Raw genomic sequence first — 115,343 nt, 5'->3', positions numbered from 1 at the left:
CGACCTCACCCTCGCCTACGGCGAACCGATCGACCTCACGGACGCCGTCCTCGACCTGACCCTCCCCACCGACGAATTCCCCCGCGACTGACGGCCGGCCCGGCGAGCCGCCCCCGGCCGTCGGACGGTGCGCGAGACACTGCCGCCATGGCGAGCAAGGCACCCAAGGCAGTTCTCCAGGGCGGTCCCGAGGGGATCACCGAGCGGATCGTCGACGTCGATCCCACCGGGGGCGACCTGAAGGTCCCCTACCGCGGCGGCTTCGAGCACTTCCGGCCGACCCCGCGGCAGTGGGACACCGCCGACGGCCGACTGCCGGTGTACGAGTGGTGGGAGCGCACCGAACTCCCCGGCTAGCCGGGGCCAGCGGTGGTGCGACCCGGGGTGGCCGGGCCGCACCACCGCTCACGCGCGCGGCCCGAACGACTCCAGGGCGATCCGCTGGATCGTCTCCTGCTGCGGCCAGTCGGACTCCGGCCCCAGGACGAGGACCGCGAACTGCCGGCCGTCGGGGACGGTGAAGGCGCAGTCGACGGCCTGCACGCGCAGGCCCAGCCGGTCGCTGTCGTAGGCGTAGGTCAGGACCGCACCGTCGCTGCCGCCGGGGCCCCGGCGCGGCGCGATGCCGAGTTCCTTGTAGCCGGGATTGCCGGAGAGCCCTTGGGACGCCTGCTCCAGCGCCTGCCGCGGGGTGAGGTCGGGCTCGGTGATCTGGAAGACCTGGAGCAGGCTGCGGGTGTCCGGCGAGGTGTAGAAGACGCCGGTGGAGCGGACCTCGCGCTGCCAGCCGTCGGGGACGGCCAGCGTGAAGCCCTTGTCGTCGTGGACCAGGCGGTAGCCGCCGGGGACGGCACCGGTGGCGGACGGATCGGCGGTGGGCGTCGCGGTGGACGTACCGGGGCCGGTCGGGGCGGCGGTCGGGGCGCTGCTCGCCGCGGCCGTCGGACGGCCGGCGGGCGGGGCGTCCGGGCCGCGCCCCCACAGCAGGTAGGCGCCGCCGGCGCCGGCCGCCACGACGGCGGTCGCCGTGGCGGCGATCAGGACCCGGGTCCTGCGGTGGCCGGCCCCGGCGGGCACCGACGCCCCCGCGACGTCGTCCGCGCCGGGGGCGTACGGCGGCCCGGGCGGGTACGCGGGCGCGGCCGGGCCGGTCTGGTCCGGGCCCGCCGCGCCCGGTGGTGGCGGCGTGGCCGGGCGGGGCGGCGTGGGGCCGGTGTAGGGGCGGACGGGACGCGGGGGGCCGGTCTCCCAGGACTGGGTGTCCGGGTTCCAGTGCGGGCCGGGTCCGTCGGGCACGGCGGGTCAGCCCCCCACGAGCGCGGCGACCGCCTGGACCACGGCGGCGCCGGACGCCAGCAGGCCCACCACCGCACCGGCGTCCGACAGCGCGCCGCGCAGCCGGGCCAGCCGGCCGGGAGCGGCGGCACCGGCGCGAGTGATCTCCTCCTCAGTGTCGGCGAGTTCGGTGCTCAGCGCCTGCACCTCGGGGGTCTCCACGGCCCGCGCGAGGTCCTCGCGCAGGGTGCGGACGGCCCGCAAAAGTTCCTCGTGCGCCGGGTCGACGGCGGGCGCGCCCGGCCCGCCGGCGTGATGGGTGACGGTGTTGTGGTCGCCGATGGCGAAGGCGCCCTGGACGCTGCCGATGTGGATGCCGTTGCCGGATGCGTCAGCTGATGTCACGTCAGGAGCTGCCCTTCGGGGAGGCGGAGTCGCTCTGGGGAGCGGGATCGCCGTGGTGGGTGAGGGTGTTGTGGTCGCCGATGCCGACGGCGCCCTGGGCGGACTCGACGTAGACCCCGCCGTCCGCGACGTGCACGATCCGCTGCTCGAACTCGGCGGTCTGGTAGCCGGCTTCGTGCAGGGCGCCCTTCACCCCGGCCGCCACCCGCTGTTGCACGGTCTTGAGGTAGCGGGCCACGTCCATCTGCTGGAAGAGCGACGCCTCGTCGTCGGAGCCCAGCTCCCGGACGGCGGTGGCGGGGCCCTCCGGGAGGGCGGCGCCGTGGCCTTCGGTGGCCGAGCCCCAGCCGCCGCCCAGGGCGCGCGCCAGGGTGAGCAGCGCGTCGACCGCGGCGCGGGGGCTGTGGGTCAGGGCCCACATCGCCTTGCCGAAGTGGTGGTGGTGGCGGTACTGGTGGGCGATGCGGTCGGCGTTCTGGAAGAGCGGCCGCAGCGGCCACAGGACGTGCGGGGCGACCTCCATCATCAGCATGCCGCCCTGGGTGTGGACCCGCACGAAGACGGTGGTGACCACGCCCTCGTGCCACCCGCCGACCCGGATCCGCAGGAAGTGCCGGCGGGTCTCGCCGCCCTCCTCCAGGGCCGCGGCCCGGTGCGTCTCGAAGGTGGCGGGGTCGTACGGCGCGGCGGCCCGGGTCGCCAGGCCGTCGACGGGCAGGAAGACGCACTGGTCGACTTCGAGGGCGCGCAGCCGGTCGCGGACCGCGCCCGCCACCGCCGGAGAACCGGACGGCACCCGCAGCGCCTCGACCAGCGGGACGATCCGGGCGAGGATCTCGCCGTTGTCCAACGGCACCGCGGTGGCGTCGGCCCGCGGGACCAACTCCACCGACAGCGACCAGGGCTTGAACGGCTCCCCCGCACCGCAGAACGGGTCGCCGGGGCGGTACATCACCAGCGGCCCGTGCTGCTCGATCCGCACCCGGTCGCGCAGCCGATGGAAACGGAGGCCCTCGGCCCGCTCGGCCGGGTCGGACACCACGTCGGGGAAGTCCTCCCGGGACAGCTCGCGGGCGAGCACGCGGGCGAACTGGCCCCGCTGGAGCGTGACGAGCACCGCCACCGCCACCGGCACCAGCAGCGCCACCCAGACCGCGAAGAGCCATGCCAGGCCCGCGGCCGTGCTGCCGGTCCCGCCGATCGGATCGCTCCAGGCGTCAGCGGAGGACGAGTCGGTCAGCCCGGAGTCCGAGAGCAGCGAATCGACCAGGCCGACCGGTGAGAGCACCGACAGGAAGCCGGGCAGGGACGCGCTGAAGGCCATCACCGCCAGCGCCAGCACGAAGAAGGCCAACGAGAGCCGGCCGTACCAGCGCAGGAGGAAGGAGCCCAGCCGGGCCGGCCACGCGGTCGACAGCCCGTGGACGAACCGCCCCAGCCCCAGCATCACCACCGGGAGCGCATAGCCCCACGCCAGCCCCCGGGACAGCACGACGCCCACCACCCAGGTCAGCAGGATCGCCGCCGACCAGCCCCGTTCGAACCGGCGGGCGCGCAGGGCGTGGGCCAGCACCCGGGCCGCGTCGATGCCCAGGGACGGCGCGGCGAACCGCTCCTCGTGGACGTAGAGCTCGTCGATGACGGCGTCGCGGTAGGCGTCGTCGAGGTAGGTGCCGGCGCACAGCAGGCGCGTGGCCTCACTGGCCCCGGGCGGGACGGCGGGGAGCGGTGCGGGCGCCGGTGCGCCCGCGGATTCCTTGTGCAGCCCTGGCCCTGCGGCCTGCTCCCCCGGCTGCGCGGGCACCTCGTTACTGGTCATCGGCCTCCCCCGTACCTGCCGCCCGTGCCAGTGCGTGTTCGTCACAACGCACCGGCGCGGCGCCGCTGTTCCGCCGGCGCGCACCGTCACCCGGACGTGTGAAAGGACCGCAGCATAGAGGACCGGGGACCGCACTGTCAGCGCGTCGTCACACCCGACCCGGCCGCCAACGGGCCGAGCCCGCACGGTCGTTGGACCGTACGGGCTCGATGGGGTGGTGCGGCAGGTGCCGGCGCCGGCTCAGATCAGGCCGAGACCACGGACCGCGTCGCGCTCCTCGACCAGCTCCTGGACGGAGGCGTCGATGCGCGTGCGGGAGAACTCGTTGATCTCCAGGCCCTGGACGATCTCGTACTTGCCGTCCTTGGTGGTGACCGGGAAGGAGGAGATCAGGCCCTCCGGGACGCCGTAGGAGCCGTCCGAGGGGATGCCCATGGAGGTCCACTCGCCGTCGGCGGTGCCGTTGACCCAGGTGTGGACGTGGTCGATGGCGGCGTTGGCGGCCGAGGCGGCCGAGGACGCGCCGCGGGCCTCGATGATCGCCGCGCCGCGCTTGGCGACGGTCGGGATGAAGGTGTCGGCCAGCCACTTCTCGTCGTTCACGACCTCGGCGGCGTTCTTGCCGGCGACCGTGGCGTGGAAGACGTCCGGGTACTGGGTGGCCGAGTGGTTGCCCCAGATGGTCAGGCGGCGGATCTCGGACACCGGGGTGCCGGTCTTCTGGGCGAGCTGGGTGACCGCGCGGTTGTGGTCCAGGCGGGTCATCGCGGTGAAGCGCTCGCGCGGCACGTCCGGGGCGGCGGCCTGGGCGATCAGCGCGTTGGTGTTGGCGGGGTTGCCGACGACCAGGACCTTGATGTCGTCCGCGGCGTGGTCGTTGATGGCCTTGCCCTGCGGCTTGAAGATGCCGCCGTTGGCCTCCAGCAGGTCGCCGCGCTCCATGCCCTTGGTGCGGGGGCGGGCGCCTACGAGCAGGGCCACGTTGGAACCGGCGAAGGCCACGTTCGGGTCGTCGGTGATGTCGATGCCCTGGAGCAGCGGGAAGGCGCAGTCGTCCAGCTCCATCGCGGTGCCCTCGGCGGCCTTGAGGCCCTGCGGGATCTCCAGGAGGCGCAGCTTGACCGGCACGTCCGCGCCGAGCAGCTGACCGGAGGCGATGCGGAAGAGGAGGGCGTAACCGATCTGGCCGGCGGCGCCGGTGACGGTGACGTTGACGGGAGTGCGGGTCATGGCGATCTCCTGCGCGGTATTCCGGGGGCAAGCCCCTGGACCACCTTGGGTGGCGGTGGGTGTCCCTGCCCATCTATCGAGGTCTCTTGGTATCGAGAGACCCGGCCGTCAGGCTATCGGACCCCCGCCCGACCCACGTGACGGGCCGGTGTGGGACACCTCACCGGCGCCGACGCGGGCCCCGACCGGACCACCTGGGGGACCGCCTCGCGTGGGTGGCCGGGCGGAGCGGTCCGGTCGGGCCGCCGGCCGCCCGCACCTGGAGGGGGAGCGCGGGCGGCCGGCGGTTGTGCCACACCCGTGGGGGGTGTGGTCCGCATGCCCGCGATCCGGGAGGGCAATCCCCCTTCCGCCACGGCGGCCTTGCCCAGAGGGCGAATCCCGGCCAGTCGTAGGGCCGTCCGGTGACGGGCTCGGGCCGGCGCCGTCGCGTCGTGCCGCCCGGCGCCCCGGAAGCGGCCGGCGCCGTCGAGGTTCGCGCAGGTCAGGGCAGCGACGCAGGCCGGGCGCGGGCACCGGCGCGGCCGCCGGGCGCCCTCGGGGCGATGGTCGCCGCGCCGCCGGCGGTCCGGTGCGTGCGGGGCGGTGCGCGGCCCGCCAAAGCGGTCCGGAACTCGTCGTCGAAGACCTCCCCGGAGGCCCCCGGAAGAGGCCCCGGAACGGTCGCGGGACCCTCGCGAGCGCCCTAGCGGACCGTGAAGTGGACGATGTCGTCCAGGAGCGGGAGGTGGATCCACGGCCTGGGCTGCACCATCATCGCCAGGATCACGATCACGAAGCCCAGTCCGCCGTACGTGATCATGTCGGTGAAGCGGGAGCGGACGGCGAGCATCCCCACCGAGGGCAGCGCCCACCGCAGTGCCGCGCCGGCCAGCAGCGACAACCCGATCACGATCGAGCCGATCCGGAACGCGTCCAGCGCGACCAGCAGCAGCCCGAGGGCGACCCCGCCCAACACGGTGAGCAGCGGCCACTGTCGGGCCGGTGCCGGATGGTCGCCCGAAGCGGCCCGGCCGCCGCCCTCGGGGCGGGCGGTGTCGCGGGTCAGCTGCGGAAAGCGGCGCGAGGTGCGCTGCGGCTCGGACGCACCCTCGGAGTGCGCTTCGGCAGCCATGTCTGGCGGTCAGCCCCTTCCGGGTCGAGGGCGTCGAGGACGGTGTCCACGACGGTGGCGAGGTCGGTGCGGTGCGGCGTCGGCCGCGCGGGACGGCGGCCGGGCGGGCCGTGCGGCCCCTTCCAGGCTCGCACGCCCCGGCCGGTGGGTGGGCGGGCGCCGGGCCCGCCCCGGGCTAGCGCCGGGCGGCGATCCCGGCGGCGCGCTCGGCCGCCTCGACGACGTTCACCAGCAGCTGGGCGCGGGTCATCGGGCCGACGCCGCCCGGGTTGGGGGCGACCCAGCCGGCGACCTCGGCGACGCCCGGGTGCACATCGCCGACGATCTTGCCGTTCTCGTCGCGGCTGACGCCGACGTCCAGGACGGCCGCGCCGGGCTTGACGTCCTCGGGCTTGATGATGTGCGGCACGCCGGCCGCGGCGACGATGATGTCGGCCTGCTTCAGGTGCGCGGACAGGTCGCGGGTGCCGGTGTGGCACTGGGTGACCGTGGCGTTCTCCGACTTGCGGGTCAGCACCAGCGGCATCGGGCGGCCGATGGTGATGCCGCGGCCGACGACCACCACGTGCGCGCCCTTGATCTCGACCTCGTGCCGGCGCAGCAACTGGACGATGCCGTACGGGGTGCAGGGCAGCGGCCCGTCGATGCCGAGGACCAGGCGGCCCAGGCTCATCGGGTGCAGCCCGTCGGCGTCCTTGGCCGGGTCCATCAGCTCCAGGACGCGGTTGGCGTCGATGCCCTTGGGGAGCGGGAGTTGGACGATGTAGCCGGTGCACTCCGGGTTCTCGTTGAGCTCCCGGACGACGTCCTCGATCTCCTCCTGGGTGGCGGTCGCCGGCAGTTCGCGCTGGAGGGACGCGATGCCCACCTGGGCGCAGTCCCGGTGCTTGCCGTTGACGTACCAGCGGCTGCCGGGATCGTCGCCGACCAGCAGGGTGCCCAGGCCGGGGGTGACACCCTTGGCCTTCAGCGCCTCCACGCGGGCGGTGAGCTCGGACTTGATCGCGGCGGCGGTGGCCTTGCCATCCAGAATCTGGGCAGTCATGCCCCCCATCCTCCCGGATGGGGGCTCCTGTGTTCCAATCAGGGCGCGCGGGCGGCAGTTGTCCGGAAATGATCATTGCGGTTGCACAAAGGCTGACCGCCTTGACTGGACAGAGCGAATCCTCACCTAGAAGGATTGACGCCGCAGTGCCGCAGGCATCGTCGGGGGCGGGCCATGAAACAACCTGTTTTTCCTCCGAGTCACGCCGCGTCGTCCCCCACTGACACCAACGGAGGAAAGCAACACCATGAGCTTCGGTGACCCGAACAACCCGTACGGCCAGCAGCCGCCGCAGGCCCCCCAGGGCCCGTACGGCCAGCAGCCGCCGGTCCCGCCGCAGGGCGGTCAGCCGGGCTACGGCTACCCGCAGCAGGGCGCTCCGCAGCAGCCCCAGCAGCCGTACGGCTACCCCCAGCAGGGCCAGGTCCCGCCGCAGGGTCAGCCGGGCTACGGCTACCCGCAGCAGGCGGCGGCCCCGTACGGACAGCCGGGGATGCCGGGCATGCCGGGGATGCCGCAGGGCTACGCGAGCTGGGGCGCGCGCGTGGGTGGGGCGCTCATCGACGGTCTGATCGTGGGCGCGCTGCCGGCCATCCTGTACATCATCGCGGGCGTCATGGCGGCCAGTTCGGTCAGCTCGGCCACGCCGGACTACTCCCGTTGCCAGCCCGGCGACTACACCTGCCTGCAGGACGCGGCCAACACCGCCGTCTCGTCCAGCACGCCGGTCGGCGCCCTCGTGCTCATGGGTCTCGCCTGGCTGATCGGCCTGGCGGGCATCATCTTCGTCCTCATCAAGGAGGGCCAGGGCCAGAGCCCGGGCAAGAAGGTGGTCGGCATCCGTCTGGTCAAGGAAGCCACCGGTCAGCCGCTCGGCTTCGGCATGGCGCTGGTCCGCAGGATCTGCCACTTCCTCGACAACATCTGCTTCATCGGCTACCTCTGGCCGCTGTGGGACGAGAAGTCCCAGACGTTCGCCGACAAGGTCGTCGGCACCGTGGTCGTGCGCAGCCAGTAACGCCGCACCGGGCCCTCCCAACGCCCTGAACCACCCAGCGAAGGCCCCCGCGCAGCAGCGACCGGGGGCCTTCGTGGCGCTCGCCGATACCACCTCAAGTCGCCTGAAGGACACCGCTCGTGAGTTACCCCCACCAGAATCCCTACGGCCCTCCCCCGGGCCAGCAACCCGGGTACGGCTATCCCCAACAGCCCCAGCAACCCCAACAGCCCATGGCCCCCTACGGCGCGTACCCCGGCGGCGCGATGCCCGCCGCGCAGCTGCCGTACCCGACGGTGATGCCGGGTGGCGTCAAGGCGGCGCGGGCGATGTTGTTCGTGCTCGCCGGGCTGAACCTCATCGGCCTGGTCCTGGCGGTCGCCGGGCTGGGCAGCGTCAGCAAGGCGTCGCACGCCGCGTCCTCGTCCTACGAGGACATGTCGATGTTCAACGTCGGCAAGGGCCTGCTGATCGCGGCGATCGTGGTCATCGTGGTCTTCACCGTGGCGGCGATCACGCTGGCCGCGCAGTTCGGCAACGGCGGCAAGGGCGTCCGCATCGGCACCATCGTCTTCGGTGTCGGCAACATCCTGGTGAGCTTCGCCACCTTCCCGTTCGGCCTGGTCCACACCGTGCTGGGCATCCTGGTGCTGGTCTTCGTCTCCAAGGACGAGGGCAACGCCTGGTTCAACCGGCCGCGTTACTAGCCGCGGCGCACCACACGACCAAGGGCCGCACCCCGGGCATGGGGTGCGGCCCTTGGCGTCGTCCGGCGTCCGAGGGCCCGTGCGGGCCCCGGCCGGGGAACCTTCTAGTGGAAGAAGTGCCGGGTGCCGGTGAGGTACATCGTCACGCCGGCCTTCTTGGCGGCCTCGACGACGAGTTCGTCGCGGATCGAACCGCCGGGCTGGACGATCGCCTTGACGCCGGCGGCGATCAGGATCTCCGGGCCGTCGGGGAACGGGAAGAAGGCGTCCGACGCGGCGTAGGAGCCGCGCGCCCGCTCCTCGCCGGCCCGCTCCACGGCGAGCTTGCAGGAGTCGACGCGGTTGACCTGGCCCATGCCGACGCCCACCGACGCACCGTCCTTGGCGAGCAGGATCGCGTTGGACTTCACCGCGCGGCACGCCTTCCAGGCGAACGCGAGCTCGGCCAGCTCGTCCGCGGAGAGCGCCTCGCCGGTGGCCAGCGTCCAGGTGGCCGGGTCGTCGCCCTCGGCCTGGAAGACGTCGGTGTGCTGGAGCACCGCGCCGCCCGAGAGCAGCTTGAGGTCACCGGGCTGGTGCGGGGTGCCGTCGACCTTCAGGACGCGGATGTTCTTCTTGCGGGCGAGGACCTCCAGCGCGCCGTCCTCGAAGGCGGGGGCGGCGATGACCTCGGTGAAGATCTCCGCGACCTGCTCGGCGAGCGCGACGGTCACCGGGCGGTTGACCGCGATCACGCCGCCGAACGCGGACAGCGGGTCGCAGGCGTGCGCCTTGCGGTGCGCCTCGGCGACGTCCGCGCCGATCGCGATGCCGCACGGGTTGGCGTGCTTGACGATCGCGACGCAGGGCTCGTCGTGGTCGTGGGCGGCGCGGCGGGCGGCCTCGGTGTCCACGTAGTTGTTGAAGGACATCTCCTTGCCGTGCAGCTGCTCGGCGTTGGCGATGCCGCCCGGCTGGCCGTCGACGTAGAGGGCCGCGGCCTGGTGCGGGTTCTCGCCGTAGCGCAGGGTGTTGCGGCGCTCCCAGGTCTCGCCGAGGAACTCGGGCAGCGCGGCCCCGTCCGCCTCCGGCGCGTAGACGTTGGTCATCCAGGAGGCGACGGCCACGTCGTAGGCGGCGGTGTGCTGGAACGCCTCGGCGGCCAGCCGCTTGCGGGCGGTCAGGTCGAAGCCGCCGCCGTTGACCGCGGCGAGGACGTCGGCGTAGCGCTCGGGGCTGGTGACCACGGCGACCGAGGGGTGGTTCTTGGCGGCGGCGCGGACCATCGAGGGGCCGCCGATGTCGATCTGCTCGACGCACTCGTCGGGGGTGGCGCCGGAGGCGACGGTCTCCCGGAACGGGTAGAGGTTGACGACCACCAGGTCGAACGGCTCGACGCCGAGGTCGGCGAGCTGCTGCTGGTGGTCCGGGAGGCGCAGGTCGGCGAGGATGCCGGCGTGCACCTTGGGGTGCAGGGTCTTGACCCGGCCGTCGAGGCACTCCGGGAAACCGGTGAGTTCCTCGACCTTGGTGACCGGCACCCCGGCCGCGGCGATCTTCCCGGCCGTCGACCCGGTCGAGACCAGCTGGACGCCCGCCGCGTGCAGCCCCTGGGCCAGCTCCTCCAGCCCGGACTTGTCGTAGACGCTGACCAGCGCGCGGCGGATGGGCCGCTGCGTACCTTCGGTGGCGGTCACGAGATACGTACCTTTCGTCCCTCTATGCGGTAGCCGTGACGGGCCAGACGCCCCACGACATCGACGAGCAGCGCTCGCTCGACTTCCTTGATGCGCTCATGCAGCGCGGATTCGTCGTCCTCCTCCCGGACCTCGACCACGCCCTGGGCGATGATCGGGCCGGTGTCGACGCCGTCGTCGACGAAGTGGACGGTGCAGCCGGTGACCTTCGCGCCGTACGCGAGCGCGTCGCGGACGCCGTGGGCACCGGGAAAGCTGGGCAGCAGCGCCGGGTGGGTGTTGAGCGTCCGGCCGCCGAAGCGGGCCAGGAACTCCTTGCCGAGGATCTTCATGAAGCCGGCGGAGACCACCAGGTCGGGGGCGTACGCGGCGGTGGCCTCGGTGAGCGCCGCGTCCCAGGCCGCCCGGTCCGCGTGGTCCTTGACCCGGCACACGAACGTCGGCAGTCCGGCCCGCTCGGCGCGCTCCAGGCCGACGGTCCCCGAGCGGTCGGCGCCCACGGCCACGATCTCGGCCCCGTAGGCCGCGGCGCCCTCGTCGGCGATGGCGTCGAGGAGCGCCTGGAGGTTGGTGCCCGAGCCGGAGACGAGTACCACGACGCGGGCCGGGGCGGAGCGGGCGGGCGGAGGGGAGGAGGCCACGGTGGGGTCTTTCTCGCCGGGTCGTGCGGGGCGGGGGGCTGTGTCGAGATTTTGTGCGGTCGCACAAAACGAGGGGTTTCACGAATACGGGGAACCCTACGAACGCGCCGACCGTCAGCAACGATACCGGCACACCCTGCGGCCCCCACGGGACGGGGGCGAGCACGGGAGGTAGCGTCAGGCGGGAGAACGCACGCAGTTCATGGTCACCGTCCGCCCGGCCCACCCGCCGGCCGAACGCCCACGACAAGGGGAAGACGCACTCCAGATGCCGGACCGACGCCGCCGCGCGGCTCTCCTCCGCCCGATCCCAGCCACCACGGGGTGGGGCCCCGCGCCCGTCACCTCTCCCGGGGCGGTCCTCCTGCCGCGCGAGCGCCCGTCGTCGTCCGCCCCGGATTCCCCGTCCGCCGGCGCCCCGGGCGGGGACGACAACCCGTTCGCGCCGCCGCCGGCCGGCGCCCCCGACCAGGAGTGGCGCCCGCGGGCCCAGTCCAACGGGCGCGCCACGGGCGACGGCGACGACGAGCAGCAGCAGCCGCAGGAGCAGCCCCCGGCCTGGGGCAGCCAGTGGAGCAGCCGGCAACCGGGCCGGCAGGGCGGCGACTTCGGCAGCCGTCCGGGCCGGGGCGGTGGCCAGGGCGGCGGCCAGGGCGGTTCCGGTGGACCGGGCGGCGGTTCGGGCGGGCCCGGCAGCGGCCCCGGCGGACTGCGCTGGGACCCCACCGACCCGCTGCAGCGCCGCGCCCGCTACGCCCTCCTGGCCGGCATGTGGGCGTTCTTCTTCGTGCTCTTCAGCCTGCCCGAGGTGGCCCTGCTGCTGGGTGCGCTCTCCCTCTACTGGGGCATCAGCGCGCTGCGCGGCAAAGCCGCCCCGAAGAAGGACGCCACCGCGGCCCTGGAGGGGCGCGCGACCACCGGTGCCACCCCGCCCCCGCCGGGCCGACCCGGCGGCGCCGCGGGTCCGGGCACCCGGCCGCAGACCACCGCCGCGATCGCCGGTGTGGTGACCGCGTCGCTGGCGCTGATGATGGTGGCCGCGACCTTCACCGTCCAGATCGTCTACCGCTCCTACTTCAGCTGCGTGAACGACGCGCTGACCCAGGCGGCGGGCAAGTCCTGCGAGAAGCTCCTGCCGCCGCAGCTCCGGCCCCTGCTCAGCCAGCAGGAGCAGCAACAGCAGTAGTAGTCCGGGAGGGGGCGGCGGGCGGCCGACCGGCGGCCGGGCCGTCAGGCAGCGGGCTCCCGGGTCTCCCGGTCCTCGCGGCTCCCCCGGTCCCCGTCCTCCTTGGGGCGCGGCGCCCGGCCGGCCTCGGGGCGCGGCTCCGGCCCGGCCGCGTCCTTCGGCGTGCGGTGCCCGGCCCGGCGGCGGAGCGGCAGGTCGGGCAGGTGGCGGCCGGGGGTGCGGCCCGGTGCCGCCCGGTGTACGGAGGACCGGCGCCAGGCGCGCAGCCCCAGCGTCCCGGGCACCGCGACCAGGCCCGTCCAGCCGGCCGTCACCAGGCCGGTCAGCCACCCACTGGGGCCGAACGAGGCCAGGGCCCGCTCCCCCAGCGCGCCGCCGGCCAGCCCCGCGAGCACCGTCATCGCCAGGGCGCACAGGCCCGCCGCCAGCGCCGCCGTCCCGGCGGTCCGCCGCCACGACCGGTGGCCGTCCCCGGCCGCGTACCGGGCCAGCTGCACCACCGCGGCCGCCGGCACCACCAGCGCCAGCACCACCACCGGCCAGGCCCCGGGGCCCGGCTCCGGCAGGCCGCTGAGCAGCGGGAAGTGCGGCAGGGCGGGACGCGGTGAGGTGCCCAGCGGGCCGACCGCGGTCCCCGTGCCGACGGCGAAGCCGGGCCCCAGTCCGTAGGCGGCGCCCCAGACGGCCGCGTTGGGTAGCAGGGCGAGGCAGAGCAGCAGCACCGTGCTGCGGCCGACCCAGTCGGGGGCGAGCTGGCCCAGGTCGTCCCCGAACCGGCCCGGGTGCAGGAGCAGCCCGAGGAGGGCGAGCGCGGTGCCGGCGGCGAGCAGGGCGAGGGTGGCGGCGGCCGCGGCCTTGCCGGCGGTGCGCAGGCGCGGGCCGGTGAGCGCGGCGCGCAGGGCGGCCGGGAGCGCGTCCAGGGCCCGGGTGACGCGGTCCGGCAACAGGGCCGCGGCGTCCGGTCCGAGGGTGTGCCAGGCGGTGGCGGCGACGGTGGCGAACGCGGTGCCGGGGACGGCGAGCAGGGCAGCCAGCGGGGCGGCGGACAGCCGGCCGGTCGAGGTGTAGAGCAGGGCGCCGGCGGCGACCAGCAGGTATCCGGTGAGCAGGGCGCCGAGCAGGGTGCGCGGGGCGACCTCCGGGGCGGCGGCGGGGGCTTCGGGGTCGCCGGCGGGCTCCGGGAGGGCGGCGGTGGCCAGGGTGTCCCGGGTGGCGCGGTGCAGCAGCCAGACCGGCAGCGCGACGAGCAGCAACGGGACGGTGCCGACCGGTGCCGGGGTGCCGGACGACGTCGCCTCGCGGACCAGGCCCCCGCCGTGCGCGGTGAACCAGAGTCCGGCGGCCAGGTGCAGCGCCCGGGAGGGGCCGCTGTCGGGGTACGGGGAGGCCACCCAGAGCAGCAGGACGGCGACCGCGAGGGCGCCGAGGCCGAGGCCGGCGGCGGTCACCCCGCTGATCACGGCGGTGCCGATCGCGGAGGACCGCCGCGCGGCGGTCCGGCCGTGGGAGGACAACGTGGTGCCGCGTTCGGTCAACTGGCTCACGCCGCCATGCTGCCAATAACCGGCGATTCCGCCACGTAACGGGCATGCGTCCGACGTGTCGCGCGCGCTCCCCCGTCGGACGTTTCCAGACTTCCGGTATGAGCGAGCACGACCGGCGACACCCCGACCAGACTCCCGACGCCACGTCAGAAACGGCTGGGGGCGGCCCGCATGGCGGACCGTCGGCCCGGTTCGATGCGTTGTACGGGGCGCACGCCGGGCCGCTGATCCAGCAGGCGCTGGTGCTCACCGGACGGGCCCGGCTCGCCCGGCGGGCCGTGGAGCGGGCGTTTCGGACGGCCTGGCAGCGCTGGCCGGAGGTGGCGGCGGCCCCGGACCCGGTGGGGTGGGTGCGGGCGGTCGCCCACGACGACGCGCTGGCGCCGTGGCGGCGGCCGTTCCTCGGGCTGCGGCCGGCCGAGCGCCCCGGCCCGGGCACGCCCGCGCCGCCGCCGGCCGCCCCGCAGGACCATGCGCTGCTGGTGGCGGTGCGGGCGCTGCCCGTTCCGTACCGCCGGGCGCTGCTGCTGCACGACGGGCTCGGACTGGGGCTGCACGAGACCGCACTGGAGGTTCAGGCGAGCACGCCGGCGGCGACCGGGCGGCTGACGCACGCCCGGGAGTGCCTGGCCGAGCGGCTGCCGGAGCTGGGCCTGCGGGAGCTGTCGCCGGACGCGCAGGGCGCGGTGCTGCGGTCCCGGCTGACCGCGCTGGCGGCGTCCTGCCCGGTGGTGGTGGTGCCCGCGCCGGCGGTCCGGGCGGACGCGGAGCGCCGGACCCGGCTGACCACCCGTACGGGGTTCGGGGCGGCCGGGCTGCTGGCGGTGACGGCGCTGGCGGTGTCGTTCGCCGCGCCGGACGGCTACCGGCCGCCGCGGCCGGTCGTGGCGGCATCCGGCCCGGTGGTGCCGCCGTCCGCGCGGGCGGCGTCGCCCCCGGCGGCCCAGCAGGCGCACCGGGGCCCGCACCATCGGGCGGCGCACCATCGGGCGGCGGCGCGCCGGGCGTTGCCGCCGGGTGCCCGGCTCTCGCCCGACGTGCGGTGAGCCCGGCGGGCGCCGGGGTGCCCGCGCGACGGCCGTGGGCCCGCACCCGGGAGGGGTGCGGGCCCACGGCCGTCAGACAGGGCAGGGTCAGCCGCCCAGGATCTCGCGGGCCAGGAGCGCGGTCTCGGACGGCGTCTTGCCGACCTTCACGCCCGCGGCCTCCAGGGCCTCCTTCTTCGCCTGGGCGGTGCCGGACGAGCCGGACACGATGGCGCCGGCGTGGCCCATCGTCTTGCCCTCGGGCGCGGTGAAGCCCGCCACGTAGCCGACGACCGGCTTGGTGACGTTCGCCTTGATGAAGTCGGCCGCCCGCTCCTCGGCGTCGCCGCCGATCTCACCGATCATCACGATCAGGTCGGTGTCGGGGTCGTCCTGGAACGCCTTGAGGGCGTCGATGTGGGTGGTGCCGATGACCGGGTCGCCACCGATGCCGACAGCGGACGAGAAGCCGAGGTCCCGCAGCTCGTACATCATCTGGTAGGTCAGCGTGCCGGACTTCGACACCAGGCCGATGCGGCCGGGCTTGGTGATGTCGCCCGGGATGATGCCGGCGTTGGACTGGCCGGGGGTGATCAGGCCGGGGCAGTTCGGGCCGATGATCCGGGTCTTGTTGCCCTTGGCCTTGGCGTACGCCCAGAAGGCGGCGGAGTCGTGCACCGCGATGCCCTCGGTGATGACGACGGCCAGCGGGATCTCGGCGTCGATGGCCTCGACGACGGCGGCCTTGGAGAAGGCCGGCGGGACGAAGAGGACGGAGACGTTGGCGCCCGTCTTCTCCATCGCTTCCTTGACGGAGCCGAAGACCGGGACCTCGGTGCCGTCGAAGTCGACGCTGGTGCCGGCCTTGCGCGGGTTGACACCACCGACGATGTTGGTGCCGTCACCGAGCATGAGCTTGGTGTGCTTCATGCCGGTGGCGCCGGTCATCCCCTGGACGATGACCTTGCTGTCCTTGGTGAGGAAGATAGCCATGGTTGTTGGAGTCCTCGTCCCTTACTTGGCCGCGGCCAGCTCGGCGGCCTTGTCGGCCGCACCGTCCATCGTGTCCACGCGCTGCACCAGCGGGTGGTTGGCGTCCGAGAGGATCTTGCGACCCAGCTCGGCGTTGTTGCCGTCGAGGCGGACGACCAGCGGCTTGCTGACGTTCTCGCCCTTGGACTTGAGGAGCTCCAGGGCCTGCACGATGCCGTTGGCGACCTCGTCGCAGGCGGTGATGCCGCCGAAGACGTTGACGAACACGGACTTCACGTCCGGGTCGCCGAGGATGATCTCCAGGCCGTTCGCCATGACCTCGGCGGAGGCGCCGCCACCGATGTCGAGGAAGTTGGCGGGCTTGACGCCGCCGTGGTTCTCACCGGCGTAGGCGACGACGTCCAGGGTGCTCATGACGAGACCCGCGCCGTTGCCGATGATGCCGACCTGGCCGTCGAGCTTGACGTAGTTCAGACCCTTGGCCTTGGCCGCGGCTTCGAGCGGGTTAGCCGCGGCCTTGTCCTCCAGGGCCTCGTGCTCCGGCTGGCGGAACTCGGCGTTGGCGTCCAGGGAGACCTTGCCGTCGAGGGCGAGGACGTCACCGGAGGCGACCTTGGCCAGCGGGTTGACCTCGACGAGGAGGGCGTCCTCCTTGATGAAGGTCTGCCACAGCGTGACCAGCACCTCGGCGACCTGCTCGGCGACCTCGGCCGGGAACTGCGCCAGGGCGACGATCTCGCGGGCCTTCTCGATCGAGACGCCCTCGTTGGCGTCGACCGGGACCTTGGCGAGCTTCTCGGGGGTCGTCGCGGCGACCTCCTCGATGTCCATGCCGCCCGCGACCGAGGCCATGGCCAGGAAGGTGCGGTTGGTGCGGTCCAGGAGGTAGGAGACGTAGTACTCCTCGGCGATCTCCGGAGCCGTCTCGGCAATCATCACCTTGTGGACCGTGTGGCCCTTGATGTCCATGCCGAGGATGTCCGTCGCCCGGGCGACGGCCTCGTCCGGCGTGGCGGCCAGCTTCACGCCACCGGCCTTGCCGCGGCCGCCGACCTTCACCTGCGCCTTGACGACGGACTTGCCGCCAAGGCGCTCAGTCGCCGCGCGCGCCGCCTCAGGCGTGTCGATGACTTCACCGGCCAGCACCGGTACACCGTGCTTGGCGAAGAGGTCCCTCGCCTGGTACTCGAACAGGTCCACGCGCGTCCGTCCCTTGTCTTCTCAGAATCGCCGTAGTGATCGCGGTTCGTTCGTCTGCGATGGGCGTGCCGCGAAGGGCAACGTGACGGCGCTGTCACTGGGGAGGCGTATGCACGGTGTCCGGATACGCGGCATGTCCGTCTCGCAGGGTATCTCCGCTGGACATGCGTCCCTAAATCAGAGATCACACTCCGGCGGTGATTACGGTCACAGATCTTTTGGCCAACGTACTCCGCCGCCCCTTTTCCGCAGGGCCGCCTCGGCGCGCCGGAGGTATTTCGCAGGGCCGACCGGGCGTGCGGGCGACCGGGCCGCCGTCCGCCGTGCACTCCGTCGTCGTGCGCCGTTCGAGCGGCGGGGGCCGACGCCGCGGTGCTCCCGCGCGCACCCGGCCCGTCCGGTTCCGGTTGCGGGGAAGCGGGAAGCCCTTCGGGCAGAAGCCGCAACGGGCCCGCACAAGACCTCCGCAGGCGGTGTCCGGAAAGCTCCTTGACCCTCCAACTCCCCCTGAAAGAGACTGCGTTGAGCACTTACGCATCAGGAGTCACAGGCCGGAGTCGCGCACTTCCGGGCTTGGTCCCGTACGGGTCGGACCGCGGAACACGGACCGCCCCGCACCGGACGCAGACGGGGGAACTTGATGGGTAGTGGGGGGATGCACGACCGCGCTCACCGCTGCACGCGGTCGCGGACTCTTCCGCGCCTGCCGTCCCTCCCCCTTCTCCCCGCCCACCCCTCCCGGTTTTCTCGATTTCTTGGTGTCCTCACACTCGGTGCCTGAAGGGATTGGAGGGGGAATGCCGACACATACGACCTATCCCGGCGTCTATGTCGAAGAGCTTCCCAGCAGCATCCGCAGCATCACCACCGTGACGACCTCGGTGACCGCGTTCGTCGGTCACACCCGGCGCGGCCCGCTCAACGAACCGGTCCGGATCACCAGCTTCGCCGACTTCGAGCGCCGCTTCGGCGGCCTGACCTCGCGCAGCCCGGTCTCCTACGCCGTCCACCAGTTCTTCGGCAACGGCGGCGCCGTCGCGGTGATCGTCCGGGTCGCCAAGGCCGGCAGCGGCACGGAGGCCCAGGTCACCCTGGAGTCCACCGAGGGGCGCAGCCAGTGCCCGGTCCTCACGGTGCACGCCAAGGAACCGGGCGTCTGGGGCGACGGCCTGCGCCTCGCCGTCGACCACGACACCCCGTGCCCGGACGAGACCTTCAACCTCCAGGTCCTCGACGCGCACGGCACCGCCCGCGAGTCCTTCACCGGACTGTCCATGGACCCCGGCAGCGGCCGGTTCGTGGAGACGGTGGTCAACGCCGGCTCGTCGCTGATCCGCGGGGCGGCCGTGGGCGAGGGCCGCCCGGACCCCTCCGGCACCGTCTCCAAGCCGTTCCACCACGAACTCCCGGATCTCACCGTGGAGTTGACGGTGAAGATCGGCGAGGTGGAGCGGGAGTTCACGCTCTACGACCCGGACTGCGACGGCGAGCCGCCGTGCGACGTCACCGAGCTGGCGCTGCTGCTGGAGCACAAGCTGCGCTCCCTGCCGGACGCGCCCGGCAAGCACGCCTTCGCGGGCGCCCAGGTCATCTCCTTCGGACGCCGCATCCAGGTGGTGGGCGGCTCCACCGACCCCGGCGACGTGGTCCGCTTCCTCGGCGAGTGCGCCAACGACCTGGGGCTGGAGGCGTCGGTCAATCCGCCGGTCTTCCCGCTGTGCGGCGGCGAGGACGGCGACCCGCCGGGACCGCGCGACCTCATCGGCAGCGAGGCCCGCAAGAGCGGCCTCCAGGCGCTGCGCGACATCCCCGACGTCAACCTGCTCGCCCTGCCCGAGCTGGCCTCGTACGCGTCCGTCGACGACCAGCTCACGGTGGTCTCGGCGGCCCAGCGGCTGTGCCAGGAGCGCCGGATGTTCCTCCTGGTGGACGCGCCCGCGGCGTGGGGCAGCGTGGACGCCGCACGGGCCGGCATCGGCGCCTTCGACGCGGTCCGCGACAACCACGCGGCCCTGTACTTCCCACACCTGCAACTCACCGACCCGCTCACCGGCCGGCTGCGGTCCTTCCCGCCGTCCGGCGCGCTGGCCGGCGTGATCGCCCGCACCGACGGCGAGCGCGGGGTGTGGAAGGCGCCGGCGGGCACCGAGGCGCGACTGGCCGGCGTGCACGGCCTGACCGTCAAGCTCACCGACCGCGAGAACGGCCTGCTCAACCCGCTCGGCATCAACTGCCTGCGGACCTTCCCGATGGTCGGCCCGCTGGTGTGGGGCGCCCGCACGCTCCAGGGGTCGGACGCCCTGGACAGCGAGTGGAAGTACGTCCCGGTGCGCCGGCTGGCCCTGCACGTCGAGGAGAGCCTGCTGCGCGGACTGCAGTGGGTGGTCTTCGAGCCCAACAACGAGCAGCTGTGGCAGCAGATCCGCCTCAACGCCTCCGCCTACCTGCACACCCTCTTCGAGAAGGGCGCCTTCCAGGGCGGCACCCCGCGGCAGGCGTACTTCGTCAAGTGCGACAAGGACACCACGACCGAGGCGGACGTCGAGAACGGGATCGTGAACGTCGTGGTCGGCATCGCGCCCGTCAAACCGGCCGAGTTCGTGATCGTCAAGATCCAGCAGCTGGCCGGCCAGTTCGACCTCTAGGGCGGGGGCGCCGGGTCCGGCCGACGGGCCGGCCCCCGTGCGCCCCACGACGCCGACGTGTAAGGAATCCGACGTGTAAGGAATCCGATGGCTGAGTTCAAGGTCAACGCCCATCGCTTCGACCCGTACAAGAACTTCAAGTTCCTCGTCCTGTGGGACGGCCGGACGGTCGCGGGGGTCAGCAAGATCAGTCCGCTCAAGCGCACCACCGAGGTCGTCAAGCACCGCAACGGCGGCGACCCCAGCTCCCCGCGGAAGTCCCCGGGCCGCTCCGAGTTCGAGGGCATCACCCTGGAGCGCGGGGTCACCCACGACCCGGAGTTCGACCGCTGGGCCAACAAGGTCTGGCAGGTCGGCGCCGGCCTCGGCTCGGAGGTGTCGCTCGCCGACTTCCGCAAGGACATCGTCATCCAGGTCCTCAACGAGGCCGGGCAGGTCGCCGTCTCGCACAAGATCTACCGGTCCTGGCCCAGCGAGTACCAGGTCCTGGGCGAGATGGACGCCAACGCCAACGCGGTGGCCATCCAGAGCCTCAAGCTCGAATGCGAGGGCTGGGAACGCGACTACGAGGTGCCCGAGCCGGAGGAGCCCTCGTTCACCCACCCGGCCTGAGCCGCGGCACCGCGGTGGTGGGGCGACGGAGCAACGGATGACGGTCACCGGGCCGGCGGAACTGCTGGCCACCTGGGAGGCCGGGCTGGCCGAGCGGGGCGCCGCCCGGGCCCTCCTGCTGCACCGGGCGGCCCGGCCCGACGCGGCGCCCGACGCCCTTGCGACGGCACCGCTCGGCGAGCGGGCGGCCGACCTGTTCGCGCTGCGCCGGACGCTGTTCGGCGACCGGATGGAGATCACGCTCTCCTGCACGGTGCCCGGCTGCGGCGCCGCGCTGGAATGCGAGCTGGATGCCGGGGAGTTGGCGGCCGCGCGGCCCCGGCCGCCGGAGGGCGGGCTGCGGGTGGACGAGGGCGAGTGGACGGTCCGGTTCCGGCTGCCCGCCGCCGCGGACCTGGCCGCCGTGGCCGCCGCCCGACCACCGGACGGCACCACCGCCCGGCGGCTGCTCGCGGCCCGCTGCGCCCTCGCCGCCCGGCGAGCCGGCCGGCAGGCCACCGCCGAGGAGCTCGCCGCCCTGCCCGACCCGGTGCTCAAGCGGTTCGCCGCGGCGGCCGAGGACGCCGACCCCGGCGCGGAACTGACGCTGGAGATCGCCTGCCCGGAGTGCGGCGCGGCCACCCCGGCGGAGCTGGACATCGCCGCGTACCTGTGGACCGAACTGGACGCCTGGGCCCGCGACCTGCTCCTCGACGTCCACCTGCTCGCCGCGGCCTACGGCTGGAGCGAGCCCGAGATCCTGGCGCTCAGCCCGCTGCGGCGCCGCTACTACCTGGAGCTGTGCGCGGATGCCTGAGATGCCCGAGCGGACGCCCGCCGCGTCCGGCGACTACCTCGGCCGGCTGCTGGCCCGGCACGCCCCGCCGCCGCCCGACCCGTTCGGCGTGCCCGGCGGCGCCGACGCCCCGACGGCGCGCACGCTCGTCCGGCCGCGGCTGCCCGGCCCGTTCGAGCGGGTGGAGGCGGTGCGCGGCCCGGCCTCCGACGATCCGGACGACGACGGTCCGGCGTCCCCGTGGCCGACCGGGCGGCCCGCTACGGCACCGTTCGCCGAGGGCCCGCGCACCGAGCGGTGGACGGAGGTCCGCACGCACCGCGCGCGGGAGACGGTGGTGCGCACCGAGGCGGCGCCGGCCCCCGCGACGGGCCGCGCGGCGGCCGAACGGGAGCCGGGGCCGGGCGCGTTGCTGCGGCCCGCCACCACGGCCGCACCGGGGGCCCGGGCCGCCGCCGAGGGCGCCCGGTCCCGGGGACGGGCGGTGGCCGACGGGCCGGGGACGGCGCCGGACCGCGGGGCGTCACCGGGCGGTCCGCGGGCGGTCGGCCCGGCGCCCGCCGGCCTGCTGCGCCCGCGCCTCGACGACCTGCCGGCGCCGCGTCGTCCGGTGCCGCCCCGCGCCGGTGCCGCGAACGGCCGGCGCGGCCCGCGCGGCCCGGCCGAGCGGGTGGTGCACGTGCAGATCGGCCGGCTGGAGGTCAGTGCGGCCGGCGCCGAACGGCCCGCGGCCGGCACCGGTCCGGCGCGCCCCGAGCGGCGGGCGCCGACGCTGAACCTCGCGGACTACCTGGCCACCCAGCAACGGACTTCAGGGGGACGCTCCACATGAGCAACGCACTCGCCCTCGCGACGGTCACCCAGGCCCTTGCGCTGCTGATCGAGCACAACCTGCATCCCGAGATCGACCTGGCCGTCTCCGTGGAGACCCGCAAGCCGCCGGCCGATCCCCCGACCGACCCGACGATCACCGTGTTCCTGTACCAGGTCTCGCACAACCCCTCGATGCGCAACTCCGACCTGGTCACCCGGGCCTCCGACGGCACACTGCTCAAGCGTCCCGCCGCCGCGATCGACCTGCACTTCCTGATCAGCGCGTACGGGGAGGAGCAGGAGCTGGTCGGACAGCGGCTGATCGGCAGCGTGGTGCGGACCCTGCACGAGATCCCGGTCCTGCCGCGGGAGTTGATCGAGGAGGCGGCCGAACGCCCTTACCTGGCGGGCAGTGACCTCGCCGCGTCCCCGCAGAAGGTCCGGTTCACGCCGACCCAGATGGACGTGGACGAGACCTCCAAGCTCTGGGGCATGCTCAACAACACGCCGTACTCCCTGTCGGTGGCCTACCAGGCGTCGTTGGTGCTGCTGGACGGCCACCAGAAGCCGGCGCCGGCCATCCCGGTCAAGCGACCGGAGGTGACGGTGGTGCCCGAGGTGCCGCCGGAGGTGCCGTTGGGGGACGCGGCGGTGCGGACGGGGGACGCGGTCCCGGCACCTGGCGCGGGGGACGACGGGGCGACGGATGACGGGGCGGCGGACGGCCGGGCGGCGGGCGACTCGTCGGCGGGCGGGCCCGCGGCGCCCGCACCGGCGAAACGGCCCGCGAAGAAGGTGGCGGGCGGCGCCCGGAAGGCCACCAAGTCCGGTACTGGGGAGTGGAGTTCGGGTGTCAGCCGCGCGGGGGCCGGCGCGCGCTCCCGTCCCCACGCCCGTAAGACGACCGGCGACGGCCCGCGGCAGGCGGCCCGGGCCGACGACGCGGGCCGGGCCGACGACGGCGGGGAGGGCTGAGGCGCGGTGCGGGGAACGGGGGCGGCAAAGGACGCAGGGGACGCGGGGGACATGGCGGGCGACGGCGGGGACGGCCCCGGGGCGGCGGCGCCCGGCGAGACGGACGGCGCCGCGCTGACCGCCGCCGTCCGGGCCGTGCTCGCGCGCCTGGACGCGCACGCCGCCCGGGCCCACGGCAACGCCCCGGAGAACGATGCGGGGAGGCCCGGCCCCGGCGCGCCCTCCCCCCAGGCCCTCGACGCGCTCACCGCCTGCTTCGGGCTCACCTCCTTCGAGCGGGACGTCGTACTGCTCGCCGCGGCCGTCGAGTTGGACCCGACCACCGGCTCCCGCTGCGCCGCCGCCAGCGGCGATCCGTCCCGCCCCCACCCCACGTTCTCGCTCGCCCTGGCCGCGCTCGACGCACCGCACTGGAGCGCCCTGACGCCGGTCGCCCCGCTGCGCCGCTGGCGGCTGGTCGAGTTGGAGGACGAGACCCGGCTGACCGCCAGCCGCCTGCGGCTCGACGAACGCATCCTGCACTTCCTCGCCGGCGCCCCCTACCTGGACGCCCGGCTGCACGGCCAACTGCGCCGCACCGTCCCGCCCGAGACCCTGCCGCCCGCCCACGAGACGGCGGCCCGGCGGGTGGCGGCGGGCTGGACGGGGGCCGGGCCGAACGCCCCGTTGCGGGTCGAACTGGTCGGCGGCGACCTCCGGACCCGGGGGGAGATCGCCGCGGCCGCGGCCCGCCGCTCCGGCCTCGGCCTGTACGCGATGAGCGCCGCCGACGTCCCGACCGACCCCGCGGAACGGGACCGGCTGGCCCGGCTCTGGCAGCGGGAGGCGATCCTGCTGCCGGCGGCGCTGCTGGTCGAGGTCGGCGAGCTGGACCGGGAGCAGCTGGCCGCCGCGGACGCGTTCGTCGCCGGCACCGCCGTCCCGCTGGTCGTCTCCAGCCAGGACCCCCGGCAGACCGGCCAGCCGCGCGGCGCCCGCGTCACCGTCCCCCACCTCTCCGACGAGGAACAACTCGGCCTCTGGGCCGACGCGTTCGCCGACCTGCCCCAAGTGACGGAACGTCATCTGGCTTCCCTCGTCGCGCAGTTCCGGCTGCCGCCGCACGTGGTGCGGTCCGCGGCCGCCAGCGTGCGCCGCGACCTGCCGGCCGCCGACGCCGCCGAGCTGGCCTGGCGGGCCGGACTCGCCGAGGCGCGGATGGGCCTGGACGAGCTGGGCCGCCGGATCGAACCGCGGGCCGGCTGGGACGACCTGGTGCTCGCCGACCGGCAGCTGAGCATCCTCCAGGAGGTCGTCGCGCACGTCCGCCAGCGCGGCACCGTCTACCAGGACTGGGGCTTCGCGACGTCGCTGCGCAGCGGCCTGGGCGTCACCGCGCTCTTCGCGGGCGGTTCCGGCACCGGCAAGACGCTGGCCGCCGAGGTGCTGGCCAGGGAACTCGGCCTGGACCTCTTCGTCGTCGACCTCTCCCAGGTCGTCAGCAAGTACATCGGCGAGACCGAGAAGAACCTCAGCCGGGTCTTCGACGCGGCCGAGCGCGGCGGCGCGCTGCTCCTCTTCGACGAGGCGGACGCGCTGTTCGGCAAGCGCAGCGAGGTCAAGGACAGTCACGACCGCTACGCCAACCTGGAGGTCAGCTACCTGCTGATGCGCATGGAGGCGTACCGCGGCCTGGCCGTCCTGACCACCAACATGAAGAAGGCCCTGGACTCGGCGTTCATGCGGCGGATCCGCTTCGTCGTCGACTTCCCCTTCCCCACCGAACGCGAGCGGGCGGAGATCTGGCGCCGGGTGCTGCCGGCCCAGGCCCCGACGAAGGGCATCGACCCGGCGCTGCTGGCCCAACTGACCGTCGCCGGCGGCTCGATCCGCAACATCGCGCTCTCCGGCGCGTTCCTCGCCGCGGAGGAGGGCGACCGCCTCCAGATGCGCCACATGCTGGCCGCGGCCCGTACCGAGTACCTGAAGTTGGAACGTTCTCTGGCGCCGTCGGAGGTCCACGGATGGGTCTGAAGCACGAGGTCGGCAGGGACGGCGCGCGAGCGGCCCGGTCCGTCCCCGCGACGCCGGCACCGGCACCGGCGTCCGCCGCGCACCGCACGCCGGCCCCCGCGCCGGCGCACGAGGACCCGCGGGCGTCCCGCTCCCCCGGGACGTTCCGCATCGAGATCGACGCACTGGTGCTGGACGGCTTCGACGCCCGGATCGACCCGAGCCGGGTGTCGGCCGCGTTCCGGGCCGAGTTGAGCCGCCTGGTGCGCGAGCGGGGCGTGCCGCTGGCGGCGGACGGCGGCGCGGACCTCGCGCTCGACGGGCTCGCCGGCCTGCCGCCGCTGCCGGCCACCACCCATCCCGTGCGGCTGGGCGAGGCGCTGGCCCGCGCGGTGCACGCGGGCCTCACCGGGCGGGGGGAGGTGCGATGAGCAGCACGCACCGCGCGGGCACCCAGGACGACCGGTCCGCCCGCGACGCCCGGCGCCGCAAGCGCAAGGAGCGCTCCGCCAAGTCCACCGCCCCCGAACCCAAGAACATCGTCAGCGGCGCCGGCCAGCCCCTCGACCTCAGCGTCCGCCGCGAGCTGGAGGAACAGCTCGGCCACGACTTCGGCCAGGTCCGCCTGCACACCGACCGCGACTCCGGGCGGCTCGCCGACCTCATGGGCGCCGACGCGTTCGCCGTCGGCCAGGACGTCTTCTTCCGCGAGGGCGCCTACCGCCCCGGCACCGCCGACGGCCGACGCCTCCTCGCCCACGAACTCCTGCACACCGTCCAGGACCCGCACGGCCCCGGCGCCCTGCGCGCCGGCCGCGACCTGGGCGCGGTCAGCCTCCCCCAGGAGGCCATCGAACGGGAGGCGGAGGGCGCGGCCCAGGAGTCCGTCCGGGCCGCCATGCTCGGCACCGCACGCCCGGAACGACCGACCCCACCGGTCGAGCCGGGCCAGCAGGCACCCGGCTGGCTCCGCTACGCCACGGTGGACGCCGACCGCCACCGTAGGGAACTGATCGACCCGGCCACCTTGGTCGACCGCCTGGCCAATGGGGTGCTGCGGTCGTTGCGGGGGGATCCGGAGGATCGGTCGGGGCGGGTGCGTCTCGAAATCGCCCGGATGGCACCCGAACTGCAGGAGTCGGTGTTGGACCGGCTGGAGGTGCGGCTGCTCGGTTCCGACTTCGACCGGCTGCTGGAACTGGTGACGGAGTCCGAGGTGTTGCCGACCGGCTTCCAGCCGTCGTCCACCCCCGAGCCGGTGCCCGACGTCCTCGACCAGGTGCTCGACGAGCGGGCAGGCCAGGAGCAGCAGGGCCGGGGCGCCGCGCAGGCAGAGAAGCAACGCGCCGCGGACGCCGACGAGGAGAAGAAGGACACCAAAGGACGGGCACAGAAGCAGGACCAGGACCAGAGCAGGGCGCAGCGCGACGCGGCGGCGGAGGACCAGGAGGCCGGCGAGCGCAAGGCGCACGAGGACGAACGTGCTGTCGAGGGCGCGGACGTCAAGCAGGAGCAGCAGCAGGCCGAGGAACAGCAGGGCCAGGAGCGCCAGGAGGCCGATCAGGCCGATGCCACCAAGGCGGACCGGGCCAAGGACGGTGCCGAGCGCACCAAGGAGGAGCGCAAGACCCAGCGGGAGCGTGAGGAGGCCGACCCGGAACAGGCCAACCGTCCCGGCGCCGACAAACGCAAGCGCAGCGACGACGCGACGAAACCGGCGGACGGCTCGAAGCAGGAGGAGCTGGAGAAGAAGAAGCGTGAGCAGCCCGGACCGGTCCGTCCGGAGAAGGTCGACGAGCGGGCCGGCCAACGGGACAGCGCGCTGTCCGAACACGGGCTGAACGAACAGGACGAGGAGGACGGCCCGCTCCGCGAGGAGGAACAGCCGATCGGGCTGGAGGCGGGCGCCGAGAAGGACATCGGCGCGAGTGGGGACACCGGTGCAGCGGCCAAGGGCGGCGCGGGCCCGGGCGAGGCCGCACTGAAACCGGAGGACTTCCTCCCCGACGCCGACCTGGACGTCTCGTCCGTACCGACCGCCGACCACCCCGACGCCGCGTTGCCGACGTTCCCCACTCCCCCGCCCACCAAGGCCGAGCAGGTCCAGCAGGAGCGCGAGAACGCGGCGGACGACGAGGAGCACGAGGACGAGCCGGAGGCCGAGACCAAGCCGCCGGGTGCGGAGCTGGGGCCGGTCGAGGGCGAGGCTCCGCAGCCGGAGCAGGGGCCGGCCGCGGAGGCCGGGGACCGAACCGAGAAGGACCTCCAGCCCTCGATGCCGGTCGAGCAGGAGGTCGGCCCGGACCCGGAGGCCGAGGACCAACAGGCCCAGGAGCCGGAGGCCGAGGAGAAGCGGGATCCGGACCAGGCCCAGGACAAGGACGAGGACGGCGCCCGCCAGGCCAAGCAGGACGCCGACGACAAGGACGCGGACCGCGACGCGGAGGGCGGCACCGGCGAGGAGGCGCCGGACGCCAAGGAGGCCCAGGACGAGCAGACGGAGAAGAAGGAACAGGACGCCCAGGAGGAGAAGCGCCAGGCGCAGGGACAGCCGGAGGGCGCGGCGGCCGGGAAGCCGGCCGGGGTCCCTTCGGACGGCGCGACGAGCGCGGGCGCGGACTCGTCCGCGTCATCGGCCTCCTCTTCGGCCCCGCCTGCCGGTGCGCATACCGACCGTACGCCGGCCGAGGACCGGCGTCCGTCCCCCGCTGCACGCCGGGGTGCCGAGCCCGTGCGGGCCGAGCGGGACGCGCCAGGCGCGAAGAGCGCGGTACCGAAGGAGTCGGGGCCCGGTGCGGCGCCCAGCGGTGCGGTGGGCGGCACCGAGCCGGCCAATGCGCCGTCGGCCGCCGCCGGCCCCGGCGGCGCGCCTTCCGTCGCCCAGGCCGCGGTCGGGCCGGCGTCCCAACAGGCCGACAGTCCCGGCAAGATGGGCGCGCCCGCACCCGAGGGGGCGAAGGCCCAGCCGGACGCCTCGTTGGAGAAGGACGGCGGGGGCTGTGCGCCACCAGCACCGGCTGCCGAGCAGGAGGAGGGCGGCGGGGGCTGCGGCGGGGGCGGCGGGAGCGCGAAGGCCGCCGAGGAGAAGAAGGAGAAGGCGCCGGACGTCTCGGCGCAGGACCCCAAGTCGGCGCTGAACACCGTCGGTCAGCTCGCTCCGGACCAGGCGCAGGAGGCACTGCCCGGTCTGGACGGCGCGGCCGACAAGAAGGTCAACGACGAGCAGCAGCGGCTCGACGCCAACCCGCCGAAGCGGGAACGGCCTTCCGGGGCGCCGCAGACCCTGCACGGGAAGCCGGAAGAGCAGGCCCCGGAGACCCCGGTCACGGGCCAGTTGGAAAAGCTCGGCCCAGAGGCGCAGGGCGAGAAGCAACGAGCCAAGGGCAGCGAGAAGGCCGAGGGCGCCAAGCCGACCGACAACATCCCGACACCGCACGTGCCGCCCTCGAAGGACGGCAAGCTCACGTCGGACGACGCCAAGAGCGTGGCGGCGGCCGCGGACCAGGTCCCGACCAGCGACCCCGAGCTGCACAACAAGACCGTCGGCCCAGCCCCCAAGATCAAGCTGGAGGGGGACAGCGACCCGCAGCGCACGGACAAGCAGGCGGAGAAGCTCAAGGAGAAGCAGGGCAAGATCCAGGACACCGGACGGTCGGACGCGTCCAAGTCGCTGGGTGAGGACAAGATCTACCCCGACGCGCCCCAGGAGGAACTCCAGGGGAAGGCGCAGGGCGGCCGGGCCGGCGCGGGGGGTGGCGGAGGTGCGACGGCCGGTGGTGCACCCAAGCCCGGCGCCGGGGCGGTGGCCAAGCAGGAGCGCGGCGGCGAGATCAAGAGCGCCACCGGCCAGGCGGGCACCCAGGTGGCCGCCAAGGAGAAGGAACAGCAACAAGGCGAACAGAAGGACAAGCAGGAGAAGCAACAGCAGATCGACAACGAGGTCGCTCGCAACACCGAGCAGCAGACGGCGGAGCGCGGCCGGGCGGCCGATCAGGCCAAGACGGAGCGTCAGAACTGGCGCGACGAGCAGGACAAGAAGATCCAGAAGGCCGACAAGGACACCGAGAAGGAGCACAAGGACGGCAACGACAAGATCACCAAGGAACGCGACACCAAGGACAAGGAGGTAGACGACCGAAAGAACAACGACAACAAGGACATCAACAACAAGGCCGATGAGGCGGACAAGGACGCCAAAAAGAAGAAGGACGAGAAGAAAAAGGATTCCGACAGCCTCTTCGGCAAGATCGTCGATGCCGTCGCCGACTTCTTCAAGGACCTCCTGGACGCCGTCACCAAGATCTTCGACGAGGCCCGCAAGGCGATCAACAGTGTCATCGACACCTTCAAGGAGTGGGCGAACAAGGCGATCGACGCGGTCCGCGACTTCGCCATCAAGGCCATCAACGCGGTCGCGGACGCGCTCATCGCCATCGGCGACGTGCTGCTGGCCGCGTTCCCGGAACTCCGCGACAAGTTCCGCAAGGCCATCAACGACCTGCGCGACAAGGCGATCGCCACCGTCAACAAGCTCGCCGACGGCCTCAAGAAGGTCGTCAACACCCTCCTCGATGCGCTTGCCGCTGGCCTCAACGCCCTCCTCAACGTCCTGGAGGCGGGCCTCAAGGCAGCAATCAAGATCTTCCGCGACGCCATCGTCGGCGCCCTCAAGTTCGCCGAGGCGGCGATCCAGGCCCTCGGCCAGTTCGCCGCCCTCGTCGCGGACATCGCCCCGGACCCCGGCGGCTGGCTCTCCAAGGCCGGCAGCGCCGCCAAGACCGGTATTCAGGAACACCTCTGGGGCGCCATCAAGACCGCGGTCAAGCAGTGGTTCGACACCAAGGTTGAGGGCATCCTCGGCCTCGGCAAGGCCGTCATCAACGTCCTGATCAAGGGCTGCATGTCCCTGAAGCAGATCGGCAAGATGGCCTGGGACGCGGTGATCGCCGCCCTCCCGATGATGATCGCCCAACTCGTCATCGAGAAGGTCGTCTCGATGATCATCCCCGCGGCCGGCGCGATCCTCACCATCGTTCAGGGCCTGATGGCCGCCTGGCAGTCGATCAGCGCGATCCTCTCCGCCTTCGGCAAGTTCTTCGCCTTCCTCAAGGCCGTCAAGTCCGGCCCGGCCGCCTGCCTCTTCGCCGTAGCCGTCGCCGCCGGCGTCGTCGCCCTCCTCGAACTCATCACCAACCTCCTCCTGGCCCGCCTCGGCCGGGCCGCGAAGGGCGTCGGCAACCGCCTCAAGGGCATCGCCCAAAAGATCATGAAGGGCCTGAAGAAGACCGGGAAGGGGGCCCGCAAGGCCGCCGGCAACGCCGTCAACCGGGCCCGCGGTGCCGTCCGCAAGGCCACCCAGGCCCTCCGCAAACCCACCAGCCCCACCAAGCCAAAGGGCCCCAAGGTCCCTTCGCGCCCCGGCGCCTCCACCGAACACCACCCCTCCACCCACCCCGGCTCCAAGGGCCCCGCCACCTCGCACGACCGCCCCACCAGTCGCACCCCCGACCGGGAACGCGACCGCCGCCGCGAGGAAGACACCGCCAAGCGCCAACGCGACGCGGAGGACCCGAAGAAGCATCCGGACAACGACAAGGCCAACCCCGCGAAGCCCCGGCACGACGAGAAGAAGCCGGACCACCCGCAACGCGCGGAGCACAAACAGGAATCGCCCAAGAAAAAGAAGGAAACCGAGGCCCCGAAGCGCACCAAACCACGCAAACCAAAGTCCCCCTTGGGGCGTGCGCTCAAAAAGATCAAGGGCAAAGTCAAGTCCGCCCTCAAGAAGGCCCACAACGCCGGCAAGGCCCTGGGCAAGAAGCTCCGCAAATCAAAACTCGGCAAGGCCCTCAAAAACAGCGCCAAGAAGACCCGCGACTTCTTCAAGAAGAAGCGCGACCACATGCGCGACAACAAGAAGCATCGCGCCGAGCAAAAGAAGCAGAAGCGCGCAGACCAGAAGAAGAAGGAGAAATCAAAGCAGTCCAAGGAGACCCGACTGCAGAAGATTGTCGCAAGAATCCAGCCGAAGCTCGACCGCCTCTTGCAGCTCGGCATCCCACGCCCGGCCCTACAGGCCGTTCTCGGGCCGATGCGGCTCTGGTACCGACTCACCGGACTCCAGATCAATGACAACAGCGACTCATTCGACTTCGCGGCCACGCTGAACCCATCGCGTAATTTCGGCGCAGCACACTGGGACAAATTCAGCCGTGTCGGGGAGGACGGGATTCGGCGCTTCTCCGAGAACACGGCCCGGACGCGGAAGTTCTCAGAATCCGAACAGAACGCCAACGCCGAGCGTTACGGGGAGACCGAACTGGGCCACCACATGCGAAATCTTCCACGAGACCAGAGGCGCGCCGCCCTCGAATACTCGGACTACGGATGGACGTATAACCAGATCCTGCGGGTGGAGGGTAACGAGAACCCCGAAGACCTTCTTGCGAGTTGGCGCGATCCGACCCTGAGCCCAGGGCCACGGAAAACGCTGCAACGCATCATGGGAGACACCGGTACCGGTCGCCATGGCCACTACACCCCGGAAGATCTCAAGGCCGCACTGGCGCGCCCTGACCTACATGAAGTCGACGAGGCGACCCTCAAGGGAATCCTCAACACGGGATCCCCTTCGGACTCCGCTGAACAGCTGTACAGCAGGCAACGGCGCGAAATCGCGCGCCGCATGAAGAAGTTCGCCAGCCCAAGGGAGCGTCTCGGCGTGTCTTTCGGCTCCTACCCTACCGTCGATGACTTTCTCGAACGCAGCGCCCTGATTGACCAGGCCACCAGGGCGCACCGGCTTCCCGAAGGGCTGGAGGCACACAGGTCCCTGGGCGACATTAGGTTCATGAAGGGGTACAACATTCTGGATCTCAATCGCCTGGAGGGCACAGTCCAGCAGGAGCCGGGATTCATGTCGACATCAGTGGGAGGAGAATCAACTTTCAATAGGAATCCCTATCGAATGCGGCTCAACGTACCGGAGGGTTCGCCCGCCCTATGGCTCGGCAGAACGAGTAAGTATCCGAACCAACGAGAACTTCTATTGCCCAGCAGTACGGAGTATCGGATCATCCAGGTGATTCCCCATGGACGCAACGGCCCCTGGACCATCGTCGCCGAAGTCATGAATCCGATGCCGTAGCTACGCATACCTACCACGCAACAACCCAGAACTAAGATACGGAGTCCGCGATGTCCCACCACCCGGAAGACTTGCCTTCGGGACGCCCAACAGAGTTCGGGGATCTTAGCCCGTTCACATTGGAGCGCCACGAGTATTTGGGCGTCTCGCGAACCCCAGTCCACTTTATTCCGGTGCTGCGTCGCGGACAGCTGATCGGCTACTTGTGGGCTTCGGAGTCCGAGGCGGAAGATGCCGCTGGATTCTTCCCACGACGGGGAACGGGCGCCACAGGTTTCGACGCCGGGGGGACATGGCGCGGCCGCCTGAAGCGAGCCAGAGAGAGCGGAATGACACCCCTGGCGGCGATGCGCCAATGGGTGGGTGAACCCGAGGATTCCCGAGGTGGCGTCGTACCCTCAGACGCCGAAGAACGGATTCTGGATAATTCGCGAGCCGTCCAGGCACTTGCCAATCAAGTGGCCGAATAACCGGAGGGAAACATGACCCGCTACGCCGACATCCCCAAACCCATCCGTTCCGGCATCGTTGTTGTTGATCCTGATCTTGGGATTCCGCAGCGGATCATCGTGTTGCAGTTCAATCCGGACACGTTGGAGCGGCAGGTGGCGCCGCAGGCTGCGGGTGGGGAGGGGGACAGCGGGGGCGGTGGTGGGGGGAGTGGAGGGGATCGGAACGAGGCGTTGCGGTTGAAGGGGCCGGCGCAGGAGACGTGGAAGTTCACGGCGGAGATCGATGCCACGGACCAGTTGGACGTGGCGGCGCCGGAGGGGATTCATCCGGAGTTGGCGGTGCTGGAGATGTTGGTGCAGCCGACGACCGCGCAGTTGTTGGCGGCGTCGAAGTTGACCAAGAAGGGGACGATCGAGATCAGTCCCATCGAGACGCCGTTGACGCTGTTCACGTGGGGGAGCAAGCGCGTGATGCCGGTGCGGTTGACGGAGTTGTCGGTCAACGAGTCGGCGTTCGACGTGAATCTGAATCCGATCCGGGCCTCGTTGAGCATCGGGTTGAAGGTGTTGACGGTGAGCGATCTGCCGGCCGGGCACCCCGGGGCGGCGTTGTACCTCGCGCATCTGGCGCAGAAGGAGCAGTTGGCGCGGCGGGCGCGGGGCGGGACGTTGGCGCAGCTGGGGTTGGGGAGGGGGATCTGAGGCGTGGGCATCGAGCCGTACGAGAGTGCGTTGGACGACGTGCCGGGCGCGCACCCGTATCCGCGGAGCAGTCGGTATGCGGGCAGCGAGATCGGGGTGCACGTGCGGGGCGACGGGAGTGAAGTGCGGTATGCGAAGCGGCGGTTGTTGCCATCGCTCGCGGAGGCGGCCGAGGATGCCGTGCCGCACGTCGTGGGCAGTGGGGAGCGGGTCGATCAGCTCGGGCAACGGTACTTCGGGGATCCGGGGCAGTGGTGGCGGATCGCGGACGCCAATCCGGTGCTGGAGCCGCGGGAGTTGACGGCGGAGCCCGGGGTGGAGATCGCCGTGCCGTTACCGGGTGGGTTCAGTGGCGGGCTGGGCGGGCCGGGGGTGCGGCATGGCTGACGGGGACGAGCCGATCGGGCGGGGGCCCCTGCACGTTTCGCTGTACATGGGGCCGAAGTTGGCGCGACTGGTCCCACAGGAGGTGGTGGAAGCACTGCTCTCCGCGCAGATCACCAGTACGGCGGGTGAGCGGAGCGGCTTTCAGCTGGCGTTCGACCTGACGAAGAAGGGCGCGATCGTCCAACGGCTGCTGCCGGAGGGGTTCTTCGATCCGAAGACCCGGGTCATCGTCACCGTGACGGTCAAGGGGACGCCGGTGGTGTTGCTGGACGGGGTGATCGTGCGGCAGGAGGTGGGAAGCAGCAACCACCCCGGGCAGAGCACGCTGACGGTGACGGGCGAAGACCTGACGCTGTTGATGGACCTTGAGGAGCGGACGGATCGCTATCCGAACCTGGCGCCCTCGCAGCGCGTGGAGCGGATCCTGTCCCAGTACGCCGATTACGGCATCGACGCCCGCATCATCCGGGAACAGATTCCGCAGCCGCCGCGGGAGCAGGTGCGGGTCGACTACCAGACGGGGACGGACCTGCAGTACGTGAACGAGCTGGCGCGGGCCAACGGGTACACGTTCTATCTGGAGCCGGGGCCGGTGCCGGGGCGCTCGACGGCGTTCTGGGGGCCGGAGCAGCGCCTCGGACAGCGGCAGCACGCGCTGAACGTGAACATGGACGCGAACTCCACCGTGGACCAGTTGACGTTCGCGTACGACGGGACGGCGCGGGAGGAGCCGCAGGCGCGCGTGCAGGACCCGGTGACGCGGCGGGCGCCGTTGTTGGCGCAGCCGGACATCAGCCCGTTGCGGCCGCCGTTGGGGCTGCGGGGATCGCCGGCGCTCAAGCGGAAGACGTTGAGCGGGACGGCGAAGATGGACGAGGGCCTGGCCAAGGCGGAGGCGTTGGGGCGGGCCGCGACCAGTGCCGACGCGATCTCGGGTTCGGGGTCGTTGGACGTGACCCGGCACGGATACCTGCTGCGGCCCCGGGAGTTGGTGGGGGTGCGCGGCGCCGGGGTCACCTATGACGGCGATTACTACGTGAAGACCGTGACGCACAACCTGCGGATCGGCTCGTACCTGCAGAACTTCACGCTGTCGCGGGAAGGACTGATCGCCCGCAGCGGCACCGTGCGGCCCTAGCCGCACCCGCACCCATGCCCGCACCCGCACCCGCACCCGCACCTGATGCCCGTACGTGGGGACCGTAAGGAGAGACGCCGCACATGGCTGCTGCACCGAACAACCGCTTCCTCGGCAAGTTCCGGGGCCGGGTGGCGGCGAACGACGACCCGATGGGCGTGGGCCGGTTGCGCGTCCAGGTCCCGGACGTGCTCGGGGACGAGGTGTCGACCTGGGCCCTGCCGTGCTTCCCGTTCAGCGGCGAACAGGCCGGGCAGGTGGTGGTGCCCTCGGTCGGCGCCGGCGTGTGGGTGGAGTTCGAACAGGGCGACCCCAGTTTCCCGGTGTGGGTGGGGTGTTGGTACGGGCGGCGCGAGGAGCTGCCGGAGGACGCGCAGCGGGATCCGGCCGTCGCGCATCCGGTGGTGATCCAGACACCGGGCAAGCACAAGATCGTGCTCTCCGACGTGCCGACCGAGGGCATCCTGCTCCAGGCACCGGGCGGGGCGTATGTGCGCATCGACGCCACGGGGGTCCACCTCAACAACGGGCTCGGGGCGTCCGTCTCCCTCACCGGGGAGCAAGTCGACCTGAACGACGGTCGGTTGACCGTGCAGAAGAAGCGCTGACGAGAGCGGGGGGGAGGCGGGACAGATGGCGAGCGGGAATCTCGTGCACGGTGGCATGACCATCGGCTGTCCGCACGGCGGACGGGTGGTGCCGGCTGCGGCCGGCGGTGGGGCGGGCGTGCTGATCGACGGCGCGCCGGTGGCGACGGCCACGGACCTGTTCGTGGTGAGCGGGTGCGCGCACGTCGTGGCGGGTCGCCCGCAGCCGTGCACCGGCGTGCGGTGGACGCCGGACGGCGGGGGCGGCGGCGTGTGCGTCGACGGGGTGCCGGTGCTGCTGGACACCACCGCGGCGCTGTGCTTCAGCGCCGCGCTGGTGCCGCAGGGTCCGCCGGTGGTGGCGTCCGCCGGCGGGGGTCGGCCGGGCGGCTTGGCGGGGGTGACGAGCCGATGAGGGCGCAACCAGGGCGGACCGGGTACGTGGCCCGCACCGACCTCGCCTTTCCGTACCGCGTGGACCGGCGCGGGCGGACCGCGCACGCCCGGTACGACGCACACGTGCGGGACCTGGTCGAGCAGTTGCTGTTCACCAGTCCCGGCGAGCGGGTGATGCGGCCCGACTTCGGCTGCGGGCTGCTGGGCCTGGTCTTCACGCCGAACAGCCCGGAGTTGGCCTCCGCCGTAGAGCTGTCCGTGCAGGCGGCGTTGCAGCGCTGGCTGGGCGAGTTGATCGAGGTGGAGTCGCTGGACGTGACGAGCGAGGAGGACGTGGTGCGGGTGTCGCTGCAGTACGTGGTGCGCGCCACGGCCAGCCGCCGCGACGAGGTGTTCGAGGGGCGGGGGGCCGCATGACGGTCGACGGCACGTTCGAGGCCGGACGGCGGGAGCGGATCCGGCAGGCGCGGCGCAACGGCGTGGACGCGGTGGAGGTCGGCGAGGACGGACGGACGCTGACCGTCACCTTCCTGGGGAAGGCGCCGCACGGGCTGCGTCCGGAGCACGTCCGGATCGACGGCGGGCGGCGGATCACCGGCATCGAGGCGCTGGAGATCACCGTCGAGCGGGAGGAGGACCCCGAGCTGGACGACCGGCTGGTGGTGCTGCTGGACCGGGCCGGCGACTTCTCGTCCTACCGGCTGTCGGTGGTGGAGAGGGACCCCTACGGGCGGCCGGGCACCGAGCCGTTCCCCGGGTTCGACCAGCGGTACTTCTCGGCGGAGTTCTCGTTCCGGCCGAACTGCCCGACGCCGTTCGACTGCGTGGCCGACGACGGTGCCGGGGCGGGCGGCACGGGGCGGCTGCCGGCCGCCTTCCGCACCGCCGCGCCCGTCATCGACTACACCGCCCGGGACTACGACACTCTGCGGCGGGTCGTCCTGGACCGGCTGCGGCTGACCACCCCCCAGTGGGTGGAGCGCAATCCGGCCGACCTCGGCACGACGCTGGTCGAGCTGCTCGCCCACGCCGCCGACCAGATCAGCTACCAGCAGGACGCGGTGGCCACCGAGGCGTATCTGGACACCGCGCGGCGCCGGGTGTCGGTCCGGCGCCACGTGCGGCTGATCGACTACCCGATGCACGACGGCTGCACGGCCCGGGCGTTCGTGACGGTGCAGGTGGCGGCGCCGCTGACGCTGCTGCCGGGGACGTTCCGGTTCGCCGCCGTCGACTACCGCTCGTACGGGCCGCGGGAACGGCCGGAGTTGGGGTCGGTGATAGACGACCGGGAGCTGGCGGTGCTGGCCGAGCACGGGTCGCTGGAGGTGTTCGAGCCGGTGGTGCGCGAGGCGCCGCTGGAACTGCTGCCCCAGCACCACGCCATCCGGCTGTGGACGTGGGGCGGGGAGGTCTGCGGGCTGCCGGCGGGGGCCACCGCCGCCACCCTCACCGACGCCTGGGCCGACGAGGAGTGCGGGCGGCGGGAGTTGGCGCTGTCCCCCGGTGACCTGCTGCTCCTCGAAGAGGTCAAGGGGCCGCGGACCGGTACGCCCGGCGATCAGGACCCCACGCACCGGCAGGTGGTGCGGCTGACGTCCGTCACCCCGGCCGTCGACGCGCTCGTCGGGCAACCGGTCCTGGAGGTCGCCTGGGCCGACGAGGACGCGCTGGCGTTCCCGTTGCGGCTGACGACGCGGGGCGGGCGGGACTGCGTGCCCGTGGCGGACGTGAGCGTGGCGCGCGGCAACGTGGTGCTGGTGGACCACGGACGGACCCTGGACGGGGACGGGGACGGGGACGGGGACGACGGGGGCGTGCCGGAGACCGTCACCGTGCCGCCCGTGCCCGCCGTACTGGCGTCCTGCGACCCGCCGGCGTTCGGCTGCTGGGACGGCGGACACGGCGGCAACGAGGTCGCGCAGCTCCTCGACGACCTGATCGACCGGGCGGAGGGCGGCCGGGAGCTGTCCCCCGACGACGTCCGACGGCTGTGCACCGCGGTCGGCGAGGCGGCCGCCGAGCGGGCCGGCATCGGGCTGGAGTCCGCCGGGCTGCGCGCCGAGAGGGTGACGCCGGGGACCGCGTACGCGCAGGCCGCGGCGTTGCGGACGCTGCTCGCGCAGTCGGTGTACCCGGGGATCGTGCCGCGCTTCCGGCCGGTGGTGGGCCGCGCGCCGGTCGTCCAGGCGGTGCCGTTCCCGCAGCCGCGGCACGTCGCGGCCGGGCAGGCGGAGCGGCTCGCGGCCATCCCGGAGCGGGTGCGGGAGCGGCTGGTGGAGCTGTGGCGCAGCGCCCGGGACCAGGACGGGCTCTCCGAGGCGGAGCGCGCCGAACTGACCGTGCTGTTCGGACTGGAGTTGCTGGAGCGGCTGGAGCTTCAGCGGCATCCGGTGCGGGCGTTGCGGGAACTGCTGCACCGCAGCCCAGGCCTGCTGGACGGCAGGCTGCGCCGGCTGGCGGTGCTCACGGCGCGCGCCCGGGCCGGGACGGTGCTGGACGGGCGAACCGCGTGGGAGGTCGCACAGACCTGGGGGCCGGCGTACGCGACCGGGCTGCACCCGGACGAGCCGGTGCTGCACGGCCCGGCCGCCGCCGTCCTCCAGGACCCGCGCGAGGCCCTGCCGGCGCTCCGCCTCCGGGAGGTCGCGGACCCGGCCGGCGGCCCGGACGACGCCGCCGGCGCGGAGTCCGGCGCCCCCTGGCGCCCGCGCCGCGACCTGTTGGGCAGCGGCGCCCGCGACCGGCACGTCGTGGGGGAACTCCAGGACGACGGGCGGCTGGCACTGCGGTTCGGCGACGGGCACTACGGGGCCCGGCCGACGCCGGGCAGTCGGCTCGCCGTCCACTACCGCATCGGCGGCGGCACGGCCGGGAACGTCGGCGCCGAGGCCATCGGCCACCTGGTGCTGCGGCGCGACGGGCAGGAGTCGGATGCCGCGGCGCCGCTGCCGGTGGCCGGGGTCCGCAACCCGCTGCCCGCGGTGGGCGGCGTGGAGCCCGAACCACTGGAGCAGGTGCGGCAGTTGGCGCCACTGGACCTGCGGCGGAGCCGGCTGCGGGCGGTCACCGCACAGGACTACGCGGCACTGGCCGGCGGGCTGCCGGGCGTGCAGCGGGCGGCGGCGGAGATCCGGTGGACCGGCAGCGTCCAGGAGGCGCACGTCGCCGTCGACGCGTACGGCACCGAGGACCCGTCGTCGGCCCTGCTGGACGCGGTCGGCCACGCGTTGGAGGGCTACCGCCGGATCGGGCACGACCTGGTGGTGCGGCCGGCGCGCCGGGTGCCGCTGGACGTGGCGCTGGAGGTCTGCGCCGAGCCGGGTCACCAACACGGCCAGATCCTGGCCGAGTTGTACCGGGTGCTGGGCGCGCGGGCGCTGCCCGGCGGGCGGCTGGGCTTCTTCCACCCGGACGCGCTGACGTTCGGGGAGCCGGTCCGGCTGAGCCGGCTGGTGGCCCTGGCCGCGGCGGTGCCGGGCGTCGGCAGCGTGGCGGTGACCCGGTTGCAGCGGATGTTCCACGCGGACCAGGGGGAACGACAGGCGGGGGTGCTGCGGCTGGGGCCGCTGGAGATCGCCCGCTTGGACAACGACCCGGACCGGCCCGAGAACGGCCGGCTGGTCATCGAGCTCGGGGGTGGGCGATGACGGAGCACCAGACGACGGGCGGGGACGGGGACACCTCCCGTTCGGGCGGAGCCGAACAGGGGGGAGGCTGCGGCTGCGGCTGCGGTGCCGGCGGCGGGCACGACGAGCGCCGCGCCGACCCCGCGCCCTACAACCCGCCGGGCCGCCGCGCCCTCGACTACCGGGTCGGGGACCACGGTTCGTTCCTGGCCGCGATGCTGGACCGGCTGGCCTCACCGGCCTACCCGGCGCTGCGCGGCCTGACCGTCCGCACGCCCGACGACCCGTCCATCGGGCTGCTGGACGCCTGGGCCGTCCTCGGTGACCTGCTGACCTTCCACGGCGAGCGGATCGCCGACGAGGGGTACCTGCGGACCGCCGACGAGCACCGTTCCCTGGCGCTGCTGGGCCGGCTCGTGGGGCACCAGCCGCGGCCCGGGGTCGCCGCCGACACCCACCTCGCCTACACCCTGGACCGCGACCCGCGGGCCGGCGACCTGCCGGTCCTCATCCCGCGCGGGGCCCGCAGCCACAGCGTGCCGGCCGGCTCGGACGAGGAGTCGCAGACCTTCGAGACCGACGAGGACCTGACGGCGCGCTGGGCGTGGAACGAACTGGCGGTGCGGCACCGCCGGCCGGCGCTGCTGACCGCCGACGACCTGCACACCCGCCCGGAGCTGCTGGTCGCGGGCACCTCCACCGGGGTGACCGTCGGCGACCGGCTGCTGTTCGACTTCGGTGCGCAGCGGGTGCTGCTGCCGGTGGTGTCGGTGCGGCCGGACCGCACGGCGGACGTCACCGCGCTGGGGCTGCCCAAGGCGGCACCCGCGTCGCTGCCGGAACTGGTCACCGAGCTGCGGGCGTGGATCACCGAGCCCCCGGTGTCGGTGGACCCGGACGACCCGGACTACCCGCCGCCGGCCACCCCCGAGGCGCCCAACCCCCGCCCGGTCAGCCGGTTCGTCGCCGACTTCGACGCGCAGGTGCTGGCGCCGCTGCGGAAGGACCTGGACGGCATCGCCGACCCGGCGGCGTTCACCGCGCGGCTGGCCGGCCCGCACGAGCGGCTGGCGGAGGCGCAGGCGGTGGCGGCCGGCTATCCGGAGGTCGTCGCGTGGTTCGAGGAGCTCCAGGCGGTCGTCGGCGAACTGGCCCGGCGGGCCGCGGAGTTGGCCGGCGAGCCGCCCGCGGAGCCGGCTCCGGGGCAGCCGGCGCCCACCGCCGGCGACCCGGCGGCCACCGACCCGCCGGCCCCGGTCCCGGCCGCCCTGGCGGCCCTCGCCGCCGTGCTGCCGGCGCTGCGCACCCGGGTGGTCCGCCCGCCCACCGCCGACCGGGACGCGGTCGGCGACCCGCAGCGGGCGTTCGGTGCCGGTGCGGACCTGGGCGCCCGGCTGCTGGCCGCGCTGGACCCGCGGGTCGGTGACGGCCTCTACCCGGCGTGGCGGCGGGCGGCCGCCCCGGCCGGCGACGGCGGCTCCCCCGGTGCCCCCGCCCGGCCGCTGCTGCGCGCCGTCCTCGCCATGCGGGTCACCGCCACCCCGTTCGGCGCGACGGCGCCGCTGAAGTCCGTGCAGGACGACCAGGGCCGGGTCATCAGGACCGCGGACTGGCCGCTGACCGGGGCCGCGCTGACCATGGTGCGGGTGGTGTTCGACACCGCGGGGAAGACCCCGGTGCGGGCGGAGTTCCAGCACGCCGAGACCGGCAGCACGGACCAGCGGGCGGAGAACCTGCCCGCCGACACCGCCTTCGCGCTCGGCCCCGGCCGGGTCGAGCTGCACACCCGCACCGGCCAGGACCACGACCTGAGCTGGCTGGGGCGCCGCCCGGTCGACTCGCAGGAGCCGGGGGTCACCGCCCGGCTGCTGGCCGGCCTGCCGGAGCGGACGGTGTTCGTCTCGCGTCCGGCGGAGGACGGCCGGGTCCACGTCGCGGTCGACGACGCCAGCCCGCTGTCCTGGCAGTTGGCGCCCGGCGAGCACCGGCAGGTCACGCAGGACGGCTACGAGGTGCGGGTGCAGGTGGCGGCCGGTGGCGAGCCGCCGGGCGTGGAGATCGGGATCGCGACGGTCCCGAAGCCGGCCGACCGGCGGGCGCTGGCGCTGGACGCGGTGTACGACGGGATCACGGTGGGCAGTTGGGTCGCCGTCGAGCGGCCCCGCAAGGGCGCGGACGGCCCGGACGGCGTCCCGGGCGACAAGAAGCTGGCGTTCGTCACCACCCGGGTCACCGCGGTCCGCACCGCGGTGCACACCCAGTACGGCATCACCGGCCGGGGCACCGTCCTCACCCTCGCCGACCCGTGGCTGGACGAGCACGACGTCACGCTGGACGCGATCCGGGACACCACCGTGCACGCCGCCGGCCAGGACCTGGCACAGGCGGACGACCCGATCGGCGAGGACGTGCACGGCGACCGGCTGGAACTCGCCGCGCTGTACGACGGGTTGCGGCCCGGCCGCTACCTGGTCGTCGCCGGCGAACGGACCGACATCCCCGGGGTGACGGGCGTGCGGGGCACCGAACTGGCCGTCGTCGCGGGCGTGGCGCAGACGCTGGACCCGGCGCTGCCCGGCGACCGGGTGCACACCACGCTGACCCTGACCCGCGCGCTGACGCACCGCTATCGGCGGGACACCGTGCGGGTGCAGGGCAACGTCGTCCCGGCGTCGCACGGCGAGAGCCGCGACGAGGCGATCGGCAGCGGCGACGCGGCGCGCGCCAACCAGACGTTCGCGCTCTGGCAGTCGCCGCTGACCTGGCTGCCGTCCGACAACCCCCTGGGGGCCGTACCGCAGTTGGAGGTCCGGGTGGACGGGCTGCGTTGGCACCCGGTGGACAGCCTGGCCGGCCGCGGGCCCGACGAGCGGGTCTACGTCACCGGTTCGAGCGGTGCCGGGAGCGGCGCCGGCCACCCGACGGTGACCTTCGGCGACGGGGTGCACGGCGCCCGGCTGCCGACCGGTCACGACAACGTGCGGGCCCGCTACCGCTTCGGCACCGGCCGGGCCGCCAACGTCGCGGCGGACCGGATCACCCAGGCCGTCACCCGCCCGCTCGGCGTCACCGGCGTCACCAACCCGCAGCCGGCCACCGGCGGCGCCGACGCGGACGGCCCGGCACTGACCCGGCGCACCGTCCCGCTGGCGGTCTCCGCCCTGGACCGGCTGGTGTCCCTGGCCGACTACGAGGACTTCGCGCGCTCCCGGGCGGGCATCGGCCGGGCCGCGGCCCGCGAGGTGTTCGACGGGCGGCGGCAGGTGCTGCACGTGACGGTGGCCGGCGTCGACGACATTCCGATCGCGTCGGACGCGGAGGTGCTGCGGGCGCTGCGGGCGGCGCTGGCGGAGTACGGGGACGGCCGGCTGCCGGTGCGGGTGGACGTCCGGGAGCCGGTGCTGCTGCTGTGCGCGGCGAAGGTGAAGGTCGCCCCGGACCACGCCTGGTCGCTGGTGGAGCCGCGGGTCCGGCAGGCGCTGCTGGACCGCCTCGGCTTCGACGGGCGGGAACTGGGCCGGCCGGCCCGACTGTCGGAGGTGCTGGCCGCCGCGCAGGCGGTGCCCGGCGTGGACTACGTGGACGTGGACGCCTTCACCGGCGTGCCGGCCTCCGTCACCACCGCCGAACTCGCCGCCCTGACAGGTGAATTGGCCGACGCGCCGCGGACGTCCGTACCGGCCCGGCCGGCCCGCTTCGAGGAGCGGATCCACGAGGTCACCGCGGGCGGCGGCCAGACCCTGACCGCCGTCGCCGCCCAGTACGGCATCCCGCTGGCCGCACTCCTGCGCCTCAACCCCGACCTCACCGACACCCGGCCGCTGCCCGCGGGCCGCGCGCTGTGCGTCTTCCGCGGCATCCGGCCGGCCCAGCTCGCGCTGTTCTCGCCGCGGGTCGCGGACACGCTGATCCTGACCGAGGAGATCCGATGACCACCAACAGGGAGCCGGACGGGCTCGCGGAGCTGCTCCCGCAGTGGCACCGACTGCGGGACGCCGAGCAGGGCGAGCCGCTGCGGGCCCTGCTCGCGGTGCTCGCCGAGCAGGTGGACCGGGTCCGGGACGGCGTCGCCCAGCAGTACGACGACTGGTTCGTGGAGACCGCCGCCGCGTGGGTGCTGCCCTACCTGGGCGACCTGGTGGGCTACCGGCCGCTGCCCGGGTACGAGCGGGTGCTGGCCACCGGCCTGCGCGACGGCGGACTGCCGGACTCCTCGCGGCAGCGGCTGGCGGAGGCGCTGGCGCCGCGCCGCGACGTGGCCGCCACGGTCGGCAACCGGCGCCGCAAGGGCACCCTGCCGCTGCTGGAGGAACTGTCCGAGGGCGTGGCGGGCTGGCCGGCGCGGGCGGTGGAGTTCTCCCGGCTGCTCGCGCACCACCAGCCGGTGCGGCTCTACGGGGCGGCGACCGCGGCGGCCGACGACCGGCGGCGCGGACGCGGCCGGCTGGTGGACGTCCGGGACGGCGCGGCCCTGGACCTGGCCGGCGGGCCGTTCGCCACCCTCGCCCGCTCGGTCGACGTGCGACGGGCCGCCTCCCGCCGCGCGCAGGGCGGTTACTCGCCGGCCGGGGTGGGCCTGTTCGTCTGGCGGCTGAAGCCGTACGCCGTGACCCGGGCGCCGGCGTACTGCATCGACCGGGCCCGCAACCTCTACACCTTCTCCCTGCTGGGCAACGACACCCCGCTGCTGACCCGCCCGGAGCCGGAGCCGTCGGCGACCCACCTCGCCACGGTCGACAACGTCCCCGCGCTGATCACCCGCCGGCAGCTGCACGACCGCCTCGCGGACTACTACGGGCCGGGCAAGAGCTTCGTGATCCGCAAGGACGGCACCGACCGGCCGGTCCCGCTCGCCGACGTCGTCGTCGCCGACCTGGGCGAGTGGCGCTACCGGCCCAGGCGCGGGCAGGTCGCCGTCGACCCGGAGCGCGGACGGATCGCGTTCGGCGCCCGGTCCGCGCCGCGGCAGGGCGTGTGGGTGGACTACCACTACGGCTTCGGGGACGACCTGGGCGGCGGGGAGTACCCCCGCGAGCGCAGCGAACCGGGCCGCTCCCCGGCCGACGGCGGAGCGCGGGTCACCCCGCCGGACGCCGCCGTCTACCGGGTCGGCCCCGACGGCCCGTACCGGCGCATCATGGACGCCTACGCGGCCTGGCAGCACGACCGGCGGGCCGGCCGGTGCGGCCCCGACGGCATCATCGAGATCGTCCACAGCGGCGCCTACCAGGAGCAGTTGGACTTCGACCTGGAGCCGGGCGACCGGCTCCAGCTGCGCGCCGCCGAGGGCACCCGCCCGGTCATCCGGCTGCTGGACTGGTACAGCAACCGGCCGGACGCCCTCAACGTCCGTGCCGTGGAGGCCCAGTGCGCACCGGGCGAGCGTCCGCGCATGGTCCTGGACGGGCTGCTGGTCGCCGGCCGCGGCCTGAACGTCAGCGGCCCGCTCGGCTCCCTGGTGCTGCGGCACTGCACCCTCGTGCCGGGCTGGTCGCTGGAGCCGGAGTGCCATCCGGCCTCCCCCGAGGAACCCAGCCTGGTCCTGGACCGCACCACCGCCTGCGTGGAGATCGACCGGTCGATCCTGGGCACCATCGAGGTCATCGGCGACGAGGTCGGCACCGACCCGCTGGCGATCCACCTGCGCGACAGCATCCTGGACGCCACCGGCCCCGACCGGGCCGCCCTGTCGGCCCCCGACTGCCGCCACGCGCACGCGGAGCTGTCCGTGCACCGCACCACCGTCCTCGGCGAGGTGCACGTGCACGCGGTGCGGCTCGCCGAGAACAGCCTCTTCACCGGGCGGGTGCGGGTCGCCCGGCGCGGGGTGGGCTGCGTGCGGTTCAGCTACCTGCCGCCCGGCTCGCGCACCCCGCGCCGGTACCGCTGCCAACCGGACCTGGTGGGCCCCGCCGACGCCGCCCGGGTGCGGCCCCTGCTGCGCAGCGAGCGCTACGGGACGCCGTGGTACGGGCAGTTGGCGGCGGGCTGCGCCGCGGAGCTGGTCCGCGGCGCGGAGGACGGCGCGGAGCTGGGCGCGTACCACGACCTCTACCTGCCGCAGCGCACGGACAGCCTGCGGGCCCGGCTCGCGGAGTACACCCCGGCGGGCACCGACGCGGGGATCGTGTGCGTGACGTGAGCCGCCGACCCGCCCGACCGCCGTCCGGCCGTCCGACCGGGGCGCGCCCGTCGCGCGCCACCACCGCCCACCACCGACCGCCCGAGCTTCCGTACGAGGGGGACCCCTTCCATGCACGCTGACCTCTCCCGCATCACCTACCGGCCGGAGCGCCACTACTCCGCCGTGGTGGCGCAGCAGGGCCGGGTCCAGCTGGACGCCGACGCCAACGAGCAGGCCGCGATCCAGCTGTTCCAGGCCCGCACCCTGGCCGCCGACCTGATCGGGCCGCACGGCGGACCGCAGGGCGCCACCGGATTCAAGATCGACCTCCGCGGTGGCCCGCACGAGTTGGACGACCTCGTCATCGGCGGTGGCCGCTACTACGTCGACGGAATACTGTGCGACGCCACCCGCCCGCGGCCCGGCACACCGGTGCCGGCCGCCGGCCACAAGGAGGGCGAGGAGCCGGCCGCCCCGGGCGCCGCGGACGCCCCGGCCGAACCCGCCGCCGGGACGTGGACGTACTGGGACCAGCCGGACGCCTTCCGCGACCCGGAGCGCCCCGGCGACCGACTGCCCTCCCAGTTCCCCTACCTGGTCTACCTGAAGGTGTGGGAGCGGCTGGTCACCGCGGCCGAGGACCCGGCGCTGCGCGAGGTGGCGCTGGGCGCCGCGCTGCCGGACACCGCGGCCCGCACGAAGGTGGTGTGGCAGGTGCTGCCGCTGCCGGCGTCCGCGCTGGGCCTGGACGGCGAAAACCCGCCGGCCGACGACATCCGCACCGCCTTCGGCCGGTGGGCGCAGCAGGCCGCCGCCCCCGGCTGCCGGTTGGCGGCGCGCAGCGAGCGCCCCGACCACGCCGACGACGACCCCTGCCTGGTCGCCCCCGAGGCCCGCTACCGCGGCCCCGAGAACCAGCTGTACCGCGTCGAGGTGCACGACGGCGGTGCCGCGAAGGACGCCACGTTCAAGTGGTCCCGGGAGAACGGTTCGGTCACCTTCGCCATCGACGACCTGGACGGCACCTGGGCGGAGTTGGCCTCCCTGGGCGGCGACGACGCGCTGTCGCTCCAGGTCGGCGACCTGGTCGAGTGCGTGGACACCGGCTACGCCAGCCGGGGCGAGGCGGCGCCGCTGCTGCGGGTGGAGGAGGTCGACCTGCCCGGCCGCCGGGTGCGGCTCTCCGACGAACCGGCGCCCGGCGTGGGCCGACGCCCCGAACTCCATCCGTTCCTGCGCCGCTGGGACCACCAGGAGGCCGGGCGGAAGACGGTGCGGCGCGGCGCGGGCCCGGGGCGGCTGCGGCACGGCGCGGTCCCGGTCGAGGAGGGCGGCTGGCTGCCGCTGGAGGACGGCGTGGAGGTGTACTTCGAGGCCGGTGGCGCCTACCGCACCGGCGACTTCTGGCTGGTCCCGGCCCGCACCGCCACCGGCGGCGTCGAGTGGCCCACCGACCCGGCGCGCCGCCCGCTGCTCCAGCACCCGTCCGGCATCGTCGTGCACTACGCGCCGCTGGCCTGGGTGCACGGCGAACAGGCGGTGCCCGACCTGCGGTTGGCGTTCCGCCCGCTGGCGACCGCCATCCCGGCGACGGACGGCGCGGCGCCGGACGCCACCGGCGCCGCCGGCACCGTCGACGCGGGCGGCCCCGGAACGCTGTCGACCTCCAGCACCGCCGGCAGCGGCCCGGCGCGGCCCCGGTCGCAGACCACCGCGGAGGCCGAGGCGCAGGTGGACGAGGCCGGGGAGGCGGGCTGATGGCGACCCCACTTACCGGAAGCCAACTGCTGGCGGCGCTGCGCGCGGAGGGGCTGGTCGTCCACGAGGTCCGCGACTGGCGCCGGCACAACCGCAACACCAAGGGCCCCTGGGGCCCGATGCACGGCGTGGTCGTCCACCACACCGCCACCGAGGGCACCGACTCCTCGGTGGACCTCTGCTACGACGGGCGCCCTGACCTGCCCGGGCCGCTCTGCCACGGCGTGATCGACAAGGCCGGCGAGGTGCACCTGGTCGGCAACGGCCGCGCCAACCACGCCGGCCTCGGCGACCGCAACGTCCTCCAGGCCGTCATCGACGAGGAGGAACTCCCGAAGGACGAACTCGCCGACACCGACGGCAACCGCCACTTCTACGGCTTCGAGTGCATCAACCTCGGCGACGGCCAGGACCCGTGGCCACAGGAGCAGTTGCTGGCGGTGGAGCGGGCCTCGGCGGCGGTCTGCCGGGCGCACGGCTGGGGCGCACGGTCGGTGATCGGCCACAAGGAGTGGCAGCCGGGGAAGATCGACCCGCTCGGCTTCACCATGGACGCGCTGCGCGACCGCATCGCGGCCCGGCTGTCCCGCCCCCCGGAGGGCCCGGCGTCCCCGAACGCCCAGGACCGGCCCGACGGCACCGGCGACGGGACCGGCCCACCGGGCGACGCAGCCGGTGACGGCGGCGGTGGCGGTGGCGACGACGGCGCCCGGACCCCGTCCGTGCCGCCCATGCCGCAGCACCCGCCCTACGAGCCCTTCCCCGGCGGCGAGTTCTTCCGCTCCGGCACCGCCGGCCCGGTGCTCGCGGCGATGGCGCAACGGCTGGTCGCCGAGGGCTGCGACCACTACCGCCACGGCCCCGCCCCGGAATGGAACGAAGCCCACCGCAAGTCCTACGCCTCCTGGCAGCGCAAGCTCGGCTTCCACGGCAAGGACGCCGACGGCGTCCCGGGCCGCGTCACCTGGGACCGCCTCCACGTCCCCAACACCCGTACGGCGGGCGACGCGTAGCCGGCCCGCGGCCGAAAACGCCGGCGCGCCCGGGGGCAGGAAGCCCACCGGGCGCGCGCCGGGATGCGGTGACTTACGGGTGGTACTTCTCCTCGACGGTGTCGGCGCCCTCGGACTTGCGGTCCATGGAGACGCGGACGGTCACGGCGCCGGTCTTCGCGGCCTTCTCCAGCTGGTCCACGGAGCACTTCTTGGTGCCGTAGCCGTCCTTGCCGACCCTGACGTTGCCCGAGTCGTCGCCGCAGATCGCGGCCGCGCCGAGGATCGTCGTGGCGTTGGCGACCAGGAACTGCGTGCTCTTGCCGCCGTCCTCGGGCTTGACGCTCAGCCGGCCGGGCGCGACGTACGTCATCTTGCCGACGATCAGTTCCTCGTTGCCGGCGTGGGCGGAGCCGCCCCCGGTGGCCTCGGAACCGCCGGTCGAGCCGGTACCGCCGGTCGAGCCGGAACCGCCGCCGTTCGCCGCGTGCGTGCCCCGCGCGGTGGGCTGCCCCGCGGACTCGCCGCCGTTCTGGCCCTGCGCACCGGAGTTGCCGCCCGCGGACTGGCCCGCGGAGCCCTGCCCGTCGGAGGCGGTCGAGGAGGCGGCGGGTCCGGCGGCGCCCGTCGACCCGTCCTCCGGCCCGCAGGCCGTCGCCCCGAGGCCCAGTGCTGCGGCGGCGACGAGGGCGGCGGCGACGCGGCGGCCGGCGCGGCCGCGGAGTCGGTTGGTGACGGTGGCGGTGTTCATCGGTACTCCCGTTGCTGTGGTTCTGTCGTCTCGCTCCCGGACGACAACCAGCTTCGAAGAGCGAGTTGGCGTTCCACTAACGGACGACTAATACGGTGCGGCGGCGAACCGCACCGGCCCCGCCGAGGGCATCAACTCCCTTGCGGACAAACCCAGTCGAGTCACCAGGTCGCGGACGAATGCCCAGGTCACGGCAGGAAAAACGCCGGGTGGCCCTCCCCCACAGAGGGCCACCCGGCGTCTTTCACACGGCGGCTCGGGGTGATGTCGCCATCACTCCGTCCGCCTCATCCGGCGTTCCGGGTGCCCCGGCTTCCCGACGGCCGCCGCGGTCGGGAAGCCGGTGCACGCCGTGCGGTCCGCCGGACGGTCAGAGGCCCTGCACGGGGAGGGCGGGCAGCGCCGGCACGTTGGCGGCGTTGGTCAGGTCGGCCAGGTGGGCGGGCACGGCCGGGGTCAGGCCCCTGGCGCCGGCGACGGTGGTGGTCGCGGTGCCTCGGGCGTCCGTCACCACGACGGTCACCAGGCCCCGGGCGAACGGCACGGCGTCGCTGCCGACGCCCTGGGCCAGCCCGGTGGCCTCGCCGCCGGCGCCCTGCGCGAACGGCACCGCCGCGCCCTGCACGTGCTGCGCGAAGACCTGGGCGCGGCCGCCGACGGCGGTCGCGAACGGGGTGGCCTGGCCCGCGGCGTCACCGGCGAGCGCACCGACGTTGCCGACCGCGCCCTGGGCGACCGGGAGGACCTTGGCGACCGTCCGGCCGGCGACCGGCGGCAGCACGTCGGCGGAGGTGCGGTCCACGACCGGACGCGCGGTGGCCAGGGCGCCCTGGGCCTGCTTGGTCAGCTGCTCGGGACGCAGCCCGGCACCGGCGAGACCGGCCAGCAGGTTGTCGGCCGAGCCCGGCGCCTTGGGCAGCGCCGGGGCCTTGGGCAGGGCGGGGGTCTTGGGCAGCGCCGGCACGCCGGGCAGGCCCTTGGGCAGGCCGCCCGGCAGCTCGGCGGCGGGCACACCCGGCACGGCCGGCAGCTCACCGTTCACCAGCGAGCCGGCCTTGCCCATGTCGGCGCCCTTGACGCCGCCGGTGACCTTGCCGAGCTGCTTGCCGGCGTCGACGGCCCCGGCGACCCGCTGGACGTCGACGGCCTTCTGGACGCCACCGGTGTTCAGGGCCGGCAGCCCACCGCCGACGAGCCGGCGGACGCCGTCCACCACACCGCCGGCCTGCGGCAGCCGACCGGTGGGCAGCTCGTTGGCGGACACGCCGCCGCCGAGGGCCCCGGTCGCCTTGCCGGCCACGCCGCGCACGGTCGTGGTGGCCGTGCCGGCGGCCTTCTGGACGGTGCCGGTGACGGCGCCGGTGGGCAGCTGCTGGGCGGCACCGGTGACCGAGCCGACGGCGGGCAGGTCCCCGGTGGCGGGCAGTTCGGCGGCGTTGGCGGCGACGGTGCCCAGGGCCCACAGGCCGGTGGCGGTGGCGGCGACGGCGATGGAACGGCGGATGTTGGAGCGCATGGTGGCGATGTCCTTCGAATTCAGGGGGTTCAACGGGCAGACCTGTGCCGCCCCCGCGCGGCAGGTCTCTTCAGACGCGGAGCGGGTCTGCCCTAGCCGGGGAATTCGAGGATGTCTTCGACGCGTCGGCGCGTCGGGGCGCCGTCGGCCGTACGGACGCCACCCGGCAGCAGCCGGAAGCGCGGGGAGTTCGCCGCAACGGCGGCGTGCTGGTCCCCGCCACGGGGACCGTGGCCGTCGCCCGCGCGGTGTGCGGGCGGTGCGGCCGGGCCCTGCTGGCCCTGGCCCGGCAGGCCGTGGTGGCCGGCGTCCCGCTGCTCAGGGGCGGCGGAACGGGACCGGTCGACGGCCGGGTGGGGCACTGCGTAGGCACAGTGCGCCGGGCGGAACAGGTGCGGCGCGGACGGGCCGTGGCCGGTGTGCGCGGCGCCCTGACCGGTCGCGGCGCCACCGGGCGCCCCGCCGTGCACGGGACCACCGCCGTCGCCGGTGCGTCCCGGACGGCTGCCGACGGGCAGGTGGACGGGGAGCGCACCGCTGACCCGCTGCCCGATCCCGCCGATCTCCTCGACCGCGCCGGTCACCGGGCCGTCGAGCCGGTCGGTGACCGGTGCGGCGGCCTGCTCGGCGGGGCGCACCGCGCCCTCGACCGCGGCCGTCGCGGTGTCCGTACGGCGGGCGAGCCCGGTGCCGTCGGCCGTGCCCTGGTGCGCCAACGCCGCCCCGGACTCCGGCAGTCGGCCGGTGCGCCGGGCGGCGGTGACGTGGTCCGGGGCCGGGGCCCCGGGCAGGGCCGCCGCGGCCGGCGAGCCGTCGACGGGCGTGCGGTCGGCGGCGTGTGCGCCGGAACCGTAGGCGACGCCGAGGAGGACGAACCCGATCAGGAAGAGCCCCGCCAGCAGTGCGCGCCGCACGGCCACGGTGCGCGGCAGGCGCACGGCGGCAGGCGTGACGGACACAGCAGACAAGGAGGGGACCTTCCCAAACGGACGGGGACAGCCGGGCGCAGCGCCTCGGTGTCGCACCCGTCACGGGTGATCGAGCGATGCCCTGATCCTTGCACGACACGCCAGGTGGCACGCAAGTCCCCCCGGGATTCCTGTCACCGTTGCTCCGCCATGTCCGGTATGGGCAACGGTCTCTTCTCCAGCGCGGCGGCCATCACCTCCGGGAACAGTTCGGGCGTGCAGGCGAACGCGGGTGCGCCCAGGGCCGCCAGGGCCGCCGCGTGCGCGCGGTCGTAGGCGGGCGCCCCCTCGTCGGAGAGCGCGAGGAGGGTCACGAACTGCACGCCGGACGCCTTCATCGCGGCGACCCGCCTGAGCATCTCGTCGCGGATGCCGCCCTCGTAGAGGTCGCTGATGAGGACGACCACGGTGTCGGCGGGGCGTCGGATCCGCGACTGGCAGTAGGCCAGCGCGCGGTTGATGTCCGTGCCGCCGCCGAGCCGGGTGCCGAACAGCAGCTCCACCGGGTCGTCCAGGTGGTCCGTCAGGTCCACCACGGCGGTGTCGAAGACGACCAGCCGGGTGTCGAGGGCCCGCATCGAGGCGAGCACCGCCCCGAACACCGAGGCGTACACCACGGACGCCGCCATCGAGCCGGACTGGTCGACGCAGAGCACCACGTCCTTCGCGGCCGTCCGCGCCGCGCGCCCGTACCCGATCAGCCGCTCGGGGACGACGGTGCCGTGCTCCGGGAGGTAGTGCCGGAGGTTGGCGCGGACGGTGCGGTTCCAGTCGATGGCGCGGTGCCGCGGGCGGTGGGTGCGGGCGGCCCGGTCCAGCGCGCCGGTCAGCGCGGTCCGGGTGCGGGTGGCCAGCCGTTCCTCCAACTCCCGTACGACCGTGCGGACGACCTGGCGGGCGGTCTCCCTGGTGGTCTCGGGCAGCACCTTGTTCAACGACAGCAGCGTGCCGACGAGGTGGACGTCGGGCTCGACGGCCGCCAGCATCTCGGGCTCCAGCAGCAGTGCGGACAGGCCCAGTCGGTCGATGGCGTCGCGCTGCATCACCTGCACCACGGAGGATGGGAAGTACCTCCGGACGTCGCCCAACCAGCGGGCGACCTGGGGTGCCGAGGCGCCGAGCCCGCCCGCCCGCGGTCCGCCGCCGGCGCGCCCCGCGCGGCCCGGCCGTTGGTGCGGGCGCGGACCGTAGAGCGACTCCAACGCCGCGTCCATCGCGGCGTCCTGGCCGCGCAGCGGGCAGCCGGTGCCGTCCGCTTCGGCGCCACCCAGCACCAGCCGCCAGCGGCGCAACCGCTCCGCGGCCGGATCGTTCGCCGTCGTCATCTGCCCGCTCCCGTCAGCTCGTTGGCCCTCCGCCAGGCCGCACCGGACCCGCCCTCGCGCTCCGCACCCCGCTCGCCTCGACCGCCCCCCGCACCGGCACCGTCCGCGCCCCCGCGGGCCCCACCGGCCATGTCGCCGCCGTCGACCGTGTCCTCCATGCCCTCCCCGTCCGCCATGGCCTCCCCGTCGTCCGTGTCGTCCGTGTTCTGCGCGCGGCCGGGCCGGGGTGTGCCGAGCAGGAGTTGGAGGGTGGGCAGGACGGCGGCGGCGCGGTCGCGGTCCAGGCCGGGGCCGAAGCCGGGCGCCGCCGCGTCGGCCGGGCCGGCGGCCGGACGGTCCGGGCCGGCGGCGGGGCCGCGCCGGACGAGTTCGCCGAGGGTGCGGCGAACCCCGGTGTCGTACTCGGCGAAGGTGCGCCGCAGCAGCGGCAGGACGTCGGTGAACGCGGCGGCCGGCACGTGCGTCAACCAGCCGTCCAGCAACGCCCGCAGCCGTTCGTCGTGGAGCAGCAGCAGGCCGCCGTCCCGGCCGCCGACGAAGCCCTCGATCCAGCCGGCGGCGTCGACGGGCGGGGTGCCGGGCGAGAGGGCGAGCGCCATCAACCGCTCCGCACCGTCGTCGGGCAGCCGCCCGTCGTCCAACAGCAGCCGGGCGGCCCGACCGCGCAACAGCCCGGGGACGGCGTCCCGTTCGGCGAGGGTCCGCAGGACCGCCGACCAGCGCGCCCACAGGGACGTCTCCGCGACCCCACCGGCCTCACTGGCTCCAACGGTCCCACTGGCCGTACGGACCCCACCGGCCCCACTGGTCGGCGTGCCGGCCCCCGTCGGGACCTGTCCGAGGAGGCCGACGGCCCGGTGGGTGGCGTCGAGATGGCCGCGCGCCTCGGCCGCGCCGTCCGCACCCAGGCCCGTGCAGGCCGGCGGCAGCCCGACGAAGATCCGCTCGGCCAGGCCCAGCGCCACGTCGCGCAGCGCCCCGGCGTCGGTGCCGCGGACGTCCCCGTACCGCACCGACCGGACGAGGGCGGGCAGGGCCCGGGCGAGGTGGCCGACGTCCGCGTCGAGGGCGGCGCGGTCCGCGAGCGCCCGCAGCACCACCGGGAGGGCCTCGGGCAGCGCGGCGAGCAGGCAGCGCTCGGCGAGCGCGGTGGCCTCGGCGAGCACGGTGGCCTCCGCGGCGTGCGCGCGGGCCTTGGCGGTGGCCGCCGCGAGCACCGTGGTGCCCCAGACGCCGGCCTCCGCGACCCGCACCGACAGCTCGGGTTCCCACCGCAGCCGCCAGGTCTCCCGGAAGGTGCCGGTGCCGCCCCGGGAGCGGACGGGCTCGCCCCAGGGGACGCCGAGCAGCCGCAGCCGGTGCAGCAGCCGGCTGCGGCCGGCGTCGGTCTCCTTGCGCAGGTCCAGCTCCACGTCCCGCTCCGCCGGCTCGGGTGTGAGCCGCAACGTCCGCTGGCAGCGGGCGAGGTCGCGTTGGAGCGGCACGGCCGGGGCGTCCTCGGGCACCCGGCCCAGCACCTCGCCGACCACCAACCGGTCGCGGATCAGGGCGGCCGGCACGTCGGAGCCGTCGGCCATGACGGCCCGTACCGCGTCGTCGAGCTCGGCGAGGCCGGCCAGTGGGCGGCCGCGGACCGCGGCGAGTCCTTCGGCGAGCCGCACCGCCTCGATGACGTGCGCCGACGACACCGGGTAGTCCGCCTCGCGGAGCAGCCGGGCGGCCTTGGTGAGCCAGCGCTCGACGGGGCGGTCGGGAGCCTCGAAGAGGTGGCCGTACCAACCGGGTGAGGCGATGCCGGCGCCGTATCCGCTGCGCCGGGCCAGCCGCCGATGGGTCCACGGCACCCAGGTCAGCGCGGTCTTCACCTTCGGCAGGCCGGTGAGGAGCCGCCGGTCGGCGGCCGCGGTGGGGTGCGCGCCCGTGCGGGAGCGCGTGCGCGGGAGGTCCAACGCGGGGACGTGCCAGGCCCCGCAGACGACGGCGACCCGGTCCCCGAACTCCTTCTGGGCCGCCCGCAGTCGGAGCCGCATGTGGGCCTCCCGCAGCAGGTCGCGGGGGTGGCCGCCGGCGCCGTACGCGGTGCGCAGCTCCGCCATGGCCGCCGCGAGCGCGGCGAACGGGGCCAGGGCGTCCGCCCCGTCGCGGGGCGCCCGGCGGTGCTCGACGACGTCCTCCCACCACCGTTCGGGATCGTCGTGACCGGCGGCCTCGGCGAGCGCCCGCAACGGGTCCAACCGCACGGCGCCCGCCGCGGCCGCCCCCGCCGGTTTCCCTGCCGCCTCATCCGCCCCGCCCGCGTCGCCCGCCCCCGCGCCGGCGCCCGGGCCGACGCCCTGGTCCTCGTCGTCCCGGTCCTCGTCGTCCCGCTCGCCGTCCCGGTCCTCGTCCGGCAGGGCCAGGACGTGCGCCGCCGGCAGGTCGACGAAACGCACCGGAACGTCGTGTGCGAGCGCCCACCGCAACGCCACCCACTCCGGGGAGAAGGCGGCCAGCGGCCAGAACGCCGCGCGCCCGGGGTCGTCCACCGCATGGGCGAGCAGGGCGACCGGGGGCCGCATCCGCGGGTGGGCGGCCAGCGCCACCAGGTCGTCGGCCTCGGGCGGCCCCTCGATCAGCACCGCACGGGGCGCGCACTGCTCCAGCGCGGCCCGCACCGCCCGGGCCGACCCGGGGCCGTGGTGCCGCACCCCGAGCAGCACCGGCCCGCCCCCGCCGGCGCCGGTCATGCGCCCGCCTCCCGGCAGGCGCGGTAGAAGTCCTGCCAGCCGTCGCGCTCGCGCACCACGGTCTCCAGGTACTCCTGCCACACCACGCGGTCCGTCGCCGGGTCGCGGACCACCGCGCCGAGGACGCCGGCGGCCAGGTCCCCGGCGCGCAGCACGCCGTCGCCGAAGTGGGTCGCCAGGGCGAGGCCGTTGGTCACCACCGAGATCGCCTCGGCCGTCGAGAGCGTCCCGGTCGGCGACTTCAGCTTGGTGCGGCCGTCGGCGGTGACGCCGTCGCGCAGCTCGCGGAAAACCGTCACCACCCGGCGGATCTCGTCCGTCCCCTCGGGCAGGGGCGGCAGGCGCAGCGGCCGGCCGATCTGCGCGACGCGCCGCGCGACGATGTCCACCTCGTCCTCGGGAGTGGCGGGCAGCGGCAGGACGACGGTGTTGAAGCGGCGACGCAGGGCGCCGGAGAGGTCGTTCACCCCGCGGTCGCGGTCGTTGGCGGTGGCGATCAGGTTGAAGCCGCGGACGGCCTGCACCTCCTGCCCCAGCTCCGGTACGGGCAGGGTCTTCTCGGACAGGAGGGTGATGAGGGCGTCCTGGACGTCGGCCGGCATCCGGGTCAGCTCCTCGACCCGCGCGATGGTGCCCTGCGCCATGGCCCGCATCACGGGGCTGGGCACCAGGGCGTCCCGACTGGGCCCGTTGGCGAGCAGCTGGGCGTAGTTCCAGCCGTAGCGGAGCGCTTCCTCCGGCGTGCCGGCCGTGCCCTGCACCAGCAGGGTGGAGTCGCCGCTGACCGCCGCCGCGAGGTGCTCCGACACCCAGGTCTTGGCGGTGCCGGGCACGCCGAGCAGCAGCAGCGCGCGATCGGTGGCGAGCGTCGTCACGGCGACCTCGACGATCCGCCGCGGGCCGACGTACTTCGGCGTGATGACCGTGCCGTCGCCGAGCGTGCCGCCGAGCAGGTACGTGGCGACCGCCCACGGGGAGAGCCGCCAGCGCTCGGGGCGGGGCCGGTCGTCGGCCGCGGCGAGCGCCGACAGCTCCTGCGCGAAGGTGACTTCGACGTGTGGCCGCAGCGCTTCCCCGGCCGCGCCGCGGGCCTCGCCCGCCGTCGTGATGGCGTTCTCGGACATGCTTCCCCCTCGTCACGCGATGCGCGGCCGGCACCCCGCGGAAATCCGCCGGCCGCTTGCGTTTCCCAGCCTGCACCAGACCACTGACAACGCCCCGAAAACCGCTTCCCACCTGCGGAGTTGTCCGGGGGCGGGGCGATTGTCAGTGGTGCGCCGTAGCGTCGAAGGCGACGAATCCGCAGGGGTTCGACGGGAGTCCGCAGGGGGGTCGGATGAATCCGCGAGGGGAACGCTGGACGACGGACCGGGTGCGCGCCCTGGCGCCCGACGCGGCGTCGCAGGCGGCGGCCGCACGGCTCGCCCGCGCCGGCCGCTGGTCGGCCGTCGGCGCGGCCGGGGGCGCGGTGTGGGGGGTGTGCGGGGCCGGCGGCACCACCACGCACGACGCGCAGTACGAAACCGTCGTCAATCTCAACGGACCGGCTTTCGCGTGCAGTTGCCCGAGCCGGAAGGCCCCCTGCAAGCACGCGCTCGGGCTGCTGCTGCGGTGGGTCGCCCCCGTCGCCGCCCCCGCCACCGCTGCCGCCACCGCTGCCGCCCCGGAAGGGGCCGCGCAGGGGGATCGGCCGCAGGGACCACCGCCGTCGTGGGCGGCCGAGTGGTTGGCGACCCGCCGGGAGCTGCCCGGCGGCAGCCGGACGGAGAAGGCGGCGCCGGCCGGCGGACCGGCGGCCGGCGCGCCCTCCCGCGCACCGGCCGATCCGGCGGCGGCCCGGCGGCGCGCGGAGCGTCGGTCGCAGCGGATCGGCGCCGGGGCCATGGAGTTGGAGCAGCGGTTGCAGGACCTGCTGCACGCCGGCCTCACAACGGTCGGCCACTTTGATGCGCCCTCCTCCGCCGCCGGTCCGGGCGGGCCCGCGCCCGGCGACCGGCACTCCTGGGACGAGACGGCGGCCCGCATGGTCGACGCCCAGGCGCCCGGACTCGCGGCCCGCGTACGGGAGTTGGGCGCACTTCCGTCGACCGGTGCCGACTGGCCCTCCCGGCTGCTGGCGGAGTGCGCCCTGCTGCACCTCCTCGGCCAGGGCTTCCTGGGCGTCGAGCGGCTGCCGGCACCGCTCGCCGCGACGGTCCGCACCCGCGTCGGAGTGACCACGGAGGCCGCCGACGTCCTCTCCGGCCCGGACACCGTGACGCTCCGGGACCGCTGGCTGGTCCTGTCCCAACACGACGGCACGGAGGGCCCGTTGACCGCCCGTCGGATCTTCCTGCGCGGCGAGCGGACCGGCCGGATGGCGCTGCACCTCTCCTTCGGCGGCTCCCACCGCCCCTTGGACGTGGCCCTGCCGCCGGGCCACCTGCTCGACGCCGACCTCGCCTACTACCCGGGGGCCCGGCCGCTGCGGGTCGCCCTCGGCGCGCGGCACTCCCCCGCGGCCCCGGGCCCGGTCCCGTCGGGCTGCGGGATCGACGCCGCCCTGGCCGCGTACGGCCGCGCGCTGCGCGACGACCCCTGGCTGGACGCCTGGCCGGTGGTCCTCGCCGACGTCACGCCGATACCGGGCAGTTCCCACGGCGACTGGCAACTGGCCGATGCGGACGGCGAATCGGCCCTCCCACTGGACCCGCGCTGCCTGGGACGCACGGCGCAGTGGCAGCTCGCGGCCGTCTCGGGCGGCGGACCGATCACGGTCTTCGGCGAATGCGGCCACCGCGGCTTCCTGCCCCTGACCCTCTGGGACCCCGCACCGGTGCCCCTGACCTCTTGACGCCCCCCCGACGCCCCGCACCCCGCACCCCGACGGCCGACGGCCGACGGCCGACGGCCGACGGCCGACCTTGGCAACGCCCCACCGCCCCGAAGACCGCCGTCCCGAAGGCCACCATCCCGATGGCCCGCCGCCCTGATGACGCGCCACCACCGTGCCGCGCCACCGCCCCACCGTCCACCCCGTCCCCCTCACCCACCCCCGGTCCCGCCCCTCGCGAGACCCGTCGTCCGCCCACCACCCACCTCCGGAGGCAGGGCATGCCGAGCACCCCCACCCCCCAGACCACCTCCACCACCCCCGGCGCCCCCACCCCGTCCGCCGCCCCCGCGCCCTGGCCCGCCCTGGTCGGCGCCGCGCTCCTCGGGACCGGGCGGCGCACGCCGCCGGTGGCGGTGCGGGCCGGGCAGAGCCCCGTCGCGGCGCTGCTGGCCGCCGCGGCACTGAGCACCGTGCGGCGGCGCGCCGCGCTGCGCCCCGCCCCGGCCGGCGAACGCCCCGCACCGGCCCCCGCCGATCCGCGCCCCCCGCTGCCGCCGGCCGCCCGGCGCCGGCTCGCGCTCCTGCTGGCCGACCGCGGCCCCGGCTCCACCGGCCGGCGCGGCACCGACCCCGACCTCACCGAGCTGTTGCCCCAGTGGCTGGCCGCCGCCGGCGAGCAGGGCTACCGCGCCCCGGAGGCACTGCTCCCCGCGCTCCTGGACGCCGCCCGGTCACGCACGGACCTGCGGCCCGCCGCGCTCGCCCTGGCGGGCCCCCGCGGCCTGTGGTTGGCGCGGTTGAACGACTCCTGGAGGTTCGCGCTCCGGGGCGTCGGCGGCCCGTCGGCCCTGCCGGGCGACGACGACCCCGAAGGGGTCCGCCGGCGGTGGGAGGAGGGCCTGTTCGCGGAGCGGGTGGCGCTGTTGACCGCGGTGCGCCGGCGCGATCCGCAGGCCGGACTGGAGCTGCTGACGACCACCTGGGCGACGGAGCGCGCCGAGGACCGCCTGCTGTTCGTGGACTGCCTCGGCGAGGCCCTCGCGCCGACCGACGAGCCGTTCCTGGAACAGGCCCTGTCCGACCGCAGCCGGACCGTCCGCAGCACCGCCGCGGAGCTGCTCTCCGCCCTGCCCGGCTCCGCGTTCGCCGCGCGGATGGCCGGGCGCGGCCTGGTCTGCGTCCGGCTGGCCCCGGCCGCCGAGGGCACCGGTCGTCACGACGCGCTGGCCGTGGACCCGCCGCGCGCCTGCGACGCCGGGATGCAGCGGGACGGCGTCGCCACCAAGCCCCCCTCGGGACGCGGCGAACGGGCCTGGTGGCTGGCCCAGTTGGTGGAGGCCACGCCGCTGGACCGCTGGAGTGAACGGTTCGACGGCCGCACCCCGGCGGAGATCGTCGCCCTCCCGGTCGCCGGCGACTGGCGGACGGAGCTGCACGACGCCTGGTGCCGGGCCACGGTCCGCCAGCGGCACCCGCAGTGGGCGCGGGCCCTGCTGGGCGCGCCCGGCGACCCGGTCCTGGCCGCTCCGGAGCGGGCGCCGGCCGGCTCCGCCCGGGACCTGACGAAGCTGCTGACGGTGCTCCCGCCCGACGAACGGGCCCTGTGGGTGGCCGAGTTCATCGCCGTCCACGGCCTCGCGGACGCGTTCCGGATGCTGGGCGTCTGCGCGGTCCCCTGGTCCGCGCCGCTGGGCCGGGCGGTGGTCGACGCGCTGGACATCGCCCGCGACGCCGGCAGCTACCCGTGGAGCTTCAGCGGCGTGATGGGCCTGGCCGAGCGCTGCCTGGACCCGGCGGAAGCCGGCCGGCTGGACATGCTGACGGCCGTCACCGACGAGCCCGAGGGCGCCTCCCCGGGCTCCAGCGGCTACTGGTCCGAGGCGTTCCTGCGCCTGGTCGGCACGCTCCGCCTGCGCGCCGCCATGCACGCCGAGCTGCGGGCCCCGACGCCGTCATGACGCACGGCCGCCGGCCCGCAGCCCCGGGCCGGCGTGCGCTTCGGACGTCCGCCGCCCGGCGACCGGACGGTTTCAGACGGCCAGCGGGCGGACGTTCGCGTTGACCCACTCCACGATCGAGGCGGTGGTCGCCCCCGGCGTGAAGATCTCCGCAACGCCCTGCTCCTTCAGCGGGGCGATGTCGGCCTCCGGGATGATGCCGCCGCCGAAGACCTTGATGTCCGCCGCGTCCCGCTCCGCCAGCAGGGCGAGCACCTTCGCGAAGAGGGTGTTGTGGGCCCCGGAGAGGATGGACAGCCCGATCGCGTCGGCGTCCTCCTGGATGGCGGTGTCGACGATCTGCTCCGGCGTCTGGTGCAGCCCGGTGTAGATCACCTCCATGCCGGCGTCGCGCAGCGCCCGGGCGATGACCTTGGCGCCCCGGTCGTGCCCGTCCAACCCCGGCTTGGCGACGACGACCCGGATCGGCCCCGACCGGCCCGCGCCCTGTCCCTCCGCCTGCACCCCGTCTTGCCGCGCCACACTCATCACTGCCTCCAAGCCATGCGCGGCACCGCCAGGGCGGGCCGCCGAGCCGACATCCGGTCGCGCCACCACGATCCGGCGGCCACGAGCGTGAACGAACGTTATCTACAGCATCCCGTACCCCGCCGTTTCGTGACATCCGGCGAGGGGGAAATCACACACGGGACATCTGCACCTGGGACACATTCGCCACGCGCCGCGTCCCGCGTGCCGCACCGCCGCCAGGGACGGCCGGCGAGGCGCGCGGGCCGGGCGCCCGGGGAGCCGCAGCCGGGCCGGCGCGCGGGCCGCCGCAGCGCCGCCGCCACCGTGCACGGCTTCCCCACAAGGGCATTCGGGGGGTCGTCGCCGCCTTCCGCCTGCCGTTCGGGAGGTCGGCCATGGGGGCCCTGCCTGTTCTCTCCGCACCCCTTCTCCTGCGCAGCACGCTCGTGGAACTGGGCGTGCTCGTCACCCACCTCCTTCGCTACCCCACCGGGATCGCCCAGGAACGACCGCTGCCGGCGCCGGACGGGACCGGTGCCGACGGTTCGGCGACCCGCCTCCCCACCGAGGGCCGCGCACACCCACCGGTGCTCCTGCTGCACGGCTTCGTCGACAACCGGTCTGTCTTCGACGTCCTGCGCCGCTCGCTGCACCGGCACGGCTGGCGCCACGTCGAGGCGCTCAACTACTCCCCGCTGACCTGCGATCTGCGGCGGGCCGCCGAGCAGCTGGGCCGCCACGTGGAGGAGGTCTGCGCCCGGACCGGACACCGCCGGGTGGACGTCGTCGGCCACAGCCTCGGCGGCCTGATCGCCCGCTACTACGTGCAGCGGTGCGGCGGCGACGCCCGCGTCCGGACGCTGGTCACGCTCGGCACCCCGCACGCCGGCACCCGCGTCGCGCCGCTGATGTCGGCGCACCCGGTGGTCCGGCAGATGCGCCCGGACTCCACGGTGATCGCGGAGTTGGCGCTGCCTGCACCGCGGTGCCGGACGCGCTTCGTGGCCTTCTGGAGCCAGCAGGACCAGGTGATGGTGCCGGCCGCCACCGCCCGGATCGAGCACCCGGACCTGTGGGCGGAGAACGTCCGGGTCGTCGGCGTCGGCCACCTCGCGCTGCCGGTCAACGCCACCGTCGCGGCGGGCATCCGGGCGGCACTGGCCACCACGGCGGCGGACGTGGCCGCCCGGGGCACCGTGTCGGTGGCCTGAGCGGCGCGGTGCGCACGGGCCCGGACCGGGCGCGACCGACGGTGCGGGCGGCGCCCCGGACGGCAACGTTCCCGGCGCCCGTGCGTCCCCCGGGCGCCGCGCGCCGGCCGCATCGTCGAACGACCCTCGAACGGGGCGCCAAGAACGCGCATGGCCGTTGCCGAAAGCGGACCAATTGCCCGGCTCCGCCGAGCCCGAAACCTCGGGAAGATTGTCGCCGTCGCGTACCGCCGGGTACAGTCGCCGCTAATTCTCCTGCAGCCGAGGCGAAAGAGAAGTTGGTGGACGACCGTCACCCGTCGGGGGCTCAGCTTCCGACCGCCCCCGCTTCCGATGCCTCCTACGCACCCTCGGCATACGGCGACGACGACCCCCTCTTCGGCGCGCACCCCGGCGGCTACGGGCACGGCTCCTACGACACCGCCGGCCACCCCACCGACGCCTACCCGAGCGGCAGTTACCCCACCGCCGGGTACGACGGCACCGGGTACGACACCGGCTACGGCAGCACCGGCTACGACCCGTACGCCCACACCGGCCACGACGCCCCCGGCTACGACACCGGCGCCACCGGGTACGCCGACGCCGGGTACGGCACCGACTACGACAGCGCGACCTACGGGCTCGGCGGGGGCTACGACGCCGCGGCCCACCACGGCGGCACCGCGTACGACCCCGGCACCTACGACCCCGGCACCCACGCCCCCGCCGCGTACGCCAACGGCGGCTACGACAACGGCGCCTACAGCACCGGCTCCTACGACGCCGGCTCCTACGACACCGCCGGTTACCCCACCCAGGGCTTCGCCACCGACGGCTTCGACGGCGGGGCGTACGGCAGCGGCGGCTACGACACCGGCGCCGCGTACGGCACGGGAGACGGCCTCACCGGCGGCTACGGCACCGGCAGTTACGCCCCCACCGGGCACGACGCCGGGGGGTACAACACCGGCTACCAGGCAGCGGGCTACGACTCCGCCGCCTTCGCGGCCGCCGCCACCACCGTCCAGCAGCCCGTCGGCCACGAGGCCACCGCGGTCTGGTCGACCACCGACTACGCCGACTACGCCACCGACCGGACGCCCGACCCGGCACCCGGCATCCCGGCCCAGGCGGGCCCGCCCCCGGAGGACACCCTCCTGTGGGACGCACCCCTCATGGCCCACGCCGCGGGGACCGACGACCCCGACGGCCCGTCCGACACCGGTGCCTCGGCGACCGGTTCGGCGGCGATCGCCGACGCGATGACCCAGGCGATGCCCGTCACCGTCGTCCCGGACGACGACGCGCCCACCGGCCGGCGGGTGAGCGGCCCCCCGGCCGGCAAGGCGGTCCGCGGCGGCAACCGCGGCCGGCGCCGCCAGGCCAAGCGCTCGGCGCTGCTGACCGTCGCGGTGCCCTCGGTCGCCGCGATGGGCGTCTGCGCGGCCGCCGCGGCCTCCGTCAGCCAGTTCGGCGGGGACGACCAGGACGGCAAGACGACCCAGGCCGCGCCGGACGCCGGTGCCACGACGCGGACGACGGCCGCCAACAAGAAGCTGGACAGCCAGCTCGCCGGACTCAGCGCCAGCGCCCAGGACTTCCGCGAACGGGCCAGCCGCACCCAGGAACGGCTGGACCTCAAGCAGCGGCAGGCAGACGAGCGCAAGCGCAAGGAGGAAGAGGCCGCCCGCAAGGAGGCGCTGCGCCCCAAGTTCGTCCTGCCGGTCACCCAGCACGGCCTGAGCGCGCTCTTCGGCCAGGCCGGGGTCAACTGGATGTCCGTGCACACCGGCATCGACTTCCCGGTCAGCTACGGCACCACGGTCATGGCCGCCACCGACGGCACCATCCACACCCAGTGGAACTCCGCCTACGGCAACATGGCGATCCTCACCGCGCCCGACGGCACCGAGACCTGGTACTGCCACCTGAGCAGCACCAAGATCCGCTCCGGTTCGGTCAAGGCGGGCGACGCCATCGCCTACTCCGGCAGCTCCGGCAACTCCACCGGCCCGCACCTGCACTTCGAGGTGCGGCCCGGCGGCGGCGCGGCGGTCGACCCGCTCCCGTGGCTGCGCGCCCACGGCCTCAACCCGAACTGATCCCCACGCACCGGAAACGGGGGCCCGCCGCACACCGCGGCGGGCCCCCTCTTCCGTAGTCGCTCCCAGCCGGCAGATCCCGGGCTTACGCCGGGGCCCGCCCGCGGCTCAGAGCTTCTCCACCGGCGCGTACCGCAGCAGCAGCCGCTTGGGCTTCTCGCCGCCGAAGTCGATGGTGGCCTCGGCGTTGTCCCCGCTGCCCTTGACGCCGACGACCGTGCCGAGGCCGAAGCTGTCGTGGGTGACGCGGTCGCCGACGCCCAGCGAGACCACCGGGCGGTCCGCGGTGCGCCGGGTCGCGAAACCGCTCGGCCCCTTGGACCGCGTCGACGACAACGACGCCCCGATGCCGCCGAACCCGCCGCCCGAGGAACCGCCCGACGGCAGCCCGCCCATGGACGCCGACGGCGTCGCGGGGCCGGTGCGCTTCCACTCCAGGAACGAGTCGGGGATCTCCTCCAGGAAGCGCGAGGCCGGGTTGTACGAGGGCTGGCCCCAGGCGCTGCGCATCGTGGAGCGGGTGACGTAGAGCCGCTCGCGGGCGCGGGTGATGCCGACGTAGGCGAGCCGGCGCTCCTCCTCCAGCTCCTTGGTCTGGCCGAGCGCCCGCATGTGCGGGAAGACGCCGTCCTCCATGCCGGTCAGGAAGACCACCGGGAACTCCAGGCCCTTGGCGGTGTGCAGGGTCATCAGCGTGATGACGCCGGCGCCCTCCTCGTCCTCGTCCGGGATCTGGTCGGAGTCGGCGACCAGGGCGACCTGCTCCAGGAACTCGGCGAGCGTGCCCGGGCCCGCTGCGCCGGCCGCCGCCTCGGCGTCGGGGTCGGCGTCGGCGGCATCGGTGTCGGCCGCCGGCGCTGCGCCCTCGCCGCGCTCCTGCTCGAACTCCAGGGCCACGGAGGCGAGTTCCTGGAGGTTCTCGATCCGGGTCTCGTCCTGGGGGTCGGTGGAGGACTGGAGCTCGGCGAGGTAGCCGGTGCGCTCCAGGACCGCCTCCAGGACCGTGGCCGGGCCGGCCCCGGACTCCACGATCGTGCGCAGCTCCTCCATCAGGGCGTTGAACCGCTTGACGGCGTTGGCGGAGCGGGCGGCCATGCCGTAGGCCTCGTCGACGCGGCGCAGCGCCTGCGGGAAGGTGATCTTCTCGCGCAGCGCCAGGGCCTCGATCATCGCCTCGGCGCGGTCGCCGATGCCGCGCTTGGGGACGTTGAGGATGCGGCGCAGCGGGACGGCGTCCTCGGGGTTGGCGAGCACCCGGAGGTAGGCGAGGATGTCGCGGACCTCCTTGCGCTCGTAGAAGCGCACGCCGCCGACGACCTTGTAGGGCAGCCCGACCCGGATGAAGATCTCCTCGAAGACCCGGGACTGGGCGTTGGTGCGGTAGAAGATCGCGACGTCGCCGGCCTTGGCGTCGCCGGCGTCGGTGAGCCGGTCGATCTCGTCGGCGACGAACTGGGCCTCGTCGTGCTCGGTGTCGGCGACGTAGCCGGTGATCTTGGGGCCGGCGCCGGCGTCCGTCCAGAGGTTCTTCGGGCGGCGGTTCTCGTTGCGCTCGATGACGGCGTTGGCGGCGGAGAGGATGGTCTGCGAGGAGCGGTAGTTCTGCTCCAGCAGGATCGTGGTGGCGTCCGGGTAGTCCTCCTCGAACTGGAGGATGTTGCGGATCGTGGCGCCGCGGAAGGCGTAGATCGACTGGTCGGCGTCACCGACCACGCACAGCTCGGCGGCGGGGATGTCGACCGTGCCGGGGCCGACCAGCTCGCGGACGAGGGTGTACTGGGCGTGGTTGGTGTCCTGGTACTCGTCGACGAGGACGTGGCGGAAGCGGCGGCGGTAGTGCTCGGCGACGTCGGGGAACGCCTGGAGCAGGTGGACCGTCGTCATGATGATGTCGTCGAAGTCCAGGGCGTTGGCCTCGCGCAGTCGCGCCTGGTACATCGCGTACGCCTGGGCCAGGGTCTTCTCGAAACCGTCGGCCGCGGTCCCGGCGAAGCTCTCCTCGTCGACGAGTTCGTTCTTGAGGTTGGAGACCTTGGCGCTGAAGGACTTGGGCGGGAAGCGCTTGGGGTCCAGGTCGAGGTCGCGGCAGACCAGGGCCATCAGGCGCTTGGAGTCGGCCGCGTCGTAGATCGAGAAGGACGACGTGAAGCCGAGCCGCTTGGACTCCCGGCGCAGGATCCGCACGCAGGCGCTGTGGAACGTGGAGACCCACATGGCGTTCGCCCGCGGGCCGACCAGCTCCTCGACGCGCTCCTTCATCTCGCCCGCGGCCTTGTTGGTGAAGGTGATCGCGAGGATCTGGCCGGGGTGGACGTGGCGCTCGGCGAGCAGGTGCGCGATGCGGTGGGTGAGCACCCGGGTCTTGCCGGAGCCGGCGCCGGCGACGATCAGCAGCGGGCCGCCGCTGTGCGCCACCGCGGCCTTCTGCTGGTCGTTGAGCCCCTCCAGGAGCGCCGCCGGGTCGAGGGCCGGGCGGACGGCACCGTCGCGGTAGTACGACTGGCTGGAGACGGGCGCGTCGAACCGCCCGCCGAAGAGGTCGGCGGGGACCTCCTCCGGGGCCGGGCCGGGCTCGTCCTCGGGCGGCGGCGGGGGCTCCTCGTCCGTGGGGCCGAGGTCCGCCAGGAAGCTGTCGTCAAAGAGGCTGCTCATCGCCCACCGAGTCTAGGCCGCCGCACTGACAACCGGTCCCGGAGTGCCGGATTGGCCGGCACCGCTCCGCCGCGGGCGCTACCGTGTCCGTTCTGTCCCCAACCTGGCGCCGTTCGCGTTCAGGTCACGAAAAGGTTTCGGGCATATCGAACACCAGCCTTCACAGGAGCCACACGAGTTGGCTACGGTCTCGCTCGGGCAGCCTGCAGTCCCCGCGGACGACAGCGTTCGCACGGGCCGCCCCCGCCGAGTCCGGTCCCGCCGCGAGGCACCCGGAGCCGGGGACCCACCAGCACCACCGGGGTGAATCGACCGGTGCATCCGTCGCCAGGCGGACGCAGCAGTCGTAGGGCAAGCCTTCCGTCAGCAGACCGCCCGAACCCGACAGCTAACCCGGTAGGCGGTCCACGGAAGGAGTCGCCGGCCTTGGCGTCCCATCGCAAGCCGCGCACCCCCATACTCGCCACGCCCGGCGGCCGTCGTACGGCAACCGGGCTCACCACCGCCGCCCTCGCCTCGGTCACCCTGCTCTCGCAGACCGCGAACGCGGCCCCCAAGGCGCCCCAGCCCTCCGTCGAAGAGGTCAAGACGAAGGTCGACGACCTCTACCAGCAGGCCGAGGTCGCCACCCAGAAGTACAACGCCGCCAAGGAGAAGGCCGACGGCCAACAGCGCACGGTCAACCGCCTGCTCGACGAGGCGGCCCGGCGCGCGGACAAGATGAACGAGTCCCGGCGCCGGCTGGGCGCGTTCGCCTCGGCGCAGTACCAGAGCGGCGGGATCAACCCGACCGCCCAGCTGATACTCGCCAAGGACCCGCAGCAGTTCGTCGACCGCAACCACCTGATGGAGCAGTTGACCGCGCAGCAGAAGCAGGCGATCACCGACTACCAGGCGCAGGCCGCGGCCGCCACCCGCCAGCGGGCCGAGGCGACCAGCAGCCTGGAGAGCCTCCAGCAGTCGCAGTCGTCACTGAAGGAGAACAAGAGAAACGTTCAGGCCAAGCTGGCCGAGGCGCGCCAGCTACTGTCCCGGCTGACCGCCCAGGAGAAGGCGCGGCTGGCCGAACTGGAGCGCCAGAAGGAGGCCGAGGCCCAGCGCAAGGCCGCCGAGCAGGCCCGCAAGGAGGCCCAGCGGCGCCAGCAGCAGCCCGGCGGCGGCAGCGGCACCGGGCAGGGCTCCGGCGGCGGCACGTCCGACAGCGGCTCGAACTCCACCAAGGCCGGCAAGGCGATCGCCTTCGCCCGCGCCCAGATCGGCAAGCCGTACGTCTGGGGCGCGACCGGGCCCAGCTCCTACGACTGCTCGGGGCTGACGCAGGCCGCGTGGCGGGCCGCCGGGGTCGACCTGCCGCGCACGACCTGGGACCAGGTCAAGGTCGGCACCCGGGTCTCCAGCAGCGATCTCCAACCCGGTGACCTGGTGTTCTTCTTCAACGACATCAGCCACGTCGGGATGTACATCGGCGGCGGCGAGATGATCCACGCACCGCACCCGGGCGCCAGCGTCCGGGTCGAGTCGATCTACGGGATGCCGATCTACGGCAGCGTCCGGCCCGCGTAGCCGGTCGACGGGCGCGCCCCCGCGCCCGCGACGAAGCCACCCCCCACGGCCACCCCCCACACGCCACCGCGCGGTCATCCGTCGCCTCCGGAAGTACGGAGCGGGATGACCGCGCGGTGAGCCGTTGGTGCGGCGGTGCGGCGCCGGGGCCGGGGCCGCCGGGCGGGTGCCGGGGCCGGGGCCGGACTGCCGGGGTGCTCAGGTCCAGAGCACCGCGATGAAGATGTTGAGCATGGTGAGCCCGCCGACCGCGCCGAAGAGCGGCTTGGGGAGCTTCTCCTCGTCGCGCTTGACGTAGACCAGCGCCAGGATCACCACCAGGACGGCCATCTTGATGCCGATCTTGATGTTGTTGAGCGAGTGCCCCTGCATCTGGTTCAGCCCGACCATCACGATGCCGGTGACCAGCATCGTGAGCGCGCCGTGCAGCATGGCCGGCACGAAGCGGGCGGTGCCCGCGCCCATGGCCTTCATCTGGGTCAGGAAGCCGCCCAGGAGGGAGGCGATGCCGATGATGTGCAGGGCGACGAAGACATTGATTACTACGTCCATAGTGCTGGATCGTATCCGCCCCATAGCACGCCCTTTCCGGCAGGGCGCCCGTGATGGCGGCTTCGGTCAGGGCCCACCGCTCCCGACCCCCCGCCGACCGCCGACCGGTCATCCCCGTGCGGCGGCCGCTCGGAAACGGACAATGCCGGGCAAGGGGGTTCGAGACCGTGACCCCGGGCCTAGCTTCCTCCTGCAGACGACCGGACCCGCACCCCACCGGTCGCATTCGCCCCGCAGGGAAGGAAGTGACGGCCGCCATGGCGTCGCACCACACGGCCGGAGAGCGGCCGCCGCTCACACCACCGCCGGCCCGGGCGCACCCCGCCCGCAGCACCCGCACCGGGCTGCTGCTCGCCGCGGACCCGCAGCGCTATCTGGACGGCGCCACGGTCCTGGAGCGCACCGGCAGCCACCAGGCGACCTCGGTGACCGGCTGGGCCCGCCGCCTCGGCAGCGTCCGCCGCCTGGGCAGCCGTCCCGCGACCGCCGCGGAACGCGCCCCGGAACGCCCGGCGCCACCCACGCCCACCGCCGGCACCGCGCCGACCGCACCCGGCGCGCCCGCGGCCCTCGCCCCGCCGGTGGACGCCCGGGCCGCCCGAGCCGCCCGAGCGGTGGCCTTCGCCCACTCCGCCCTCGGCAAGCCCTACGCCTGGGGCGCGACGGGGCCGGCCGCGTACGACTGCTCCGGGCTGACCCTGGCCGCCTGGCGGGCCGGCGGCGTCACCCTGCCCCGGACGACCTACACGCAGATCGCCTCCGGCACCCGCGTCGACTGGCCCCGACTCCGCCCCGGGGACCTGGTGTTCTTCCACCCCGGCATCAGCCACGTGGGCCTCTACATCGGCGGCGGCGAAATGATCCACGCCCCGCACGCCGGCACCCCCGTCGAGATCGCCCCGCTCAACCGGCTGCCGTACGCGGGCGCGACCCGTCCGGGATAGCCGCGCCCGGCCACTCCCACCGACAGGCTCCCGCGGCCAAGGCCGCCGGCCGCCCGGCCGCCTCCCGCCCGGCCGTCTCCCGGCCGCCCGTCTTCGGCCCGCCCGGGGCGAGTTGCCCCCTACGGCGTCGGCGACGGCGCCCCGTCGCAGCCCCCACCATCGTCGCTCCACATCCACCACCCCCGGTTCCGTCCTGCGCGACCTCCGTCACTCGCACAACGCTCCCGGGCCCGGCTCCATGCCCGCTTCCGCAGCTTCCGGCGGAGGTTCACCCGAACGGTGAACTCCGCCGGTCGGCGGCCGGCTAGCCCCGCAGGAACAGCCCGAACCACCGGAAGATCTCCGGCACTTGGTGCTTCCACACCGGCACCGTGTGGCCGCCCGCACCGGACGAGATCTGTTGGACCGTCACCGTCGTCGGATTCTTGGCGAGCTGCTTGAGACCGATCCCGGCCTGGTAGCCGTCGCCGCTCGCGCCCGAGATGTACAGCGCGGTGCGGGGCGGCTTGCCGGCCGCGTTGGCGGCCTTGAGGAGGTGCAGCGGGTTGGTCTCGACGCGCAGCTTGGGGTCCTTGCCGGCGAGCGAATCGCGCTCTATCGCCGGGTCGTTGTAGCCGGACATGCCGACCGCGGCGCGGTACCGGTCCGGGTGGGCCAGCGCCAGCTTGGTGGCGCAGTGCGCGCCCGCCGAGTAGCCGGCCAGGCCCCAGGAGTCCGGCTTGTCACCGGCCCGGAAGTTGTCGACGACCATCTGGCGGACGTCGACGGTCAGCCAGCTGTCGGCGTTGACCGTGCCGGGGATGTTGACGCACCCGCTGTCGGCGTTGGGCAGGACGTTGGTCCGCGGCGCCACCAGGATGAACGGCTTGATCGCCCCGCTCTGCATCAACGACCCGAGCTGCTCGTTGACCTTCAGCGAACCGAACCAGGACTTCGCGGACCCGGGGTAGCCGGGCAGCAGCTCGACCACCGGGAACTTCTTGTGCTGGTAGGCGGGGTCGTTGTACTGCGGCGGCAGCCACACGTACACCTCGCCGTTGACGCCCGAGACCTGGCCCTTGAGGTTGGTCATCTGGACGCCGGGGCCCATCACCGGGTCGTCGGCGGGCCGGAACTGCTGGTGCACCTTGGGCTCGTCGTTGAGGTTCTTGCCGCCCAGGCCGTCCGGTCCGAGGTTCCGGGCCTGGTCGATGTGGTTGCCGGTACCGAGCAGGTCGCCCCAACTGTCGTAGAGGTTGTTGGCGTTGTTGACCATGACGAAGACCACGGTGATGGCCATCACCTGGGCGAACAACAACATCAACAGCCGTGCCAGGCCGCGTATCAGGGCCGGTCCGGCCACTCGGCCCCACAGCGCGAACGGCAGCACGAGGGCGACGATCAGCAGCAGGATCGAGAAGAGGAAGAAGGGCGTACCCGTCAGGCTCATCGGGATCTCGTTTCCAGGACGTATGCGCGCAGGGCGTGGGCGTGGTTCCGGCCCCGCCTTCGGGCAGCGAGCCTCTCCGCGCCCTTAGATGGCGATCCGCGCGATCCTGGTTGCCCGCCTTGAGCCCTTCTTTACGCGCCCGCTCCGCACCCGGCGCATCGGGGGCGGAACCCGATCATCCGCCCCCGCGCCCCACGTTCCCGACGAAACCGCAGGTCAGACCAGGCGTCGCGCGGCCGCCCACCGGGTGAGTTCATGGCGGTTGGAGAGCTGGAGCTTGCGCAGGACGGCCGAGACGTGTGACTCAACCGTCTTCACGGAGATGAACAACTGCTTGGCGATCTCCTTGTACGCGTACCCGCGGGCGATCAGTCGGAGCACCTCGCGCTCACGCTGGGTGAGGCGGTCCATGTCCTCGTCCACCGGCGGGGCGTCCGTCGAGGCGAAGGCGTCGAGCACGAAGCCGGCCAGCCGCGGCGAGAAGACCGCGTCGCCGTCGGCCACCCGGAAGACCGCGTTGACCAGGTCGGTACCGGTGATCGTCTTGGTGACGTAGCCGCGGGCGCCGCCGCGGATGACCCCGATGACGTCCTCGGCCGCGTCGGAGACGGAGAGCGCCAGGAACCGCACCGGCCGCTCGGCGTCGGCCATCATCGCGGCGCAGCGGCGCAGCACCTCGACGCCGCCGCCCCCGGGGAGGTGCACGTCCAGGAGGACGACCTCGGGGCGGGTGGCGGTGATCACCGTGACCGCCTGGTCGACGTCGGCGGCCTCGCCGACCACCTCGACCCGGGTGACCTCGGTCCGGCCGATCTCGGCCTGGACGCCGGCCCGGAACATCCGGTGGTCGTCGACCAGCACGACCCGTACGGTGCGGCCCTGGTCCTCGCCGCCGGGCTCGGCCTGCTGTGCGTCGTCGCTGCTCATCTCGTCCGTCCGTCCTTCGGTGTGTGCCCCGTCATCATCCCTGCCCCGGCCCGCGGTGCCACGGGTCCGCCGTCGCCCCTCGTGCGCTCCGCGACGGCCGGTGGAGCCGCCGCCCTCATTCCGGCTTCCCCGTCCCGCCGGCGCGGCGCTCGGCGGACTCGCGCTCCTCGGACCGCTCCATCTCCAGCTCGACGACCGTGCCGCCGTCGGGCGCGGCGCGCAGCCGGGCCGTGCCGCCGTTGCGCTCCATCCGGCCGATGATGGATCCCCGCACCCCCATCCGGTCCGCGGGGACCGCGTCCAGGTCGAAGCCGGGGCCGTGGTCACGCACCGAGACGAAGACCGTGCGGCCCTCCACCTCGGCGAACACCTGCACCGCGCCGCCCTCGCCACCGTACTTGGCGGCGTTGACCATCGCCTCGCGCGCGGCTTGCATCTGGGCACCGAGCGCCTCGTCGAGCGGGCAGTCCCCGACCACCACGACCTCGATGGGCACCCCGTGGTGGTCCTCGACCTCCGCGGCGGCCGCCCGCACCGCCTCGGCCAGCGTCGTCGGCTCCTCGTCCTCGTCCTTGCCGCGGCCCTCGGGCTTGTAGAGCCAGGCGCGCAGCTCGCGCTCCTGGGCCCGGGCCAGCCGCGCCACCTCCCGGGGGTCGTCGGCGTTGCGCTGGATCAGGGTGAGGGTGTGCAGGACGGAGTCGTGGACGTGCGCGGCGACCTCGGCGCGCTCCTGGGCCCGGATGCGCATCAGCCGCTCCTCGGAGAGGTCCTGGGTGATCCGGACGAGGTAGGGGCCGGCCAGCAGGGCTATGCCGACGACGACGGCGAGCGCGGCCTGGAGCACCGAGCCGAGGTTCTGCACGGAACCCTGGAGCACGACGATGCCGGTGACCCCGGCGCCCACCAGCAGCACGCCCGCGGCGCCGCGCACCATCGGCAGCAGGCCCTTGCGGCGGCCCAGCTCCAGCCACTGGGCGCGGCGGGCGTTGTCCGCCTGGCGCCAGACCAGCGCGACGCCGGCGCCGATGAGCAGTACCGGCCAGAGGTAGGCGTTGGCCCGGCCCGGCTGGAAGCGGGAGGCCACGATCGACGCCCCCACCAGGAGCGCGACCAGCGCGAGCAGCTGCCCCTTGTCGGGCTTGCGGCCCAGCAGGCGCCGCCGTTCCTCCCCGGCGGCGGGCTGCCGGGGCTCCACGCCGCCGACGCCCAGCGGCACGAAGAACCAGAACGCGGCGTAGAGCAGGGCGCCCATGCCCTCGGCCATGAAGAGCGCCACGAAGACGATCCGCACCCACGTGACCGGCAGCCCGAGGTGCCCGGCCAGCCCCCGCGCGACACCACCGAGCAGCCGCCCCTCGGCGCTGCGGTAGAGCTTGCGCACGGGCGGATCGTCGGGGTCCGACGCCGGGTCGTAGATCGTCTCGGCGCGGGGCGGCGCTGTGGTCATGCCTCAGATCGTCACACGCGCGAGGGGCGGGGGACATCAGGGACGACCCTGAACTGTCCCTGAGCCAGCGGCAGCGCACACCGCAATCTGCGTCGCCGCAGGGATTCCGTCAGCACGGCCGAGCATCCCGCCTGCCCAACGCAACAATCCGAAGAGACCGCCGCGAAGTGGCCGCCATAGCTGCACACACTTCGAATTTCCTATGCCCTGCGTCACGGAAACCTTGCGCTGCGACGCACTACTCCCCCGCCCCTCGCGCAATTTCCCTAACCGCCTGGAAATTCGGCGAGGGAACGCACGAAAACGCACGGGACATCGGCCCCAGCTCGCCAATCATTCCCGCAGAGGCGCCCAGAGGACGAACTCTCCCGGTAATCAGGTTGAGGCGAGAAAGCGACCGGTATCCCCTCGGCGCATCCCGTCACGCCGCAGATGCCCGTCGGGAATGTCAGCGGCCGACCGACGCTACCGGTTGATTCGGTAGCACGCTTCGATGGCGTCCGGCCCCTTCACCTTGATCTGCGGGAGCGCAAAGAGACAGCCGCCTTCGGTCTGTCCACAGGCATCTACCACCTTGGGCCCCACGACATACCCCTTGCTCTTGAGGTAGTTCATGCAGTCGAGCCTGTCCGCCTGTGCGGGGCCGGCCAGAACCATGGGGAGGGCACCTGCGGCCACGAGAACCCCCATAACAACTGCAAGACGTCGCCTCATGCCACTCACTGTCAGAACCTCACTCCGCCGGAGAGTCCGCGCGCATCGCAGACACCGCAAAAACACTACGAGACACAGGGATACCGAGCCAGAGCCGAATCACTTTCGGACAAAATGCGACGCAAAAGAGAACGAACGCCCGGGATGGACCACATGATGGGCGACCATGGGCATTCAGGCAAGAAGCATCACAGCCGCTTATACGCCCGAGCCCCTCGATAAATCGGCACGGCCAGCCCCGGGCCGCTGCCCCCGTCAGATCGAGGTGTTCGCTCAGCCCGCCGACCCGTCCTTGCGGAATCCGTTCTTCACGTTCGAGAAGATCTGCTCGAACTTCGTCCAGTTCGCGGACGGGGCGGAGACGTAGATGGCGTACTCCTTGTCGCCCTCGCGGCCGAAGCCCAGGTCGATGCCGCGGTACTCGCGGGCCCGGCCCTGGAAGGAGAACTCCCAGATGGCGGCCGGGTCGCCCTGGAAGATGGTGTCCTGGAGGCGGAGCCGCTGGTAGCTGGGGTACTGGACCTTGAGGTCCGATTCGACGCTCTTGAAGTGCTGCACCTGGTCCGCGGAGGCGAAGTCCAGGACGTTGAGGGTCAGCCTGGCCAGTTCGGGGTCCGAGTAGTAGACGATCTGGCGCCCGCCGTCGAGAACCTGCCGCTGCCAGCCCGACGGCACCGGGAAGGACACCCCGAGGCTCTTCTCCTGGACCCGCCGGTAGCCGGTGGGCGTCGCCGGCGGCGGGCCGACGTCGGGGCTGGGCTCGCCGGGCGTGACCGTCGTGTTGTCGCTGGGCCCGTTGCCGAGCGAGGAGGTGTCGCCGCGGTGGTTGAGGTACCAGGCGGTGCCCCCGCCGCCGCCGGCTACCAGGACGCCGACGACGCTCCAGAGCACGATTCGGCCGCGGCGCCGCTTGGGGGCCGGGCCGGAGCGCAGCACGTCCGTGTGCGCGTCGGTGGACGCCGGCGAGGCCGCGCCGGCCATCGGCACCGGACCGGTGGCCTCGGCCGGGGCGGCGGGCAGGTGGGGGCCCGGCGCGGCGGGCAGGTGAGTGGCCGGGGCGGCCGCGGCCACCGCTCCGGTGGTGCCGGCGGCCACGGCGGTGCTCGCGGTGGTCCGTCCCTGGCCCGTCTGGCTCTTGGGTACGGTCCCGGTGATCGTCGGGCTGCCCGCGTCGGCGCCGGCGGTGGCGCCGGTCGCGCTGCGGGTCCCGGTGTCGCTGCCCGTGGCCGGTGGTGCCGCGCCGGAGTGCGCCACCGGACGGGTGCTCGCCTCGGCGGACTCGCCCGTCGCGGACCGGCCGCGGCTGACCGTCCCCAGGGCCAACGTGGGCCAGCCCATCAGCGCGGTGTCCGCCTCGGCCTCGGCGGCCCGCAGCGCCCGCTCGACGACTGCGGCGGTGGGCCGGTCGTTCGGCTCCTTGGCGAGCAGCGCCTCGATCAGCGCGGCGAGCGGCCCGGCGTTGCGCGGCGCCTCCAACGGGTCGACGGCGATCGAGTACGCCGTCTCCACCGCGGTGTTCTTGCGGAACGGCGGTCTGCCCTCGACGGCTTGATAGAGCGTCGCGCCCAGCGCCCACAGGTCGGAGGCGGGTCCCGGTGTGGCTCCCTTGACCCGCTCGGGTGCCAGGTAGTCGATGGAGCCGACGAGTTCGCCGGTCTTGGTGAGGGTGGAGGTGCCGGTGGCGACGGCGATCCCGAAGTCGGTGAGGACCACCCGGCCGTCCTCACCGAGCAGCACGTTGCCGGGCTTGACGTCGCGGTGCAGCACGCCGGCGGAGTGTGCGGCCCGCAACGCGGCGATCATGCCGCGGCCGATCCGGGCGGTCTCCCGCGGCGTGAGGTAAGTGCCGGACCGGTTGGCCTCCTTGATGGCGTCACCGAGCGTCGCGGAGGGGACGTACTCCATGACGATGCACGGCAGCCCCTCGTCGTCCACGACGTCGTGGACGCCGACGACGTTGGGGTGGTTGATGCGCGCGGCGGCCTGTGCCTCCCGGGTCGTGCGCTCGTGACGGGTGGCGAGTTCCTCCGCGCCCAATTGGGGCGAAACGTGCAGGCGCTTGACCGCCACCTGACGCCCGAGCACCTCGTCCCTGGCCCGCCAGACGGTACCCATGCCCCCTTGGCCTATCCGCTCAACCAGGCGATACCGCCCGGCGACCAGTCGCCCCTCTTCTACCGACGCCGCTTCCGCCACCGCACGCCCCTCCGGAAACCCGTACGTATTCAGGTCGCAACGATAGTCTTCAGCAGGGCCGAAGAGACCGCCGGCCACCGCCGCAACGGGTCTTTTTCATTGCGGAACCACTGTGCGCCGGGCGTTCGCGGCCCGTTCCGGGGGCACGTGGCGCCGCCGCGCGCCGCACGGTGCCGCTTTTGTGCCACCCCGACAACGCCCCCGAAGCCCTGCCCGACAGCCCGGGAGCGCCTCGGCCACGGCCCGAGGTCCCGATCTCGGTGCCGGGGTCCGGTGTCGAGGTCGGGGTCCGGTGTCGGGGTCGGTGTCGGGGTCGGGGTCCGCGACTGCCCGGCGGCATCGGGGGCCCTCAGGGTCGCTTCGGGGGATCTCAGGGATCAGCCAGGGTTGTCACCGATACCGCGACCGCGCCGCGCTTGTCACCATGGCTCCATGAACGATGTGCCCACCGCCGCGGAGCCGGCGGACTCCGGCCCCGCCGGCCCCACCCCGCCGCACGCCACGCTGCGCCGCAGCCGGCGGCACAAGGTCGTCGCGGGCGTGTGCGGCGGTCTGGGCCGGCAGTGGGACATCGATCCGGTGATCTTCCGGGTCGTGCTCGCCGTGCTGTCCATCGGCGGCCTCGGCCTGATCTTCTACGGCTTCGCCTGGCTGCTCGTCCCCCTCGACGGCGAGGAGGAGAACGAGGGCCGCCGGCTGCTCTCCGGCCGCGTCGACGGTTCGGCGCTGACCGCCCTGCTGTGCGCGCTGGCCGGGTGCGCACTGTTCCTGACCACGCTGGGCAAGGGCAGCATGATGTCCTTCGCGATCATGGTGACGCTGGCCGTGGCCGGCGCCGCCTACTGGTCGCGGCAGCGCCGCCGCGCCCAGTCCGGGGGCGCGGGATCGGTGGACGCCGCCACCGCCCAGGCGGTCGCCGACGCCCCGCCGGAGACCACCGCACCCCCGGCGCCCACCACCCCGTCCTGGTGGCGCGGTCCGCGCACCGAGCCGCTGCTCCAGCGGACCTACCTCTGGGGCCCGGAGGACACCCGGCTCGACATCACCTACGAACCCACCCACGGTGCGCCCGCCCAGCCCCGCCCGCACTGCGGCCGACCCCCCGCCGCCGGCACCGCGCACGCCCCGCGCCCCGCCGCCCCGCTCCGGCCGCCCCACCGCGGCCGGGGCATAGGCGGCCGCACGTTCCTGCTGGCCGCGCTGGCGGGCGCCGGCACCGCGCTCGCCGTCTCCCGGCACGCCGCGCTGGCCCCGTCCCTCCAGGCCGGCCTGGCCTGCGCGCTGGCCGTGTTCGGACTGGGCCTGGTGCTGAGCGCCTGGCTGGGCCGCACCGGCGGCGGCACGGTCTTCATGATGGTGCTGACGGCCGCGCTGCTGGCCGGCGCGACGGTGCTGCCGGCCGGCGTCACCGCCGACTGGCAGCACCGCACCTGGGCCCCGACCACCGTCGCCGACGTCCGCCCGCACTACGCCGTCGGTTCCGGCGAGGGCCGCTTGGACCTCACCGGGCTCCCCCTGAAGCCCGGCAGCACGGTCCGCACCGGCGCCGACGTCGGTGCCGGGCGGCTCCAGGTGACGCTCCCCCAGGGGGCCACCGCCACCCTCCGACTCTCGCTCGGATTGGGCGACATCCAGCTGCCCGGCGATGCGGCCAACGACGTGGAGATCGTCGCGGGCCACCGCGAACGGCAGATCACCCTGCCGGCCGAGGGGCTCAAGAAGGGCGAGCGGCCGCACGGCACGCTGGAGCTGGACCTGAAGGTCGGCGCCGGCCAGATCGACGTCCGGCGGGCCGCTCCGGTCCCCCCGTCCACCCCCTCCTCCTCCCCCTCCCCGGCCCCGACCCCCCAGGGAGCCCCGCAGTGAAGCCCCACCCCTTCGAACCCGGCCGGCTGATCACCGGCCTCGCCGCCCTCGTCGTCGGCGTCGGCTACGGCCTCGACGCCCTCGGCCTCTGGCACGCCCCCGGCCGCTGGCTCTTCTTCACCCTCCCGGCCGGCCTGTTGCTCGCCGGGATCACCACCGCCGTCTGGGCCACGGTCCGGCGCCACCACCAGCGCGACGCCGCACCGCCGCCGTCGTGAACGGCCGGTGGCGGTGCCGGTGGCCGTGCCGGTGACGTAGCCGGTGGGCCCGCGTGCGGGTCAGCCGTAGAGCTGCGTCCCGTGCCGCTCCCGGCGGTTGGCCAGCGCCGCGTCCAGCGAGAAGGTGGCGGTGCCGGCCAGCACCAGCGGCGTCCAGGCCAGCAGGTAGGCGAGGTCGTTGCCGTAGTAGTAGGGGCTGGCGGGCCAACTCACGGTGAGCCACAGGGTCAGCGAGATCAACGCGCCGCCGAAGGCCGCCAGCCGCCCCAGCAGCCCCAGCAGCGTCCCGATCCCGACCAGCACCTGACCGCCGGCGAGGGCGTAGGCGAAGCCCACCGGGCCGTGCTGGGCCAGCCCCACCAACTGCGGCAGCGCCGCGGTGTCGTGCACCTGCCCCAGCAGTTCGCCCAGCGACCCCTTCCCGCTGGCGGCGGGGAAGGCCGGATCGGTGAGTTTCTGGAGTCCCGCGTAGAGGAAGGTGCCGCCGAGGAAGAGCCGCAGCGGGAGCAGCGCGTGGCGCGCCAGCCCGCCGCGGACTCCGCCGGCCCGGGCACCGCCCGCATCGACCGGGCGTGTGCGCTGTGCGTGAGCCATGACGTCCGCCTCTCCGTTGCCACCGGGAGCGAACGATTGTGCCGCCGCCCGCACGGCTTGGCGAGATGCGTACGCGGGTGCGCGCGAGATTCCCCCGCACGCCGACCGCCGGATCACCCGTAGTGCGGACCACTGCCCGGTTCGCACCCAATTGACGTGCGGTCCGCAGCATTTGGCGGACGGCGCCGCGCGGACCGTCCCGCGCGGCGGCCTCAGTCCTGGACCTCGATGCGGTAGCCCCGCGTCTCCGCCCCGGCCGCCGTGATCACCCGGACCTCCACGGGACCGGGCTCCACGTCGACCGGCACCGGCACCGTCAGCACCCCGTCCGTCGGGTTGGCGAACCCGCCCGGCACCGGGATCAGCGGCACCGGCACGTGCACCCCGCCGATCCGCACGACGGTGCGGGCCAGCCGGTCCGGGGTCCCCGCGCCGGGCGGGACGAAGCCGGCGCCGCGGATCTCGATGTCGTCGCCGGTGCGGATGGGCGCGGCGAGGTCGCCCAGTTCCCGGGAGCGCACGACGGAGAGGATGACCGGCCGGCCGCCGGCGACGGCCTTGCCCGCCAGGTACGTGACGCCGGAGAGCGCCGCCAGGACGACCAACACCCAGGGCAACGCCGGCAGTCGGACCGGGTCGGTGGCCAGCCGGACCAGCGCGAAGGTCAGCAGGGCCGCGTTCACCAGCGCGTACTGCGCGTCGGTGAAGCTGCCGCGGCCGCCGTCGTCCGCCAGCAGGTCGGTCGCCCGGGGGCGGTCGGCCGGGATCTTCTGCACCCGCCCGGTCCGGACGCGCCCGGCGGTCATCCCGTAGGCCAGCACCGCCACCCCGCAGCCGATGGCCAGCATGGCCAGCAGTCCGCCGGAGGGGACCAGGCCGAGGCCCGAGAGCAGCCGCCGCCGGGCGTCCGGGCCGCCGCCGACCGCCAGGTGGACGGCGAGCGTCAGGACGGCGTAGAGCACCGCCGTCACCCAGGCCGCGGCGACCGCGCGGGAGGTGGACAGCCGCCGGTCCTCGCCGATCAACGGGCCCAGTGCGCCGCCCTGTTCGCGGTGGAGCCAGGCCATCGCCGTCATACCGAGGGCCAGTACGACGGCCGCCGCCAGCGCGGCGGTGCGGCCCACCGACCAGCCGGCCCCGACGGCGGTCAACGCCTGCCCGAGGAGCAGGGCGAGCACCGCGGCCCACACCGTCACCACGGTGCGCCGGCGGACCGTCACCGACCAGGAGGCTCCCTCGGCCGCGCCGCGCTCGGCCAGCATCCGCGCGGACAGGGTCAGTTCGTCGGACACCCACTGCCGGGCGGCCCCGGCGGAGTGCGCCAGACCGGCCGGCACCCCGCGCCCGACGGCGAAGTCCTCCCGGAGCGCGACGAACGCGGCGAGCGCCTGCCGGTGCCCCTCGCGGGCCCCGTGCGGGCACCGTCCGCACCGGCACGCGCCGCCGTCACCGGGCTTCTTGCCGCCACCCGGCTCGCCCCTTCCGGCCACTGTGCTCGCCGACTCCACCGACACGTCCGTACCGCCCCGCCGCCACTCGTATCAACTTCTCGTCTTCAGACGGGAATTGTGCCTCAGAACCCCGGCCCGGCCGGTAATCGTCCAGGTCACGGAAGTCCCGTTCGGTGGCGGCAGGTTGACGCTCACCTGTGCGCCCGGCGATCCGGCGATCCGCACGGCGTCCGGACAGGACCGCGCCCGATTCCTCCGTTCGGGCGAATCGGCGCCGGTCAGCGGCTGCCCGGCCCGGACACGGCGCAAGCTTCCCGCCGTGCGCGAGATACACGGACCTCCCCGAAACGAGAACGGCACCGGCCGACGCCGGACCCGGTGGCCGTTCGCCACCGCGGTCCGGGCCGCGGCGCTGGCCGCGGCCGCGACCGCGACGCTGGCGGCCGCGCTGGCCCTGGTCACGTCCCCGCCGGCGGCCGCCCGCCCCGGGCTCCTCCACCGGCCGTCCGGCGACAACTGCGCCTACGCCGGCACCACGCCCCCCGTCCACCTGCCCACCGACTTCCCCGTACCGCCCGGCTGGCACATCCCCTGCACCACCCCCACGCCGCCGCCCCGTCCCACCCCGACGCCCGCCCCGCCACCCCCGCGGAGCACGGCGCCGCGTCCCCATCCGACGCACGCCCCGACCCGCGCCACCGCGCCCCGGCCGTCGCCACCGGCCCCACCGGTCCGCCGCGCCCCACCACCACCGCCGCCACCGCCGCCACCGCCCACCCCGCAGCCCGCGCGGCCCCTGGTGCGCCCGGCCCCGGCGCGCCCCTTCCACTACACCGCGGCCCGCCACCAGCCGACCCACGGGCGTTCCGTGGTGACCAGGACGCTGTTGATCACCACCCCGGCGGTCCTGGCCGGCGTCGCCCTCCGTCCCCGTTCGCGCTCCACGTCCCGTTCCACCGGGCGCAGTTCCTCGTAGGAGGTCCCCATGTCGCAATGGCTGGTTCTGACCATCGCCATGGCCGCGGTCTGCGGCGTCGTCCTGACCATCACCGTCCTGAAGGAACGCCGGATCGGCGAGGACGACGACCCGTCCGAGACGCCCGACGTGATCGAGTACCTGACGATGATGGTGGGGGTGGTCTACGCGATCGTGCTGGGCCTGGCCATCGCCGGAGTCTGGGAGGCCCGGAGCACCGCCGATGACACGGTGCGGGCCGAGGCGCAGGCGCTGCACGAGGTCAGCGAGCGCGCCAGGGCCTGGCAGGCGCCCGTGCGGGACACCATCCGCGCGGACGTCAACGCCTACGTCAGCTACGTCGTCCACAAGGAGTGGCCGGTGATGGCCGAGCACGGGGAACTCACCCAGCACGGCGCCGACCTGCTGCAGAAGGTCCGCGCCGACGTCACGGACTACCACCCCCGGGACGACTTCGAGCGGGAGTCCTACCAGCCGCTCGTCGACCAGGTCGCGGCCGCGGACAGCGCCCGGATGGCGCGGGCGGACGCGGCCGACTCGACGCTGCCGGGCGTGGTGTGGTTCGGGCTGATCGCCGGGGGCGTGATCTCCATCGGCGTGATGTACACGCTCCAGATCCGGCGTTCGGGGCGGGAGATGCTGATGGCCGGCGTGTTCAGCGCGCTGATCGCCTTCCTGCTCTTCCTGGTCTGGGACTTCGACGCGCCGTTCAGCCGGGGGCTGGCGGCGGCCGCGGACCCGTTCTTGGCACTGTTCCCGCAGAAGTGACGGCCGGGGGCGGCGCCGTGCGGACCCGGACGTCCGCGCGGCGCCGCCCCCGTCGTCGTTCCGCCCCCGCCCGTTGGTCGGCCGGTCAGCCGAACATCTCCGGTTCGCTCCGCGCGATCTGCTGGTACAGCGACTGGTAGTTGATCCACGCGACCAGGTCGGTGCCCAGCTGCTCCCGGGTGCGCACGGCGTCCTGATGGGAGATCAGCACCGGTTTGCCGGCCGCCTTCGCCGCCAGTTGCACCTGGCAGCAGCGCTCCATGGTGAGGAACCACCAGGCCGCCGCGTCGACCGAGTCGCCGACCGTCAACAGGCCGTGGTTGCGCAGGATCACGGCCTTGTGCGGGCCGAGCGCGGCGGCGATCCGGCGGCCTTCCTCCTCGTCCACCACCACGCCCGTGTAGGCGTCGTAGAGGGCGTGGTCCTCGTAGAACGCGCAGACGTCCTGGGTGATCGGGTCCAGGAGTTCCCCGAGGGCGGCGAGCGCGCGGCCGTAGGTGGAGTGGCTGTGGGCGGCGGCGACGACGTCCGGGCGGGCCCGGTGGACCTGCGCGTGGAGGGTGAACGCCGCCTGGTTGACGTGGTGGCGGCCCTCGACGACCTTCCCGTCGCCGTTGACCAGGACCAGGTCGCTGACGGTCATCAACGCGAACGACACCCCGAAGGGGTTGACCCAGAAGCAGTCGGCGAACTCCGGGTCGCGCACGGTGACGTGGCCCGAGACGCCCTCTTCGAACCCGTACCGGCCGAACAGCCGCAACGCCGCCACCAGGCGTTCCTTTCGGTGGCGGCGCTCCTCCTCGACGCCGGCGTGCGTCGGCGGCATCGCGAACTGCAGGTGTTCGGTGGGTATCGGCGTCGGTTCGGGCATCGCGGTCCTCCTCCTGGCGCGTACGACTCACGGCGCTCGGGCGGAAGCTACCCGCCGCTCCCCGCCAAGGCCAGGCCCGCGCCGCCACGAACCGCACCGCGGTGCCCTGCGGAGCCCGGACCGGGCCCCGCACCCGCGTGCCGGCGGACCGGGTCTACTGACGCGGCGCGCGGCCACTGAGCAGTTCCACGCCGCGGAGCAACGCGGAGTGGTCGAGCGCGCCGTCGCCCCGGGCCACCGCGGAGGCGATGAGCTGGGCGGCGAGGGCGCCGACCGGGAGGGGGGCGCCGACGGTGCGGGCGGCGTCGGTGACGATGCCCATGTCCTTGTGGTGGAGTTCGAGCTTGAAGCCGGGGGCGTAGGCGCGCTGGAGGAGGTTGTCCTTCTTACGGGCCAGTACGGCGGAGCCGGCCAGCCCGCCGCCCAGGACGTCGAGGGCCGCGGCGAGGTCGACCCCGGACTTCTCCAGGAAGACCACGGCCTCGGCGACGGCTTGCAGGTTGACCGCCACGATCAGCTGGTTGGCGGCCTTGACGGTCTGGCCGGAGCCGTGCGGACCACAGTGCACGAGGGTCGTGCCGACGGCCTCCAGGACGGGCCGGGCGGCCTCGAAGTCGGCCCGCTCGCCGCCGACCATGATCGACAGCACGCCCTCGACGGCGCCGGCCTCACCGCCCGAGACCGGCGCGTCGAGGACCCGGACGCCGTGCTCGGCGGCCCTCTTCGCGAGGTCGACGGAGGTCTGCGGGGTGATCGAGGACATGTCGATCAGCAGGGTGCCGGGCCTGGCGTGGGCCAGGATCCCGTCGGGGCCGTAGGCGAGGGCCTCGACCTGCGGGGACGCCGGGACCATGGTGACGACGACGTCCGCGTCCCGGACCGCCTCGGCGATCGACGACGCTTCCCGGCCGCCCGCGGCGACCAGGGCGTCGGCCTTGCCGGGGCTGCGGTTCCAGCCGAGCACGGCGTGCCCGGCCTTCGCGAGGTTCACCGCCATGGGGCTGCCCATGATGCCGAGGCCGAGGAAACCGATGGTGCTCATAGCGCGCGACCCACTCACTTCCACATCGCGGATTTCATTTGCCGTAATACGGAAACCATCTTCCGCTCCCGCCCGTCGGGCGTCAACCACCGCCCACGGCGCGGCCCCCGCGCGGAGCCCCACAAACGGCGACGCCGCCGCCCCCGGGCAGGGGCGGCGGCGTCGCCGTCGGGCATCAGCGGGAGGTCACTCCCACTCGATGGTGCCCGGCGGCTTGCTGGTGACGTCCAGGACGACGCGGTTGACGTCCGCGACCTCGTTGGTGATCCGGGTGGAGATGCGGGCCAGGACGTCGTACGGCATGCGCGTCCAGTCCGCGGTCATGGCGTCCTCGGAGGAGACCGGGCGCAGCACGATCGGGTGACCGTAGGTGCGGCCGTCGCCCTGGACGCCGACCGAGCGGACGTCGGCGAGCAGGACCACCGGGCACTGCCAGATCTCGCGGTCCAGGCCGGCCGTGGTCAGCTCCTCGCGGGCGATCGCGTCGGCCTCGCGCAGCAGGTCCAGGCGGTCCTGGGTGACCTCGCCGACGATCCGGATGCCCAGGCCGGGGCCGGGGAACGGCTGGCGGTGGACGATCTCCTCCGGCAGGCCCAGCTCGGCGCCGACCATCCGGACCTCGTCCTTGAACAGCTGGCGCAGCGGCTCGACGAGCTCGAACTCGATGTCGTCGGGGAGTCCGCCGACGTTGTGGTGCGACTTGATGTTCGCGGTGCCGGTGCCGCCGCCGGACTCGACGATGTCCGGGTAGAGCGTGCCCTGGACCAGGAAGGCCACTTCCTCGCCCTCGGCGCCGGCCTCGGCGACCAGTTCCGCCTGGGCCTGCTCGAAGACCCGGATGAACTCCCGGCCGATGATCTTGCGCTTCTGCTCGGGGTCGGAGACGCCCTTGAGCGCGTTCAGGAAGCGCTCGGCGGCGTCGACGACCTTGAGCTGCACGCCCGTCGCCGCCACGAAGTCCTTCTCGACCTGCTCGGTCTCGCCCTTGCGCATCAGGCCGTGGTCGACGTAGACGCAGGTCAGCTGGTCGCCGATGGCCTTCTGGACCAGGGCGGCGGCCACCGCGGAGTCCACGCCGCCGGACAGTCCGCAGATCGCCCGCTTGCTGCCGACCTGCGCGCGGATCGCCGCGACCTGCTCCTCGACCACGCTGGTGGTCGTCCAGGTCGGCTCGATGCCCGCACCGCGGTACAGGAAGTGCTCCAGCACCTGCTGGCCGTGCGTGGAGTGCAGCACCTCGGGGTGGTACTGGACGCCGTAGAGCTTCTTCTCGTCGTTCTCGAACGCCGCGACCGGGACCAGGTCCGTGGAGGCGGTGACGGCGAAGCCCTCGGGCGCTGCGGAGCAGGCGTCGCCGTGCGACATCCACACGGACTGTTCGGCCGGGGTGCCCTCGAAGAGGGTGGAACCGGGCTTGCTGACGGCCAGGGCGGTGCGGCCGTACTCACGGGCACCGTTGTTGTCGACCGTGCCGCCGAGGGTGGTCGCCATCAGCTGGAAGCCGTAGCACATGCCGAAGACCGGGACACCGGCTTCGAACAGGGCACGGTCCAGGCTGGGGGCGCCTTCGGCGTAGACCGACGACGGACCGCCGGAGAGGATGATCGCCTTGGGGTTCTTGGCGAGCATCTCGGCCACCGGCATGGTGGACGGGACGATCTCGCTGTAGACCCGGGCCTCTCGGACCCGACGGGCGATGAGCTGGGCGTACTGTGCGCCGAAGTCGACAACGAGGACGACGTCCGGTGCGGCGGCAGGGGGCGCTGATGGCACTTCGGCGGCCTTCCGGCGGTGTGGAGCGGGGTTGGACTTTCGATTCTAACGGGCTCATACTGAACGCCATGTTCCAGCAGTGCAGCTTCGCCTTTACCTATGGCACCGGCCCGTCCGGCTGCCATGGTCGCGCTGCTTGATCAACTGACACGCGACTTCCCCAGGCGCCCCGGGCCGACAACGGTCCGGGGCGCCTGTGTCTGTCCGGGACCGTCAGCGGTTTCCGCGGCTCCCGGGGCCCATCCGCCCCTCGGAGAAACGGAAAACGACCATGACCAGCAACACCGCACCGACGACCGCACCGACCGCCCCCACCACCGTGCCGGACACCGGCGCCAGCACCCCCGAGGCGGACGGGACGATCCGGGACGCCCGGCGCCGGATCGACGATCTCGACGGCCGGATCATCGGGCTCGTCCAGGAACGGATGGCCGTCTCGGCCGTCATCCAGCGCGAGCGGATCGCCTCCGGCGGGCGCCGGCTGAGCCTCTCCCGCGAGATGGAGGTGCTGGCCCACTACCGCGAGCAGCTCGGCCGCCCGGGCACCGCGCTGGCGATGACCCTGCTGGAACTGTCCCGGGGCCGGGTCTGAGGCCGCTGCGGGCGCACGTCCGCGGCTGGTTCCGATCGCCCGGAGCGCCGGTTCCGTGCGGGGAACCGGCTGGATCTGAGTTCGGGTGCCGACTCACCCGTACGGCGCGTGACCGCGCCCCGAGAGGGGTCGTTGTTCCCGGTGCCACGCCAGCCAGGCGCGGCCTGCAGGACTACGCGTAGACGCCGCCCCGCGGGCGGAAAGCCGGAGCGATGAGACGCCGGCCGCTGGCAGCGGCCCGCGTCGTGGGACCTCGCTCCGGGCCGTGACCGGTCAGCAGGGGACAGCAGCCCGGTCACACCGATGGGGTGGTCGGTCCTGGGGACGCCCGGGACCGACCGCATCCGTCGAAACGGTTGCGCCAGGTGAGGCGCATCCAGGACGATGCTTGACGAACCGTCGACCGCTTCCGGTACGGACCTTTACCGTGCACGCCATTGGTCCATACCGGCGGGGAACGACGCACCGCGCACCATCCCCCGCACCAATCCGCACCACCCCGATGAGCCAGCGGCGCTATCCCCCCCCCAGCGCCGCCCGTCGGTGCCGGCGCTGCCCTGACGCCGGCATCGAAAGCCAAGGGCCCCGTGGCCTCCGCGTTCCCCCCCTCGCGGAGGATTTCCCGGGGCCCTTCGCTGTGCGCCGGCCATGTGGTGCCTGTGTGAACGCTGTGACGCGTGTGAGAGAGATCACGACGCTCTTCTTGGTTGAGTGAACAACCTTTTTCGGCCATCCGCTGTCACGTACCTGACATCGCACGGCCATACCGCGCCCCACCGCGACGGCCAGCACCACCACGAAGTGCCGCGCCACGGCGCTTCGGACCCCGAGAGGTCTTCTGGATGAAGCTCCGCCGTGCCCTGACGTCCGTCGCCGCGACGGCCGTCCTCGCCCCCGCCGCCCTCCTGGCAGCACCCGCCGCGCAGGCGGCCGGTCCCGACACCGCGGCCACCGCGAGCGCCGGGCCGACGCCGGTCACCCCCGGCCCGGAGCAGGGTGCCGACGAGACCCCGTCGGCCGGGCCCACCGCCGGCGACGACGCGTCCGGCGGCGCGACCGAGCCCGCCGAGGACGCCGGTGCCGAAACCGGCACCGGGAGCAGCGCCACCCCGACCGCCCCGGCCACCCCGGACAGCACCGGCAAGCCCGGGCCCACCCCGTCGGGCCCGCCGACGACCGCGCCCGGCTCCCCGTCCCCCGGCCCGTCGGACGACGGTGTGTGCACCCTCGACGACGCGGCGCTCGACGTCAGCGTGGCCGGGCTGCCCTCGAAGCTGGTCGCCGGCGCCGACTGGTCGCGGTTCGGCGTCAAGCTGCGCAACACCACCGACAGGAAGCTGGACGAGGTCTACCCGTTCATCCTGGCGGTGCCGTTGGAGGGCGACGGCGACCACCCCGAGTCCGCACTGCACCTGGAGTACCAGGACCCGGAGACCGGCAGGTGGACGACGTTCGGCGAGTGGTCCGACGGCGACTACTTCGGCTGGTTCGAGCTGGACGCGCACCAGACCGCCGAGTTGACGCTGCGGATCCGCGCCGACAAGGGCGCCACGCCCGGTGACGGGTTCGCGCTGATCGCCGGCGACTACTACAACGGTGACGGGTCCTGCGGCTCGTCCGAGGAGCACTGGTACGACTTCGCGATCCTGCCGGCCGGCAGCAAGCCGGGGGAGGTCCCGCCGGCCAAGCCCGGCAAGCCCGGCAACAAGCCGGGGCCGCAGGGCACCGCCAAGCCGGTCGCCACCGGCAAGCCCAAGGAGGGCCTGGACAAGCTGCCGGTGACCGGCAACCTCGCCGCGACCGGCGCCTCCTCCGCGCTGCCGACGATCGGCCTGGTGGGCGGCGTGGCGATGGCCGTGGGCGCCGGGGCGATCTTCGTCGTCCGGCGGCGCAAGGCCACCGGCGGCGTCGCCGCGTAACGGGCCGCGGGGCGGGGCCGTCCCCCTGGGGCGGCCCTCCCGCGCGTCCGCGGCTACTTCTTGGGCGGGACCTCCGGCACGGCCAGCAGCGGCAGGGTGAGCGCGCCGAACGCCGAGGCGGGGACGGCCGGGCGGAGCGGTGCGACCGGCGCCACCCGCGCGTAGGGCCGCCCGGGGCCCGGGCGCGGGTCCGCCTCGCCCTTGTTGGGCCACAGGGACATGGCGCGCTCGGCCTGGGCGGTGATCGTCAGGGACGGGTTGACGCCGAGGTTGGCGGAGACCGCGGCGCCGTCGACGACCGAGATGCCCGGGTGGCCGTAGAGCCGGTGGTAGGGGTCGATGACGCCGTGGTCGGCGTCCGCGCCGATCGGGCAACCGCCGAGGAAGTGCGCGGTGAGCGGGGTGCCCATCAGCTCGCCGACGTTGCTGCCCGGGAAGCCGTTGATCTCCTGGGCGAGCAGGGTGGCCGCCTCGGTGGCCTCGGGGATCTGGTTGGGGTTGGGGGCGCCGTGGCCCTGCCGGGCGGTGAGCAGGCCCTTCCCCAGGCCGCCCGGTTTGCGGTACGTGGTCAGGGAGTTGTCGAGGGACTGCATCACCAGGCCGATGATGGTGCGCTCGGACCAGCGGCGGTTGGAGAGCGAGCGGAGCGCCAGCACCGGGTGGCGGACCATGTTGCCGGCCCAGCCCAGGACCCGGCCGGCCGGGCGGTACGGGACCTGGAGGATCGTCAGGCTCCCCATGGAGTTGGAGCCCCGGCCGTAGCGGACCGGCTCGATGTGGGTGTTCTCGTCCGGGTGGATCGACGAGGTGATCGCGACGCCCTTGGTGAAGTCGACCCGGTCGGTGCCGTGGCGCTTCTGGTAGCGCCGGCCGGTGGTCTGGGCGCCCACCAGGGCCTCGGAGTTGGTGCGGGTCAGGGTGCCGAGCCGGGCCGAGAGGTACGGCAGCAGACCGCTGTCCTTCATGCGGTGCAGCAGGGTCTGGGTGCCGTAGGTGCCGGCGGCGAGGACGACCCGGCGGGCGGTGAACGTCCGGCCCGCCCCCTTCTTCTTGTTGTCGGTGGGCAGCGTGCGGACGGCGAAGCCGCCGCGGGAGTCCTCGGTGACGGCGACGACGGAGGTCATCGGGTGGATCACCGCGCCGGCCCGTTCGGCGAGGTGGAGGTAGTTCTCGTTGAGGGTGTTCTTGGCGCCGTGCCGGCAGCCGGTCATGCACTCGCCGCATTCGGTGCACGCCCGGCGGGACGGGCCGGCGCCGCCGAAGTACGGGTCGGGGACCTCCCCGCCGGGCGGCGCCGTCGCCGGGGCGGCGGCCCCTTCGGTGCCCTCGGCGACCGCGTCCCTGCCGTCCCCGAAGAACACCCCGACCGGCGCCATGTGGAAGGAGTCGCCGACGCCCATGGCCCGGGCGGTCTCCTTCAGGTGGACGTCGGACGGGGTCATCGTCGGGTTGAGCCGGACGCCGAGCATCCGCCGGGCCTGGTCGTAGTACGGCGTCAACTCCTGCTGCCAGTCGGTGATGCCGCGCCACTGGGGGTCGTCGAAGAACGCCTTGGGCGGGACGTAGAGGGTGTTGGCGTAGTTGAGCGAGCCGCCGCCGACGCCGGCGCCGGCCAGCACCATCACGTTGCCCAGCAGGTGGATACGCTGGATGCCGTAGAGGCCGAGCGCCGGGGCCCACAGGTAGTTCTTCAGGTCCCAGGAGTTCTTGGGCAGGGTCTCGCGGGTGAACCGCCGACCGGCTTCGAGGACGCCGACGCGGTAGCCCTTCTCGGTCAGGCGCAGGGCCGAGACCGCGCCGCCGAAGCCGGAGCCGACGACGAGGACGTCGTAGTCGTAGCCGGCGTCGTCGGGGGCAGTCGCGTCGGCCGCGGTGCCGTCGGGGGCGGTCGCGTCGGGGTTGCCGCTCTCCTCGGTCGGGGCGTGGTGGTGGGCAGAGTTCTCCTGTGGCACCGGTACCTCCGTATCCGTGTTCGGGGCGCCGCCCCGGACCCCGCTCCTGAAACGCCGGAGGGGCTGACTGTGCACGCCCGGGGGCCAACCGGCCCCCGGGACGGCCGCGTCGTGCGGCTCAGCGCAGGCGGAACGCCTTCATCACACGCAGGCTGCGGGTCATGAAGGCCGCGTACTTCTCGTCGTCCATCCCGAAGGCCGGGCCCAGCGGCATCAGCCGCTGCTGGGCGACGGTCTGCGCCTCGGTGTACTTCAGGATGCCCTCGGAGCCGTGCCGGCGGCCCAGGCCCGAGTCGCCCATCCCGCCCATCGGGGACTGCACGCTGCCGTAGCCGGCCGCGTACGCCTCGTTGACGTTGACGGTGCCGGTGCGCAGGCGGGCCGCGAGCGCCCGGCCGCGCCGGCCGTCCTTGGTCCAGACGCTCGAATTCAGGCCGTACGGCGTGGCGTTGGCGCGGGTCACCACCTCGTCCTCGTCGCGGAAGCGGTAGATCGAGACGACCGGGCCGAAGGTCTCCTCACCGCAGACCGCCATCGGCACCTCGACGCCTTCGAGGATCGTCGGCTCGTAGAAGAGCGGGCCGACGTCGGGGCGGGGCCGGCCGCCGGCGACCACCCGGGCGCCCTTGGCGACGGCCTCCTCGACGTGCCGGGTGACGGTCTCCAACTGGCGCGCGCCGACCAGCGAGCCCATGTCGGCGCCGTAGGCGAGGGCGTTGCCCAGCCGCATCGCCTTGGTCCGGGCGGCGAACCGCTCGACGAAGGCGTCCGCGATCGACTCGTGGACGTAGAGCCGCTCGATGGAGATGCACAGCTGGCCCGCGGAGGAGAAGCAGCCGCGGACGGCGCCGGCGGCGGCCTTGTCGAGGTCGGCGTCGTGCAGCACCACCATGGCGTTCTTGCCGCCGAGTTCGAGGGAGACGCCGACGAGCCGGGCTGCGGCGCCCTGGGCGACCTCGCGGCCGGTGCGGGTGGAGCCGGTGAACGAGACGTAGTCGGCGTGCTTGACGACCTCCGGGCCGACGACCGGGCCCTCGCCGATCACGACCTGCCAGACGTCCTCCGGGAGCCCGGCCTCGATCAGCTGCTCGCGGGCCCACAGGGCGGTCAGCGCGGTCTCGGTGTCGGGCTTCATGACCACGGCGTTGCCGGCGACGAAGGCCGGCAGGGCGTCGCCGACGGTCAGCTCGAAGGGGTAGTTCCAGGGGGCTATCTGCCCCACCACGCCGCGCGGCTGGCGGAGTTCGGTGACCTTGGTCAGGGTCGGCACGACGCCGGTGTGGCCCTTGGGGCGGAGGTAGGCGGGGGCCTTGCGGCCGTAGTGGCGGGCGGCGACGGCGACCGCCTGCACCTCCTCGTGGGCGTGCAGCCGCGCCTTGCCGGTCTCCAGCTGGATCAGGTCGAGGACCTCGGCCTGGCGGCGCAGGACCAGGTCGTGGAAGCGGAGCAGGACCGCGGCGCGCTGCCGGACCGGGACCTTCGCCCAGCGCTCCTGCGCGGCGCGGGCCCGCTCGAAGGCGGTGGCGACGTCCTCGGGGGTGGACTCGGGCAGGTCCGCCAGCTTCTCCCCGGTGAACGGGGTGTGGTTGGCGGTGCTCCCGCTGCCGACCACGCACCGGGTGAGGCGGGCGGCCACCTCCGGGGGGACCACGTCGGCGGCGGTGCGGGTGCCGGGCGCGGCGCGCACCACCGGGTTGCCTCCCGCGCCCTCGGCGGCGCCCGGGCCGGAGGTGCCCCCGGCGGGGGCCTCGGGGGACGGCGGGGCGTCCTGGGGGGCCTCGTCGGTGGCGGAGGCGGTACCGGTGTCCTGCGAGTCCGTCATGCGGGCGAGCGTATGCGCCCGGGACCGCTTTGTGTACCCGGGAGTAACAGGTTTTCACGGGCTGCGCACAATCGCGCCAGCGTTTGCTGGCCGCAACGTGGCTGGTCTGGGGGGATGCGCCGGGTACGGACCACCTGCGACGGCCGCGGCGCGACGGGGCGGGCCGGGCGCCGGGCGGTCACCGTCCGGCGAGCCGGAAGGACGCGATCGCGGTGTCGAACTGCCGCTCGGCCTCGCTCCGGGAGGCGACCGGGGAGGAGGTCCAGACGTCCATCATCCGGCCGCCCTCGTTCCAGCTCAGGTCGTAGGTGTAGCGCGCGTCGCCGTCCTGGGCGCCGCCGTCCCAGCCGAACTCCCAGCGACCGGCCCGGTGTCCGTTGTGGGTGGTCTCGACGACCTGCCCGTCGCGGTAGCCGTCGTAGGTGGTGGGCCCCTTGGCGTCCGCCGTGCGCATCGCGCCGATCGGGCCCTCGGGCACCGGCTGCTGGAGCTGCACGCCGATCCGGAAACGCCTGCCCTCGGAGTAGTAGTAGACCCGGTCGTTCTCGTAGGAGCGGGTGAAGCCGGTCGGGACCGCCATGCTGAAGCCGGCCGGGTCGTGGACCGTCCGGTATCCGGGCGGTGCGGAACCGTCGCCGCCCGGGGCGATCGACGTGGTGACGGTGACCGTGGGGGCGGGGCCGTCCGGGGCGCTGCCCCGCGGGTCCGCCGGCCCCTGGGGGGCGCGCTGCCCCTTCTTCCCCTGGGGGGCGCCGGCCTGCGCCGAGGCGCCGGGGTGCGGGGCGGTCGACTCGTCGGTGCTGCCCGCGCCGGTCCCGTCGGCCAGGTAGGCGGCCGTGCCCGCCGCGGCCCCGGCGAGGACGACCACGGCGGCGGCGACCATCAGGGCGCGGCGGGCCTGCGGGCGGGCGGGGTCCGGGGCCCGGCCGGCGGAGGCGTAGGCGGGGGTGCCGGGGGTGCCGGGGGTGCCTGTGGCGTCGGGGGTGCCTGTGACGTCGGGGGCTCCCGGGACCCCCGGGGCGCCGGTCCCGGCCCCGGCCGCCGGCGGGGCGCCGCCGAGCAGCCGCTCCGTCGCGTCGACGTCCAACCGCCGCCGCGGATCGCGCTCCAACAGGCCCCGCACGACGTCCGCCAACGGGTCGACGGGCGGCGGGAGTTCGACGTCCTCGTAGACCACGGCGTGCAGCACCCCGGCCGTCGAGTCCCGGCGGAACGGCGTCGCGCCGCTGAGGACGGCGCACAGCAGCACCCCCAGGGACCACAGGTCGGCCGCCGGGCCGGCACCGCGTCCGGACATCCGCTCCGGGGCGGTGTACTCGGGCGAGCCGACGAAGCCGCCGGCATCGGTCAACGTCGTCACGCCGGGCACCTGGGCGATCCCGAAGTCGGTGAGCACCACCGGTTGGGTGTCGCGCTCCAGCAGTACGTTGGCCGGTTTGATGTCGCGGTGCAGCACGCCCCGGGCGTGCGCGGCCCGCAGCGCGCCCAGCAGTGCCAGGCCGATCCGGGCCGCCTCGGCCGGCGGGAGCGGTCCGCCGGACGCCAGCCGGTCGGCCAGCGACTCGCCCTCCACCAGCTCCATCACGATCCACGGCCGCCCGTCCTGCTCGACCACGTCGTGCACCACGATCACGTGCGGATGCTTGACCTGGGCGACCGTCCGCGCCTCCCGCATCGCCCGGTCGCGCTGCACCCGCGCCGCGGGCTCCGCCGCCAGGTCGTCCACGTGGAGTTCCTTGACCGCCACGTGGCGGCCCAGCAGTTCGTCCGTGGCCCGCCAGACCGTGCCCATGCCGCCGCGGCCCAGCCGGATGTCCAGCCGGTAGCGGGCACCGATCAGTCGGCCTTCTCCCCCGAAGATCCCCATGGCGACATCCTGCCGCACGACCACCACGCGTACGGGGGCGGCTCCCGCCTCGCCGATGCCCCAACACCGCCCTGATCACGGCTAGTTACTACCAGTAGGGCACGCCCCCCGCCCCCACCTGCGCCGGCGGCGAAAAGGGCCGGGAACCTCCCTCCCGTGTGGTCGACTGTCCGTCATGGAGGCAGTCATAGCGAGCGTCGTCGCGGTCTTCGGAACCCTGCTGGGTTCCGCCGTCACCCACCACTTCCAACGGCGGTCCGCCGACCGCAGCGAACAGTTCGCCCGCGCGCAACGGCTCCGCCAGGAACGGATGGACGCGTACTGCGCGTACGCGGCGGCGCTCCTGGAGTACCGGCGGGTCCTGGTCCACCGCTGGTTCGTGCGGCACGAGGAGGGCCGCTGCGGCGAGGACACCGCGGAGTTGGGCGAGGAGTCCCGCAAGGCCCGGACCGCGGCCCAAGAAGCCATGTTCCGGGCCCAGATGGTCACCGAGGACCCGACCGTCCTCGCCGGCGTCGAACGGGTCCTGGAGGAGGTGACGGAGATCCAGTGGGCGCCGGACCTCGCCGCCTTCAACGCCCTGCGGGACGGCACGCGCGGGGGCATCCGCGACTTCGTGGCGGTCACCGCCCGCCGCCTGCGGTGACCGCGGCCCGTCCGGTACGGGTCGGCGCCCCGGCGCACCGCGTACCGTGAGCCCCCGCACGGATCTTGATCAACTCGCGACACACGGAGCGGAACCTCCCCCGCCCCCGGACCCGTCCTTGACACAGTGAGGCGGCGGTAGCGGCGGCACCGGCGACGACTCCGCCACGGCGACGAGCGGCACGGAAACGGGGATCGGGCATGGTCATGCGGGACGGCGACGTGCTGGACGTCCGTCCGGGCGGCGCCCCGTCCCGCGCCGCCCCCGAGGACCACGGCGCGTACCGCACCACCGCGTTCTTCCTGACGCTCTACGCGTCCGCGCTCACCGCCTGGACGGTCTACGGCATCGTCCAGGGGGACGGGTCCCTCTGGGACTTCGTCGAGGGGCTCTTCAACCCCGGCGCCTCCCCCGCCTCCCAACTGGTCGGCCCCTACGAGTGGGCCTTCGCCGCCGCGTTCTTCGCGACCGCCGCACTCGCCGTCGCCCACCGGCGCTCGGCCCGCAGCGCCGCGCTCTTCTCCGGGTGCTTCCTGCTGGCCGTCTCGCTGCGCGAGGCGGTCGGCCTGTTCGACGCGGCCTACCGCGACCAGTACGCCACCGACCCGCTCGGCGGGTGGGCGCTGGCCACCCGGGTGCTGGGCCTGGTGGTGGCGGTGGCCGTGCTGACCACCATGTTCCCGGCGGCCGAGCACCGCCGGCGCCGGCGCGCGCAGTCCGCCCCCGCCGCCCCGCGCCCCGCCCCCTGCGCCCGGGACCGGCGCCTGTCCCGCATCTGCGGCGTCCTCTTCCTCGTCATGGGCCTGGCCCGGCTCGCCTGGACCGTCCGCGACCTGACGACGGCCGGGATGGACACCGCCCGCTACCTCCGCGGCGCGGTCGACGGCTCGGTGCTGGGCACCCTCAACCTGGCCGCGTCAACGGAGTTCACCACCCTGGGCTCGGTGCTGGGCTTCCTCGTGCTGGGCACCCTGGCCTTCCGCGCCCGCCGCGACGTCCGCGGCGCGCTCCTGGTCTTCGCCTCGATCCAGCTGTACCTCACCGTCCGCACGGTCGTCTGGCTGACCGTCACCGACTTCTTCAACCAGTCCTTCGAAACCCCCGAGGGCGCGCTCTCGATGGCCACCACGGCGTTCGAGCTGGCCACGATGACGTCAGCGGTGGTGTTGGTGATGGGGACGGGGGCGGGGCGGGGCGAGGACGTTGCCGCCGACGACCGTGCACCGTGACGCCGCGCCCGCGCGCCCAGAGGCGTAGCGTGGTCGATACGTCCGACTCGCGGGGGTGGCCATGGAGTTGTTCCACGAGGAGCCCGACATCGGGGAGCGCATCGCCCGGCTGCGCGCGCGGCGCAGACTGACGCAGGAAGGGCTCGCCGAGCGGGCCGGGCTGTCCGTCGACATCGTGCGCAAACTCGAACAAGGCGTGCGCCGGACGGCCCGGCTGAGCACCCTCAACGCCCTGGCCGCCGCGCTGGACGTGGAGACGTCCACGCTGGTCGGCAAGCCGGCCACCTTCGAGGTGCGCAGCGACGGCGAACAGCCGTCCGTACTGGCGCTGCGTCAGGCCGTCGCCCCGGTTTCCGAACTCCTCGGGGACGAACCCGATCCCGAGGAGCCGCCGGACCTCGCGTCGCTGCGGGCCTCCCTGCGCTCGACAGAGCGCATCCGGCGGGAAGGCCGCATGGCGGAGATCGGCACGCTGCTGCCGCAGTTGATCCGGGATGCCAAGGCGGTGGCGCACGCCTCCACCGGTGCCACGGCGGCCGCCGCCCGCTCCGTGCTGGCCGAGGCGTACCAGATCGCCGCGACGACACTGGCCGCGCTGGGCAAGGAGGATGCCGCGTTCACCGCGCTCGAACGGGCGCGGACGGCCGCGGCCCAGGGAGACGACCCGCACCTGGAGACGGTGGGCTTCTCCTGCCTCGCCTGGGTCCTGACCAAGCAGGGGCGGTTGGCGGACGCCGAACGGGTCGCGCTCAGCACCGCGGAGCGCGTCGAGCCCGGCTTCCGCTCCCCGCCGGTCGAACTGGCCCTGTGGGGCGTCCTGCTGCTCCGGGCGGCGACGGCGGCCGTCCGCAGGGAGCGCCACGACACCGTGCGGCAGTTGCTCACGCTGACGGGCGCGGCGGCGGCCGGCCTCGGGGCGGACCGGATCGACTACGCCACGCCGTTCGGCCCCACCAACGTGGGCGTGGCGAAGGTCAACTTCCTGGTGGAGATGGCGGACGGCGCGCAGGCCCTGCGCGCCGCGCGGACCGTACCGGAGCTGCGGGCCCTGCCGCCCACCTGGCGCGCCCGGTTCCACGTCGACCGAGCCCTGGCCCACGCCGACCTGAACCAGGACGACGCGGCGGTGACGGCCCTGCTCACGGCCGAGCGGACCGCCCCGGAGTGGATGCGGTACCACTCCACCAGCCTCCGCCTGGTGTCCGAACTCCGCGGGCGGGAACGGCGGCGGACCTCCCCGCTGGCGGAGCTCGCCGGGCGCCTCGACCTCGACGCGTAGCCGCCGGCCCCGGGGTGGGACACGGCGTCCCACCCCGGGTGCGAAGTGGCACGGGTCGTCCCTGTCCGCGCGGTGCGCAGCCGCCTAGCGTTGGCGGCCCGTCAGGACGACGGCCCCGGCCCCCGGCCGCTCCCCCCCACCCAAGAAGGCAGGCCACGTGTCGCACCCCTCCGACCGCCCCGTCGCCCGGCTGTTGCCCTGGACCGGGCCCGACGGCCAGACCTGTTACCTGCTCACCGACCGCGCGGGCGCCGGCCGCGTGTCCCGTCATGCCGACCAGGTGGAGGAGGTGCACTTGGCGATGGGCCTCGGGCTGCTGGAGCACGCCGAGCCGTTGCTCGACGATCCGGCGGCCGACGCGGGGCAGCTGCGCTTCCTGTCGGCGCAGCTGAGCACGGCACTGCGGGACGCCGTACGGGTCGCGGAGAGCCGCGGGGACCTGCTGGCGGAGTACCGGCTCCGCGCCGGCGCCGAGGGCACGGGGGCGGTCGAGGTGACAGAGATGACCGAGGGGGCCGAGATGACCGAGGGGGCCGGGATGACCGAGGGCGCCGGGCGCGCGGACGGGCCGGCGGGACGGAAGGTCGGCGGCGAGGGCGGCAGCGACGGGGCCTCGTAGGCCCCCGCGACCGGCTGGAAGAGGTCTCCGCCGGGCCGCCCCCGCACGCCGGGGACGTCCGCCGCGTGTGGGGGCCGCGACGGCCGTCGATGTGAACTGCAACGCCTCTTGGGCTTGTGGCCTCTTCAGTGGTGCAGCATGAGAACCACTCTGCCCGCGGGGTCCGCCCCGCACCATCGTCCGCAGGTCGGGCGAGGACCCCCGCCGGTCGGCGGGGGTGCGGGGCCCTCTGGAGGGGGACCCGACGGCAGGGGAACGGAGTCGCGCAGCGCCGGGCGGTTCCGGGCTCGGACGGTGTGTGGAAGAAAGGGGCGGCCGGTGATCCGTGTCGCTGTGGTGGATGACGAGCGGCTCGTCAGGTCCGGACTGCGGATGATCCTGGGGACCGCCCCGGACATCGAGATGGTGGCGGACTGCGGCGGCGCGGAGGCCGCACGGACCGTGCTGGGGTGCGCGGCCGATGTCGTCCTGCTCGACATCCGGATGCCGGACGTGGACGGGCTGACCGTGCTGCGCCAACTGCGGGCCGCGCCCGAGCCGCCGGCCGTGGCGATGCTCACCACCTTCGACGCCCAGGAGTACCTGACGGCGGCGCTGCGGGAGGGCGCGGCCGGCTTCCTGCTCAAGGACTCCGACCCGGAGCAACTGGTGCGGGCGGTGCGGACGCTGGCGGCGGGCGGCAGCGTGCTGGATCCCGGGGTGACCCGGGCCGTGATCGGCGGCTACCTGACGGCCGAGGACCAGGCCGCGGCGGCCCGGACGGTGAGCGGGCTGACGCCGCGCGAGTCGCAGGTGCTGGCGCTGCTGGGCGAGGGGCTGGGCAACGCGCCGATCGCGGAGCGGATGGGGCTGGCGCCCAGCACGGTGAAGGACCACGTGCGGGCGCTGCTGGCCAAGCTGGGCGGGATCAACCGGGTGCAGGCGGCGATCGTCGCCGACCGGGCGGGCCTGGTGGCCGGGGCCCCGCGGGGGACCGGGTGAGACCCGGCCGCGGGACGGGCCCGGGCGGCGCGGCACGGGACGCGGCGGAGCACGGCCGGGCCCCGGCCCGGGCGCACCTGCCCCGGGCCGTCGGCCGACTGCTGCGCACACCGCTGGCCGGCCGGCTGCGCCGGATCGTCCCGGTGGTGCTGCCGGTGCTGCTGGCGATCGCCGACGCGCTGCTGGTCAACGGGCTGGAAATGGCGTTGGAGCTGGGCGTCTCGGTGGTCGCGGCGACCGCCCTGCTGCTGCGCCGCCGATGGCCGCTGCTGGTGTTCCTGGTGACCCTGCCGGGGCTCTACATCGGCTACATCTGGTTCGCGCCGATGATCGCCCTGTACACCCTCGCCGCCTCCCCCACGGCCGGACCGGCGCGCCGGCGGTGCGCCCCCGGTCCCGCCCGGCTCGGGTTCTGCGCGCTGCTGCTGGTGGCCGCGCACTTCCTGCCGTACCCGCTCTCGGACTTCGAGCCGACCGCGTACCGCGAGAACACCCTGGTCCTGATCGACGCCTGCGTCACCTCCGCGGCGCCGATCGCGCTCGGCCTGCTGGTCCGCACCCGTCGCGAACTCGCCTCCCGCATCGAGGACTTGACCCGCAGCATGCGGCGCGAGGACCGGCTGCTGGCGGAGCGGGTGAAGGCCACCGAACGGGCCCGACTGGCCCGCGAGATGCACGACGTGGTGGCCCACCAGGTCAGCCTCATCAGCCTCCAGGCCGGGGCGGTGCAGGTCAGCACCGAGGACGAGGCGGCGCGCAACGGGGCCCGGACCATCCGCGAGCTGTCCGTGCGCACCCTGGAGGAGCTGCGGCACATGGTCGGCGTCCTGCGCGCGGCCGGCGGCGACGCCCGGGTGGCGGGCGAACTGGCCCCGCAGCCCGACCTGGACGAGCTGCCCCGGCTGATCGAGATGAGCGCGCTGGACGTGACGTACGAGGGGCTGGCCGCGGGGCACGACGGCGGGTCCGGCGCGGGCCGGCCGCGCGGCGCCAGGACGGTCGAGCGGGCCGCGTTCCGCACCGTCCAGGAGGCGCTCACCAACGTCCGTAAGCACGCGCCGGGCGCGCGGGTGCGGGTCCGCGTCGACGCGGTGGAACTGGGCGCGGCGGCCGGCACGGACGCGGCGGAGCGGGCCCGCGAAGGGCTGCGGGTGGAGATCCGCAACGGGCCGCCGGACGCGACGGCGACGGTCCCCGGACTCCCCGGCGGCGGGCACGGGCTGGTGGGGCTGCGCGAACGCGCGCAGAGCCTCGGCGGGACGTTGGAGGCGCGCCCCACGTCCGAAGGGGGCTTCGTCGTACGGGCGGAGCTCCCGTACGGGGCGGGGTGAGGGCGGGGCACCGCTGCGGGGGGCCGGGGTGGGCCCGCGCGCCGCGCGAGGCGGCCGCCGCCGGCCGCCTCAGGCCGACAGGGGCGCTGCCGCCTCGTCGACCGCGGTGGACAGGTCCGGGTAGACCTCGAAGAGCCGGCGCACGCCCAGGGCGGCGAGCACGCGGTTGACGTGCGAGCCGTCGACGGCGCCCTGGGCGGGCAGGATCAGTCTCAGCCGCCCCTGACAGGACCGCATCAGACGGCGGGCGGCGATCAGCACGCCCACCCCGCTGGAGTCGCAGAACCGGACCTCGGACAGGTCCAGGACCAGCGACCGCCGGCCGTCGGCCACCGCGTCGTGCACGTGCTGGCGCACCGCGGGCGATGTGACCAGGTCCATTTCCCCGGAGACCTGGAGTACGGCCCAGGGGCCCTTTTCGTCCTCTGCCACCTTCAACGACACGCGCTCGAAGCCTTTCGCTCGCTTTCGGACCGGATGCGTCCCGGTTGCAATACGGAACCCACCCTTCCCGGCTCGACTGCCCGGCCTCTCCCCCGTGAAACGCTTTCGATTCCATGGCGCGGCGGGCCAACCCTCCCCAAGGCTATGCCCAGAGCGCGGCGGGTTTTCGCCCGCAACCGGTCACACCCGCATAACGCATGGGTCGATATGGACACGAACGGTCCGCAGCGCTCCACTTCGAACGGGAAGCGTCACCAGATCCGCCACAACGCCATGACGCCCTTACCATCCGTGACACCGTTCCGACCAGCTTTGCCGCAAAGGTGCCTGCGCTGTCGGACCCGCCCACTACATTCGAGGACACGGCGGCCGGCACGCCGGGCGCACGCCCGGTGTCACCGTCCGCGCGGCGACCGCCGGATCGAGTGACGGCCCGCCGATCGTGAGCGGCGGGGTACGGAGGGGTACGAGAGTGGGCGGGAGCGACAGCACGGGGCCCGACCGAGCGCGGCCCCGAAGGGACCAGGACCGCCGTACGACGCGCGGTCGGGGTCCCGGCAGAGCGCCGGCCGAGGTGTGAGCCCGGCCGCGACGGGCAGGGATGGGGGTCCCATGGCACACGACGCACCACCGCGCTGGGACAGGCGGATGCAGCAGCGGCTCGCCCGCGGCGAGGCGGCCGCGCTCGGTGAGCTCTACGACCGTTTCGCCTCGCTGGTGCACAGCCTCGCCTACCGCGTCCTGGACGACGAGCGCGCCGCCGACCGCATCACCCGCGAGGTGTTCGCCTACGTCTGGGAGCACCCGGACTCCTACGACCCCAAGCAGGGTTCGCTGCGCTCCTGGGTGGCCGGGATCACCCGCCACCAGGCCGTCCAGCGGCTGCGCCAGACCGAGTCCGACTCGGCGCGCGACCACGGCGAGGACGGCCCCGCGACCGCCGAGTCGGAGCGCGCGCTGGAGCGGAAGATCCACGAGGCGTCCACCGCCGCCCGCGCCGACTACATCGTCACCTCCATGCCCACCCCGCTGCGCGAGGCCCTGGAACTGGCGTACTTCCAGCGCCGGGACTACCGCCAGACCGCCGCCGACCTCGGCGTCACCGAGGACGAGGCGCGCCGCCGGCTCCGCCTGGGCCTCCAACTGCTGTCCACCGCCCACAACCACCAGGCCCTGCCGGCGGTCCCCATGCGCCGCGCCGCCCGGGGGCCGCACGCCCCGCGACCACCGCACTCCGCCCCGCCCGCACCGGGCCACGGACGGTCGCTGTGAGGGGCCCCGACGAGTGGGACGACCGCGGGCGCCCCGGCGGCTCCGGCGGCTCCGGCGAGCGCCCCCGGATACCGGCCCCGCGCCCGGCCGCGGAGGACCACGGCCCGCTACCGGACCTCCCGTCCGCCGCCCGCGTCCGCACCGACCCGCCCGGCACCGTCCCGGATCCCGCCCCGCCCCACCACGTCCCCGTGGAGTACGAAAGCAATGACGCCCCCGTGACCGGCGACGCCACCGGCCCGCGCCACCCGGCACCGGCCGCCCCGTCCCACAAGGTGCTCAAGTCGCTGCTGGGTGCCTGGGCGCTGTCCGCCTGCTCGCCGGAGGAGACCGCCGCCGTCGAGGAGCACCTGACGGACTGCGCCACCTGCGCCGACGAGGCGCTGCGACTGCGCGACGCGGTGGGGCTGCTGCACCCCGCCGACAGCCTCGACCTCGATCCGCTGCTGCGCTCAAGGGTGTTGGAGGGGTGCCTGGGCCGCCGGCCGGCGCGCATCCCGGTGCCGGACTGGGTGACGCCGTACGACGCCGAGACCGCCAAGTTGGACGCCCTGCTGCGCGACATGGGCGAGGCGGAGTGGCGGGCCCCGGTGCGGCTGCGCTGGTTCGACGGTCGGGAGCCGGTCGAGCACCCCACCACGGTCGCCGGGGTGATCGGCCACCTGATGGCGGTGGACGGCATGGTCGCGACGGCCCTCGGGCTGCCCGACCCGCTGGGCACCGCCGCCCCGGAACACCCCGGTCCGCGCCGCCGCACCGAGGCGCACTGGCAGACCGTGGGCGAGGAGACGGACCCGCACGCACCGCACGACCCGTGGCGCGAGCAGGGCCAGGCACTGATCAGGACCGCGTCGTTCGCCGGCGGCGGGGTGGCCGAACTCTCCGTCCCCTACGGCAAGTTCAGCCTCTCGCTGCGCGACGCGTTCCTGGACCGCGCCTTCGAGACGTGGGTGCACGCCGGGGACATCGCCGAAGCGGTGGACTACCCGTACCGACCGCCCGCCGCCGGCCACCTCCACCGGCTCGTCGACCTGGCCGCCCGGCTGCTGCCGAGCACGCTCGCCCAGCGGCGGCAGGCCGGACTGGCCGCACCGGCACACGGGCTGGTCGCCGCCGGCGCACCGGGCCGCTCGCTGCACCTGGAGGTCGAGGGCAGCGGCGGCGGGGACTGGTACATAGCCCTGGACTCGCCGGCGGCGGTCGGCTCGCCCGAGTACACCGTCGCCCACATCGCGCTGGACAGCGACGAGTTCTGCCAGCTGGCCGCCGGGCACATCTCACCGGAGGAGACCGCGGCGGGTCAGACCGGCGAGCGCGAGGCGATCCGCGAGGTGCTGTTCGCCACGGCGGCGCTGTCCCGCCTGTGAGACGGCCCGCCGCCGGGCCGGCCGCGGCGCCCCGCGCCGCGGCCGTGCGCGCTCGACCGCGTCAGGCGAAGATCACCGTGCGGGTGCCGTTGAGCAGCACCCGGCGCTCGCTGTGCCACTTCACGGCCCGCGCCAGCGCCTGGCACTCCACGTCGCGGCCGATCGCCACGAGCTGGTCCGGGGTGACCTCGTGGCCGACCCGCTCGACCTCCTGCTCGATGATCGGGCCCTCGTCGAGGTCCGCGGTCACGTAGTGCGCGGTGGCGCCGATGAGCTTGACGCCCCGGGCGTGCGCCTGGTGGTACGGGCGGGCGCCCTTGAAGCTCGGCAGGAAGGAGTGGTGGATGTTGATGATCCGGCCGGCCAGGGCCTTGCAGAGGTCGTCGGAGAGGACCTGCATGTAGCGGGCGAGCACGACCAGCTCGACGTGCTCCTTCTCCACCAGCTCCAGCAGCTGCGCCTCGGCCTGCTCCTTGGTGTCGCGAGTGACCGGGATGTGGTGGAACGGGACGTTGTAGGACCCGACCAGCTCGGCGAAGTCGGTGTGGTTGGACACCACGGCCGCGATCTCGACCGGCAGCGCGCCGATCCGGGAGCGGAAGAGCAGGTCGTTGAGGCAGTGCCCGAACTTGGACACCATCAAGACGATGCGCATCTTCTCGTCGGCCCGGTGGATCTGCCAGTCCATGCCGAAGGAGTCGCCCACCGCCGCGAAGCTGGCCCGCAGCTTCTCGACGTCGACCTGCGGTTCCGCGGTGAAGTGGACCCGCATGAAGAACAGGCCGGTGTCCCGGTCGCCGAACTGCTGACTGTCCTCGATGTTGCAGCCGGTCATGAAGAGGTAACTGGACACCGCGTGCACGATGCCCTTCTTGTCCGGGCAGGACAGCGTGAGGACGTACTGATCGTTCCGATCGCGCTGATCGGGCTGGGTGGGCTGCGACTCGCTCATGACCTCATAGGGTCCCATATCCGCCGGGCAGGTCGGACCAGGGCGGCCCCGGGCGCGCTCACGCCGGGGCCGACGGCCCCCCGGTCAGGGCGGCCAGCGCGTCGAGGGAGTGCGGGGCGGTGTCCGGGTCCTCGCCGTCGGCGGTGGCCAGGGCCACGTGCGCCTCGCGGGCGGCCCGCACGGCGTCCGGCCACCCCGGGTGCGCGACGTAGGCGGTGACCGGCGCGTCCGCCCCCACCTGGTGCATGATGCGCAGCACCCGGAGGACGGCGAGGTCGACCAGCTGGGCCTCCTGGGCGTCGCGGAAGATCGTGCCCACGTACTTCTCGGCGGACCAGTTGTCCAACCAGGTGTCCTCGACGAGCCGGTAGACGGCGTCGGTGACGTCGCCGTACCCGGGCCGGCCGGTCAGCCAGGTGTGCTGCTGGAAGGTGGGGTCGGAGAGCATGTGCAGCGCGGAGCGCACGTTGCTGCGCCAGCGCCACCACGGCATGTCAGAGAACGGCATGCCGTCCATGGTGGTCGAGCGGCGGCCGCGACGGGAAGACTTCTCCGAACCTTGCACAGCAAGCGATCGTACGTTCCTCCCGATTGCTCTCGATCGGCCCCCCGGAGTTCACCGCAGCGTCACCATCCGTTGTCCCCGCGTCACGCACCCGTTCCGGCCGTAGCGGAAGGCTGCGGGGCCATGACCGGACGGCGACGCTCCTCCCCCCGCCCCTTCCTCCGCGCTTCCGCGACCGCCGCGGCGGGCACGGCGGTCCTGGCGTCGCTGCTCTCCGGCTGCGGCTCCCTCCCCGGTACGGGGGCCGGGGAGGGGGAGCCGATCACGGTGATGACGTGGGCCCCGGAGGGCACCCGCACGACCAACATGCCGGGGATGCCGGCCATGGCGCAGGCGTACGCCCGCTGGGTCAACTCCCGCGGCGGCCTCGCCGGCCACCCCCTGAAGGTCCTCACCTGCAACGAGCACAACGACTCGGCGGAGGCCACCAAGTGCGCCCAGCGCGCGGTGGACGCCGGGGCGGTCGCGGTGGTCGGCTCGTACAGCCAGTGGGGCCGCTCGTTCATGTCCCCGCTGGAGGTGGCCGGCATCCCGTTCATCGGCGGGTACGGCGCCTCCGCCGAGGAGTTCGCCAGCCCGCTCTCCTACCCGGTCAACGGCGGCCAGGCCGCGCTCCTGGCCGGGAACGGCCGCCAGTTGGCGGCGGACTGCCGACGGGTCGCGCTGGTCCGTCCGGACACCATCCAGGGCGACCAGATGACCGGGCTGCTCGACGCCGGGTTGCAGAGCGGCAGCCGGCGCGGGGCCGCGGACGTCAAGGCGCCCGAGGTCAGCACCGACTACTCGCCGCAGGTCGCCGCCGCCCTCGACGCGGTGGGTGCGGATCCCGCCGTCTACGGGACGGCGCGTTCCGGCGGGCAGGCGACCGGCTCCTGCGTGGCCGCCTCGCTGGGCGACGGCACCGACACCTTCTTCGACGCCTTCCGGCGCCTCCAGGAGACCCGCCCCAAGGTGCAGCTCGGGTCCGTCCTGGGCAGCGTCGACCAGTCGATGGTCAACCGCAGCGGCGGGGCCTCCGGCCCGTTGGAGGGCGCGGAGGTCACCGGCTGGTACCCGGTGGCCAGCGATCCCCGTTGGCGGCCGATGCGCCAGGTGATCACCCAGGAGGCGTTCGACGACTCCCGGCTCGACCCGACCGACCAGGGCGTCCAGACGACCTGGATCGCCTACACGGTGCTGCGCGCGGCGGTCCAGCAACTGGCCGACGCCGGCGTGACGGACGTCACCGCGCACGCCCTCCAGGCCACCCTGGACCGCGGCGACCAGGCCATCGACACCGGCGGCCTCACGCCCAAGCTGCGCTGGCGCGACGACGACATGCTGGCCGTCACGGACTTCCCGCGGATCGTCAACGCGGACGTGACCTACCAGGTCGTCCGGCACGGCGAACTGGTCGCCGCCCAGGAGGGGTTCGTCGACGTCACCACGACGCTGGAGCGGCGGCGCACGGACGACGAGTGACGCCCGCACCGCCGCCGGCGGCGGTCACAGCTGCTCGGGCTGGTGCTCCCGGAGGCTGTACTTCTGCGCGATCGGGTTCCACAGGGCGGCCGCCTGCTGCTTGGCCTTGGTGGCCGCGCCGCTGGCCGCGTTCCCCTGGGCGGGCTCCTTGCCGCCCTTGGCGTGGCCCTTGTCGCAGCCGCCCTTGCCGGCGGTCTTGTCGGCCCAGGCCGCGTAGTGGTTGTCGGCGGCGGCCGAGGACTGCCACGCCTTGGTCAGCGCGGCCGTCAACTGGGCGTTGTTGGGAATCTGGTCCACGGGGAGCTGCTGGAGCCGCTTGATCAGGTCGTTGCGCTGCCCCGCGGCGGACCGCAGGTCGTTGGCGGCACCGTCGAGGTTGGTGCAGGTCTTGATGTTCTGCACCGCGCCGATGACCGCCGAGCGGCTGTTGTTGCTGTCGGCGAGCAACGCGTCCAGCCCCTTGGCCTGGCCCGCGGCCGGGGCGTCGGCCGGCTTGGACGCGTCGTCCTTGGTCGCCTTGGCCGCGCTGCTGGTGCCGGGGTCCTGCTTCTTCTGCCCGCCGCCGTCGTCGCTGCCGCCGCTGAGCGCCCAGCCGACGCCGAGGCCGACACCGGCCAGCACGACCACGATCGCACCCACGATCGCGACGGGGGGCAGCTTGCGACGGCCGCCGCCGTCGTCGTAGGAGGCGTACTGGTCCGGCCCGCCGGCGGGGGCGAACGGGCCGCCGGGGCCGGGCTGCCCGCCGTACGGCGGACGGGCCTGGTCGTCGAAGCGCGGCAGTTGGGCGGTGGCGTCGGGGGCCGGGACCGCACCGGGAACGCCCGGCCCGTCGCGGAACAGGCCGTCGAACTCGGCGGGCGTCGGCCGGTCGGGCTCCCCGGGCGGACCGCCGAACGGCCCGCCGGGCGGCGGCCCGGGCATCCCGGCACCCGTCGCACCGCCGACCGGCGGTATCAGCTGGGTGGCCTCGGAGCCGCTGGTCCCGGGCATCGGCTGGGACTGCGGCAGGGGCCGGCCCTGCCGCGGCGGCGCCTCGTGCGCCCTGATCGGCCGCAGCATCTGGGTGGCCGCGTCACCGACCGGCGGGGCGGCGACCGGCGGCAGGACCGTGGTCGCCTCCGAGGCGTTCGCGATCGGCGGCAGCGGCGCGCCGGTCTGCGGGGTCGCGCGGACCAGTTCACCGGACGGGCCGGTGGGCTGCTCGGCGTAGGGGGCCTGCTGGGGCGGCAGGGCGCCGGGCGCGGGCTGGCCGTGCTGACCCGGCTGGCCGCCGAAGGGGAGGCCGGTGGCCGCCCCGGAGTCCGCGGCGACCGGCGGCAGCGGCCCGGCGGCCGGCGGGCCCGGCGGGGGCGCCTGCGGCGGCATCGCGGGCGGCGCGGCCGGCATCGGCGGCTGCCCCTGGGACGGCGGCGGGAAGCCCTGGTGCTGCGGCGGCAGCGGCTGCTGCGCGGCGGGCTGCGCATACGGGGCGGCGCCGTGCGGGTCCGGGGACTGCGCGGCCGGGGACTGCGCGGCCGGGTAGCCCACTCCCTGGCCGTAGGTCTGCGGCCCGGCGGGCGCGGCGCCGAGCTGCTGGGCGGGCGGCTGCTGGCCCGGCCCCCAGGGCTGGCCCCACGGCTGGCCGGCGGGCGGCGCGACCTGCTGGTCGGGCGCCCATGCGTCACCGCCGCCGGCGGGCAGCACCACGCCCTCCCTGGCCGGTCCGGCCGCAGAATTCTGCGGGTCGTGACCCTGTCCGCTCTGCGTCACCGGGACTCCTACCATCGTGCAGACCTACGGAATCGTCGGCTGCACGCTACCGGTTCGCAGCAACGTTCGACCATGTGTCCAGGTCACCGCACCGGCCCCGGACACCGCACGCCGTCGGCGCCGCCGAACGCGCAGGAGGCGGGCCGGAAACCCGGCCCGCCCCGGCATCACCGAGCCGAACGCGCTTCGGCCCGTTCCCCCTTTCCCCCACCGGCGGACCCCGTCGGCATGCCCCTTGAGGCGCCGGTTGAGGCATTGCTCACGCTGCGGCGCGGAGTTCCATCCGTGCGGTGAATTCCCTTACGACGGGTTCGTCCTGATACGGCTCCAGACGTTGCCGGAAGTCCTCCAGGTATTCCGCCCCGCGGTCCGAGCGCAGACCGCCCAACAACTCGATCGCCTGGGTGCCCGTGTGGCAGCCCAACTCGACCTCCCGCTGCTGCACCTGGGCGCAGGCCAACAGCACCAGCCCGATGGCGCGGCGCCGCGCCCGGCCCGCCGGATGACCGTCCAGGGCCTCCTGCGCGCGCTGCGCGGCCGGCGCCGGCTGCCCCAAGTCGCGGTGGCAGTGCGCGAGTTCGTCGGCCAGGTAGGCCGGGTCGAAATGACCGATCCAGTCCGGATCGTCACCGACGTCGGCGGCCGCCTCGGCGCGCTCCATCGCGGAGACCGCCCGGCCCGCCACCGTCTGGAAGGCCCGGGCGTCGCCCAACAGGGCGTGACCGCGCGCCTCCGCGGCGAAGAACATCGCCTCCGCCCGGGGCGTGACCTGCCCCCGCGCACCCTCCTGGGCGGCCCGGGCGAGCTGCGCGATCTCCCGCGGGTTGCCCAGGGAGGCGGCCAGGTGGCTCATGCTGGCGGCGAGCACGTAACCGCCGTAACCGCGGTCGCCGGCCGCTTGCGCCAGCCGCAGCGCCTGGATGTAGTAGCGCTGCGCCAGGCCCGGTTGGCCGGTGTCGACGGCCATGTATCCACCCAGTTCCGTCAACCGGGCCACCGCGGCGAAGAGTTCCCGCCCGACCGCCTCGCGGTACGACCCCGCCAGCAGCCCCGAGACGACGCTGTTGAGGTAGTGCACGACGACCGGCCGGACGTGCCCGGCGCCGAACCGGTGGTCCAGTTCGCTGAGCGCCGAGGTCATGGCCCGTACGGCCGCGACGTCCGAAACGCCCACTCTGGCACCGGCGTTGCGGGACACCTGGCTGTCCGCACCGGTGATCAACCAGTCCCGGCTGGGCTCGACCAGCGCGGAGGCGGCGACCGTGGACCCGCTGAGGAAGTCCCGCCGCCCCACGTCGCTGCGCCACAGCTCGCAGACCTGCTCGATGGCGCCCAGGACGGTCGGCGAGAACTGCAACCCCACCCCGGAGGCGAGGTTCTTGCCGTCGGCCATCCCGATCTCGTCGATGGTGACCGTGCGGCCGAGCTTGCGGCCCAGCGCCTCGGCGATGATGGCCGGCGCGCGGCCCCGTGGCTGCTGCCCGCGCAGCCAGCGCGCCACGGAGGTCTTGTCGTAGCGCAGGTCGAGTCCGTGTTCCGCGCCGCACATGTTGACGCGGCGGGCCAGCCCCGCGTTGGAGCAGCCGGCTTCCTGGATGAGCGCTTGCAGCCGTTCGTTGGGCTGGCGCGCGACGAGTGGCCTGGCGGCCATGGTTGTACCCCCTGTACTGCTGCTGCACGTTCACCGGCGGACGCCGTCCTCGCGATCAATTCCCCGTACATATCCCGGATATCCGAGAAATTCGGGATAGGCGTGGTACGGAGTGAGGGACGCGCTTCGCAGCGGATGCCCGGGATGCGTGCGATGTGCCCGATGCCCGTGCATCGTCGTGCGGGGCGCGGCGTCCCGAAGTCCGCACCGGGAAGGGCTGGTCCACGAGAAGGGCGGCGTGCGGTGTCCGTGCACCGGTCACGGCGCCGCGGGGCAGGGCTCCCCTGGTGCTCCGCGGCCGACCGTCGGGCGGCCTCTCCGCCCGTCACGCAAGTGGCTACCCGCTCCCCGGGCCCCTCCGCACACGCGCCCCCACTGGTGCATCCATGCGCCCCACGTGCCGGAATGATGCGCCGGGGCTGTCACCCGTTCGGCCGTAACCCTTGGTGACAAGGGGAGTTGTCCTCTGCGTGGAAGAGACCATCGGAGTCACAGGAGCCCCGCAGATCCCCAAACAGCGCGGCGAGCAACTCGTCGACACTGCGGTGCGTTACGCGGAGGAACGCCATTGGGAGGTGTTCCCCGGCGCATGGCTGGAGCACGACGGCGAGCGCCCGCGCTGCTCGTGCGGCGCCGTCAACTGCCCCTCACCGGGGGCCCATCCGACCGCACCGGGCTGGGCGGGCACGGCCACCGGCAGTGCCACGGCGCTCCGTCGGATGTGGGGCAAGCACCCGCGGGCCTCGATCCTGCTGCCGACCGGCCGGACCTTCGAGGCGCTCGACGTCCCCGAGACGGCGGGCTGCCTGGCGCTGGCCCGGATGGAGCGACTGGACGTGACGCTCGGCCCGGTCACCCGCACCCCGGACCGCCGGATGCTCTTCCTCGTCCTGCCCGGCGCCGCCGCGAAGGTCCCGGTCCTGGTGCGCACCCTCGGCTGGGCCCCGGCCGCGCTCGACCTGATCTGCCGCGGCGAGGGCGAGTACATCGCCGCACCGCCGACCCGGGTGGGCCCGCACGGCGCGGTGCAGTGGGCGCGCCGCCCCACCGCGAGCAACCGCTGGCTGCCGGACGCGGAGGAGCTGATCAGCCCGCTCGCGTACGCCTGCGCGCGCGACGCGGCGGCACTGCGCGCCCGCTGACGCGCGACCGAGCCGGTTCGTCAGCGCCTGCCCGTATCGTGGGACGCCTGGACGGGGGCCGGGACCAGGCCCCTGCGGGGACGTCGAAGGGCAGGCCGTGGCCAGCGAACCGGTAGAGAAGCAAGAGCAGGACGGGTCGTCCGCGGCCCCGGGCGGTGCCGTCACCCGCCCGCCCGCGGTCCGCATCGAGGGCCTGTGGAAACGGTTCGGCGAGCAGACCGCGGTCCACGGCATCGACCTGACGCTGCCCGCGGGCCACTTCATCGGGCTGGTCGGCCCCAACGGCGCGGGCAAGACCACCACCCTGTCCATGGTGACGGGCCTGCTGCGACCGGACTCCGGGCTGGTCGAGATCGGCGGGCACGACGTCTGGCAGGACCCGGTGGCGGTCAAGTCCCGGATCGGCGTGCTCCCCGAGGGCCTGCGGCTGTTCGAGCGGCTCTCCGGGCGCGAACTCCTCGCCTACATAGGCCGGTTGCGGGGGCTGCCCGGCGCCGAGGTGGACAAGCGCGCCGCCCAGCTGCTGGACGTGCTGGACCTGGCCGGCGCGCAGCACAAGCTCGTCGTGGACTACTCCACGGGCATGCGCAAGAAGATCGGCCTGGCCGCCGCGCTGCTGCACAACCCGGAGATCCTCTTCCTCGACGAGCCCTTCGAGGGCGTCGACCCGGTGTCCGCGCAGACCATCCGCGGCGTCCTGGAGCGCTACACCTCCTCCGGGGCGACGGTGATCTTCTCCAGCCACGTGATGGAGCTGGTCGAGTCGCTCTGCGACTGGGTCGCGGTGATGGCCGCCGGCCGGATCCGCGCACAGGGCCCGCTCGCCGAGGTGCGGGGCGAGGCGTCCTCCCTCCAGGACGCGTTCCTCGGACTGGTCGGCGCGCGCAGCCGCGCCGGCGGGCAGAACCTCGACTGGCTGGGCGGCGGCGCCCGATGACCACCCACGCCACCGCCGCCGCTCCCCCCTCACTGGTCCCGGTCTTCGTCCGGCTGAAGCTGACGCTGCTGCGCAACGGCCTGCGCCAGTCCACCGGGCGCACCGTGGCCTACGTCGTCTCGGCCGCCTTCGGCCTGCTCTTCACCGCCGGCGTCGTCCTCGGCCTGGTGGCGCTGCGCGGCAATCCGCACGCCGGCGCGCTCACCGTCATCCTCACCGCGCTCCTCACCCTGGGGTGGGCGGTGATGCCGCTGTTCTTCCCCAGCGGCGACGAGACCCTCGACCCGACCCGGCTGGTGATGCTGCCGTTGCGGCCCCGCCCGCTGATCGGCGCGCTGCTGGTGACGTCGCTGGTCGGCGTCGGCCCGCTGGGCACGCTCGCCGTGGTGACCGGTGCGGTGGTCGCGGTCGCGGACGGGACGGCCGCCGCGCTCGTCGGCGTCCTGGCCGTCGTCCTGGTGGTGCTGGTGGCCGTCGCCCTGGCGCGGGCCGTGGCCACCGCCTCGGTGCGGCTGCTGACCAGCCGCCGGGGCCGCGATCTGGCCGTGCTGGGCGGCCTGTTCGTCGCCCTCGGCTTCCAGGGCATCAACATCGTCGCGCAGCGGCTGGGCGGCCCGGACGGCCTGTCCGTGCTGGAGCCGATGGGCGCGGTGCTGCGCTGGGTGCCGCCGGCCGCCGCCCTGGGCGCCGTCGACGACGTCGGGCACGGCGCCTACGGGCGCGCGGCGGCCGGCCTGGCGCTGACGGCGCTGGCCCTGGGGCTGCTCCTGTGGTGGTGGCAGCGGACCCTGACCACCTTGATGACCGCGCCGGACTCCTCCACCCTCCAGGCCGTGGAGAAGGACAGCGCGCGCCGGGCCGGCGGCGAGGAGCGCGGGCTCGCCCGACTGCTGCCCGGCGGGCGGACGGGCACGGTCATGCTGCGCACGCTGCGCTACGCCTGGCGCGACCCGAAGTCGAAGATGTCCTGGGCGATGTCCCTGGGCTTCGGCCTGCTGGTGCCGATCCTCTACGCCGCGCAGGGCAACGGCAGCATCTACACCGCGTTCTCCGCCTCCGCGCTGCTGGGTCTGCAGATGTACAACCAGTTCGGCCAGGACACCTCGGCGTTCTGGATGGTGGCCTCGACGATCGCCACCCCTCGGGACGCCTTCGAGGAGTTGCGGGCCCGGGCGCTGACCCTGGCGCTGGTGGCCGTGCCGTACGTGACGCTGGTCGTCGTCGGCTCCGCGGCGTTCATCGGCCCGTGGTCGGACTTCTTCCAGGTCTACGGGCTCTCGCTGGGCCTGTTGGGCGGGCTGTTCGCCACCGGGGCGATGGCGTCGGCGCTGTTCCCGTACTCCATCCCGTCGGACGGCAACAAGAGCGTGGCGCCCGGCCAGGCCGGGATCGCCTGGATCAGCCTGTTCGGCGGGCTCCTGGTGGCCTCGGTGTTGGCCTCGCCGCTGCTGGCGCTGACCGTCTGGCTCCATGCGGCGGGCCTCCAGGGCCTGTTGTGGGTGCTGCTGCCGGTCGGCGCGGCGTACGCGCTGGGCATCGCGACGCTGGGGCTGAAGCTGGCGGCTCCCCGGGTGGCGGCCCGGCTGCCGGAGATCCTGGCGGCGGTCAGCAAGGGGTGACGCGGCGGCCCTCGGGGCCGACCTCGACGGCTTGACATCAAGTTTGGTTGAGGTCTGAGGGTGTGGGGTGTCGACCGGTGCACGGTCGGCACCCCGACTCGTCCCTCCACCACGGGAGTTCCCCATGCCGCCGTCCGCCGCCCCGGTCCCCGGCCCGACCGCCCCCTCCTCCGCCACGGCCGCGCCCGACGCCGCGCCCCACGCCGCGTCAGCCGCTCCCGGCCGCCCGGCTCCGCCGTCGGCGATGGCCCGGCCCGGGGCCGACGGCGCGGGGCCGCCAGGCCCCCGGTCGGGCCCGGGCGGCCGACACGCCCGCGGCGGCCCCCGGCCGCCCCGCGTCGCCGCCCTCGCCTCCGTCGTGGTGCTCGGTTCGCTGATGACCGTGCTGGACACCACGGTGGTGAACGTCGCGCTGAACCGGCTGTCCACGGACTTCCACGCGCCGCTCGCGGCCATCCAGTGGGTGGTGACCGGCTACACGCTCGCACTGGCCGCCGTCGTCCCGCTCACCGCCTGGGCGATCGGCCGGTTCGGCACCAAGCGCCTGTACTTGCTGGCGATCGGGGCGTTCGCCCTCGGGTCGGCGCTGGCCGGGCTCGCCTGGAACATCGAGTCGCTGATCGCCTTCCGGGTCCTCCAGGGCCTGGCCGGCGGCGCGGTCTCGCCGGTCGGCATGACCATCCTGATCCGGGCCTCCGACCCGGCGCACCGCGGCCGGATCATGAGCGTCCTCGGCGTTCCCGTCCTCGTCGGCCCGTTGATCGGCCCGGTCCTGGGCGGCTACCTGGTCGACCAGGTCTCCTGGCGCTGGATCTTCCTGATCAACATTCCGATCGGCCTCCTCGCGCTCCTGTTGGGCGCCCGCCTCTTCCCCCGGGACGCCCCGCAGCCCACCCGCCGGCTCGACGTGCCCGGCCTGTTGACCCTCTCCCCCGGCCTCGCGCTGCTGCTCTACGGGCTGAGCACCGGCGCCGAACGGCACGCGGTCATCTCCGCGACCGCGCTGCTGCCGACGCTTCTCGGGGCCGCGCTCGTCGCCGCCTTCGTGGTCCGCGCCCTGACCGCGGCGGAGCCGCTGCTCGACCTGCGGCTGCTGCGGCACCGCCCGTTCGGCACGGCCGCCGGCACCCTGGCGCTGTTCACCGGCGGCTACTTCGGCTCGATGATGCTGCTGCCGCTCTACTACCAGGTCGTGCGCGGCCAGAGCGCCACCGACGCCGGCCTGTTGGGCGTTCCGCAGGTGCTGGCCACCGGCATCACCATGCAGTTCGCCGGCCGGCTCGGCGACAGGGTGGCGCCGGGCAAACTCGTGCCCACGGGCGTGGCCCTGGCCGCCGCCGGCTTCCTCGCCTTCACCACCCAGGTGGCCGCCGACACCCCGTACGCGGTGCTGATGGCCGCGCTCGCCGTGATGGGCGTCGGCGTCGGCATGACGATCATGCCGACCATGGCCGCGGCGACCCGGGGCATCGACGGCGACCGCATCCCGGCCGCCTCGACCACCCTGACGATCATTCCGCAGCTCGCCTCCTCGGTGGGCGGCGCGCTGATGTCCGTCCTGCTGGCCGGGGCGCTGACCGACCGCCTCCCCCGCTCGCTCGCCGGCGGCCTGGAGGCCGTCCACACCCTGCCGACGTCCGCGGTGCGGCCCCTCGCGCCCCAACTGGCCGACGCGTTCCAGCACACCTACGTCTGGGCGGTGGTGCTGGTGGGCCTGGCCGTGCTGCCGGCGTTGTTGTTGCCGCGACGGCGGTAGGGGGGTGGGGGCGGGGGCGTCCGGTGGTTGGGGTGGGTGACGGGTGTGGGGTTGGTGGGGTGGGGGTCGCGGACTGCTGCGCTTTACGTCCGCGACCCCCACCCCACCAACCCCACACCCTCCCGCCGTCGACAACGCCCCCACCCCTTGAGGAGAAAGGGGAGGTCAGAGTCGCTCACGCCCGACCCGCACATCGGCTCCCAGGCCCACCACCACGACGCCCTCCACCCCCTCCCCCACCGGGCGGTGGCCGCCACACATACGGGCGGGGGTGGGCCGGGGGTGCCTGTGGTGTGGACGTAAAGCGCAGCAGTCCACACCACAGGCACCCCCGGCCCACCCCCCCCCCCCCCACCCCCC

At 74.2% G+C, this 115,343-nt stretch carries 87 protein-coding genes and 1 riboswitch; of the genes, 49 read left to right on the top strand and 38 right to left on the bottom strand.

All coding sequences use genetic code 11. The features are described from left to right. Positions 1-147: 147 nt before the first annotated feature. Positions 148-357, top strand: coding sequence for a DUF5988 family protein (locus ABD385_RS17690; protein WP_344576807.1), 210 nt, complete (start codon positions 148-150; stop codon positions 355-357). Positions 358-405: 48 nt separating this feature from the next. On the opposite strand, the gene ABD385_RS17685 is transcribed toward ABD385_RS17690, so the two are convergent. The 6 genes from ABD385_RS17685 to ABD385_RS17660 all read right to left on the bottom strand — a co-directional run bounded on the left by ABD385_RS17685 (position 406) and on the right by ABD385_RS17660 (position 6,888). After that, positions 406-1,296: a hypothetical protein gene (locus ABD385_RS17685; protein WP_344576804.1), complete on the bottom strand. Its 891-nt coding sequence runs from the start codon at positions 1,294-1,296 to the stop codon at positions 406-408. A 6-nt stretch (positions 1,297-1,302) separates the two neighbouring features. After that, positions 1,303-1,680, bottom strand: coding sequence for a hypothetical protein (locus tag ABD385_RS17680; RefSeq protein ID WP_344576802.1), 378 nt, complete (start codon positions 1,678-1,680; stop codon positions 1,303-1,305). Position 1,681: 1 nt separating this feature from the next. Next, on the bottom strand, positions 1,682-3,499 hold the full coding sequence (locus tag ABD385_RS17675; protein ID WP_344576800.1) for a hypothetical protein: 1,818 nt from the start codon (positions 3,497-3,499) through the stop codon (positions 1,682-1,684). A gap of 240 nt (positions 3,500-3,739) precedes the next feature. Beyond that, positions 3,740-4,729, bottom strand: a complete 990-nt coding sequence (locus ABD385_RS17670; protein WP_344576798.1) for a malate dehydrogenase — start codon at positions 4,727-4,729, stop codon at positions 3,740-3,742. A 685-nt stretch (positions 4,730-5,414) separates the two neighbouring features. Beyond that, complete coding sequence (locus tag ABD385_RS17665) at positions 5,415-5,843, bottom strand: DUF3017 domain-containing protein (RefSeq protein ID WP_016570521.1); 429 nt, start codon at positions 5,841-5,843, stop codon at positions 5,415-5,417. 175 nt (positions 5,844-6,018) lie between these two features. Beyond that, positions 6,019-6,888 (bottom strand): bifunctional methylenetetrahydrofolate dehydrogenase/methenyltetrahydrofolate cyclohydrolase, encoded by an 870-nt coding sequence (locus tag ABD385_RS17660; RefSeq protein ID WP_344576795.1) that lies wholly within the window; start codon positions 6,886-6,888, stop codon positions 6,019-6,021. 247 nt (positions 6,889-7,135) lie between these two features. Between ABD385_RS17660 and ABD385_RS17655 the strand changes: the two genes are divergently transcribed. Both ABD385_RS17655 and ABD385_RS17650 read left to right on the top strand, forming a co-directional pair. Then, positions 7,136-7,906 carry an RDD family protein gene (locus tag ABD385_RS17655; RefSeq protein WP_344576794.1) on the top strand — a complete coding sequence of 257 codons (771 nt, stop codon included), beginning with the start codon at positions 7,136-7,138 and terminating at the stop codon, positions 7,904-7,906. Between the two features lie 119 nt (positions 7,907-8,025). Further along, complete coding sequence (locus ABD385_RS17650) at positions 8,026-8,592, top strand: hypothetical protein (protein WP_344576792.1); 567 nt, start codon at positions 8,026-8,028, stop codon at positions 8,590-8,592. A gap of 104 nt (positions 8,593-8,696) precedes the next feature. Here ABD385_RS17650 and purH read toward each other — a convergent pair whose 3' ends face one another. Further along, positions 8,697-10,268, bottom strand: a complete 1,572-nt coding sequence (gene purH / locus ABD385_RS17645; RefSeq protein WP_344576790.1) for a bifunctional phosphoribosylaminoimidazolecarboxamide formyltransferase/IMP cyclohydrolase — start codon at positions 10,266-10,268, stop codon at positions 8,697-8,699. Then, positions 10,265-10,909, bottom strand: a complete 645-nt coding sequence (gene purN, locus ABD385_RS17640) for a phosphoribosylglycinamide formyltransferase (RefSeq protein WP_344576789.1) — start codon at positions 10,907-10,909, stop codon at positions 10,265-10,267. Before purN ends, purH begins: the two co-directional genes overlap by 4 nt. A gap of 268 nt (positions 10,910-11,177) precedes the next feature. Here purN and ABD385_RS17635 point away from each other — a divergent pair, with 268 nt between their 5' ends. Continuing rightward, entirely contained in the window at positions 11,178-12,095 is a 918-nt protein-coding gene (locus ABD385_RS17635; RefSeq protein ID WP_344576787.1) for a hypothetical protein, read from the top strand. Between the two features lie 44 nt (positions 12,096-12,139). Here the strand turns inward: ABD385_RS17635 and ABD385_RS17630 are convergent, their stop codons facing one another. Further along, entirely contained in the window at positions 12,140-13,639 is a 1,500-nt protein-coding gene (locus ABD385_RS17630) for a cell division protein PerM (protein WP_344576785.1), read from the bottom strand. Positions 13,640-13,737: 98 nt separating this feature from the next. Here ABD385_RS17630 and ABD385_RS17625 point away from each other — a divergent pair, with 98 nt between their 5' ends. Next, positions 13,738-14,685 carry a SigE family RNA polymerase sigma factor gene (locus ABD385_RS17625; RefSeq protein WP_344576783.1) on the top strand — a complete coding sequence of 316 codons (948 nt, stop codon included), beginning with the start codon at positions 13,738-13,740 and terminating at the stop codon, positions 14,683-14,685. A gap of 87 nt (positions 14,686-14,772) precedes the next feature. Here ABD385_RS17625 and sucD read toward each other — a convergent pair whose 3' ends face one another. Together sucD and sucC are read right to left on the bottom strand one after the other, a co-directional pair. Then, positions 14,773-15,657: a succinate--CoA ligase subunit alpha gene (sucD, locus tag ABD385_RS17620; RefSeq protein WP_344576781.1), complete on the bottom strand. Its 885-nt coding sequence runs from the start codon at positions 15,655-15,657 to the stop codon at positions 14,773-14,775. 21 nt (positions 15,658-15,678) lie between these two features. Beyond that, entirely contained in the window at positions 15,679-16,857 is a 1,179-nt protein-coding gene (sucC, locus tag ABD385_RS17615; RefSeq protein WP_344576780.1) for an ADP-forming succinate--CoA ligase subunit beta, read from the bottom strand. Between the two features lie 797 nt (positions 16,858-17,654). Here sucC and ABD385_RS17610 point away from each other — a divergent pair. The 19 genes from ABD385_RS17610 to ABD385_RS17520 all read left to right on the top strand — a co-directional run bounded on the left by ABD385_RS17610 (position 17,655) and on the right by ABD385_RS17520 (position 48,002). Continuing rightward, on the top strand, positions 17,655-19,502 hold the full coding sequence (locus ABD385_RS17610; RefSeq protein WP_344576778.1) for a phage tail sheath family protein: 1,848 nt from the start codon (positions 17,655-17,657) through the stop codon (positions 19,500-19,502). A gap of 87 nt (positions 19,503-19,589) precedes the next feature. Further along, positions 19,590-20,114, top strand: coding sequence for a phage tail protein (locus ABD385_RS17605; RefSeq protein ID WP_344576776.1), 525 nt, complete (start codon positions 19,590-19,592; stop codon positions 20,112-20,114). A gap of 37 nt (positions 20,115-20,151) precedes the next feature. Continuing rightward, positions 20,152-20,910 (top strand): hypothetical protein, encoded by a 759-nt coding sequence (locus tag ABD385_RS17600; protein ID WP_344576774.1) that lies wholly within the window; start codon positions 20,152-20,154, stop codon positions 20,908-20,910. Further along, a complete protein-coding gene (locus tag ABD385_RS17595; protein ID WP_344576773.1) occupies positions 20,903-21,721 on the top strand; it encodes a hypothetical protein in 819 nt (272 codons plus the stop codon). The genes ABD385_RS17600 and ABD385_RS17595 overlap by 8 nt, the downstream gene beginning before the upstream one ends. Next, positions 21,718-22,677, top strand: a complete 960-nt coding sequence (locus tag ABD385_RS17590; RefSeq protein WP_344576772.1) for a Pvc16 family protein — start codon at positions 21,718-21,720, stop codon at positions 22,675-22,677. Before ABD385_RS17595 ends, ABD385_RS17590 begins: the two co-directional genes overlap by 4 nt. A 51-nt stretch (positions 22,678-22,728) precedes the next feature. Further along, entirely contained in the window at positions 22,729-24,690 is a 1,962-nt protein-coding gene (locus ABD385_RS17585; RefSeq protein WP_344576771.1) for an ATP-binding protein, read from the top strand. Further along, on the top strand, positions 24,681-25,100 hold the full coding sequence (locus tag ABD385_RS17580) for a hypothetical protein (protein WP_344576769.1): 420 nt from the start codon (positions 24,681-24,683) through the stop codon (positions 25,098-25,100). Before ABD385_RS17585 ends, ABD385_RS17580 begins: the two co-directional genes overlap by 10 nt. Continuing rightward, entirely contained in the window at positions 25,097-31,816 is a 6,720-nt protein-coding gene (locus ABD385_RS17575) for an eCIS core domain-containing protein (protein WP_344576768.1), read from the top strand. The genes ABD385_RS17580 and ABD385_RS17575 overlap by 4 nt, the downstream gene beginning before the upstream one ends. Before the next feature lie 482 nt (positions 31,817-32,298). Further along, positions 32,299-32,970 carry a hypothetical protein gene (locus ABD385_RS17570; RefSeq protein WP_344576767.1) on the top strand — a complete coding sequence of 224 codons (672 nt, stop codon included), beginning with the start codon at positions 32,299-32,301 and terminating at the stop codon, positions 32,968-32,970. 3 nt (positions 32,971-32,973) lie between these two features. Next, on the top strand, positions 32,974-33,357 hold the full coding sequence (locus ABD385_RS17565; RefSeq protein WP_344576765.1) for a LysM peptidoglycan-binding domain-containing protein: 384 nt from the start codon (positions 32,974-32,976) through the stop codon (positions 33,355-33,357). Beyond that, entirely contained in the window at positions 33,350-34,495 is a 1,146-nt protein-coding gene (locus ABD385_RS17560; RefSeq protein ID WP_344576764.1) for a hypothetical protein, read from the top strand. The genes ABD385_RS17565 and ABD385_RS17560 overlap by 8 nt, the downstream gene beginning before the upstream one ends. Before the next feature lie 83 nt (positions 34,496-34,578). Continuing rightward, the gene (locus ABD385_RS17555) at positions 34,579-35,103 is read left to right on the top strand and encodes a phage baseplate assembly protein V (RefSeq protein ID WP_344576763.1); all 525 of its coding nucleotides are present in this window, start codon (positions 34,579-34,581) and stop codon (positions 35,101-35,103) included. Positions 35,104-35,128: 25 nt separating this feature from the next. Further along, positions 35,129-35,497 carry a hypothetical protein gene (locus ABD385_RS17550; RefSeq protein WP_344576761.1) on the top strand — a complete coding sequence of 123 codons (369 nt, stop codon included), beginning with the start codon at positions 35,129-35,131 and terminating at the stop codon, positions 35,495-35,497. Next, positions 35,494-35,895: a GPW/gp25 family protein gene (locus tag ABD385_RS17545; RefSeq protein ID WP_344576759.1), complete on the top strand. Its 402-nt coding sequence runs from the start codon at positions 35,494-35,496 to the stop codon at positions 35,893-35,895. The genes ABD385_RS17550 and ABD385_RS17545 overlap by 4 nt, the downstream gene beginning before the upstream one ends. Beyond that, positions 35,892-39,128, top strand: a complete 3,237-nt coding sequence (locus ABD385_RS17540; protein ID WP_344576757.1) for a putative baseplate assembly protein — start codon at positions 35,892-35,894, stop codon at positions 39,126-39,128. Before ABD385_RS17545 ends, ABD385_RS17540 begins: the two co-directional genes overlap by 4 nt. Next, positions 39,125-43,039: a putative baseplate assembly protein gene (locus tag ABD385_RS17535; RefSeq protein WP_344576755.1), complete on the top strand. Its 3,915-nt coding sequence runs from the start codon at positions 39,125-39,127 to the stop codon at positions 43,037-43,039. Before ABD385_RS17540 ends, ABD385_RS17535 begins: the two co-directional genes overlap by 4 nt. Then, complete coding sequence (locus ABD385_RS17530; protein WP_344576753.1) at positions 43,036-45,249, top strand: hypothetical protein; 2,214 nt, start codon at positions 43,036-43,038, stop codon at positions 45,247-45,249. Before ABD385_RS17535 ends, ABD385_RS17530 begins: the two co-directional genes overlap by 4 nt. A gap of 111 nt (positions 45,250-45,360) precedes the next feature. Continuing rightward, positions 45,361-46,989: a DUF6519 domain-containing protein gene (locus ABD385_RS17525; protein WP_344576751.1), complete on the top strand. Its 1,629-nt coding sequence runs from the start codon at positions 45,361-45,363 to the stop codon at positions 46,987-46,989. Beyond that, positions 46,989-48,002 carry a peptidoglycan-binding protein gene (locus ABD385_RS17520; RefSeq protein ID WP_344576749.1) on the top strand — a complete coding sequence of 338 codons (1,014 nt, stop codon included), beginning with the start codon at positions 46,989-46,991 and terminating at the stop codon, positions 48,000-48,002. Before ABD385_RS17525 ends, ABD385_RS17520 begins: the two co-directional genes overlap by 1 nt. A 73-nt stretch (positions 48,003-48,075) precedes the next feature. On the opposite strand, the gene ABD385_RS17515 is transcribed toward ABD385_RS17520, so the two are convergent. From ABD385_RS17515 to ABD385_RS17490, 6 genes are all read right to left on the bottom strand, one after another. Next, complete coding sequence (locus ABD385_RS17515; protein ID WP_344576748.1) at positions 48,076-48,732, bottom strand: hypothetical protein; 657 nt, start codon at positions 48,730-48,732, stop codon at positions 48,076-48,078. Between the two features lie 370 nt (positions 48,733-49,102). Beyond that, positions 49,103-50,281, bottom strand: a complete 1,179-nt coding sequence (locus ABD385_RS17510) for a hypothetical protein (protein WP_344576746.1) — start codon at positions 50,279-50,281, stop codon at positions 49,103-49,105. Between the two features lie 59 nt (positions 50,282-50,340). Further along, on the bottom strand, positions 50,341-51,216 hold the full coding sequence (locus tag ABD385_RS17505) for a hypothetical protein (RefSeq protein ID WP_344576745.1): 876 nt from the start codon (positions 51,214-51,216) through the stop codon (positions 50,341-50,343). Between the two features lie 134 nt (positions 51,217-51,350). Then, entirely contained in the window at positions 51,351-52,541 is a 1,191-nt protein-coding gene (locus ABD385_RS17500; protein WP_344576744.1) for a vWA domain-containing protein, read from the bottom strand. Continuing rightward, complete coding sequence (locus ABD385_RS17495; RefSeq protein WP_344576742.1) at positions 52,538-55,267, bottom strand: DUF5682 family protein; 2,730 nt, start codon at positions 55,265-55,267, stop codon at positions 52,538-52,540. The genes ABD385_RS17500 and ABD385_RS17495 overlap by 4 nt, the downstream gene beginning before the upstream one ends. Beyond that, the gene (locus ABD385_RS17490; protein ID WP_344576740.1) at positions 55,264-56,391 is read right to left on the bottom strand and encodes an ATP-binding protein; all 1,128 of its coding nucleotides are present in this window, start codon (positions 56,389-56,391) and stop codon (positions 55,264-55,266) included. The genes ABD385_RS17495 and ABD385_RS17490 overlap by 4 nt, the downstream gene beginning before the upstream one ends. Positions 56,392-56,603: 212 nt before the next feature. On the opposite strand from ABD385_RS17490, the gene ABD385_RS17485 reads away from it, so the two are divergent. Together ABD385_RS17485 and ABD385_RS17480 are read left to right on the top strand one after the other, a co-directional pair. Further along, positions 56,604-58,100 carry an SWIM zinc finger family protein gene (locus ABD385_RS17485; RefSeq protein WP_344576739.1) on the top strand — a complete coding sequence of 499 codons (1,497 nt, stop codon included), beginning with the start codon at positions 56,604-56,606 and terminating at the stop codon, positions 58,098-58,100. Between the two features lie 260 nt (positions 58,101-58,360). Continuing rightward, positions 58,361-60,040, top strand: a complete 1,680-nt coding sequence (locus ABD385_RS17480; RefSeq protein WP_344576738.1) for a DUF5691 domain-containing protein — start codon at positions 58,361-58,363, stop codon at positions 60,038-60,040. 72 nt (positions 60,041-60,112) lie between these two features. Here ABD385_RS17480 and ABD385_RS17475 read toward each other — a convergent pair whose 3' ends face one another. Further along, positions 60,113-60,568: a cobalamin B12-binding domain-containing protein gene (locus ABD385_RS17475; protein ID WP_344576736.1), complete on the bottom strand. Its 456-nt coding sequence runs from the start codon at positions 60,566-60,568 to the stop codon at positions 60,113-60,115. Between the two features lie 377 nt (positions 60,569-60,945). Between ABD385_RS17475 and ABD385_RS17470 the strand changes: the two genes are divergently transcribed. Together ABD385_RS17470 and ABD385_RS17465 are read left to right on the top strand one after the other, a co-directional pair. Beyond that, on the top strand, positions 60,946-61,761 hold the full coding sequence (locus ABD385_RS17470; protein WP_344576734.1) for an alpha/beta fold hydrolase: 816 nt from the start codon (positions 60,946-60,948) through the stop codon (positions 61,759-61,761). Positions 61,762-62,042: 281 nt separating this feature from the next. Next, a complete protein-coding gene (locus ABD385_RS17465; RefSeq protein WP_344576732.1) occupies positions 62,043-63,845 on the top strand; it encodes a M23 family metallopeptidase in 1,803 nt (600 codons plus the stop codon). Between the two features lie 108 nt (positions 63,846-63,953). Here ABD385_RS17465 and pcrA read toward each other — a convergent pair whose 3' ends face one another. Next, positions 63,954-66,497, bottom strand: a complete 2,544-nt coding sequence (pcrA, locus tag ABD385_RS17460) for a DNA helicase PcrA (protein ID WP_344576731.1) — start codon at positions 66,495-66,497, stop codon at positions 63,954-63,956. A 249-nt stretch (positions 66,498-66,746) separates the two neighbouring features. Then, positions 66,747-66,915: riboswitch (cyclic di-AMP (ydaO/yuaA leader) on the top strand. A gap of 8 nt (positions 66,916-66,923) precedes the next feature. Between pcrA and ABD385_RS17455 the strand changes: the two genes are divergently transcribed. After that, entirely contained in the window at positions 66,924-68,060 is a 1,137-nt protein-coding gene (locus ABD385_RS17455; RefSeq protein ID WP_344576730.1) for a C40 family peptidase, read from the top strand. A 198-nt stretch (positions 68,061-68,258) separates the two neighbouring features. Here ABD385_RS17455 and ABD385_RS17450 read toward each other — a convergent pair whose 3' ends face one another. Beyond that, positions 68,259-68,612: a hypothetical protein gene (locus ABD385_RS17450; RefSeq protein ID WP_344576728.1), complete on the bottom strand. Its 354-nt coding sequence runs from the start codon at positions 68,610-68,612 to the stop codon at positions 68,259-68,261. A gap of 257 nt (positions 68,613-68,869) precedes the next feature. Between ABD385_RS17450 and ABD385_RS17445 the strand changes: the two genes are divergently transcribed. Continuing rightward, complete coding sequence (locus ABD385_RS17445) at positions 68,870-69,556, top strand: C40 family peptidase (RefSeq protein WP_344576726.1); 687 nt, start codon at positions 68,870-68,872, stop codon at positions 69,554-69,556. A 304-nt stretch (positions 69,557-69,860) separates the two neighbouring features. On the opposite strand, the gene ABD385_RS17440 is transcribed toward ABD385_RS17445, so the two are convergent. The 5 genes from ABD385_RS17440 to ABD385_RS17420 all read right to left on the bottom strand — a co-directional run bounded on the left by ABD385_RS17440 (position 69,861) and on the right by ABD385_RS17420 (position 76,188). Continuing rightward, positions 69,861-70,985 carry an alpha/beta hydrolase gene (locus ABD385_RS17440; RefSeq protein ID WP_344576724.1) on the bottom strand — a complete coding sequence of 375 codons (1,125 nt, stop codon included), beginning with the start codon at positions 70,983-70,985 and terminating at the stop codon, positions 69,861-69,863. Positions 70,986-71,201: 216 nt separating this feature from the next. Further along, the gene (locus ABD385_RS17435) at positions 71,202-71,912 is read right to left on the bottom strand and encodes a LuxR C-terminal-related transcriptional regulator (protein WP_344576722.1); all 711 of its coding nucleotides are present in this window, start codon (positions 71,910-71,912) and stop codon (positions 71,202-71,204) included. A 115-nt stretch (positions 71,913-72,027) separates the two neighbouring features. Next, positions 72,028-73,359, bottom strand: coding sequence for a PspC domain-containing protein (locus ABD385_RS17430; protein ID WP_344576720.1), 1,332 nt, complete (start codon positions 73,357-73,359; stop codon positions 72,028-72,030). A gap of 465 nt (positions 73,360-73,824) precedes the next feature. Further along, positions 73,825-73,974: a hypothetical protein gene (locus tag ABD385_RS17425; protein WP_344576718.1), complete on the bottom strand. Its 150-nt coding sequence runs from the start codon at positions 73,972-73,974 to the stop codon at positions 73,825-73,827. A 372-nt stretch (positions 73,975-74,346) separates the two neighbouring features. Next, positions 74,347-76,188 carry a serine/threonine-protein kinase gene (locus ABD385_RS17420; protein WP_425585423.1) on the bottom strand — a complete coding sequence of 614 codons (1,842 nt, stop codon included), beginning with the start codon at positions 76,186-76,188 and terminating at the stop codon, positions 74,347-74,349. Positions 76,189-76,701: 513 nt separating this feature from the next. Between ABD385_RS17420 and ABD385_RS17415 the strand changes: the two genes are divergently transcribed. Next, positions 76,702-78,135: a PspC domain-containing protein gene (locus ABD385_RS17415; RefSeq protein ID WP_344576716.1), complete on the top strand. Its 1,434-nt coding sequence runs from the start codon at positions 76,702-76,704 to the stop codon at positions 78,133-78,135. Next, a complete protein-coding gene (locus ABD385_RS17410) occupies positions 78,132-78,353 on the top strand; it encodes a hypothetical protein (protein ID WP_344576714.1) in 222 nt (73 codons plus the stop codon). The genes ABD385_RS17415 and ABD385_RS17410 overlap by 4 nt, the downstream gene beginning before the upstream one ends. 60 nt (positions 78,354-78,413) lie before the next feature. On the opposite strand, the gene ABD385_RS17405 is transcribed toward ABD385_RS17410, so the two are convergent. Then, positions 78,414-78,947 carry a DoxX family membrane protein gene (locus tag ABD385_RS17405; RefSeq protein ID WP_344576712.1) on the bottom strand — a complete coding sequence of 178 codons (534 nt, stop codon included), beginning with the start codon at positions 78,945-78,947 and terminating at the stop codon, positions 78,414-78,416. A 212-nt stretch (positions 78,948-79,159) separates the two neighbouring features. Continuing rightward, the gene (locus ABD385_RS17400) at positions 79,160-80,461 is read right to left on the bottom strand and encodes a hypothetical protein (RefSeq protein ID WP_425585422.1); all 1,302 of its coding nucleotides are present in this window, start codon (positions 80,459-80,461) and stop codon (positions 79,160-79,162) included. Between the two features lie 256 nt (positions 80,462-80,717). On the opposite strand from ABD385_RS17400, the gene ABD385_RS17395 reads away from it, so the two are divergent. Together ABD385_RS17395 and ABD385_RS17390 are read left to right on the top strand one after the other, a co-directional pair. After that, positions 80,718-81,374 (top strand): hypothetical protein, encoded by a 657-nt coding sequence (locus tag ABD385_RS17395; protein ID WP_344576711.1) that lies wholly within the window; start codon positions 80,718-80,720, stop codon positions 81,372-81,374. Positions 81,375-81,383: 9 nt separating this feature from the next. Next, positions 81,384-82,142: a bestrophin-like domain gene (locus ABD385_RS17390; protein ID WP_344576710.1), complete on the top strand. Its 759-nt coding sequence runs from the start codon at positions 81,384-81,386 to the stop codon at positions 82,140-82,142. 85 nt (positions 82,143-82,227) lie between these two features. Here the strand turns inward: ABD385_RS17390 and ABD385_RS17385 are convergent, their stop codons facing one another. The 3 genes from ABD385_RS17385 to guaA all read right to left on the bottom strand — a co-directional run bounded on the left by ABD385_RS17385 (position 82,228) and on the right by guaA (position 85,828). Next, complete coding sequence (locus ABD385_RS17385) at positions 82,228-83,013, bottom strand: class II aldolase/adducin family protein (protein WP_344576708.1); 786 nt, start codon at positions 83,011-83,013, stop codon at positions 82,228-82,230. A 154-nt stretch (positions 83,014-83,167) separates the two neighbouring features. Beyond that, positions 83,168-84,055, bottom strand: a complete 888-nt coding sequence (locus ABD385_RS17380) for a 2-hydroxy-3-oxopropionate reductase (protein WP_344576707.1) — start codon at positions 84,053-84,055, stop codon at positions 83,168-83,170. Between the two features lie 186 nt (positions 84,056-84,241). Beyond that, positions 84,242-85,828: a glutamine-hydrolyzing GMP synthase gene (gene guaA, locus ABD385_RS17375; RefSeq protein ID WP_344576705.1), complete on the bottom strand. Its 1,587-nt coding sequence runs from the start codon at positions 85,826-85,828 to the stop codon at positions 84,242-84,244. 271 nt (positions 85,829-86,099) lie between these two features. Here guaA and ABD385_RS17370 point away from each other — a divergent pair, with 271 nt between their 5' ends. Together ABD385_RS17370 and ABD385_RS17365 are read left to right on the top strand one after the other, a co-directional pair. Then, complete coding sequence (locus ABD385_RS17370; protein ID WP_344576703.1) at positions 86,100-86,420, top strand: chorismate mutase; 321 nt, start codon at positions 86,100-86,102, stop codon at positions 86,418-86,420. Between the two features lie 842 nt (positions 86,421-87,262). Continuing rightward, positions 87,263-88,339 (top strand): LPXTG cell wall anchor domain-containing protein, encoded by a 1,077-nt coding sequence (locus ABD385_RS17365; RefSeq protein ID WP_344576699.1) that lies wholly within the window; start codon positions 87,263-87,265, stop codon positions 88,337-88,339. Between the two features lie 53 nt (positions 88,340-88,392). Here the strand turns inward: ABD385_RS17365 and ABD385_RS17360 are convergent, their stop codons facing one another. The 3 genes from ABD385_RS17360 to ABD385_RS17350 all read right to left on the bottom strand — a co-directional run bounded on the left by ABD385_RS17360 (position 88,393) and on the right by ABD385_RS17350 (position 93,980). After that, entirely contained in the window at positions 88,393-90,291 is a 1,899-nt protein-coding gene (locus ABD385_RS17360; protein WP_344576696.1) for a GMC oxidoreductase, read from the bottom strand. A 118-nt stretch (positions 90,292-90,409) separates the two neighbouring features. Next, positions 90,410-92,113 carry a succinic semialdehyde dehydrogenase gene (locus ABD385_RS17355; RefSeq protein ID WP_344576693.1) on the bottom strand — a complete coding sequence of 568 codons (1,704 nt, stop codon included), beginning with the start codon at positions 92,111-92,113 and terminating at the stop codon, positions 90,410-90,412. A 178-nt stretch (positions 92,114-92,291) separates the two neighbouring features. After that, positions 92,292-93,980, bottom strand: coding sequence for a serine/threonine-protein kinase (locus ABD385_RS17350; protein ID WP_344576692.1), 1,689 nt, complete (start codon positions 93,978-93,980; stop codon positions 92,292-92,294). A gap of 175 nt (positions 93,981-94,155) precedes the next feature. Here ABD385_RS17350 and ABD385_RS17345 point away from each other — a divergent pair, with 175 nt between their 5' ends. The 6 genes from ABD385_RS17345 to ABD385_RS17320 all read left to right on the top strand — a co-directional run bounded on the left by ABD385_RS17345 (position 94,156) and on the right by ABD385_RS17320 (position 100,065). Continuing rightward, positions 94,156-94,626 carry a hypothetical protein gene (locus ABD385_RS17345; protein WP_344576689.1) on the top strand — a complete coding sequence of 157 codons (471 nt, stop codon included), beginning with the start codon at positions 94,156-94,158 and terminating at the stop codon, positions 94,624-94,626. A gap of 200 nt (positions 94,627-94,826) precedes the next feature. After that, positions 94,827-95,855 (top strand): hypothetical protein, encoded by a 1,029-nt coding sequence (locus tag ABD385_RS17340; protein ID WP_344576686.1) that lies wholly within the window; start codon positions 94,827-94,829, stop codon positions 95,853-95,855. 61 nt (positions 95,856-95,916) lie between these two features. Further along, a complete protein-coding gene (locus ABD385_RS17335) occupies positions 95,917-97,134 on the top strand; it encodes a helix-turn-helix domain-containing protein (protein WP_344576685.1) in 1,218 nt (405 codons plus the stop codon). Positions 97,135-97,291: 157 nt separating this feature from the next. Next, complete coding sequence (locus ABD385_RS17330; RefSeq protein WP_344576683.1) at positions 97,292-97,753, top strand: hypothetical protein; 462 nt, start codon at positions 97,292-97,294, stop codon at positions 97,751-97,753. A 318-nt stretch (positions 97,754-98,071) separates the two neighbouring features. Next, the gene (locus tag ABD385_RS17325; protein ID WP_344576680.1) at positions 98,072-98,734 is read left to right on the top strand and encodes a response regulator; all 663 of its coding nucleotides are present in this window, start codon (positions 98,072-98,074) and stop codon (positions 98,732-98,734) included. Beyond that, positions 98,731-100,065 (top strand): sensor histidine kinase, encoded by a 1,335-nt coding sequence (locus ABD385_RS17320; RefSeq protein WP_425585421.1) that lies wholly within the window; start codon positions 98,731-98,733, stop codon positions 100,063-100,065. The genes ABD385_RS17325 and ABD385_RS17320 overlap by 4 nt, the downstream gene beginning before the upstream one ends. 69 nt (positions 100,066-100,134) lie before the next feature. Here the strand turns inward: ABD385_RS17320 and ABD385_RS17315 are convergent, their stop codons facing one another. Continuing rightward, a complete protein-coding gene (locus tag ABD385_RS17315) occupies positions 100,135-100,509 on the bottom strand; it encodes an STAS domain-containing protein (RefSeq protein WP_037634995.1) in 375 nt (124 codons plus the stop codon). Positions 100,510-101,121: 612 nt separating this feature from the next. On the opposite strand from ABD385_RS17315, the gene ABD385_RS17310 reads away from it, so the two are divergent. Together ABD385_RS17310 and ABD385_RS17305 are read left to right on the top strand one after the other, a co-directional pair. Then, positions 101,122-101,781, top strand: a complete 660-nt coding sequence (locus ABD385_RS17310; RefSeq protein WP_344576674.1) for a sigma-70 family RNA polymerase sigma factor — start codon at positions 101,122-101,124, stop codon at positions 101,779-101,781. Further along, on the top strand, positions 101,778-103,148 hold the full coding sequence (locus ABD385_RS17305) for a zf-HC2 domain-containing protein (protein ID WP_344576671.1): 1,371 nt from the start codon (positions 101,778-101,780) through the stop codon (positions 103,146-103,148). The genes ABD385_RS17310 and ABD385_RS17305 overlap by 4 nt, the downstream gene beginning before the upstream one ends. Before the next feature lie 61 nt (positions 103,149-103,209). On the opposite strand, the gene purU is transcribed toward ABD385_RS17305, so the two are convergent. Further along, entirely contained in the window at positions 103,210-104,100 is an 891-nt protein-coding gene (gene purU / locus ABD385_RS17300) for a formyltetrahydrofolate deformylase (RefSeq protein ID WP_344576670.1), read from the bottom strand. A 58-nt stretch (positions 104,101-104,158) separates the two neighbouring features. Further along, positions 104,159-104,617, bottom strand: coding sequence for an SCO4402 family protein (locus ABD385_RS17295; RefSeq protein WP_344577091.1), 459 nt, complete (start codon positions 104,615-104,617; stop codon positions 104,159-104,161). A 171-nt stretch (positions 104,618-104,788) separates the two neighbouring features. Here ABD385_RS17295 and ABD385_RS17290 point away from each other — a divergent pair, with 171 nt between their 5' ends. Further along, complete coding sequence (locus ABD385_RS17290; RefSeq protein ID WP_344576665.1) at positions 104,789-106,126, top strand: ABC transporter substrate-binding protein; 1,338 nt, start codon at positions 104,789-104,791, stop codon at positions 106,124-106,126. A gap of 24 nt (positions 106,127-106,150) precedes the next feature. On the opposite strand, the gene ABD385_RS17285 is transcribed toward ABD385_RS17290, so the two are convergent. Both ABD385_RS17285 and ABD385_RS17280 read right to left on the bottom strand, forming a co-directional pair. Then, positions 106,151-107,878: a hypothetical protein gene (locus ABD385_RS17285; protein ID WP_344576662.1), complete on the bottom strand. Its 1,728-nt coding sequence runs from the start codon at positions 107,876-107,878 to the stop codon at positions 106,151-106,153. Positions 107,879-108,137: 259 nt separating this feature from the next. Then, positions 108,138-109,529, bottom strand: a complete 1,392-nt coding sequence (locus ABD385_RS17280) for an NsdA family TPR-like regulatory protein (protein WP_344576660.1) — start codon at positions 109,527-109,529, stop codon at positions 108,138-108,140. Between the two features lie 470 nt (positions 109,530-109,999). Here ABD385_RS17280 and ABD385_RS17275 point away from each other — a divergent pair, with 470 nt between their 5' ends. From ABD385_RS17275 to ABD385_RS17260, 4 genes are all read left to right on the top strand, one after another. Then, positions 110,000-110,671 (top strand): bifunctional DNA primase/polymerase, encoded by a 672-nt coding sequence (locus ABD385_RS17275; RefSeq protein ID WP_344576657.1) that lies wholly within the window; start codon positions 110,000-110,002, stop codon positions 110,669-110,671. Between the two features lie 97 nt (positions 110,672-110,768). Further along, positions 110,769-111,608: an ABC transporter ATP-binding protein gene (locus ABD385_RS17270; RefSeq protein WP_425585419.1), complete on the top strand. Its 840-nt coding sequence runs from the start codon at positions 110,769-110,771 to the stop codon at positions 111,606-111,608. Continuing rightward, positions 111,605-113,227 (top strand): transporter, encoded by a 1,623-nt coding sequence (locus ABD385_RS17265; protein WP_344576654.1) that lies wholly within the window; start codon positions 111,605-111,607, stop codon positions 113,225-113,227. Before ABD385_RS17270 ends, ABD385_RS17265 begins: the two co-directional genes overlap by 4 nt. A 124-nt stretch (positions 113,228-113,351) precedes the next feature. After that, positions 113,352-114,983 carry a DHA2 family efflux MFS transporter permease subunit gene (locus tag ABD385_RS17260; protein ID WP_344576652.1) on the top strand — a complete coding sequence of 544 codons (1,632 nt, stop codon included), beginning with the start codon at positions 113,352-113,354 and terminating at the stop codon, positions 114,981-114,983. Positions 114,984-115,343: the final 360 nt, after the last annotated feature.

The sequence above is a fragment of the Streptomyces lunalinharesii genome (genome assembly GCF_039532155.1).
Taxonomy (GTDB): domain Bacteria; phylum Actinomycetota; class Actinomycetes; order Streptomycetales; family Streptomycetaceae; genus Streptomyces; species Streptomyces lunalinharesii.
This window is presented reverse-complemented; position numbering and strand designations above follow the sequence as displayed.

What these genes read in the sequence shown, in the direction of transcription:
- ABD385_RS17690 (WP_344576807.1), top strand. Translation starts at nt 148, where the DNA reads ATGGCGAGCAAGGCACCCAAGGCAGTTCTCCAGGGCGGTCCCGAGGGG.
- ABD385_RS17675 (WP_344576800.1), bottom strand. Translation starts at nt 3,499, where the DNA reads ATGACCAGTAACGAGGTGCCCGCGCAGCCGGGGGAGCAGGCCGCAGGG.
- ABD385_RS17670 (WP_344576798.1), bottom strand. Translation starts at nt 4,729, where the DNA reads ATGACCCGCACTCCCGTCAACGTCACCGTCACCGGCGCCGCCGGCCAG.
- ABD385_RS17665 (WP_016570521.1), bottom strand. Translation starts at nt 5,843, where the DNA reads ATGGCTGCCGAAGCGCACTCCGAGGGTGCGTCCGAGCCGCAGCGCACC.
- ABD385_RS17660 (WP_344576795.1), bottom strand. Translation starts at nt 6,888, where the DNA reads ATGACTGCCCAGATTCTGGATGGCAAGGCCACCGCCGCCGCGATCAAG.
- ABD385_RS17655 (WP_344576794.1), top strand. Translation starts at nt 7,136, where the DNA reads ATGAGCTTCGGTGACCCGAACAACCCGTACGGCCAGCAGCCGCCGCAG.
- ABD385_RS17635 (WP_344576787.1), top strand. Translation starts at nt 11,178, where the DNA reads ATGCCGGACCGACGCCGCCGCGCGGCTCTCCTCCGCCCGATCCCAGCC.
- ABD385_RS17625 (WP_344576783.1), top strand. Translation starts at nt 13,738, where the DNA reads ATGAGCGAGCACGACCGGCGACACCCCGACCAGACTCCCGACGCCACG.
- sucD (WP_344576781.1), bottom strand. Translation starts at nt 15,657, where the DNA reads ATGGCTATCTTCCTCACCAAGGACAGCAAGGTCATCGTCCAGGGGATG.
- ABD385_RS17610 (WP_344576778.1), top strand. Translation starts at nt 17,655, where the DNA reads ATGCCGACACATACGACCTATCCCGGCGTCTATGTCGAAGAGCTTCCC.
- ABD385_RS17605 (WP_344576776.1), top strand. Translation starts at nt 19,590, where the DNA reads ATGGCTGAGTTCAAGGTCAACGCCCATCGCTTCGACCCGTACAAGAAC.
- ABD385_RS17600 (WP_344576774.1), top strand. Translation starts at nt 20,152, where the DNA reads ATGACGGTCACCGGGCCGGCGGAACTGCTGGCCACCTGGGAGGCCGGG.
- ABD385_RS17595 (WP_344576773.1), top strand. Translation starts at nt 20,903, where the DNA reads ATGCCTGAGATGCCCGAGCGGACGCCCGCCGCGTCCGGCGACTACCTC.
- ABD385_RS17590 (WP_344576772.1), top strand. Translation starts at nt 21,718, where the DNA reads ATGAGCAACGCACTCGCCCTCGCGACGGTCACCCAGGCCCTTGCGCTG.
- ABD385_RS17585 (WP_344576771.1), top strand. Translation starts at nt 22,729, where the DNA reads ATGGCGGGCGACGGCGGGGACGGCCCCGGGGCGGCGGCGCCCGGCGAG.
- ABD385_RS17580 (WP_344576769.1), top strand. Translation starts at nt 24,681, where the DNA reads ATGGGTCTGAAGCACGAGGTCGGCAGGGACGGCGCGCGAGCGGCCCGG.
- ABD385_RS17575 (WP_344576768.1), top strand. Translation starts at nt 25,097, where the DNA reads ATGAGCAGCACGCACCGCGCGGGCACCCAGGACGACCGGTCCGCCCGC.
- ABD385_RS17570 (WP_344576767.1), top strand. Translation starts at nt 32,299, where the DNA reads ATGACCCGCTACGCCGACATCCCCAAACCCATCCGTTCCGGCATCGTT.
- ABD385_RS17560 (WP_344576764.1), top strand. Translation starts at nt 33,350, where the DNA reads ATGGCTGACGGGGACGAGCCGATCGGGCGGGGGCCCCTGCACGTTTCG.
- ABD385_RS17555 (WP_344576763.1), top strand. Translation starts at nt 34,579, where the DNA reads ATGGCTGCTGCACCGAACAACCGCTTCCTCGGCAAGTTCCGGGGCCGG.
- ABD385_RS17550 (WP_344576761.1), top strand. Translation starts at nt 35,129, where the DNA reads ATGGCGAGCGGGAATCTCGTGCACGGTGGCATGACCATCGGCTGTCCG.
- ABD385_RS17545 (WP_344576759.1), top strand. Translation starts at nt 35,494, where the DNA reads ATGAGGGCGCAACCAGGGCGGACCGGGTACGTGGCCCGCACCGACCTC.
- ABD385_RS17540 (WP_344576757.1), top strand. Translation starts at nt 35,892, where the DNA reads ATGACGGTCGACGGCACGTTCGAGGCCGGACGGCGGGAGCGGATCCGG.
- ABD385_RS17535 (WP_344576755.1), top strand. Translation starts at nt 39,125, where the DNA reads ATGACGGAGCACCAGACGACGGGCGGGGACGGGGACACCTCCCGTTCG.
- ABD385_RS17530 (WP_344576753.1), top strand. Translation starts at nt 43,036, where the DNA reads ATGACCACCAACAGGGAGCCGGACGGGCTCGCGGAGCTGCTCCCGCAG.
- ABD385_RS17525 (WP_344576751.1), top strand. Translation starts at nt 45,361, where the DNA reads ATGCACGCTGACCTCTCCCGCATCACCTACCGGCCGGAGCGCCACTAC.
- ABD385_RS17520 (WP_344576749.1), top strand. Translation starts at nt 46,989, where the DNA reads ATGGCGACCCCACTTACCGGAAGCCAACTGCTGGCGGCGCTGCGCGCG.
- ABD385_RS17515 (WP_344576748.1), bottom strand. Translation starts at nt 48,732, where the DNA reads ATGAACACCGCCACCGTCACCAACCGACTCCGCGGCCGCGCCGGCCGC.
- ABD385_RS17500 (WP_344576744.1), bottom strand. Translation starts at nt 52,541, where the DNA reads ATGACGACGGCGAACGATCCGGCCGCGGAGCGGTTGCGCCGCTGGCGG.
- ABD385_RS17495 (WP_344576742.1), bottom strand. Translation starts at nt 55,267, where the DNA reads ATGACCGGCGCCGGCGGGGGCGGGCCGGTGCTGCTCGGGGTGCGGCAC.
- ABD385_RS17490 (WP_344576740.1), bottom strand. Translation starts at nt 56,391, where the DNA reads ATGTCCGAGAACGCCATCACGACGGCGGGCGAGGCCCGCGGCGCGGCC.
- ABD385_RS17485 (WP_344576739.1), top strand. Translation starts at nt 56,604, where the DNA reads ATGAATCCGCGAGGGGAACGCTGGACGACGGACCGGGTGCGCGCCCTG.
- ABD385_RS17480 (WP_344576738.1), top strand. Translation starts at nt 58,361, where the DNA reads ATGCCGAGCACCCCCACCCCCCAGACCACCTCCACCACCCCCGGCGCC.
- ABD385_RS17475 (WP_344576736.1), bottom strand. Translation starts at nt 60,568, where the DNA reads ATGAGTGTGGCGCGGCAAGACGGGGTGCAGGCGGAGGGACAGGGCGCG.
- ABD385_RS17470 (WP_344576734.1), top strand. Translation starts at nt 60,946, where the DNA reads ATGGGGGCCCTGCCTGTTCTCTCCGCACCCCTTCTCCTGCGCAGCACG.
- pcrA (WP_344576731.1), bottom strand. Translation starts at nt 66,497, where the DNA reads ATGAGCAGCCTCTTTGACGACAGCTTCCTGGCGGACCTCGGCCCCACG.
- ABD385_RS17450 (WP_344576728.1), bottom strand. Translation starts at nt 68,612, where the DNA reads ATGGACGTAGTAATCAATGTCTTCGTCGCCCTGCACATCATCGGCATC.
- ABD385_RS17445 (WP_344576726.1), top strand. Translation starts at nt 68,870, where the DNA reads ATGGCGTCGCACCACACGGCCGGAGAGCGGCCGCCGCTCACACCACCG.
- ABD385_RS17440 (WP_344576724.1), bottom strand. Translation starts at nt 70,985, where the DNA reads ATGAGCCTGACGGGTACGCCCTTCTTCCTCTTCTCGATCCTGCTGCTG.
- ABD385_RS17435 (WP_344576722.1), bottom strand. Translation starts at nt 71,912, where the DNA reads ATGAGCAGCGACGACGCACAGCAGGCCGAGCCCGGCGGCGAGGACCAG.
- ABD385_RS17430 (WP_344576720.1), bottom strand. Translation starts at nt 73,359, where the DNA reads ATGACCACAGCGCCGCCCCGCGCCGAGACGATCTACGACCCGGCGTCG.
- ABD385_RS17425 (WP_344576718.1), bottom strand. Translation starts at nt 73,974, where the DNA reads ATGAACTACCTCAAGAGCAAGGGGTATGTCGTGGGGCCCAAGGTGGTA.
- ABD385_RS17420 (WP_425585423.1), bottom strand. Translation starts at nt 76,188, where the DNA reads ATGGGTACCGTCTGGCGGGCCAGGGACGAGGTGCTCGGGCGTCAGGTG.
- ABD385_RS17415 (WP_344576716.1), top strand. Translation starts at nt 76,702, where the DNA reads ATGAACGATGTGCCCACCGCCGCGGAGCCGGCGGACTCCGGCCCCGCC.
- ABD385_RS17405 (WP_344576712.1), bottom strand. Translation starts at nt 78,947, where the DNA reads ATGGCTCACGCACAGCGCACACGCCCGGTCGATGCGGGCGGTGCCCGG.
- ABD385_RS17390 (WP_344576710.1), top strand. Translation starts at nt 81,384, where the DNA reads ATGTCGCAATGGCTGGTTCTGACCATCGCCATGGCCGCGGTCTGCGGC.
- ABD385_RS17385 (WP_344576708.1), bottom strand. Translation starts at nt 83,013, where the DNA reads ATGCCCGAACCGACGCCGATACCCACCGAACACCTGCAGTTCGCGATG.
- ABD385_RS17380 (WP_344576707.1), bottom strand. Translation starts at nt 84,055, where the DNA reads ATGAGCACCATCGGTTTCCTCGGCCTCGGCATCATGGGCAGCCCCATG.
- ABD385_RS17370 (WP_344576703.1), top strand. Translation starts at nt 86,100, where the DNA reads ATGACCAGCAACACCGCACCGACGACCGCACCGACCGCCCCCACCACC.
- ABD385_RS17365 (WP_344576699.1), top strand. Translation starts at nt 87,263, where the DNA reads ATGAAGCTCCGCCGTGCCCTGACGTCCGTCGCCGCGACGGCCGTCCTC.
- ABD385_RS17355 (WP_344576693.1), bottom strand. Translation starts at nt 92,113, where the DNA reads ATGACGGACTCGCAGGACACCGGTACCGCCTCCGCCACCGACGAGGCC.
- ABD385_RS17350 (WP_344576692.1), bottom strand. Translation starts at nt 93,980, where the DNA reads ATGGGGATCTTCGGGGGAGAAGGCCGACTGATCGGTGCCCGCTACCGG.
- ABD385_RS17345 (WP_344576689.1), top strand. Translation starts at nt 94,156, where the DNA reads ATGGAGGCAGTCATAGCGAGCGTCGTCGCGGTCTTCGGAACCCTGCTG.
- ABD385_RS17340 (WP_344576686.1), top strand. Translation starts at nt 94,827, where the DNA reads ATGGTCATGCGGGACGGCGACGTGCTGGACGTCCGTCCGGGCGGCGCC.
- ABD385_RS17335 (WP_344576685.1), top strand. Translation starts at nt 95,917, where the DNA reads ATGGAGTTGTTCCACGAGGAGCCCGACATCGGGGAGCGCATCGCCCGG.
- ABD385_RS17310 (WP_344576674.1), top strand. Translation starts at nt 101,122, where the DNA reads ATGGCACACGACGCACCACCGCGCTGGGACAGGCGGATGCAGCAGCGG.
- purU (WP_344576670.1), bottom strand. Translation starts at nt 104,100, where the DNA reads ATGAGCGAGTCGCAGCCCACCCAGCCCGATCAGCGCGATCGGAACGAT.
- ABD385_RS17295 (WP_344577091.1), bottom strand. Translation starts at nt 104,617, where the DNA reads ATGGACGGCATGCCGTTCTCTGACATGCCGTGGTGGCGCTGGCGCAGC.
- ABD385_RS17290 (WP_344576665.1), top strand. Translation starts at nt 104,789, where the DNA reads ATGACCGGACGGCGACGCTCCTCCCCCCGCCCCTTCCTCCGCGCTTCC.
- ABD385_RS17280 (WP_344576660.1), bottom strand. Translation starts at nt 109,529, where the DNA reads ATGGCCGCCAGGCCACTCGTCGCGCGCCAGCCCAACGAACGGCTGCAA.
- ABD385_RS17265 (WP_344576654.1), top strand. Translation starts at nt 111,605, where the DNA reads ATGACCACCCACGCCACCGCCGCCGCTCCCCCCTCACTGGTCCCGGTC.
- ABD385_RS17260 (WP_344576652.1), top strand. Translation starts at nt 113,352, where the DNA reads ATGCCGCCGTCCGCCGCCCCGGTCCCCGGCCCGACCGCCCCCTCCTCC.